General features: G+C 45.4%; 121 protein-coding genes, 1 tRNA gene, 2 pseudogenes and 1 riboswitch (1 of these 125 only partly in view). Of the genes and pseudogenes, 78 read left to right on the top strand and 46 right to left on the bottom strand.

The features are described 5' to 3' along the window. Positions 1-148: 148 nt before the first annotated feature. The 3 genes from H3H32_RS33060 to pnuC form a co-directional block, all read right to left on the bottom strand. Positions 149-1,120 (bottom strand): AAA family ATPase, encoded by a 972-nt coding sequence (locus H3H32_RS33060; protein WP_182459976.1) that lies wholly within the window; start codon positions 1,118-1,120, stop codon positions 149-151. Between the two features lies 1 nt (position 1,121). Beyond that, entirely contained in the window at positions 1,122-1,529 is a 408-nt protein-coding gene (locus H3H32_RS33055; RefSeq protein ID WP_182459975.1) for a lipocalin-like domain-containing protein, read from the bottom strand. Between the two features lie 84 nt (positions 1,530-1,613). Next, positions 1,614-2,288: a nicotinamide riboside transporter PnuC gene (gene pnuC, locus H3H32_RS33050; RefSeq protein WP_182459974.1), complete on the bottom strand. Its 675-nt coding sequence runs from the start codon at positions 2,286-2,288 to the stop codon at positions 1,614-1,616. Positions 2,289-2,416: 128 nt separating this feature from the next. Here pnuC and H3H32_RS33045 point away from each other — a divergent pair, with 128 nt between their 5' ends. Continuing rightward, positions 2,417-3,610: a Gfo/Idh/MocA family protein gene (locus H3H32_RS33045; RefSeq protein WP_182459973.1), complete on the top strand. Its 1,194-nt coding sequence runs from the start codon at positions 2,417-2,419 to the stop codon at positions 3,608-3,610. A gap of 90 nt (positions 3,611-3,700) precedes the next feature. Here the strand turns inward: H3H32_RS33045 and H3H32_RS33040 are convergent, their stop codons facing one another. Together H3H32_RS33040 and H3H32_RS33035 are read right to left on the bottom strand one after the other, a co-directional pair. Then, positions 3,701-3,916 (bottom strand): hypothetical protein, encoded by a 216-nt coding sequence (locus tag H3H32_RS33040; protein ID WP_182459972.1) that lies wholly within the window; start codon positions 3,914-3,916, stop codon positions 3,701-3,703. Continuing rightward, on the bottom strand, positions 3,906-4,376 hold the full coding sequence (locus H3H32_RS33035) for a DUF6932 family protein (protein ID WP_182459971.1): 471 nt from the start codon (positions 4,374-4,376) through the stop codon (positions 3,906-3,908). Before H3H32_RS33035 ends, H3H32_RS33040 begins: the two co-directional genes overlap by 11 nt. Positions 4,377-4,455: 79 nt before the next feature. Between H3H32_RS33035 and H3H32_RS33030 the strand changes: the two genes are divergently transcribed. Both H3H32_RS33030 and H3H32_RS33025 read left to right on the top strand, forming a co-directional pair. After that, complete coding sequence (locus H3H32_RS33030) at positions 4,456-5,238, top strand: SDR family NAD(P)-dependent oxidoreductase (RefSeq protein WP_182459970.1); 783 nt, start codon at positions 4,456-4,458, stop codon at positions 5,236-5,238. Positions 5,239-5,248: 10 nt separating this feature from the next. Beyond that, positions 5,249-5,755 (top strand): GNAT family N-acetyltransferase, encoded by a 507-nt coding sequence (locus H3H32_RS33025; protein ID WP_182459969.1) that lies wholly within the window; start codon positions 5,249-5,251, stop codon positions 5,753-5,755. 42 nt (positions 5,756-5,797) lie between these two features. Here the strand turns inward: H3H32_RS33025 and H3H32_RS38360 are convergent, their stop codons facing one another. After that, complete coding sequence (locus tag H3H32_RS38360; RefSeq protein ID WP_374191861.1) at positions 5,798-5,845, bottom strand: hypothetical protein; 48 nt, start codon at positions 5,843-5,845, stop codon at positions 5,798-5,800. Between H3H32_RS38360 and H3H32_RS33020 the strand changes: the two genes are divergently transcribed. After that, on the top strand, positions 5,829-6,857 hold the full coding sequence (locus tag H3H32_RS33020) for a methionine synthase (RefSeq protein WP_182459968.1): 1,029 nt from the start codon (positions 5,829-5,831) through the stop codon (positions 6,855-6,857). The two genes, H3H32_RS38360 and H3H32_RS33020, sit on opposite strands and share 17 nt — an antisense overlap. A gap of 163 nt (positions 6,858-7,020) precedes the next feature. On the opposite strand, the gene H3H32_RS33015 is transcribed toward H3H32_RS33020, so the two are convergent. Then, entirely contained in the window at positions 7,021-7,599 is a 579-nt protein-coding gene (locus tag H3H32_RS33015; RefSeq protein WP_182459967.1) for an acyl-CoA thioesterase, read from the bottom strand. A gap of 187 nt (positions 7,600-7,786) precedes the next feature. Beyond that, positions 7,787-8,113: a HesB/IscA family protein gene (locus H3H32_RS33010; protein WP_182459966.1), complete on the bottom strand. Its 327-nt coding sequence runs from the start codon at positions 8,111-8,113 to the stop codon at positions 7,787-7,789. Positions 8,114-8,280: 167 nt separating this feature from the next. Between H3H32_RS33010 and mce the strand changes: the two genes are divergently transcribed. The 4 genes from mce to H3H32_RS32990 all read left to right on the top strand — a co-directional run bounded on the left by mce (position 8,281) and on the right by H3H32_RS32990 (position 12,321). Continuing rightward, entirely contained in the window at positions 8,281-8,688 is a 408-nt protein-coding gene (gene mce, locus H3H32_RS33005; protein WP_182459965.1) for a methylmalonyl-CoA epimerase, read from the top strand. 110 nt (positions 8,689-8,798) lie between these two features. Further along, on the top strand, positions 8,799-10,442 hold the full coding sequence (locus H3H32_RS33000; protein ID WP_182459964.1) for a M1 family metallopeptidase: 1,644 nt from the start codon (positions 8,799-8,801) through the stop codon (positions 10,440-10,442). 107 nt (positions 10,443-10,549) lie between these two features. Beyond that, on the top strand, positions 10,550-11,677 hold the full coding sequence (locus H3H32_RS32995) for an AAA family ATPase (protein ID WP_182459963.1): 1,128 nt from the start codon (positions 10,550-10,552) through the stop codon (positions 11,675-11,677). Beyond that, positions 11,674-12,321, top strand: a complete 648-nt coding sequence (locus H3H32_RS32990) for a hypothetical protein (RefSeq protein ID WP_182459962.1) — start codon at positions 11,674-11,676, stop codon at positions 12,319-12,321. The genes H3H32_RS32995 and H3H32_RS32990 overlap by 4 nt, the downstream gene beginning before the upstream one ends. Here H3H32_RS32990 and H3H32_RS32985 read toward each other — a convergent pair. Further along, positions 12,308-12,715, bottom strand: a complete 408-nt coding sequence (locus H3H32_RS32985) for a T9SS type A sorting domain-containing protein (RefSeq protein WP_182459961.1) — start codon at positions 12,713-12,715, stop codon at positions 12,308-12,310. The genes H3H32_RS32990 and H3H32_RS32985 overlap by 14 nt on opposite strands. 226 nt (positions 12,716-12,941) lie before the next feature. On the opposite strand from H3H32_RS32985, the gene H3H32_RS32980 reads away from it, so the two are divergent. Together H3H32_RS32980 and H3H32_RS32975 are read left to right on the top strand one after the other, a co-directional pair. Beyond that, the gene (locus H3H32_RS32980; RefSeq protein WP_182459960.1) at positions 12,942-14,333 is read left to right on the top strand and encodes a cystathionine beta-synthase; all 1,392 of its coding nucleotides are present in this window, start codon (positions 12,942-12,944) and stop codon (positions 14,331-14,333) included. A gap of 71 nt (positions 14,334-14,404) precedes the next feature. Continuing rightward, the gene (locus tag H3H32_RS32975; RefSeq protein ID WP_182459959.1) at positions 14,405-15,010 is read left to right on the top strand and encodes a PDDEXK family nuclease; all 606 of its coding nucleotides are present in this window, start codon (positions 14,405-14,407) and stop codon (positions 15,008-15,010) included. A gap of 78 nt (positions 15,011-15,088) precedes the next feature. On the opposite strand, the gene rsgA is transcribed toward H3H32_RS32975, so the two are convergent. Together rsgA and H3H32_RS32965 are read right to left on the bottom strand one after the other, a co-directional pair. Next, positions 15,089-16,015, bottom strand: a complete 927-nt coding sequence (rsgA, locus tag H3H32_RS32970; RefSeq protein ID WP_182459958.1) for a ribosome small subunit-dependent GTPase A — start codon at positions 16,013-16,015, stop codon at positions 15,089-15,091. A 101-nt stretch (positions 16,016-16,116) separates the two neighbouring features. Then, positions 16,117-17,368: pseudogene (locus H3H32_RS32965) on the bottom strand (3-deoxy-D-manno-octulosonic acid transferase). Between the two features lie 60 nt (positions 17,369-17,428). Here H3H32_RS32965 and H3H32_RS32960 point away from each other — a divergent pair. Together H3H32_RS32960 and ytxJ are read left to right on the top strand one after the other, a co-directional pair. Next, a complete protein-coding gene (locus H3H32_RS32960; protein ID WP_182459957.1) occupies positions 17,429-17,737 on the top strand; it encodes a phosphoribosylpyrophosphate synthetase in 309 nt (102 codons plus the stop codon). Positions 17,738-17,791: 54 nt separating this feature from the next. Beyond that, complete coding sequence (gene ytxJ / locus H3H32_RS32955; RefSeq protein ID WP_182464560.1) at positions 17,792-18,121, top strand: bacillithiol system redox-active protein YtxJ; 330 nt, start codon at positions 17,792-17,794, stop codon at positions 18,119-18,121. A gap of 83 nt (positions 18,122-18,204) precedes the next feature. Here ytxJ and folB read toward each other — a convergent pair whose 3' ends face one another. From folB to H3H32_RS32940, 3 genes are all read right to left on the bottom strand, one after another. Continuing rightward, on the bottom strand, positions 18,205-18,555 hold the full coding sequence (gene folB, locus H3H32_RS32950; protein WP_182459956.1) for a dihydroneopterin aldolase: 351 nt from the start codon (positions 18,553-18,555) through the stop codon (positions 18,205-18,207). A 29-nt stretch (positions 18,556-18,584) separates the two neighbouring features. Continuing rightward, on the bottom strand, positions 18,585-19,490 hold the full coding sequence (locus H3H32_RS32945) for a DivIVA domain-containing protein (RefSeq protein WP_182459955.1): 906 nt from the start codon (positions 19,488-19,490) through the stop codon (positions 18,585-18,587). 120 nt (positions 19,491-19,610) lie between these two features. Beyond that, on the bottom strand, positions 19,611-20,507 hold the full coding sequence (locus H3H32_RS32940; RefSeq protein WP_182459954.1) for a WD40 repeat domain-containing protein: 897 nt from the start codon (positions 20,505-20,507) through the stop codon (positions 19,611-19,613). Between the two features lie 332 nt (positions 20,508-20,839). Between H3H32_RS32940 and H3H32_RS32935 the strand changes: the two genes are divergently transcribed. From H3H32_RS32935 to H3H32_RS32915, 5 genes are all read left to right on the top strand, one after another. Beyond that, positions 20,840-21,697, top strand: coding sequence for a chromate resistance protein ChrB domain-containing protein (locus tag H3H32_RS32935; RefSeq protein WP_182459953.1), 858 nt, complete (start codon positions 20,840-20,842; stop codon positions 21,695-21,697). 61 nt (positions 21,698-21,758) lie between these two features. Beyond that, entirely contained in the window at positions 21,759-22,331 is a 573-nt protein-coding gene (locus H3H32_RS32930; RefSeq protein WP_309547122.1) for a hypothetical protein, read from the top strand. Positions 22,332-22,390: 59 nt separating this feature from the next. After that, positions 22,391-23,356: a DUF1259 domain-containing protein gene (locus H3H32_RS32925; protein ID WP_182459952.1), complete on the top strand. Its 966-nt coding sequence runs from the start codon at positions 22,391-22,393 to the stop codon at positions 23,354-23,356. A 21-nt stretch (positions 23,357-23,377) separates the two neighbouring features. Next, entirely contained in the window at positions 23,378-24,523 is a 1,146-nt protein-coding gene (locus H3H32_RS32920) for a chromate transporter (protein WP_182459951.1), read from the top strand. A gap of 100 nt (positions 24,524-24,623) precedes the next feature. Next, on the top strand, positions 24,624-25,250 hold the full coding sequence (locus H3H32_RS32915; RefSeq protein WP_182459950.1) for a 4'-phosphopantetheinyl transferase family protein: 627 nt from the start codon (positions 24,624-24,626) through the stop codon (positions 25,248-25,250). Between the two features lie 99 nt (positions 25,251-25,349). Here H3H32_RS32915 and H3H32_RS32910 read toward each other — a convergent pair whose 3' ends face one another. Further along, the gene (locus H3H32_RS32910; protein WP_182459949.1) at positions 25,350-26,225 is read right to left on the bottom strand and encodes a transglutaminase-like domain-containing protein; all 876 of its coding nucleotides are present in this window, start codon (positions 26,223-26,225) and stop codon (positions 25,350-25,352) included. Positions 26,226-26,355: 130 nt separating this feature from the next. On the opposite strand from H3H32_RS32910, the gene galE reads away from it, so the two are divergent. The 7 genes from galE (at position 26,356) to H3H32_RS32875 (ending at position 33,418) form a co-directional block, all read left to right on the top strand. After that, positions 26,356-27,405 carry a UDP-glucose 4-epimerase GalE gene (gene galE / locus H3H32_RS32905; protein ID WP_182459948.1) on the top strand — a complete coding sequence of 350 codons (1,050 nt, stop codon included), beginning with the start codon at positions 26,356-26,358 and terminating at the stop codon, positions 27,403-27,405. Positions 27,406-27,484: 79 nt separating this feature from the next. Further along, a complete protein-coding gene (gene rfbB, locus H3H32_RS32900; protein WP_182459947.1) occupies positions 27,485-28,537 on the top strand; it encodes a dTDP-glucose 4,6-dehydratase in 1,053 nt (350 codons plus the stop codon). 106 nt (positions 28,538-28,643) lie between these two features. Further along, positions 28,644-29,504 carry a glucose-1-phosphate thymidylyltransferase RfbA gene (gene rfbA / locus H3H32_RS32895; RefSeq protein ID WP_182459946.1) on the top strand — a complete coding sequence of 287 codons (861 nt, stop codon included), beginning with the start codon at positions 28,644-28,646 and terminating at the stop codon, positions 29,502-29,504. A 414-nt stretch (positions 29,505-29,918) separates the two neighbouring features. Next, positions 29,919-30,335 (top strand): hypothetical protein, encoded by a 417-nt coding sequence (locus tag H3H32_RS32890; RefSeq protein WP_182459945.1) that lies wholly within the window; start codon positions 29,919-29,921, stop codon positions 30,333-30,335. A 714-nt stretch (positions 30,336-31,049) separates the two neighbouring features. Further along, positions 31,050-31,736 carry a hypothetical protein gene (locus H3H32_RS32885; protein ID WP_182459944.1) on the top strand — a complete coding sequence of 229 codons (687 nt, stop codon included), beginning with the start codon at positions 31,050-31,052 and terminating at the stop codon, positions 31,734-31,736. 147 nt (positions 31,737-31,883) lie between these two features. Then, positions 31,884-32,696: a sensor histidine kinase gene (locus H3H32_RS32880; protein WP_182459943.1), complete on the top strand. Its 813-nt coding sequence runs from the start codon at positions 31,884-31,886 to the stop codon at positions 32,694-32,696. Positions 32,697-32,758: 62 nt separating this feature from the next. Next, entirely contained in the window at positions 32,759-33,418 is a 660-nt protein-coding gene (locus H3H32_RS32875) for a response regulator transcription factor (RefSeq protein ID WP_182459942.1), read from the top strand. 92 nt (positions 33,419-33,510) lie between these two features. Here the strand turns inward: H3H32_RS32875 and H3H32_RS32870 are convergent, their stop codons facing one another. Further along, positions 33,511-34,299 (bottom strand): SDR family oxidoreductase, encoded by a 789-nt coding sequence (locus tag H3H32_RS32870; protein WP_182459941.1) that lies wholly within the window; start codon positions 34,297-34,299, stop codon positions 33,511-33,513. A 201-nt stretch (positions 34,300-34,500) separates the two neighbouring features. On the opposite strand from H3H32_RS32870, the gene H3H32_RS32865 reads away from it, so the two are divergent. The 4 genes from H3H32_RS32865 to H3H32_RS32850 all read left to right on the top strand — a co-directional run bounded on the left by H3H32_RS32865 (position 34,501) and on the right by H3H32_RS32850 (position 38,903). Continuing rightward, on the top strand, positions 34,501-35,082 hold the full coding sequence (locus H3H32_RS32865; RefSeq protein WP_182459940.1) for a LemA family protein: 582 nt from the start codon (positions 34,501-34,503) through the stop codon (positions 35,080-35,082). Positions 35,083-35,156: 74 nt separating this feature from the next. After that, the gene (locus H3H32_RS32860; protein WP_182459939.1) at positions 35,157-35,585 is read left to right on the top strand and encodes a TPM domain-containing protein; all 429 of its coding nucleotides are present in this window, start codon (positions 35,157-35,159) and stop codon (positions 35,583-35,585) included. Next, positions 35,578-36,429: a TPM domain-containing protein gene (locus H3H32_RS32855; RefSeq protein WP_182459938.1), complete on the top strand. Its 852-nt coding sequence runs from the start codon at positions 35,578-35,580 to the stop codon at positions 36,427-36,429. The genes H3H32_RS32860 and H3H32_RS32855 overlap by 8 nt, the downstream gene beginning before the upstream one ends. A 119-nt stretch (positions 36,430-36,548) precedes the next feature. After that, positions 36,549-38,903 carry a DUF5916 domain-containing protein gene (locus H3H32_RS32850; RefSeq protein WP_182459937.1) on the top strand — a complete coding sequence of 785 codons (2,355 nt, stop codon included), beginning with the start codon at positions 36,549-36,551 and terminating at the stop codon, positions 38,901-38,903. Positions 38,904-39,023: 120 nt separating this feature from the next. Here the strand turns inward: H3H32_RS32850 and lpcA are convergent, their stop codons facing one another. Then, entirely contained in the window at positions 39,024-39,596 is a 573-nt protein-coding gene (lpcA, locus tag H3H32_RS32845) for a D-sedoheptulose 7-phosphate isomerase (protein ID WP_182459936.1), read from the bottom strand. Between the two features lie 84 nt (positions 39,597-39,680). Further along, complete coding sequence (locus H3H32_RS32840; RefSeq protein WP_182459935.1) at positions 39,681-41,474, bottom strand: hypothetical protein; 1,794 nt, start codon at positions 41,472-41,474, stop codon at positions 39,681-39,683. 134 nt (positions 41,475-41,608) lie between these two features. Between H3H32_RS32840 and upp the strand changes: the two genes are divergently transcribed. After that, positions 41,609-42,256 carry a uracil phosphoribosyltransferase gene (gene upp / locus H3H32_RS32835; protein WP_182459934.1) on the top strand — a complete coding sequence of 216 codons (648 nt, stop codon included), beginning with the start codon at positions 41,609-41,611 and terminating at the stop codon, positions 42,254-42,256. 91 nt (positions 42,257-42,347) lie between these two features. Here the strand turns inward: upp and lolA1 are convergent, their stop codons facing one another. The 4 genes from lolA1 to cysM form a co-directional block, all read right to left on the bottom strand. After that, positions 42,348-42,989 (bottom strand): outer membrane lipoprotein periplasmic chaperone LolA1, encoded by a 642-nt coding sequence (gene lolA1 / locus H3H32_RS32830; RefSeq protein ID WP_182459933.1) that lies wholly within the window; start codon positions 42,987-42,989, stop codon positions 42,348-42,350. Positions 42,990-43,089: 100 nt separating this feature from the next. Next, positions 43,090-45,663, bottom strand: a complete 2,574-nt coding sequence (locus H3H32_RS32825) for an FtsK/SpoIIIE family DNA translocase (RefSeq protein WP_182459932.1) — start codon at positions 45,661-45,663, stop codon at positions 43,090-43,092. A 172-nt stretch (positions 45,664-45,835) separates the two neighbouring features. Next, positions 45,836-46,879 carry a quinone-dependent dihydroorotate dehydrogenase gene (locus H3H32_RS32820; protein WP_182459931.1) on the bottom strand — a complete coding sequence of 348 codons (1,044 nt, stop codon included), beginning with the start codon at positions 46,877-46,879 and terminating at the stop codon, positions 45,836-45,838. A gap of 51 nt (positions 46,880-46,930) precedes the next feature. Then, positions 46,931-47,803, bottom strand: a complete 873-nt coding sequence (gene cysM, locus H3H32_RS32815) for a cysteine synthase CysM (protein ID WP_182459930.1) — start codon at positions 47,801-47,803, stop codon at positions 46,931-46,933. 275 nt (positions 47,804-48,078) lie between these two features. Between cysM and H3H32_RS32810 the strand changes: the two genes are divergently transcribed. Beyond that, a complete protein-coding gene (locus H3H32_RS32810) occupies positions 48,079-48,531 on the top strand; it encodes a LytR/AlgR family response regulator transcription factor (RefSeq protein WP_182459929.1) in 453 nt (150 codons plus the stop codon). Between the two features lie 102 nt (positions 48,532-48,633). Here the strand turns inward: H3H32_RS32810 and H3H32_RS32805 are convergent, their stop codons facing one another. Next, entirely contained in the window at positions 48,634-48,927 is a 294-nt protein-coding gene (locus H3H32_RS32805) for a winged helix-turn-helix transcriptional regulator (protein WP_182459928.1), read from the bottom strand. An 88-nt stretch (positions 48,928-49,015) separates the two neighbouring features. Here H3H32_RS32805 and H3H32_RS32800 point away from each other — a divergent pair, with 88 nt between their 5' ends. Further along, positions 49,016-49,930 carry a ClpXP adapter SpxH family protein gene (locus tag H3H32_RS32800; protein ID WP_182459927.1) on the top strand — a complete coding sequence of 305 codons (915 nt, stop codon included), beginning with the start codon at positions 49,016-49,018 and terminating at the stop codon, positions 49,928-49,930. 318 nt (positions 49,931-50,248) lie between these two features. Here the strand turns inward: H3H32_RS32800 and H3H32_RS32795 are convergent, their stop codons facing one another. Next, complete coding sequence (locus H3H32_RS32795; protein ID WP_182459926.1) at positions 50,249-51,952, bottom strand: AMP-binding protein; 1,704 nt, start codon at positions 51,950-51,952, stop codon at positions 50,249-50,251. A 586-nt stretch (positions 51,953-52,538) separates the two neighbouring features. Between H3H32_RS32795 and H3H32_RS32790 the strand changes: the two genes are divergently transcribed. From H3H32_RS32790 to H3H32_RS32775, 4 genes are all read left to right on the top strand, one after another. Beyond that, positions 52,539-52,787 (top strand): hypothetical protein, encoded by a 249-nt coding sequence (locus H3H32_RS32790; protein WP_182459925.1) that lies wholly within the window; start codon positions 52,539-52,541, stop codon positions 52,785-52,787. Then, on the top strand, positions 52,784-53,476 hold the full coding sequence (locus H3H32_RS32785; RefSeq protein ID WP_182459924.1) for a porin family protein: 693 nt from the start codon (positions 52,784-52,786) through the stop codon (positions 53,474-53,476). Before H3H32_RS32790 ends, H3H32_RS32785 begins: the two co-directional genes overlap by 4 nt. A gap of 365 nt (positions 53,477-53,841) precedes the next feature. Next, positions 53,842-55,074, top strand: a complete 1,233-nt coding sequence (locus H3H32_RS32780) for a DUF4297 family anti-phage-associated protein (protein WP_182459923.1) — start codon at positions 53,842-53,844, stop codon at positions 55,072-55,074. 31 nt (positions 55,075-55,105) lie between these two features. Beyond that, positions 55,106-56,848 carry an ATP-binding protein gene (locus H3H32_RS32775; RefSeq protein ID WP_182459922.1) on the top strand — a complete coding sequence of 581 codons (1,743 nt, stop codon included), beginning with the start codon at positions 55,106-55,108 and terminating at the stop codon, positions 56,846-56,848. A gap of 185 nt (positions 56,849-57,033) precedes the next feature. On the opposite strand, the gene H3H32_RS32770 is transcribed toward H3H32_RS32775, so the two are convergent. The 5 genes from H3H32_RS32770 to lipB form a co-directional block, all read right to left on the bottom strand. Further along, a tRNA-Arg gene (locus tag H3H32_RS32770) sits at positions 57,034-57,105 on the bottom strand. A gap of 76 nt (positions 57,106-57,181) precedes the next feature. Continuing rightward, positions 57,182-59,659: a ribonuclease R gene (gene rnr / locus H3H32_RS32765; RefSeq protein WP_182459921.1), complete on the bottom strand. Its 2,478-nt coding sequence runs from the start codon at positions 59,657-59,659 to the stop codon at positions 57,182-57,184. Positions 59,660-59,817: 158 nt separating this feature from the next. Next, positions 59,818-60,555 (bottom strand): 3'-5' exonuclease, encoded by a 738-nt coding sequence (locus H3H32_RS32760; RefSeq protein WP_182459920.1) that lies wholly within the window; start codon positions 60,553-60,555, stop codon positions 59,818-59,820. Between the two features lie 77 nt (positions 60,556-60,632). Further along, entirely contained in the window at positions 60,633-61,037 is a 405-nt protein-coding gene (locus H3H32_RS32755) for a hypothetical protein (RefSeq protein ID WP_182459919.1), read from the bottom strand. A gap of 71 nt (positions 61,038-61,108) precedes the next feature. After that, positions 61,109-61,837, bottom strand: coding sequence for a lipoyl(octanoyl) transferase LipB (lipB, locus tag H3H32_RS32750; protein WP_182459918.1), 729 nt, complete (start codon positions 61,835-61,837; stop codon positions 61,109-61,111). 96 nt (positions 61,838-61,933) lie between these two features. On the opposite strand from lipB, the gene H3H32_RS32745 reads away from it, so the two are divergent. The 3 genes from H3H32_RS32745 (at position 61,934) to H3H32_RS32735 (ending at position 65,379) form a co-directional block, all read left to right on the top strand. Continuing rightward, the gene (locus H3H32_RS32745) at positions 61,934-62,287 is read left to right on the top strand and encodes a YraN family protein (protein WP_182459917.1); all 354 of its coding nucleotides are present in this window, start codon (positions 61,934-61,936) and stop codon (positions 62,285-62,287) included. 84 nt (positions 62,288-62,371) lie between these two features. Further along, the gene (locus tag H3H32_RS32740; protein WP_182459916.1) at positions 62,372-63,820 is read left to right on the top strand and encodes a S41 family peptidase; all 1,449 of its coding nucleotides are present in this window, start codon (positions 62,372-62,374) and stop codon (positions 63,818-63,820) included. Between the two features lie 86 nt (positions 63,821-63,906). Next, complete coding sequence (locus tag H3H32_RS32735; RefSeq protein ID WP_182459915.1) at positions 63,907-65,379, top strand: BCNT domain-containing protein; 1,473 nt, start codon at positions 63,907-63,909, stop codon at positions 65,377-65,379. Between the two features lie 67 nt (positions 65,380-65,446). On the opposite strand, the gene H3H32_RS32730 is transcribed toward H3H32_RS32735, so the two are convergent. Next, a complete protein-coding gene (locus H3H32_RS32730; RefSeq protein WP_182459914.1) occupies positions 65,447-65,998 on the bottom strand; it encodes an RNA polymerase sigma factor in 552 nt (183 codons plus the stop codon). A 316-nt stretch (positions 65,999-66,314) separates the two neighbouring features. On the opposite strand from H3H32_RS32730, the gene H3H32_RS32725 reads away from it, so the two are divergent. The 3 genes from H3H32_RS32725 to H3H32_RS32715 all read left to right on the top strand — a co-directional run bounded on the left by H3H32_RS32725 (position 66,315) and on the right by H3H32_RS32715 (position 68,465). Continuing rightward, positions 66,315-66,533, top strand: a complete 219-nt coding sequence (locus H3H32_RS32725) for a hypothetical protein (protein WP_182459913.1) — start codon at positions 66,315-66,317, stop codon at positions 66,531-66,533. 887 nt (positions 66,534-67,420) lie between these two features. Continuing rightward, a complete protein-coding gene (locus H3H32_RS32720) occupies positions 67,421-67,693 on the top strand; it encodes a hypothetical protein (RefSeq protein WP_182459912.1) in 273 nt (90 codons plus the stop codon). A gap of 211 nt (positions 67,694-67,904) precedes the next feature. Further along, complete coding sequence (locus tag H3H32_RS32715; protein WP_182459911.1) at positions 67,905-68,465, top strand: RNA polymerase sigma factor; 561 nt, start codon at positions 67,905-67,907, stop codon at positions 68,463-68,465. Between the two features lie 96 nt (positions 68,466-68,561). On the opposite strand, the gene H3H32_RS32710 is transcribed toward H3H32_RS32715, so the two are convergent. The 7 genes from H3H32_RS32710 to H3H32_RS32680 all read right to left on the bottom strand — a co-directional run bounded on the left by H3H32_RS32710 (position 68,562) and on the right by H3H32_RS32680 (position 78,269). Next, positions 68,562-70,274 carry a GMC oxidoreductase gene (locus tag H3H32_RS32710; protein ID WP_182459910.1) on the bottom strand — a complete coding sequence of 571 codons (1,713 nt, stop codon included), beginning with the start codon at positions 70,272-70,274 and terminating at the stop codon, positions 68,562-68,564. A 99-nt stretch (positions 70,275-70,373) separates the two neighbouring features. Beyond that, the gene (locus tag H3H32_RS32705) at positions 70,374-70,904 is read right to left on the bottom strand and encodes a gluconate 2-dehydrogenase subunit 3 family protein (RefSeq protein WP_182459909.1); all 531 of its coding nucleotides are present in this window, start codon (positions 70,902-70,904) and stop codon (positions 70,374-70,376) included. Between the two features lie 371 nt (positions 70,905-71,275). Continuing rightward, the gene (locus H3H32_RS32700; protein WP_182459908.1) at positions 71,276-72,016 is read right to left on the bottom strand and encodes a Dph6-related ATP pyrophosphatase; all 741 of its coding nucleotides are present in this window, start codon (positions 72,014-72,016) and stop codon (positions 71,276-71,278) included. Then, positions 72,013-73,068, bottom strand: a complete 1,056-nt coding sequence (locus H3H32_RS32695; RefSeq protein ID WP_182459907.1) for a YncE family protein — start codon at positions 73,066-73,068, stop codon at positions 72,013-72,015. The genes H3H32_RS32700 and H3H32_RS32695 overlap by 4 nt, the downstream gene beginning before the upstream one ends. A 3-nt stretch (positions 73,069-73,071) precedes the next feature. Next, positions 73,072-75,024, bottom strand: a complete 1,953-nt coding sequence (locus H3H32_RS32690) for a TonB-dependent receptor plug domain-containing protein (protein ID WP_240543566.1) — start codon at positions 75,022-75,024, stop codon at positions 73,072-73,074. Between the two features lie 89 nt (positions 75,025-75,113). Beyond that, positions 75,114-75,398: riboswitch (cobalamin riboswitch) on the bottom strand. 104 nt (positions 75,399-75,502) lie between these two features. Then, a complete protein-coding gene (locus H3H32_RS32685; RefSeq protein ID WP_182459906.1) occupies positions 75,503-76,879 on the bottom strand; it encodes a M16 family metallopeptidase in 1,377 nt (458 codons plus the stop codon). Positions 76,880-76,925: 46 nt separating this feature from the next. Continuing rightward, positions 76,926-78,269, bottom strand: coding sequence for a M16 family metallopeptidase (locus H3H32_RS32680; RefSeq protein WP_182459905.1), 1,344 nt, complete (start codon positions 78,267-78,269; stop codon positions 76,926-76,928). Positions 78,270-78,481: 212 nt separating this feature from the next. Here H3H32_RS32680 and H3H32_RS32675 point away from each other — a divergent pair, with 212 nt between their 5' ends. Genes H3H32_RS32675 through H3H32_RS32665 form a run of 3 tightly spaced genes read left to right on the top strand, consistent with a single transcriptional unit; the run spans position 78,482 to position 80,220 of the window. Continuing rightward, entirely contained in the window at positions 78,482-78,835 is a 354-nt protein-coding gene (locus H3H32_RS32675) for a PadR family transcriptional regulator (RefSeq protein ID WP_182459904.1), read from the top strand. A gap of 17 nt (positions 78,836-78,852) precedes the next feature. Further along, positions 78,853-79,386 carry a hypothetical protein gene (locus H3H32_RS32670; protein WP_182459903.1) on the top strand — a complete coding sequence of 178 codons (534 nt, stop codon included), beginning with the start codon at positions 78,853-78,855 and terminating at the stop codon, positions 79,384-79,386. A 60-nt stretch (positions 79,387-79,446) separates the two neighbouring features. Then, complete coding sequence (locus H3H32_RS32665; RefSeq protein ID WP_182459902.1) at positions 79,447-80,220, top strand: SDR family oxidoreductase; 774 nt, start codon at positions 79,447-79,449, stop codon at positions 80,218-80,220. An 85-nt stretch (positions 80,221-80,305) separates the two neighbouring features. Here the strand turns inward: H3H32_RS32665 and H3H32_RS32660 are convergent, their stop codons facing one another. After that, a complete protein-coding gene (locus H3H32_RS32660; protein WP_182459901.1) occupies positions 80,306-81,250 on the bottom strand; it encodes a sugar phosphate isomerase/epimerase family protein in 945 nt (314 codons plus the stop codon). Between the two features lie 219 nt (positions 81,251-81,469). Here H3H32_RS32660 and tnpA point away from each other — a divergent pair, with 219 nt between their 5' ends. The 31 genes and pseudogenes from tnpA (at position 81,470) to carA (ending at position 99,579) form a co-directional block, all read left to right on the top strand. Further along, positions 81,470-81,931 carry an IS200/IS605 family transposase gene (gene tnpA, locus H3H32_RS32655; protein WP_182459900.1) on the top strand — a complete coding sequence of 154 codons (462 nt, stop codon included), beginning with the start codon at positions 81,470-81,472 and terminating at the stop codon, positions 81,929-81,931. A gap of 585 nt (positions 81,932-82,516) precedes the next feature. Continuing rightward, complete coding sequence (gene rplC, locus H3H32_RS32650; protein ID WP_182459899.1) at positions 82,517-83,137, top strand: 50S ribosomal protein L3; 621 nt, start codon at positions 82,517-82,519, stop codon at positions 83,135-83,137. 3 nt (positions 83,138-83,140) lie between these two features. Beyond that, complete coding sequence (rplD, locus tag H3H32_RS32645) at positions 83,141-83,770, top strand: 50S ribosomal protein L4 (protein ID WP_182459898.1); 630 nt, start codon at positions 83,141-83,143, stop codon at positions 83,768-83,770. Positions 83,771-83,772: 2 nt separating this feature from the next. Continuing rightward, positions 83,773-84,060: a 50S ribosomal protein L23 gene (gene rplW, locus H3H32_RS32640; protein ID WP_182459897.1), complete on the top strand. Its 288-nt coding sequence runs from the start codon at positions 83,773-83,775 to the stop codon at positions 84,058-84,060. Between the two features lie 30 nt (positions 84,061-84,090). Then, the gene (gene rplB / locus H3H32_RS32635) at positions 84,091-84,915 is read left to right on the top strand and encodes a 50S ribosomal protein L2 (RefSeq protein WP_182459896.1); all 825 of its coding nucleotides are present in this window, start codon (positions 84,091-84,093) and stop codon (positions 84,913-84,915) included. 9 nt (positions 84,916-84,924) lie between these two features. Further along, entirely contained in the window at positions 84,925-85,203 is a 279-nt protein-coding gene (gene rpsS / locus H3H32_RS32630) for a 30S ribosomal protein S19 (protein WP_012930238.1), read from the top strand. 119 nt (positions 85,204-85,322) lie between these two features. Continuing rightward, entirely contained in the window at positions 85,323-85,715 is a 393-nt protein-coding gene (gene rplV, locus H3H32_RS32625; protein WP_182459895.1) for a 50S ribosomal protein L22, read from the top strand. 7 nt (positions 85,716-85,722) lie between these two features. Continuing rightward, positions 85,723-86,619: a 30S ribosomal protein S3 gene (rpsC, locus tag H3H32_RS32620; protein WP_182459894.1), complete on the top strand. Its 897-nt coding sequence runs from the start codon at positions 85,723-85,725 to the stop codon at positions 86,617-86,619. Positions 86,620-86,719: 100 nt separating this feature from the next. Next, on the top strand, positions 86,720-87,151 hold the full coding sequence (gene rplP, locus H3H32_RS32615) for a 50S ribosomal protein L16 (RefSeq protein WP_157583694.1): 432 nt from the start codon (positions 86,720-86,722) through the stop codon (positions 87,149-87,151). A 21-nt stretch (positions 87,152-87,172) separates the two neighbouring features. Further along, entirely contained in the window at positions 87,173-87,367 is a 195-nt protein-coding gene (gene rpmC / locus H3H32_RS32610) for a 50S ribosomal protein L29 (protein ID WP_182459893.1), read from the top strand. 12 nt (positions 87,368-87,379) lie between these two features. Then, positions 87,380-87,742, top strand: coding sequence for a 30S ribosomal protein S17 (rpsQ, locus tag H3H32_RS37975; protein ID WP_182459892.1), 363 nt, complete (start codon positions 87,380-87,382; stop codon positions 87,740-87,742). A gap of 3 nt (positions 87,743-87,745) precedes the next feature. Then, positions 87,746-88,114 carry a 50S ribosomal protein L14 gene (gene rplN, locus H3H32_RS32600; RefSeq protein WP_018618706.1) on the top strand — a complete coding sequence of 123 codons (369 nt, stop codon included), beginning with the start codon at positions 87,746-87,748 and terminating at the stop codon, positions 88,112-88,114. Between the two features lie 3 nt (positions 88,115-88,117). Continuing rightward, positions 88,118-88,474, top strand: coding sequence for a 50S ribosomal protein L24 (gene rplX, locus H3H32_RS32595; RefSeq protein ID WP_157583696.1), 357 nt, complete (start codon positions 88,118-88,120; stop codon positions 88,472-88,474). 15 nt (positions 88,475-88,489) lie between these two features. Next, entirely contained in the window at positions 88,490-89,044 is a 555-nt protein-coding gene (gene rplE, locus H3H32_RS32590; RefSeq protein ID WP_182459891.1) for a 50S ribosomal protein L5, read from the top strand. Between the two features lie 23 nt (positions 89,045-89,067). Continuing rightward, positions 89,068-89,337: a 30S ribosomal protein S14 gene (gene rpsN / locus H3H32_RS32585; protein WP_106137346.1), complete on the top strand. Its 270-nt coding sequence runs from the start codon at positions 89,068-89,070 to the stop codon at positions 89,335-89,337. A gap of 90 nt (positions 89,338-89,427) precedes the next feature. Continuing rightward, the gene (gene rpsH, locus H3H32_RS32580; RefSeq protein ID WP_157583698.1) at positions 89,428-89,826 is read left to right on the top strand and encodes a 30S ribosomal protein S8; all 399 of its coding nucleotides are present in this window, start codon (positions 89,428-89,430) and stop codon (positions 89,824-89,826) included. 13 nt (positions 89,827-89,839) lie between these two features. Continuing rightward, positions 89,840-90,397 carry a 50S ribosomal protein L6 gene (gene rplF / locus H3H32_RS32575; protein ID WP_182459890.1) on the top strand — a complete coding sequence of 186 codons (558 nt, stop codon included), beginning with the start codon at positions 89,840-89,842 and terminating at the stop codon, positions 90,395-90,397. Positions 90,398-90,505: 108 nt separating this feature from the next. Then, a complete protein-coding gene (gene rplR / locus H3H32_RS32570; RefSeq protein ID WP_182459889.1) occupies positions 90,506-90,859 on the top strand; it encodes a 50S ribosomal protein L18 in 354 nt (117 codons plus the stop codon). A gap of 3 nt (positions 90,860-90,862) precedes the next feature. Beyond that, the gene (rpsE, locus tag H3H32_RS32565; protein ID WP_182459888.1) at positions 90,863-91,381 is read left to right on the top strand and encodes a 30S ribosomal protein S5; all 519 of its coding nucleotides are present in this window, start codon (positions 90,863-90,865) and stop codon (positions 91,379-91,381) included. A 19-nt stretch (positions 91,382-91,400) separates the two neighbouring features. Continuing rightward, positions 91,401-91,580: a 50S ribosomal protein L30 gene (gene rpmD / locus H3H32_RS32560; protein ID WP_046577840.1), complete on the top strand. Its 180-nt coding sequence runs from the start codon at positions 91,401-91,403 to the stop codon at positions 91,578-91,580. Between the two features lie 94 nt (positions 91,581-91,674). After that, positions 91,675-92,151, top strand: coding sequence for a 50S ribosomal protein L15 (gene rplO / locus H3H32_RS32555; RefSeq protein WP_182459887.1), 477 nt, complete (start codon positions 91,675-91,677; stop codon positions 92,149-92,151). 32 nt (positions 92,152-92,183) lie between these two features. Further along, on the top strand, positions 92,184-93,500 hold the full coding sequence (gene secY, locus H3H32_RS32550; RefSeq protein ID WP_182459886.1) for a preprotein translocase subunit SecY: 1,317 nt from the start codon (positions 92,184-92,186) through the stop codon (positions 93,498-93,500). A gap of 32 nt (positions 93,501-93,532) precedes the next feature. Beyond that, complete coding sequence (gene map, locus H3H32_RS32545) at positions 93,533-94,345, top strand: type I methionyl aminopeptidase (RefSeq protein ID WP_182459885.1); 813 nt, start codon at positions 93,533-93,535, stop codon at positions 94,343-94,345. 6 nt (positions 94,346-94,351) lie between these two features. Further along, entirely contained in the window at positions 94,352-94,570 is a 219-nt protein-coding gene (gene infA, locus H3H32_RS32540) for a translation initiation factor IF-1 (protein WP_009284801.1), read from the top strand. 84 nt (positions 94,571-94,654) lie between these two features. Beyond that, complete coding sequence (gene ykgO, locus H3H32_RS32535; RefSeq protein ID WP_018618719.1) at positions 94,655-94,771, top strand: type B 50S ribosomal protein L36; 117 nt, start codon at positions 94,655-94,657, stop codon at positions 94,769-94,771. A 2-nt stretch (positions 94,772-94,773) separates the two neighbouring features. After that, positions 94,774-95,151, top strand: a complete 378-nt coding sequence (gene rpsM, locus H3H32_RS32530; RefSeq protein ID WP_182459884.1) for a 30S ribosomal protein S13 — start codon at positions 94,774-94,776, stop codon at positions 95,149-95,151. Between the two features lie 99 nt (positions 95,152-95,250). After that, positions 95,251-95,646: a 30S ribosomal protein S11 gene (gene rpsK / locus H3H32_RS32525; RefSeq protein WP_182459883.1), complete on the top strand. Its 396-nt coding sequence runs from the start codon at positions 95,251-95,253 to the stop codon at positions 95,644-95,646. 79 nt (positions 95,647-95,725) lie between these two features. Continuing rightward, complete coding sequence (rpsD, locus tag H3H32_RS32520) at positions 95,726-96,331, top strand: 30S ribosomal protein S4 (protein ID WP_182459882.1); 606 nt, start codon at positions 95,726-95,728, stop codon at positions 96,329-96,331. 183 nt (positions 96,332-96,514) lie between these two features. Beyond that, positions 96,515-97,505 (top strand): annotated as a pseudogene (locus tag H3H32_RS32515) (DNA-directed RNA polymerase subunit alpha). A gap of 99 nt (positions 97,506-97,604) precedes the next feature. Next, positions 97,605-98,387 (top strand): 50S ribosomal protein L17, encoded by a 783-nt coding sequence (rplQ, locus tag H3H32_RS32510; protein WP_182459881.1) that lies wholly within the window; start codon positions 97,605-97,607, stop codon positions 98,385-98,387. 88 nt (positions 98,388-98,475) lie between these two features. Continuing rightward, entirely contained in the window at positions 98,476-99,579 is a 1,104-nt protein-coding gene (gene carA / locus H3H32_RS32505; protein ID WP_182459880.1) for a glutamine-hydrolyzing carbamoyl-phosphate synthase small subunit, read from the top strand. 60 nt (positions 99,580-99,639) lie between these two features. Here carA and H3H32_RS32500 read toward each other — a convergent pair whose 3' ends face one another. The 3 genes from H3H32_RS32500 to H3H32_RS32490 form a co-directional block, all read right to left on the bottom strand. Continuing rightward, positions 99,640-103,656 (bottom strand): AAA domain-containing protein, encoded by a 4,017-nt coding sequence (locus tag H3H32_RS32500; protein ID WP_240543565.1) that lies wholly within the window; start codon positions 103,654-103,656, stop codon positions 99,640-99,642. 109 nt (positions 103,657-103,765) lie between these two features. Next, positions 103,766-104,959 carry a PepSY-associated TM helix domain-containing protein gene (locus tag H3H32_RS32495; protein WP_182459879.1) on the bottom strand — a complete coding sequence of 398 codons (1,194 nt, stop codon included), beginning with the start codon at positions 104,957-104,959 and terminating at the stop codon, positions 103,766-103,768. 248 nt (positions 104,960-105,207) lie between these two features. Further along, a complete protein-coding gene (locus H3H32_RS32490; protein ID WP_182459878.1) occupies positions 105,208-106,275 on the bottom strand; it encodes a TerC/Alx family metal homeostasis membrane protein in 1,068 nt (355 codons plus the stop codon). A 143-nt stretch (positions 106,276-106,418) separates the two neighbouring features. Between H3H32_RS32490 and H3H32_RS32485 the strand changes: the two genes are divergently transcribed. Continuing rightward, a complete protein-coding gene (locus H3H32_RS32485) occupies positions 106,419-107,159 on the top strand; it encodes a glycosyltransferase family 2 protein (RefSeq protein ID WP_182459877.1) in 741 nt (246 codons plus the stop codon). A gap of 91 nt (positions 107,160-107,250) precedes the next feature. Here the strand turns inward: H3H32_RS32485 and lpdA are convergent, their stop codons facing one another. Next, positions 107,251-108,651 carry a dihydrolipoyl dehydrogenase gene (gene lpdA, locus H3H32_RS32480; protein WP_182459876.1) on the bottom strand — a complete coding sequence of 467 codons (1,401 nt, stop codon included), beginning with the start codon at positions 108,649-108,651 and terminating at the stop codon, positions 107,251-107,253. A 253-nt stretch (positions 108,652-108,904) separates the two neighbouring features. Between lpdA and prfB the strand changes: the two genes are divergently transcribed. Continuing rightward, positions 108,905-109,982, top strand: a protein-coding gene (gene prfB / locus H3H32_RS32475) for a peptide chain release factor 2 (RefSeq protein ID WP_182459875.1) whose coding sequence is annotated in 2 segments (ribosomal slippage) — positions 108,905-108,964 and positions 108,966-109,982 — 1,077 coding nt in all. Because the reading frame shifts where the segments join, the coding sequence is not laid out codon by codon here. Positions 109,983-110,171: 189 nt separating this feature from the next. Next, positions 110,172-110,804 carry an SGNH/GDSL hydrolase family protein gene (locus H3H32_RS32470; RefSeq protein WP_240543564.1) on the top strand — a complete coding sequence of 211 codons (633 nt, stop codon included), beginning with the start codon at positions 110,172-110,174 and terminating at the stop codon, positions 110,802-110,804. Between the two features lies 1 nt (position 110,805). Here the strand turns inward: H3H32_RS32470 and H3H32_RS32465 are convergent, their stop codons facing one another. The 4 genes from H3H32_RS32465 to H3H32_RS32450 form a co-directional block, all read right to left on the bottom strand. Next, on the bottom strand, positions 110,806-111,507 hold the full coding sequence (locus tag H3H32_RS32465) for a DUF2306 domain-containing protein (protein ID WP_182459873.1): 702 nt from the start codon (positions 111,505-111,507) through the stop codon (positions 110,806-110,808). A 136-nt stretch (positions 111,508-111,643) separates the two neighbouring features. Further along, on the bottom strand, positions 111,644-112,540 hold the full coding sequence (locus tag H3H32_RS32460; RefSeq protein ID WP_182459872.1) for a LytTR family DNA-binding domain-containing protein: 897 nt from the start codon (positions 112,538-112,540) through the stop codon (positions 111,644-111,646). Positions 112,541-112,567: 27 nt separating this feature from the next. After that, positions 112,568-113,191: a rhomboid family intramembrane serine protease gene (locus H3H32_RS32455; protein WP_182459871.1), complete on the bottom strand. Its 624-nt coding sequence runs from the start codon at positions 113,189-113,191 to the stop codon at positions 112,568-112,570. Positions 113,192-113,274: 83 nt separating this feature from the next. After that, a protein-coding gene (locus tag H3H32_RS32450) for a polyprenyl synthetase family protein (RefSeq protein WP_182459870.1) crosses the window boundary here: on the bottom strand, positions 113,275-113,514 show its final stretch. It continues 732 nt past the right edge of the window; 240 of the gene's 972 nt are visible here — the last part of the coding sequence; its start codon lies beyond the right edge, outside the window — the gene reads right to left on this strand; it ends in the stop codon at positions 113,275-113,277.

Here is a 113,514-nt window from a genome sequence, read left to right as displayed (position 1 = left end):
GTTTGGTTTCCAATGCAAAATTATAGTACAATATTGTTAATATCATAATTATCAGCACATTATAAGCCAAAAATCTTTAAATAATCATATTTAATAATTATTGACTTATAATTACCAATCTAAAAAACGTCCAATTTATCTGATCATATTAATCAGATCCAAGTAGCTTATCAGCCATGTTCTTAAGGGTAATTAACCGTTCCGGATAAGAACCACTCACAAGCAGATAAGGCAATTTTCGCCCATCTAATTCCGCTCGAAAACGAGCCAGCATTTCAGCCCTATGATGCCCCTGATCCCGCAAATCATCGGCAATCCACGGAACATCGATATCCAATAGCGCATAAACGTCATAATGCACCTGTTGTTCTAATTCGGGTAAAATAAATGGAATCTGGCTAAGGTAGATATCCGAATAGATTTGCGTCGTAATGACATCCGTATCGCAGAATAGAATCCGATTTGCCTGCCGCTCTGCCTGTTGTACGGCTTCGGTTTGCGCCCGTCCGATCCGAATAAAATCATCCAGAACAAAATCGTTAGATGTAATCATCTCGCGGGCCATTTCAGGAACAAAAACCGTTTGATAATCGGCCGCTAACTGGCGAGCCAGCGTTGTTTTGCCAACACTTTCAGGACCGTACAGGCAGATCTTTTTGACGAAATAGGGACGCACTACAGCAGGAATGTAATCCCAGTAGCAAGCCGGTTGCTGCCGAATCAACGTAGCAGAAACAGGCACTTGCTGCCGAGGTGGATCAAATGAAACATGCTGCAAGCCCGAATGATGTGCCAACGGAACGGCATACTCCTCTGATGAGAAAAATACGCTTACATCTGGAAAACGTCGCTTAATAAAAGCAGCCCATAATTTAGTGGCATCCCACAGCGTCAATGTCGGATCATGAAATTCGTTCGTCTCAGCTACCACCTCTATGGTAGAATAAGGGGCAAGCAATTCTGTCAGCCATTGAAGTCGGAGATCGGGCGAAATAACATCATCGGGCGAGATAGTCATGGAAACAATCAGTTGATCGCATTGCTTCCGGGCAAATTCAATCAGCGCCAGATGCCCAGTATGAACCGGCATAAACTTCCCGAAAACCAGACCCGTTGTCATTCTATCTGACGAAAATATACTCACCCGAGTCGAATGGCCGTAAAACCAATCGATTCGCTTCCACCGAAACCAGAGGCATCAACTTCCCTCCTAGTGACGACATACATACAGCCGTAATTCGTACACTGTCTCCCTCAAGGCTATAGCTCCCGCTACCACATCCCAGAAAAGCATACTCAACCGGCTTAGTATTTTCATACGTTTCGGTAAACCTGCCTGCCCTGTCGAATGAGATAAATACACCTTTGTTCGCTGGAACATCGACGGTGGTGCAGGCTGAGCTGCTGGTTGGTTTACAATACGTTGCTAATCGCCAGGTACCAACGATGGTATTCGAAGGCGATAATGAGTCTGATTTCGAGCAGCCCATGGCCACCCATAGAAAAAGGGCAAATACACTATATTTCATCGTCGATTCTATTGGTGTTTGGGGGCTAAGACCCTAAAACTCAACGAACAGTTGCCCAGGCGTCATAAATATTGACGCGCAATGCTATTTGACAGCAGTTAGCTGCGAATAACTTCGATACTCCTTTGTCCAGTGCCAGGCACCCTGAAAAGCAATCAGGCAGAAAATGGCGTACTCAAACCCAACTAATTTCACGCCTTTATTGAAGTACATATAGGTGCTAATGATATCAATAACCAGCCACACCCACCAGCATTCCAGCTTTTTATGAATCATCATGAAGGTACCAATAATACTCATAACGGTCGTAAATGAATCCAGATAAGGAAAGGCGCTGGGTTTGCTGAACAACACAGGAAACCAGACATGCAGATTCTGCGCAAACGTACCCAAAACGCCCGTAGCTACTACACCACCTAGTAACACCAGCACCAACGGACGGCCCACCAAGCGCGTAACCCGGAGTTCGTTATGTTGATCGGCTTCGTCCACTGTAGGATGCGTCCAGCGCCACCAGCCTTGCAAGTTTGTGACAAAGAAAAACACCTGCAAAAACATATCGGGGTACAACTGAATCTGATAAAACAGAAAGAAGAAGAGCAACACGCTAGCCGCCCCAATGGGCCAACTCCAGACATGCGCCCGGGCAGCCAGCCAGGTAGCCGCCGATCCGCTAACCACACCGAAAAACTCCAGGTAACTCATGGGGTAATCCCACAGGGTAAAGAAAATGGTATGGATGTCAAAAAAGTTAGGCATGAAATCAGTAATCAATAGAAATTTCTCGTAGTTGACTTTGCTTAGTAGGAATTTTGCGGTGAACCGTGCCACGGTTCACCGCAAAATTCCTACTAAAAGTACGGATTAACCTTTTACTTATAATTCCTATGCAACGTATTGCCATGCTGGGGGGCGGCTTCATTGGCCGCTTCTATGCCGATTCCATTCACGGTCAACGCAGCCGCGACAAAGTGGTAGCGATCTATGCCCGTCGGCAGGAAACCGCCGACAAATTCAAAGCCGACTATGGCTGCGACTTTGCTTCGACCGATATGGAAGAAGTAATTGCGCATCCCGATGTGGATATGGTTTGTATTGCCCTGCCCAATAACATTCATGAAACAGCGGTCAACCTCTGTGCGAAACACAAGAAGTCGGTGGTTTGTACTAAGCCGCTAGGCCGGACAGCCGAAGAAGCGCTACGTATGATGAAAACCGTTGAAGAAGCGGGCATTTTTGCGGGTTACCTGGAAGACCTCTGTTATACGCCAAAGTTCCTGAAAGCGTTGGATAGCGTCAAAAATGGGGCCTTAGGCCGAATTCTCTGGGCTAAATCACGCGAGACACACCCCGGCCCCCACTCCGACTGGTTCTGGGACAAAGAGCAGGCTGGTGGTGGTTGCATGCTCGACTTGGGTTGTCACTGCGTCGAAATCGCCCGGAATTTTATCGGGAAAGATGTGAAGCCAGTAGAGGTCATGTGTTGGGCTGCCACGCAGGTAAAACCCATCGACGCCGAAGATCACGCCATTGCCCTGGTGAAATACGAAAATGGTGCCATCGGCCAATTTGAAGTAAGCTGGACATTCCGGGGTGGCATGGACCTCCGCGATGAAGTAATGGGCACCGAGGGCACCATCTGGATCAACAACTTCCTGCGTACGGGTTTCGAGATGTTCTCGACCGGTAAGGGTGGTGATTATATCGCCGAAAAAGCGGAATCGAACACGGGTTGGCTTTTCCCCGTCGGCGATGAAGTGAACGACCTCGGCTACAATCACATGTTTACGGACATGTTCAAGTCGCAGGAAGAAGGGCGCGATGCTGCCGAAACCTTCTACGATGGATACGTTGTCAATGCGGTACTGGACGCAGCCTATAAATCGGCAGAAACGAAGCAGTGGGAAAAAGTAAACTTACCCGTTTGGCGTGGTCAGGAAGGTCTCAAACCCGAATCGACACTGGTTGAGTACGACGCCGACCATTATCTCATCAAACAGGAAATGACCCACGATGGCCGAAACAAGGTGATTCTTAAGGAGAAAGCCAGTGGGAAGATTATTGAGCGGGATTTGGTGTAAATGCTTAAGCGAGACGAGTTAATCCTTCATCTCCATCAAGAATTGATTTACGTAAAAAGCCATGGCACGGCTTTTTACGTAAATCATTAGTTAAGGAGACGTATGAAAATCAGCATCAATCTGCATCTCTTTCATTAATTCAGCTAACTGCTTTATAAAATCGGCCTTCAAACGCTCAAAATTTTGAATAGCATTTTCATCTACCTCTTTAAATTGACGGTGGTAAGCCAGCATTTGATTAGCTCGGCGAATTTGCTCCAACGTTGCTGAAATTTCTGTAATAACAGAATCTTGCTCAGGCATCATAGTTGTATGAAATTTGTAAATAGCCCTTACGTTCTTTCCTTCGATTGCGAGTAAATAAGCTATGCCAATAAGCTACATCAGACTGGTAACGAATGTAGTATGGGTGATTAATTGGGTAAGCCTGCTCAATATAACTGTCTATTTTGGAAAAACGCGCCTTTCGTCTAAATTCGTCTAGTCGTTCTTTTGACTGCTCGTATAGTCTATAATCAAGAAAGATAACAACATCAACGTCATTCGGATTGAGTTGATATGTTGCAAAACTTCCGTCTATTATAGCTGTGAATGTACCTGAAATTTCATTTTTGAAAGCCGTGAGATAGCCAACCAATTGAATAAACAAATCTTTTCGGGTTGCAGATTCCGGAATAGAGTCTACAAATGTAGTTTCTATCTCTGGCAGACTACTTAAGATTCCATCGTAGGGAATCAGATGGCCTGTCATATCGAATGATAGCATTAGGTAAGTGATATTGGTGTTACAGGCGCAATTTCGTTTCTTGCGTGACTAAATTCCAATTTGATTATCCAAGATTCCAATGTGGTTAGAAAATAAAAAGATCGTCGTCATCGGTGGCACAACGGGTATGGGTTTGTCGGCTGCGTTGGCGTTCGTACGGGAAGGGGCACAAGTGGTCGTAGTCGGGCGGAATCCAGAGAGCTGTGCAGAAGCCGAAAAACAATTGGATGGCAATGGACTAGCGATGTCGGGTGATGCTTCTGACCCGCAAACAGCTCCCAAAGCTATTGCCCTTTGTCAGCAGATTTTTGGTGGTTTTGATGGACTCTATCATGTAGCCGGTGGCAGTGGTCGGCGTTTCGGCGATGGGCCTCTCCATGAGCTTACCCTCGAAGGCTGGACGTATACGGCCAATCTAAATCTCACCTCGTTGATGCTGTCGAATCAGGCAGCTGTCCGTGCGTTCCGTGCGCAAGGCGGAGGTGGATCTATCCTTAACATGGGTTCCGTACTAGGTTCTCGCCCTTCACCTACTTACTTTGCAACGCATGCATATGCCGCTATGAAATCGGGGGTGATTGGCTTCACCAAATCAGTAGCCGCTTATTACGCCAGCGATAATATTCGGGTAAATGTGCTGGCACCTGCTCTGGTCGAAACACCAATGGCCAAACGGGCCACGCAGGACGAGACCATTCTGGCCTTCACCAAAACCAAACAACCGCTCGATGGAGGCCGCATTGGCCATCCCGACGATCTGGATGGGGCCGCTGTTTACTTCATGTCTGACTACTCGGCCTTCACCACCGGTCAGGTTCTGACCATCGATGGGGGCTGGAGTGTGAGCGAAGGACAAATCTAACCTATTAGCCATGATCGAAACACCCCGCTTAACGCTAATCCCGCTGAGTCTCGATCAACTTCGGCTCCACATCTCGGATAAACACCGCCTGGAAGCCACATTAGGATTGAAAAAAGGCCATCGGGAAGCTGTCGATCCGGTTCTGAGCATCATTACTCATTTTACAATACCTCGTTTACAAAACTCCACACTCGACCCGCTTTATCACACATTGTGGCTGGCTATTGATCGGGAGAAACAACAATTTGTAGCCGAAGCCAAGTTTAAGGGCGAACCCGATGAAACGGGAGCTGTTGAGATTGGCTACGGGACCTATCCCGCCCTACAACGCAAGGGCTATATGACCGAAATGGTTGGCGGGCTGGTAAATTGGGCCGGTCAGCAACCAGGTGTTTTGCGTGTTGTTGCGGATACCAATACCGAGAATGTAGCCTCTCAGAAAGTGCTGGAGAAAAATGGCTTCCGGCTATTTGATCGTATTGAAGATATGCTTTGGTGGGAACATAACTTCCGTTAGTTAAAACCTCACGACAAAGTGCTTTTGTCTACGACAAGCAGCTTAACTCAACCGCCTAAACCTAACTAAACCCATGCAACCTGTTCCTATTAAAACTACGGTTGTCGGTTCAATGCCCTTTCCGGGCTGGCTCGAATTTTCCAGTCAGCATCTCGGCCAGTTTGGCCCTGCCGACATCAATGAAATGATTGAAGATGCCGTTGTGGCCTCTGTTCACGATCAGGTAGCTGCTGGTTTGGATGTTATCACTGATGGCGAACAAACCCGCTTCGATTTTAATCTGTCGTTTTACGGCTACATCAACGGCATCCAGAATAATGAGACGGAGTTACGTCGTTTTGGCCCACCCGCTCACGATCAGCGAGGCAAGCATAACATTATTGAGCCGCTAACTGCCCCCAATGGCTTGGGTGTTGTGGAAGAATATCTTCGTCTGAAACGATTAGCGCCCGAAGGGCAGGGCATCAAAGTGTCGATTCCAGGCCCATACACGCTCAGTGGGCGACTATTACCGGGAAGGCTGTACAAAGATCGTTGGGAAGTAACGGAAGCCTTGTTGCCGCTGGTAAGCAAAGAGATTGCCACACTGGTTGAGTTGGGTGTCCCCGAAATTTGTGTAGACGAGCCATCGATGTCGTGTTATGCCTATCGGGAAGACACGAAACGATTTGTAGATATTTTCAACCGGACAGTGGCACCGGGTGTCGGCAAAACTAGGCTTTCGATGCACCTTTGCTTTGGCAACTACAAAGGCCGTTCGGTAGGAAAAAAGACTATCGCTCCCATGCTACCCGACTTTCTGGATATGACCGTCGATGAGCTTCACTCCGAAATGACCATCCTGAATTTCTCAGAAGTAAATCTTCTGGAACGCTTCGCCGAAAAGTTCGACGTAGCCGTTGGAGTCATCGACGTAAAAAGCTACTACATCGAAACGCCTGAAGATGTAGCGGAACGCATCCGCAAATGCCTGCCTTATGTTCCGGCAGAAAAACTGGCCGTTGCTCCCGATTGTGGCTTAAGCCAAACCGCTCGCTGGGCCGCCAAACAGAAACTAACGAATATGGTGGCTGGGGCTAAGATTGTGCGGGGGGAAATCTAAACCGGGATTTTTGTGATTTAACTGACTGACTATGATTTTGTCATTTCGACGTTAGGAGAAATCTTAAGCTTTACTAATGAGGTTTTTGAGATTTCTCCTAACGTCGAAATGACAAAAATCTATTCAGCCGTAATGAACATTTATGATAGAGACAAAATCATAGTCAGTCAGGTAAATCCCGTAAATCCAGGCTCAGACCGTTGGCCAGCTGGCAACGCTCGTTCGCTAATTTATCAACACTTTCGTCGATGAGCATCTGGGTTTTGGCGTTGTGAAAATACTCTGCGTTTAAGGCGCGTAACTCTTTACGTTTCATCGCTTCCAGAAAACGACGGATATCATCTGAGGTTTCGAGCAGAAGTGGTGGTACTTCGGTCGGTTTCTCATTGTCATCTTTCGCCACCATCGTGAAATAGCTAGTATTTGTGTGCTTCACGCTCCCGATTTTCACATTCTCCGCCACGACCTTAATACCCACAATCAGCGACGTTCGACCAACATAATTAACCGACGCCATCAGCGAAACCAGTTCACCCACTTCAACGGGTTGCCGGAAATTCACGCCATCGACCGAAACCGTCACGCAGTATTGACCAGCATGTTTCGCTGCACAGGCATAGGCCACCTTATCCATTAATGACAGCAGTATTCCACCATGTACGCGGCCACCAAAATTGGCGTAAGCCGGAATCATCAATTCGGTAAGTGTGGTACGGGAGTGACTAACGGGCTTGGCGTTCATCTGAACCGGGATTTTTTTGATTTAACTGACTGACTATGATTTTTCTTTTTATAAGCTTAGCAATTAGCTGACAATGCATGAAATAAGGCATAAAAATGAAGAAGCCAACCTTATATAGGCTGGCTTCTTCAAAAAATCAAGAAAATCATAGTAATCACAAAAATCCCGCCGGGCCGCCGATGCGGTTTCAGACGGCGAAACTCTCACCGCAACCGCAGGTCCGGCTGGCGTTGGGGTTTTTGAACTGGAATCCTTTGCCATTTAGCCCGTCCGAAAAATCAAGTTCGGTACCGGCCAGATAGAGTAGGCTTTTGCGATCTATCAGAATCTTAACGCCTTTATCTTCAACAACGTGGTCGGTTGGCTGCTGCGTAGCGTCGAACTGCAGATCGTACATCAGACCCGAGCAACCTCCTCCCTGAACACCCACCCGAATAGCGTAGTTATCGTTCAGACCATCTTTCTGACGGAGTTCAACAATTTTATTTTTAGCAATTTCAGAAACCGTAACCATAGTTGTAATCGAGTCAGTGTTGACACATATCAATGCTTTCTCTATAACTTTCGGCTAAATGGAAAAGTTCTGTTCTATGTCTGGGCCAAGCTCTGGCTTGGCCTTTTACAATAACTAATCAAGGCCAAGCCAGAACGGTCCGCCGTAGCGGCTTGGCCCAGACGATCATGCTTACAAACGTTGAACATATCGGCATCGCTGTTCGTGACATTGTTGCGTCAAACGACTTATTTACCAAGTTACTAAACGTAGCCCCCTACAAAGCCGAAGCCGTTGCGACAGAAGGTGTAACGACTTCTTTTTTTCAGGTAAACCAGACTAAAATTGAGCTTCTCGAAGCAACCAGCCCTGACAGTCCAATTGCCAAATTTCTGGAGAAAAAAGGGGAAGGTATTCATCACATTGCCTTTGAAGTAGATAACATTCAGGCAGAGATGGAGCGGTTAAAAAATGAAGGATTTACCCTGTTAAATGACGTTCCGAAACGCGGAGCCGATAATAAATTAGTTTGTTTTCTACATCCTAAAGGTACGAATGGGGTTTTGATCGAACTTTGCCAGGAGATTAAGGAGTAAATAGATTGGATAAATTTGATTCTATTGATTCTTCAGATTCTATTATGCGGGAGATAAACGACTTAGCCCTACGAGAATCCATAGCATTAATAGAACCTGAACGTATTAGCATGAAGGAAAAAGGATTATTAATTGCCCTATTTGTTTTAATTATCTCGACTGCCCAATGCCAACAACCAGGCAACTTAGCCCGTTATACGCAACCCGGTGTCGACGTTCTGAATTATGCCTTTTCGCTCACGCTGAGCGATTCGACTAACCAGATTAAAGGCGAAACTACCATTCGATTCACCCGAGCCGACGACCGTCAAACCGTCTGGTTCGATTTAATAGCTAGTAAAGTAGATTCTACCCAAGGGATGAAAGTGCGTTCAGTAAGTCTGGCGGATGGCAAAGCGGCTCCCTTCAATCAGCGGAACGACCGGGTATTCATTAACTTACCGCCCGCGCCAAATCAACCAACAGAAGTAGTTATTCGGTATGACGGTACGCCAGCCCGAGGGTTAATTATTAGTCGGAACAAGTTTGGTGAACGTACTTTTTTTGGCGACAATTGGCCTAACAACGCCCGGAATTACCTACCCGTGGTCGATCATCCTTCCGATAAAGCAACCTGTTCGTTTTCCGTCAATGCTCCTGCTACATATCGGGTTATTGCCAATGGAAAACTCCTGAATGAAAGCAACCTACCGAATGGCCGCAAATTGACCCGCTGGCAAGAGAACACACCCATTCCGACCAAAGTGATGGTGATTGGTGCAGCCCAATTTGCGGTTGAGGAAGTCGGCTCGGTAAGTGGCGTGCCGGTACAAAGCTGGCTGTATCCGAACGATAGTCAGAAAGGGTTTATCGACTATCGTCCGGCGAAGGAAATCCTGCAATACTTCATCGACAAAATTGGTCCGTATTCGTACGAGAAGCTGGCGAACGTAGAGTCGACCACGGTTTTCGGCGGTATGGAAAACGCCAGTTGCATTTTCTACAATGAGAAAGTGATTGTTGGCCATAAAGATTCGGATGTAGAGGCTTTGCTGGCTCACGAAATTGCCCACCAGTGGTTTGGCAATTCAGCCACCGAATCCGACTGGTCGCAGCTTTGGTTGAGCGAAGGCTTTGCTACTTACTTCTCGGGCCTTTATCTCGAACATGCTTATGGGAAAGACACCCTCAACGCAGTGCTCAACCAGAACAAAGGGCAGATTTTTCGGTACTCAGCCCTAAAGCCCAAAGGCACTATCGTTGATTCGACCACGACAAACCTAATGGACTTGCTCAATCCGAACTCTTACCAAAAGGGCGGTTGGGTCTTGCACATGCTTCGGAATGAAATTGGTGATGAGGCATTCTGGAAAGGCATCCGCGCTTACTACGCCACCTACCGCAATCGAAATGCCCAATCCAGCGATTTCCAGGCGGTAATGGAAACGGCATCGGGTAAAAAGCTTGGGCAGTTTTTCCAGCAATGGTTATACCAGCCCGGTTACCCCGAACTAGTGTGGGGGTCGAGTTACGATGCCACTAAAAAATCATTGGTGATTGATGTGCGTCAGGCACAACGTAGCGGTGCGCTTTTTGTGGTACCGCTCACATTCAGCATCCGTGGCAGCAATGGTCGGGAAATCACCCGAACCGCCCGCCTGACCATGACCGAACAAACGCAGACCTTCACGGTTCCCCTAGCCACCAAGCCCGGCTCCGTCGCCATTGACCCCGATAATACGGTATTGATGCATGCTACCGAAATGGGGAAGTAAATAGTTATCTTGCATACATTAACTGGGATTTCGATACGCCATATCTCCAAGATATGGCGTATCGAAATCCCAGTTAATGAGTATACCGCCATTTACCGCTACCGACCATGCTCAAGCGCGTTTCCATCCAGAACTTCAAAAGCCTAAAAGACGTCACGCTCGATCTTCAAAAAGTCAATTTGCTAATCGGGCCTAATAATTCGGGTAAGACGAATTTTTTGAAGGCGCTGGAGTTTTGTTATGATTCAGAGCCATTCGGAGAGCTTTTTCGGAAGAACAAGCAAGCAAAAATGCAATTCTTTCTAGATGATTTAGCTAGAAAAAAAGCGCAAGAAGAAAGCAAAAAATTCAAATCAATTGTATTTAAAAAGGACAATCAACTTCATATTAGCTTAAATTTACTATTTAGTGACATTTCAGAGCCATTTACAATAAATTGGGGAGTTGATGCCAGGCTTATAAATCAAAATTTTAATGATAAAAACATTGATTCATCACTAAATGAACGAGAATTCCATTCACTATTATCAGCGCTAGGAAATATTCAAATTTTCAGACCAGATCCGAATAAACTAATTCAACCTGGGCCAGTTGGTATTGGCGCTAACATAGTTAATGCTGACGCTTCTAATCTAGTTGGTTTTCTGGATCTTATGCTAGGGAAGTATAGAAGAACTGTATTCAATCGAATTGAGTCAGATTTACATACTTGTATTTCGGAGTTCGATGAAATTAACTTAGATGATGCTTCTCTTACAGAAGATATTAAAAATAAGTCGCTTAAGCGTATCGGCTTAACGAATAGTAAACAAGATATTACTTATTGGGCCGACGAACTCTCAGAAGGTACCCTCTACTTCCTCGCTCTCCTTTGCATCATCAACCAGCCCAACCCTCCCAAACTTCTTTTGCTTGAAGAACCCGAAAAAGGTATTCATCCGCGTCGGATTGCAGAAATAATCAACTTCATTTTTGGTTTGGTTGATGATAAAGATATACAGGTGATTATGACGACGCATAGTCCAGCAGTTGTCGATATGTTTAAAGATATGCCTGAGTCTGTCTTTATTTTCGACAAAGACGATGAAGGAGCTACGCACGTAAAGAATCTACAAAAAGATATTATTGAGCCAGAAACTGACGAAAGTAAAAAATTAGGTTTTGACCCTCCACGTTATCTCGACGGTTTAGGGGAAGCATGGAAGGTTGGTCTTTTAGGTGGTGTACCCCGATGAGCATAATTAGCTATGGTATTTTATGTGAAGATAAGGCGCATAAAAACTTTATTGAACACTATTTGACTCAGTGTCATCCAGGAATCTTTCAGGAAAACGAGCAATTTGGATGGCGGATAAAAGCAACTAATGCGAAGGAGGTTGAAGATACTTTACCAGATGCAACTCGTCAAGGTTTCATTAAATATGGCCTATCTGTACTCTTTGTAGGCAGAGATGCTGATGCTACCGACCATAAACGAATTGATGAACTAAAAGCAAAATTGACTTCACTATGCCAAGCGCATGATAAAGTGATTCTTATGGTTCCAGTGCAATGTATTGAGCACTGGTTGCTCTATTTGCAATGGCATCGTGATTATCCTACTTCGACTAAGAATGAACCTCTAGAGCACATTATGCGAAACGAGGCTAAATTGAAAATTTACGGAGGGAAATTGAAAGTTGAAAAACAGCTTGAAAAGGCAAATGAGCTTTTAGTTAATGTTGATATTGATTGGCTACTGCAACGCTCCGAAAGTTTCAAACACTTCCATAATCAAGTCAAGTATTTCTTAGCTCATCATCAGCCAAAACATAAAACCAGCCATGGCCTCACGACCGTGGCTGGTTTTATTATATACCGTTCAATTAGTTCAGCGTAATGGTGCGGGATGGCGTCTGGACAGGCTTCGTGGCTATCGTAACTGGGTAGGTCGTTACATCAGTTCCGGCGGCAACCTCCACTTGATAAGCACCGTCACTTAGGTCTGTTAGATCAAATTGAAAGTGGAAATTACCCTGCTTCCTGTTGATAAATTGCTTGTCTAACAGCGCCCCATCGGCCGATTTCAGGGAAACAGTCATTTTTTGACCGGGGGTCCGTTCCACAAACACATTCAGTTTGGAAGGCGTTGCGGACGGGAAAACAGCCACTTTATACGAACCCGTTGTAACGGGCGCGGTTGTCGATGGAGCTGGGATTGTTGAGGCAGTTGCTGCCAATGTGGCCGTGCTCAAAAGCAGGGCGGTTAATAAGGATTGAGTGAAGGTTTTCATGTGATTTAGTAGTTGTTGTTTACTGTTCAGAAGGAACGTATCAAAGGTATGCGTCTTTAAATTTCCCCTAAATACGAGTTGTGATAAGAGTGCAAAAACGAATCACGAACGGTTATAAACCCATGATGAACCGTTGCCGAAGAACCACTTCAGGAAAAAATAGTCAAACGAACTATCCCGTTCCCACGTTTATCCTACTAAACCACAGCGCTGAACCTTTATCAACATGAACTACTACAATTCCATCATCGACACAATTGGCAATACGCCCCTGGTAAAGCTCAATAAAGTCACAAAAGGCATTCGGGGAACGGTGCTGGCAAAAGTTGAGTATTTCAACCCCGGCAACTCGGTGAAAGACCGTATCGCGATACGCATGATTGAAGATGCCGAAGCGCGAGGAGTACTAAAACCCGGCGGAACCATCATTGAGGGCACTAGCGGTAACACAGGTATGGGCCTGGCCTTAGCAGCCATTGGCAAAGGCTATAAATGCATTTTTACGATGGCCGACAAGCAGTCGAAGGAGAAGATCGATATTCTGCGGGCCGTTGGTGCCGAAGTTGTCGTTTGCCCAACAAATGTGGCACCCGATGATCCCCGCTCCTATTACTCGGTGGCCAAGAAACTTAACCGTGATATTCCAAACTCGCTTTATCCCAACCAATATGATAACCCGGCTAACTCGGCGGCTCACTACGCAACCACTGGCCCCGAAATCTGGCGCGATACCGATGGTAAAATAACACACTTCGCGGCTGGCGTGGGAACGGGTGGCACTATTTGTGGCACGTCGAAATTCCTGAAAGAACAGAACCCGGATATTGTATCGATTGGACTGGATACGTACGGTTCAGTCTTCAAGAAATACAAGGAGACGGGTATTTTCGACGAAGGGGAAATCTATCCATATCTGACTGAAGGTATTGGCGAAGACATTTTGCCGCAAAACGTAGACTTCAGTTTGATCGACCATTTTGTGAAAGTTACCGACAAAGATGCCGCCATTATGACCCGCCGATTGTCGCGCGAAGAGGGTTTGTTTGTCGGTTGGTCGTGTGGAACCGCTGTACACGGTGCGCTGGAATGGGCAAAGGAAAAGCTGACCGACGATGATGTACTGGTTATTCTCCTTCCCGACCACGGCACGCGTTACCTGGCCAAGATTTACAACGACACCTGGATGAAGGATCATGGTTTTCTGGAAGATCGTGCCTTCAAAACCGCCCGCGACATTATCCATTACAAAAATGACAGTCCGACGCATCGGCAATCTCAGCTAACAACGATTGGCTCGGCAGTATCAGTGAGTCAGGCCATTCAGGTATTGAATCGACACAGCATTTCGCAAATTCCGGTGACCGATGAGCATGGGCATATTGTTGGCAGTTTGACTGACTCCACCGTGTTAAATCGGCTCATCGAAGATCCGTCGGTAAAAGACCTACCCGTTAGCGAAGTTATGGACAAACCGTTCAAATTCGTGGGCTTAGACAATACAATCGATGCTCTCTCATCGCTCATCGACCGCGACAACAAAGCCCTGCTCGTTCGTGACGAAAAAGAACAGGTTCACATTATTACCCAAGCCGATTTACTGGCAGCAATGACGAGTTAATGTAAAAAGAACGCAAATTAATGGATACATTATAATTCTAAATTTCGTATCTTGCCCTAAATCATAAGGCTATGGTAACAGACGCAGTAACTCCAGAGATTGCCGCCCCACAGCAGATACCTTCCTACTTAATTTACGAAACGCTCAATGGACGCCCTTTATATCGTAAGGGTTATAAGGAGGTATTGGCAAAACGTAAAACTCCCGGCGAAATCATGGGTTGCAGTGACCTACAGGTTATTATTGTATCAGCGTTACATTTATATCTAGGTAATCATGTAAATCGAAAAGCCTATTGGGTCGTGACCAATGAGCCAGGCTTACACATCCAATTGGGCGACAATTTATCCAATGATATTGCGGTTTATGAGAAAGAAAAAGTAACCGTAAAGGGTAAATTCTTCGATGTTGCCCCGAAAGTTGTGGTAGAGGTCGATATCAAAGTGGACCTTGAAGCCTTTCCAGCGATGGAGCAGGATTACGTCTACGAAAAAACGCAGGCAATGCTCAATTTCGGGACAGAGCGGGTTATCTGGATTACTACCAAATCCAGAAAAGTATTTGTTGCCACAAAAGGTGAAACCTGGATTACGCTTGATTGGGCCGCTACCATACCTGTTCTGGACGCTGTAACGCTCAATGTAGCAGATATTCTTACCGAAGAAGGGGTGCTTTAATATGTATGACATTGGATGTATGATGTATGTTGCTGCTAGCCAGTTATACATCATACATCCAATGTCATACATCTATCATTACCGCCGATTATCCCCTCCCTCAATCATACTCAAGTAGCTCATGTAGCGACTTTCGGCGATATCGCCCTCGGCAACAGCTTCTTTGATGGCGCAACCGGGTTCGTTGAAGTGCAGACAATTGTGAAAACGGCACTGGTTCAGGCGGTCGCGCATTTCGGGGAAATAATGGCTAACCTCCTCTTTCGAGGTATCCATCAAGCCCAGTTCCTTAATGCCCGGCGTATCGATGATAAACGTGTCAGGAGCCAATTCGAACATTTCGGCAAAAGTCGTTGTATGAACACCTTTATTGGCAAAGGACGAAACTTCGTTCGTACGCAGGTTTAGTTCGGGCGCAATGGCATTGACTAGCGAGGATTTCCCTACTCCCGAATGCCCCGACAACAAGGTGACTTTATGATCGAGTAATTGCCGAAAGGCATCAACGCCTTCGCCCTCTGTTGCCGATGTAGTCAGACAGTTGTAGCCAATCCGCTCATATAACTCTATAATTTCCTGCTGAAACGAAAGCCCTTCGTCGTTCAGGATATCTGATTTATTGAAAACAATGGTGGTTGGGATACGAAACGACTCTGCCGACACCAGAAAACGGTCGATAAATCCCAAGGAGGTACGCGGCATAGCCAGGGTCGCCAGCAAGACAGCCTGATCGAGATTGGCGGCCAGAATATGACCATGTGCCGTTTTGTGCACCGACTGACGAATAATGTAATTCTCGCGGGTATCAATATCAGTAATGATCACCGTATTTTCAGCCTCATCCTCAACCTCAAATTTTACCCGGTCGCCTACCGCAATAGGGTTAGTGACCTTAAGCCCCTTAATTTTGAATTTACCCTTTAACCGACCCTGATAGATATGACCATCTGCGTTACGAACATCGTACCAGGAGCCAGTTGAGCGTATGACTAAGCCTTTTTGCAATGCTTAAAAAGTAAAAGAGTGAAACAAAGCGAAAGAGTGAAACCGGGCCGCCGGTGCGGAGTAAAAGAGTGAAAATTGGCATGTACCAGCTTGACACTCATTCACTCTTTCGCTCTTTCGCTCTTTAATTTATTAACCACATCCATAACCTTAGCCGTTGCCCCAACGTTCCTTAGCACATAATTGCGGCTCACTTGAGCGGCTTCTGATGGGTTAACATATTGCTTTTCAAAAGCAGTCATCAATTCCGTTGTACTACCGATAGGGAAAGCGGCCCCTTCCGCGACCAAATCGACAGCCTCCTGATACTTGTCATACTCAGGCCCCCAAAACAAGGAAACACCAAAAGTGGCAGCCTCCAGACTATTGTGCAATCCTTGCTTGAACGCTCCGCCAATGTAGGCAAACTCACCGTATTGATACAAAGAGGATAACATACCAACATTGTCGATAAAAAGAACATCGGCCTGAACAACACTCGTTTCGTCGGTTTGTGAAAACCGGGCCGAGGCTTTTGTCAGTTGAGTCCGCCAGCGTTCAATTTCATCATCGTGAATTTCGTGTGGGGCGATAATCGCCTTTAAGGGTTTATCGAACGTATTCAGAAATGGAATTAATACACTCATGTCTTCGGGCCAGGCACTCCCAACCACAATCAATGGTTTATCTGCTTTAAATGCCTGTGCGATTGCAATTTCTTTTTTCGCAGCGGCAACTTCAGCCACCCGATCAAAGCGGGTATCACCAGCGAGAGTAACGTTGGTGATGCCAATCGTTTTTAGTAAATCGACCGACTCCTGATTTTGCACCAGAATGTGGTTGAAATACGCTAACATTCGCCGATAGAAGCCACCGTAAGGCTTGAAGAACAGCTGACTAGGGCGGAAAATAGCGGAGAACGAAATAGTCGGTACGTTGGCCTGTTTCAACTCGTAGAGGTAATTGTGCCAGAATTCGTACTTGATAAAAAACGCAATAGCTGGCTTCACCAGATCAACGAATCGGCGCGCGTTGGCAGGCGTATCGGCAGGCAGATAGATGACATAATCAGCCCCATTATAATCCTTACGGACTTCATAACCTGAAGGCGAAAAAAAAGGTGAGTAGAATGTTATGATCTGGATATTGTTTCCGAAAAGCTTCTATAACGGGCCGCCCCTGTTCGAACTCACCAAGCGAGGCCGCATGAAACCAGGCAATCGGCTTTTTGTTTCCAGCCAATTGATCCTTTACTTTGGTAGCCCAATCGCGCCGACCCTCGACCCACTTCCGGGCTTTGGGGTTAAAAGGGGCAATCAGGCTCAGCAATCGCTGAAAAACAAAAATACCTGTATTATAGAATCCCAAAAACAAGCTATTATGCGGTTGGTTATACTAACAAAACTACACACTCTCAATCAAACCACCTGATTTATGAAAACCTACGACACACTGACAGAAGCTATCGACGATCTACGTAATCAAGGTTTTACAAAGGACTATAACCTTAAGTCCGACCATCTGCATTGCCAACCCGACGACATCATTTTACGTCCTGCCGATTTTGATATCGTTAGTGTTTATCGCTTCGAAGGCATGACCGATCCTGGCGACGAAACGGTTTTGTATGCGGTTGAAGCGAAAAATGGGAACAAAGGAACATTAGTTGATGCGTATGGCGCTTACTCTGAATCTATTTCGACCGAAATGGCCGAGAAACTCCGTTACACCCCTGAGAATTAGCGAACTTTTTAGCGCCAAATACGCTTTTACGTCAACAGAATGTATGTTGATACAATGAACTGGAACAAACTAACGAGTGAAGCTCAACTTGATACTATAAAAGCAGAGTCGGCGAAGCATCCAATTCTGATTTTCAAACATAGCACGAGCTGCTCGATAAGCCACATGGCACTTAGCCGTATGGAGCGCAATTGGAACGATCAACTTGGCGTTAAACCGTATTATCTGGATCTGCTGGCCAACAGACCAATATCCAAAGAGATCGAAAGCGTATTTGGGGTTGAGCACGAATCGCCACAAGTATTGTTGATTCGTAACGGTGAGTGCGTCTACGATGCTTCTCACATGGCCATCTCGTTTGCTGGTCTACAGCAGGCGGTGTAAAAGGAGAAAGGGAGTAGGGGGACGAAAGGGAATATGGGATCTATTGAATTCCCTTTTTTCCCTTTCGTCCCCCTACTCCCTTTTTATTCTTTTAATGTAATTTTAGCGCGATGGCAAACTCCGCCGATGGGTGGGTTGAATTTTGACACACTGACCTCAATAGCTTCTAAGTCAGTGTATTTCGCCTTAATATTCCGGATTATCTGATGGGCAATATGCTCAAGAAGCCGTGCAGGTTGCTGCATAACGGCCACGGTAATCTGATATAAATCCATGTAATTCACTGTAGCGCTCAGCCGATCGCGCTCGGCGGCTTCTGAGAAGTCGGCAGTCACGATGATATCTACAGAATACTTATTACCAATTTTCTGCTCCTCATCGTAAAAACCGTGGTAGGAGAAAAATTCAAGGCCTTCTAAAGCAATTGTTCCCATAGGTAAGGCGGGTTTCTACCCGCCATACATTAAATCTGGTCGAAAAATGAGCCGCTTTTTTTGTCCTGTGCCTCCTCTGTAGCTTCATTCAAAGCGGCCTCTGGCTCAGGTGTGTTCGCTTCAGCCAGAACAGATTCGGGCGAGCTTTGATCAAGGGTCGATTCTACCTCTGCAACAGCTTCACTCGCTGCCGATTGAGTTGTTTCAACAGCCTCGTCTAATTTCTCAGCAATAGCTTGATCTTCCGGAATTGCTTCAGGCACAAATTGATCCCGTTCGATGAGATGAGGCAGCTCCGTAGCGTCGCTGGCAACAGGCGCTTCATTAGCCACTTCGGGCTTATGCGCTTCCTCCTGCTTCAGTTCTTCTTGAATCTGTGTAGAGACTTCATCAATTTTCCCCTTCAGATTCTGTTTATTGAACTTCTTTTCAAATCGCTCAACACTATCAACCGCATTATGGGCCAGGGTACGTATCTGAGCCGCCAGGTTTTCTTTATAGCCTTCTAACGCCTTAAAATCATGCTCCAGCGATTTCAGGTCATTCAAAATATTATCTTTCAAATAGCGGGCCTGATTTTCAGCATCCTGCACCATTAAAGACGTCTTTTTCCGAGCTTCGGCTAAGATATCCTCTGCCTTTTGTCGGGCCTCATTTACATATTTTTCGCCTGCGGTATTAGCCTGTTCGGTAATCTGCGCGCTATTCTCTTCCGCCGATTTAAGTGTGCGGAACAGGGTCATTTCTATTTCTTTCAACTTGCCTAACTCTTTTTCGGCTAGTTCAAGCTGCATTTTTAACATTTTATATTCGCCAGTGACACGCTCCCATTCTTGAGAGAGGGAAACCAGAAATGCGTCAACATCTTCGGTTCTATAACCGCGCAAGCCCTTCTCAAATGTGTGCTGCCGGATTTCGATGGGCGTAATTTTCATTGGTGCGCTTCTTGTTTTAATGAGTTACTGATTATCAGATAAAGGTGAAATAACAGCCATTCTACGGATTTTACAAAAAATAGACAGAAAAATAGCCGATTCCTATTTAGTCACAATTGATTAGCTCAATTTCCATACCGAAATTGTTCGGTCGTCGCTGCCCGAAAGAAGTTGTTGAGAATCTACCCAAAGTAATTTATTGACCGATGTTCCATGCCCGGCATGACGTGCTCGATCGACAACTTTTAATAATTGATAGGTCTCGGCATCCCAGATTTTAATGGATTTATCCATGCTGGCTGTTGCCAACAAACGATTATCGGGACTGAATGCCAGATGATTGATGGCAAACATGTGGGCCACAATATCGCTGTGTAACGTATAGCCTTTTTCTACATCCCAGATTTTCAAATGGGCATCACGACCTGCCGTAAGTAAGTAGCGGAAATCGGGCGAATAGGCAATTGTGAATACCGAGTTCGCATGGGCGGGTATAACCTTTTTAAGGGTATGGGTCGTCAAATCAAAAATACGCACAACATTATCGCTGTAGCCAACCGCAAATTCTCGCTCAACAGGATTTATAGCGATTGACCGCGCCGATTGCTCGGATGCTTTCAGGTGTTTTCGATTGACTAATTGATCTGTATCGACAACAGCTACGACACCATCCGAAAGGGCAATAAAAGCATCATTTTTATAGAATTTAACATCGAAAATAGCCGACGACGTTAACTTCAACGAGGCCACTTCCTTTTTTTCAACCGGATCAATCACATGAATGCCTTCATAATTCTGACCAACCCACAACAAACCGCTAGTCGGATTTAAGGCCAACGCATAAACCGATGCCGGTACGGTTGCAATTAATTCGCCAAGGTCAGGGCGGTCGAGCCGCCATCGCACTACTTTCCCATCGCCACCTGTCGAAAAAAAACGGTCTGTGGATGCACTCCCTTCGAGCGCATAAATGGGTTCACGATGCCCTCCAAATGTATCTATTTTCTCTACAACCACCTTTTTGATAGTCCCGCGAGAACTATTTGTTATGTATAACGAACGGCCTAAACAATCAACATTGAACGCCAAAGGTCGTTAAACCTGTGGCCGATTTCAATGCTGACAAAATGTTAAGAAAGATCACACTGATTACGGGTCAAATCAAGCAGTAAATGCTAACCTATTCAATCAAAAGTACCCGTTCGAGAAGAAAGGTACAGCTGCGTGAAATGCTGGTCAAGTATCGTAATTAACGATCATATCCTTAGGCTATTTTCGAGACATGGTAAGTCGTAGTTTTGTTGCTTGTTGCTGCCATCATTTATGACATAAAGCAAACTGTACTGTTTATGAAGTGGATCACACGAGAACGTCCCAAAATTGACCGTCTGGCTTGCCCGTGGCTCATCAAACGATTTATTGACCCAGAAGCGGACATTATTTATGTACCAGAAGATCAGGTAATTCAACAGGCCCAGGAGCTAAAGGCTGTCCCCTTCGATGTACCCAATGTTGAATACACTCATTACGAAGATCGCTGCACATTCGATTATTTCCTTCAAAAACATGCCCTTACAGACTCGACTTTGCACGCAATGGCTCCCATTGTTCGCGGGGCCGATACCGATGATCATGCCCTGGCAGCCCAATCGGCTGGTCTGTGGGCTATTTCGGCAGGGTTATCATTCAATATCCAGGATGACCAGCAATTATTAGCCCAGGGAATGGTCATTTATGATGCACTCTATAGTTGGGCCAAACATTTGCAAACTGTCAAGCACACCCAAAGCCCTACAGAACGACTGTTGTTGGAAATATTAAATACCTACCTCAACCGTGAAGACAAACGGAAATCACCCGTCTGGGTACATGAGTTAAAGGAATTGATTCAGGATCAGATAGATACCAATCTAACCTTGAGTCTGACCGAATTATCGGAAAATTTAGCGATCAATCCGACTTATGTATCCCGGACCTTTGCCCGCTATTTTGATAATCTTTCCTTTGGCGACTATATTCGCAAACTAAGGATCGAGAAAGCACTGCAATTGCTGGAAACAACCACCTACAATCTGACTGAAATCGCCTATCTAACTGGCTTCTCAGACCAGAGCCATTTTACCCGTATTTTCAAAAAACAGATTGGACAAAATCCTTCGCAATACCGAAAAAACCAGCTAAAAGGTAAAGCAGATACAAAAGGTTAAATTCGTTCTATTTCAGGGTTGACCATCGGCGTATTCTTGTGCCAAAACTAATACGTCAACTATGAACTGGATTGCCTACGGTCCCAGCCCAGCCAAACCAAGTAAGAATTATCTTTTTGCTCATCGTACTGCATTCATCTTCGGAATGCTGCTTTGGTGCCTGAGTATAAACATTTCTTTTGCCCAGACACTCCCCCCGCCAACCTATCCCCGTGTAGTTGGCTATCTCGGCATTGTCCATCCTCTATTGACAATCGATGAGGGAGGTTCTGAAATCAACTTTAAGGATCATTATGTAGTCGGTTTCCCGATCGGCCTGAACCTGTGGAAAAGCAAACAGATTGGCTTTTCGGTCGAAGTAGTACCTCTTATTCGGGCACAGGATGGCACCAGTCGTGTAGCCAATGTGCTGTTTCACCCCGGTGTTCTGGTCAATCTAGGCCATGATTTTACGTTTGCCGGGCGGCTGGCGTTTGAAACATCAGGTCGGTACGGCGTGACTCCAGTACTCAATAAAATTGTTCGGCATGGTCAGACGCTCAACTACTTTGTAGCCATACCCCTACCGGTGCGTTTTGGTAACGATCGGCCTATCTCAGCAACAGTTAGTTTTCAGTTTGGCATTGTTTTCTAATCCATTGTCAATCCTCACTTAGTAAGCTTTAACAACTTAATTTAAACTATAACAGCCCAATGAAACGAAGAAATTTCTTGCAAACAGCAACGGCAATTGGTGCTATTCCTCTCTGTGGAGGGCCGTCAGATCGTGGCGAATTCTTTCTAAAAACGCCGGCCTTGTCGGTTGAAGATCAAGACAGTATTGTGAGTGCTTTAGGAAAGAAAGGCATCTACATTGAAGCTCAGGCAACCTACACCGTGCCATTGCCCCGTAATGATCTGAAAGTGACGATCAAAGGTGATTCGGTACCGACTCCGTTCGGCTTCGGTGGCTGGGTTTCGTTTAAGAAAACACTGGACGGCAACCAAACCGTCATGATGAGTGATACAGTACTATTGGAAGAAGAAGTAAATCCATTAATCGACGCCACTCATGCGGCTGGTTTGGAAGTAGGAGCTATCCATAACCATTTTTTCTACGAACAACCGCGCATTTTTTACATGCACATACACGGTATGGGCAGCACAGCGGAGCTAGCAAAAAAATATGCGGAGGCCATTAAAACTACGAAGTTATTTCCGGCCAATCAGCCCCAAGCAGCCACATATGCTTCAGCAACGTCACAGACAGGCAAAGAGCTGTTCGACCTCCCTGCTCTCGACACGTTAGTACAATACAAAGGAGTCGTAAACGGCCCTACCTACAAATACACAGTTGGAAGGGACGATGTACAAATTGTGGCTATGGGCGCTGAAATGACAGCCGCCATTGGACTAAACTCTTGGGCATCATTGGCTGGCAAACAGGATGCCGCCCACATTGCGGGCGATATTGCCATGCTAGAGAGCGAAGTGAACAACGTAATCAAGGTTTTACGAAGCCACAAACTTGAAGTCGTAGCCATTCACCATCACATGTTAGGCGAAAAGCCACGGACTGTTTTTCTACATTACTATGGGCGTGGTCCTGCACTCGAATTAGCCAAAGGATTTCGAGCTGCACTCGACCAGTTAGGAAAACCGAGTAGCATGAAACATTAGCCTTTAACGCCATTTCAACCGATGAAACTACAGGCTTCTTATTCACGAAATGACTTAGTGCGCTACTTTGCCCGTTTGGGTACGCTGGGGTTTGGCGGGCCGCCCGCTCTAGTCAGTGCCATGCATCGCGATTTAGTGGTTGAACGAAAGTGGATCACTGAGGACGAATACCGGGAAGGTATGGCACTGGCACAATTGGCCCCCGGCCCGCTAGCGGCTCAGTTAGCCATCTATCTTGGTTACGTGCATTATGGTGTTTTAGGGGCTACGCTGGTAGGTGTGGCCTTCGTACTGCCTTCGTTTATTATGGTGGTAGCATTAGGTTGGGCCTATCAACAATTCGGGGGCTTACCCTGGATACAAGCCCTATTCTATGGCATTGGAGCCGCCGTAATTGGCATTATTACTATTGGCGCCTATAAACTGACGACCAAAACTGTAGGAAAAGACCAACTTAGCTGGGTGTTATTTTTGGTATCCACCATTGCCACCGCTATTACAGAATCAGAATTGTTATGGCTTGTGTTGCTATCTGGGGTGATTTATTGGCTGGTGAAAGCAAAACCCCAATTTATGCGGCCCAGTGCGGGCAATAGTATCATCCCATTCCTACCGCAACTGCAAGATATCCCCACCGATTCTACCCTTTGGAAATTAGCTATTTTCTTTGTCAAAGCAGGAACCTTTGTTTTTGGGAGTGGGCTAGCCATAGTCCCGTTTCTGTATGGTGGGGTGGTCAAAGAATACGGCTGGTTGACAGAGCAACAATTTTTGGACGCGGTGGCTGTGGCAATGATTACACCCGGCCCTGTGGTTATTACGGTTGCTTTTATTGGCTATTTGGTGGCTGGTTTTCCGGGGGCTTGTGTCGCAGCTTTAGCCACGTTCCTACCCTGTTACTTATTGACGGTTCTGCCTGCACCTTATTTCAAACGCTGGGGTAAAAATCCAAACATTAAAGCATTCGTGGACGGAATCACCATTGCGGCTGTAGGAGCCATAGCTGGGGCGGTGATTATACTCGCTCGCCGTCAATTAATTGACATACCAGCCCTGGTAATTGCGTTGGTGACTGTTGGACTACTTTATCGTTTTAAGAAATTGCCTGACCTAAGCATCATTGGAGCAGCGGCCGTAGTGGGTTTGCTTCTACGCTACATTATGTAAGGAATAGATCAAGTAGTTATAAGAACCACTACTATAAATATGTCAGGGCCATTCACAGTTAACCCTTTCTTTTTCCCGTACGACTTCCGACTTTTGGTTTGTGACTTTACAACTAACCATAAATACCGACTGTGTAGCAGTACTCCAGGCCATTACCGAAGATGAACCAACGCTTCGGATAGGTTTGCCATTAACTAGTGTAGAGCGCGAAGAATTAGAACGTATTACCCACCCGGCTCAACGGGTTGAATGGTTGGCCTGTCGAGTAGCCATTCAGCAATTGATCGAAGCACAAGGTCAGACTTATCAGGGCTTACAAAAGGATGAGTTTGGGAAACCATCTCTCATTGGCACGCCCTGGCATATTTCGCTCTCACACACCAGCGGCTGGGCAGCTGCGGCCTTACACCGATCCAGACCCATCGGGATTGATATTGAGCCCATTCGAGAGCAGTTCAGGCGAGTTGTACCCCGTGTTTTATCGGCCGATGAGATTGCTCACGCCGATAATAATCCAAATCGATTAGCAGTGTATTGGTGTGCCAAAGAGGCTCTGTATAAACTCTATGGAAAACGGCAGCTTACCTTCCGCGAACACTTACACGTCGAACCCTTCGCCGATAACGCCGAACAACTCGTTGGTCACGTACGATTGCCCGATCATGAAGAACAACTAACAATCAAGTGTTTTCAGGCTGGACCTGGGCTGCTGGCGGTTGCGTATTGAGTTGTAAAGTTGTAGCGTTGTAAGGTTATAAAGTTGGCTACCGCATGCATTAACTTTATAACCTTACAACGCCACAACTTTATAACTTAATAAATTTCATCACCGTTGCGTGTAATCGGATAGTGGCAAACCATCGCCATCATCCCGAACGGCATTAAGAATCTGTTCAACCTCACGTACACGTTCAGTATCGCTGTTTTTTTCAAACGCCAACATCAAATTTCGCAACACTCGCCGAACGATATCAGCGTTGGTGCAAGGCTGATAAAACGTATCTAATCGTTTGATATTTAATTGATCAATATATTGGTCAATGTCTTTGGTCGTAAAGACTAATCCTCGGTTAAAAACATTGATATAAAACTGAACGCCACTAGTGTTCTTATACGTGAGTACAAACAAATTAGGCAGATTGACGCCATAAACGGGTAGATTCAATCGTTTGGCAACCAGCATATAGAGTACACAAAGCGTAATCGGATTCCCCCGGCGCGACTCCAGTACCTGATTGATCATGGAGTTGGCAGGCGAGTGGAAATGCTTTGTATTGGGCGCAAACTTTAGCTTAGTGAAAAAGGCAGTATTCATCGCCTTAATCTGCTCGTCGGGATGCATATCGGGTTTAAAATCTACCCAAACATCGTAGAACAACTGCTCAACATCCTGTTTAAGTTTTTTGAGCGAAAGGTCAGGGTATTGATAGGTTGCTACGATCCAAAGCCCCTCGAGCAGATCCATAGCTCCGCCATTTTTCCAATCGCGCATACGATCCAGAACCGATTCATATTGCAGGTCATGGATAATCTCTTCAATACGTTTTTGAAGGGACGAATTGAAACTTCCCTCCCATTCGGTTTCTAAAAACGGAATCATTTGCCCGCCTATTTCCCGAATGCGCTGTTCAACATGCTCTACAACTTCCTGATCCTCGTCGTCCAACAGCGAAATAAGAGCCTTCAATTCATTGTCGTTCATTTGTTTGTGCCGCTTTTTGGGATAGCCCTTGAATAAATACTGCTTTCGTAAACCTTTTGAATATACTACTTTTGTCTGGTTATACGAGTCGCTATACTAAAGTAATAACAAAATTTTTATAAAAAACGGTTTGACTTCCATAGGCAATACTCCCAAAATTCTGGTGACTGGCGGGGCCGGTTTCATTGGCTCCCATACCGTTGTGTCATTAGTCGAAGCCGGTTTTGAACCGGTCATTGTCGATAACTTTTCCAACTCCGAACGCTCAGCACTTGATGGACTGCGGGCCATTCTGGGACGAGATGTAACGTGCTACTCCGTCGATTGTAACGACCCCGTTGCCATGGACGACATCTTCCAGAAGGAAACGCCAATTGGAGTTATTCACTTTGCGGCTTTCAAAGCGGTTGGTGAGTCGGTAGCGAAACCACTGAAATACTATCGAAATAACCTTGATCCGTTAATGCTGCTTCTGGAGTTAATGCCGAAGCACAACATAAAAAACCTCGTATTTTCGTCGTCCTGTACGGTTTATGGCCAGCCCGAAGAGCTACCTGTAACTGAAGAAACACCCCGGCTTCCGGCGCAGTCACCCTACGGTAACACTAAAGCGATTGGAGAAGATATACTCCGGGATGCTATACAGGCTCAAATACCGGTTAGGGTGCTGGCTCTCCGTTACTTCAATCCAATTGGGGCACACCCGTCTGCTCAAATTGGTGAATTACCATTAGGTGTTCCTGCTAATTTGGTGCCGTTTATCACACAAACAGCCGCGGGTATCCGCTCTAGTCTAACGGTGTACGGTGATGATTACAACACGCCAGATGGCACGTGTATCCGTGATTATATCGATGTGATGGACCTTGCCGATGCCCATGTGCAGGCCTTACGAAACTTAAATGAGGCTACTGCCGACGCCAGCTACGATGTTATTAATATTGGTACAGGGCGTGGTGAAACCGTTTTGAACGTCATCAAGACGTTTGAACAGGCAACCGGCGTCAACGTAAACTATGCCATCGGCCCCCGCCGACCTGGTGACGTTGAGCAAGTTTATGCCGATGTCTCAAAGGCAAATAATGTGTTAGGCTGGACGGCTCGTCGTACCTTAGCCGAGTCATTGCGAGATGCGTGGCAGTGGCAGCAGAAAATCAGTTCTAAAGTTGCAGAGTCATAAAGTTGTATAGTTTGCAGGGCCTCATGTACACTATTGACTTTATAACTCTATAACTGTAAAACTTCATAACTTAAAGAAAATGAAACTTCTTATCACTGGCGGTGCTGGCTTCATCGGATCGCATGTTGTTCGGTTATTCGTTACAAAATATCCGGAATATCAAATTTACAATCTCGATGCGTTGACGTATGCGGGGAATCTGGCCAATCTGTCAGATATCGAACAGGCACCAAACTATACCTTTATTAAAGGCGACATTACTGATGCGAAATTCCTGGAGGATATGTTCGCCGAAATGTCATTCGATGGTGTAATTCACCTGGCAGCAGAGTCGCACGTAGATCGCTCGATTACTGATCCAATGTCGTTTGTGATGACGAACGTGGTTGGAACAGTAAACCTACTCAATGCGGCTAAAAATAGCTGGAAAGACACCTACGAAGGTAAACGCTTCTACCATGTTTCGACCGACGAGGTATATGGGTCGTTGCATAATCCAGAAGATTTCTTTACCGAAGAAACTTCTTACGATCCACAATCTCCGTATTCAGCGTCTAAAGCAGCTTCGGATCATTTTGTAAGGGCTTACGGAAATACCTACAAACTACCCGTCGTACTGTCGAATTGTTCGAACAACTACGGTCCAAATCACTTTCCGGAAAAGCTCATTCCGTTGATGATTCATAATATCCAGACCAACAAGCCATTACCTGTATACGGCAAAGGCGAAAATGTACGGGACTGGTTATTTGTCGTTGATCATGCTCGTGCGATTGATGCCGTTTTCCACACAGGAAAACAGGGCGAAACGTACAACATTGGCGGCTTCAACGAATGGAAAAACATTGATCTGGTCCATTTGCTGTGCCAGATTATGGATCGTAAACTAGGTCGCCCAGAAGGTACTTCGGCGCAACTTATTACTTATGTGACAGATCGCGCTGGCCATGACCTCCGCTATGCCATCGACGCGAACAAAATTATGAAGGAGCTTGGCTGGCAGCCTTCGCTTCAGTTTGAAGAAGGTCTTGAGAAAACGGTTGATTGGTTCCTGGCGAATCAGGAGTGGCTCGACAACGTCACGTCGGGAAATTACCAGAGCTATTATCAGGGAATGTACGCGAATAGATAAATTATGAATGAGTGAATGAGTGAATAAGTGAATAGCTAACGCAAGGTTTTCCGGTCGGATGGCATTCACTCATTCACTCATTCACTCATTCGCTCATTCACAAACCATGAAAGGAATTATTCTCGCCGGAGGCTCTGGCACACGTCTTCATCCGCTTACGCTCGCTGTTTCGAAACAGTTGATGCCGGTTTATGATAAGCCGATGATTTATTACCCGCTGTCGATTCTGATGTTAGCGGGAATCAATGAGATTCTTATTATCTCGACACCCCACGATTTACCCCACTTCGAGAAACTACTTGGCGATGGGTCACGGTTGGGCTGTAAATTTACGTATGCTGTTCAGCCTAGTCCTGATGGATTAGCACAGGCTTTCATCATTGGCGAAGAATTTATTGGCGACGACAAAGTTGCGCTCGTATTAGGCGACAATATCTTCTACGGATCGGGCTTATCGAAGCTGCTTCAGTCGAATAATGATCCTGATGGGGGCGTCGTTTATGCGTATCAGGTACACGATCCAGAACGCTATGGGGTAGTTGAGTTCGATGACCATTTTAACGTGTTGTCCATCGAAGAAAAGCCAGAGAAGCCCAAATCGAACTATGCCGTGCCTGGGCTGTATTTTTATGACAACGAAGTTGTTGAGATTGCCAAAAACATTAAACCATCTCCTCGCGGTGAGTTAGAAATTACCGATATAAACCGAGTGTATCTGGAGCGCGGCAAGTTGAAAGTCGGTGTTCTGGATCGTGGCACGGCCTGGCTTGATACGGGTACCTTCGAATCGTTGATGCAGGCAGGACAATTTGTTCATGTTATTGAAGAACGGCAGGGATTAAAAATCGGCTGTCCAGAAGAGATTGCCTATCGCATGAAGTTCATTACAGCTGATCAACTGGCTACAATAGCTCAACCTTTGGTCAAAAGTGGCTACGGTGCTTATTTGTTGAATTTGCTGATATAAAGTAAGAAGCACAGCTCATTTGTATAAAAGCAATAAAAAACGCCGGGGCATTGCTCCGGCGTTTTTATCTTAACCTAACCTATGAGAAATATCGTTGCTAATGACGGACTTACGAACGCAAAGCATCAGCATGCCACAAAGGTAATTGATAAGTTAGAAGTCATTTGAGCGAAAAAACACCGATTTTAGGCACTTAACGTTAAATAGGCAAAAGTCCGCACTTTACTACGTAGAACTACGTATTGGCAAGTGAATTATTCGGCGCAATTATCTAAAATACAGCACCTTACAAAAGACAACTATGCTTATATATGTATTGACTACCAATCAAGTTACCGTATTTTAGCGTTGCTTTCCGACGATGTCCATTCCATACTAGCTTGTACTCTCTAAATTTCATTCCTTTTTCCTCCAATGAGTGATTCTATTTTCCATGAAAATGCAGGGCGGTTTCTGAACACGAAAGAAACCCATCCAATGAAAGAGGCCTATCGTGCCAGCAAATTAGCCTGTGGTCATAAAGAAAACGACTATACTCGTTCAGAGTTCTTCGGCCTTAATCGCATCAGCGAATTACTCAAACAACCCGGTTGTGTAGGTATCCGTGTTCACTACGCTAATCGTTGGGAGGATGAAAATGGCAAACCTACCGAACACGGAAAAGGCAAGCTAAACCCTCGTGTTCTATTGACAGGAGTAGATGCCCGTGGCAGAGACTTGCCAGCCTACACCGGGAACGGAGGCCTTAAAGATGATGGTGGGGATGGTGGTGAAGGTGGAGCAGTAGGCGATGGGCCAGTATGTCCTCGGCATTGCGCTGACAATGAATAAGCGTTATTATGTGGGACACATTAGTTAGGTTAACTGCCCGCTACCCTTTAGATATTATTTCTGGACTCTTTGGATTACTACCCATACTAGTTGGTTTATTTTATTTTAAGTATTTAACCATATCTATTAAATGGGTAGTAGTCTTTTTTTTTTCTTTTTTTTCTTAAAGATTGTATTGCCCTAATACATAGCCTACATAGAGAAAGCAATTTATATTTATACAATCTTCAGTCTTTTCTGGAAATCATAATTGTCTCTGTCATCTATGCATTCAGTTTGCCAAAACAGACAAGATTAATTAAACTAATTACGGTTACATTCTTGGCAATAGATATATTATTCTATTCAAATCACGAATTATCCGCAGGTAATCTCACAACAGCTCGAATATTTATTTTAGTGATCGTTTTAATCTATTTGAGTGATGTTTTGAATCAAGCGGTCATTCAGAATATAATAAGACATGATATGTTTTGGATAAGTGCGGCCTTTCTTATTTATACTGCAGGCACATTTTTTGTTTTTCTATTTGGAAAGTATCTTTTTGACAACGCTACATCCGATGAAACGTTTGACTTTTATTGGAGCTTGCAAGAAATAATATATATTATTTCTTGTCTATTAGCAACTATTGGAATAAGAATGAGCTATTTGTGTAGCAAAAATCAACTATAATACATATCAATATAATTTCCACCTCAATCAATTATAACTATGAAGCGAATAATTCTATCTGCAGCCCTACTGGCTACCATGACTTTTGCCTGTCAAAACGACAAAGTCGATCAGGTTTCACCACCAAGTACTTTAGGAAATCTGTCCGCTGATGAATTGGCGGTATCGAGCAGTATTGGCCGTCTGGGTTCATCTTCAGAAGCGTTTTCCCAAGCTACAGCCTACCAAAAAGCTAACCCAACCAGTACAGTTGCCGTGACCGTTGATCGATCGACTGTGGAAGCCATTTTAGGCCAATCACATACCGTTGGGATTCGGGCTTACTTCATTAAAAATAGTGAAGGGAAACTGGACTTAGCCTTAGTTGGTATGGATAAAGACCTAAACAATCGTTATCTAACTAACGCTATGTTTAGTGAAGGAAAAACTATTAGCGAAGAGAATTTCAAGAAAAAGCTTACTCTTTTTCAGTCTGAAAATCCAATTGCTATTCGGGCAGTTGCTTTTGGAAGTCAAATTCTGTTAGACAGACTAAACCAGACGAATAGCACCGGACTTCGATTCTATTTTACTATCGATAAAGATGGGAATCGTAATCTAATGTTTGTTGGCATCGACCGTCAATCAAAAGATCTTCTTAACGACAACCCTAACGCTCGTACAACAGATGATGATGCTGGTACAGGTGGTATGCCTTGCCCACAGCATTGCGGTAATAATGGGTAGTAATTGATTTTTACATCTAGCAAAGCCGGAGATGGCAAATTCTCCGGCTTTATTTTTACCACTCACTCAATCCTAACTATAAGCCGTTGACATTCAGACAGAGATTAGTCAACTTTACCTCATTCAGCTTGCGCGTGAACAAATAGTATGTCGATGGACGCTGGTTTTGTAATTGCTATTGGTACGGCTGTACTCCTGATGATGGCAGTGTTCATCATTATTTTTGTGGCCTATTATCAGCAGAAACAGGCGAAGCAACAATTGGCATTTAAAGAATTACAGTCCCGCCACCGCCGGGACCTGATGGAAGCTACGTTTCGAGGACAGGAAGAAGAGCGCAAACGACTCGCCGAAGATATGCATGATGGAATTGGCACAATGCTGTCGATTACCAAAATGAGCCTGAACCAGCTGGAGCAACAGCTAGGTGGTGAAGTACAAGTGGGCTTTCAGTTTCAGAAAACCCGCTCTATGATTGATGAAACGATGACCAACGTTCGGCGGATTAGCCGGAATCTGGTTCCTACTACACTGGAGCGATTTGGCCTCCTAGCCGCCCTCGAAGAACTCGCCGACCGGGCCACCGATAACGACACCGACGTTCAGTTAATTTACCCAGAACAGGAAACGCATTTTCCGCCGGCTTTCGAGTTGATGTTTTATCGGATCGCTCAGGAGTTAGTCAATAACGCTATTAAACACGCTCGTGCAAGGCACATTGTTATTCAGTTATTTAACTTCGAAAAAGAGATTCGATTGTCGGTCCTGGACGACGGGGTTGGCTTTGATTTCGATGCCGTGATGGAAAATAAACAGGGCGGCTTAGGCCTTCGTAATATTGAAAGCCGCCTGAATGTAGTCAATGGGCATGTAACCTTTGATGTAGCCCCCGGCCGAGGTTCGCAGATTCATATACAGGTTCATCTGCATGATGCACAGCCTGTTGATTTAATGAGTTAATTTGTTTGCTGGAAGCCGTTTTCTTCGACTCCTTCGGTAACAGCTACTAACTCTTCTCCTCTATGCGAAAAATTAAACTGGCCCTTTGCGACGACCACACTCTATTTCGCGTCGGAATGGCAACCATTCTTGGTCAGATTCATGATTTCGAATTGATTCTGGAAGCAGGTAACGGACAGGAACTCATTGAAAAAATTGCCCGTAAAACGCCTGATGTTGTTCTTCTTGACCTGCAAATGCCGGTTATGGATGGTACCGCCACCGCCGACTATCTGCGCGATAACTACCCACTTGTTAAGATCGTTGTGTTGACGATGCACGACGAAGATCGGATGGTGCTTCACCTGCTGGAAAAAGGCGTCAGTGGTTACCTGCTCAAAGATGCCGAAGCGGGCGAAGTGGAGAAAGCCATTCGGAAAGTAATTGATGAAGGCGTTTACCTGAATGAGTTTGTCTCGAAGGCCATGCTTCGTAAAATGACGAACAAGCCCAATGTTGTCAAACCTGTCAATGCGTTTTACAACAGCAAAATTTTACTATCAGAGCGGGAAAAAGAAGTACTAACGCTAATCTGCGAAGGTCTTTCCACCAATGAAATAAGCGAAAAAATATTCCTCAGTCCCCGTACCGTTGAAGGCCATCGCCTACGAATTCTTGAAAAAACCGGCACGAAAAACACCGCCGGAATGGTCGCTTACGCGTTCAAGAATAATCTGGTATGAGTTATATAGTTGAAAAGTTAGAGGGTTGTAGAGTTGTAAGCCACTGCATAAAAACTCTACAACCCTCTAACTTTTCAACTATATAACTTCTTTTAAAGGCTTCCCGTTTTTCCGCCATCTACCGGCACATTAATGCCATTAATTGACGCGGCTGCGGGTGTGCATAAAAAAGCTACTGCAGCGGCTACTTCTTCGGGAGTGGCAAATCGTCCTGTCGGGATTTCGCTTTTCATCTGCGTCGCTACTTCTTCCTCAGGCTTATCGGATGCTTTAGCGCGCATCGCCAATACAGCTTCTAAGCGTGCGGTTTGTGTATAACCTGGTAATACATTATTGACTGTAATACCGAAACGAGCAATTTCCAACGATAATGTTTTGGCCCATTGCGCCACTGCGCCCCGAATGGTGTTCGAGACACCTAATCCGACAATGGGCTGCTTTACTGAGGTCGAAATAATATTGACGATACGGCCGTAACCCGCCCGCTTCATGGCTGGTACAACCGCCTGCGCCAGTACCTGATTATTGAGCAGATGATTATGAAAGGTTTGTACGAATTCATCGGCCTTGGCTTCAATCAAGGGGCCACCGGCCGGGCCGCCCGTATTATTAATCAGAATATGTAGATCGGGAAATTCCGACAGATGTTGCTCAATAGCTTTTGCCACTACGCCTGGGAGACTAAAATCGGCCACAATGTAGCGATGCACCTGCCCCCTTTCCGTCGATAGTTCTGTCAGGGTACTTTTCAAGGTTTGTTCGTTCCGAGCCATCAGGACAACATTAGCTCCGAGTAGCGCTAGTTCTATAGCTGTAGCACGGCCAATTCCTTGCGTACTGCCGCCCACTAAGGCCGTTTTACCAGTCAAATCAAGATTCATGAGAAAACAGGGGTTTGATTTGTTTCATGTTCCACTTAGTTAAACCTGAAACAAACCTGTTAAAGTTATTTTTAACTACCAGTCATCAATACAAACAGGGAGTAAAGGAGGGAAAAACACCGCTAACGTAGTTTTACATCAACAAATTAGTAGTTTTGACCAACTTTGAATCCAATAATAACCTTTGCATTTCAACATACCATGTCAAAATCGTTAATTATCGTGGTGGTTATCGCCCTCATTTTGGGCATGTATGGCTGTAGCTCTTACAACGGCCTTGTTCAGAATGATACCAACGTACAGGAAAAATGGGCGCAAGTTCAGACGCAGTATCAACGTCGATCCGATCTGATTCCTAACCTCGTTCGGACAGTACAGGGTGCGGCTAATTTTGAAAAAAGCACGTTAACGGCTGTTATTCAGGCGCGGGCCAATGCCACAAGCATCAACCTGAAAGCCGATCAGTTAACTCCTGAAAATATTCAGAAATTCCAGGCAGCCCAAGATCAGCTAAGTGGTTCCTTATCAAAATTGCTGGCCGTAGCCGAGAGCTATCCCCAATTGAAAGCCACGCAAAACTTCTCGGAGTTACAGGCCCAATTGGAAGGTACTGAAAACCGCATTTCTGTGGCCCGGAATGACTTCAACGGAGCGGTTAAAGTGTACAACCAATCGGTGCGTTCCTTCCCGAACAATATCTTCGCGGGTATTTTTGGCTTCCCTGTAAAAGGTTTCTTCGAAGCTTCGCAGGCAGCACAGAGCGCCCCAACGGTGCAGTTTTAATGTATAATGAACAATGAATACTGTATAATGGGAATTATCGCCATTATACAGTATTCATTATACATTCTTAACCCATGAACCCCTTCACCTCCGACGAGCAACAGCGCATTGTGGAATCCATCCGACAGGCCGAAAAGGCAACGTCGGGTGAAATTCGGGTGCATGTCGAAGCGCACTGTACTAAAGCTGATCCTGTAGAACGAGCTATTGAAGTTTTTGCTCAGTTAGGCATGCATCAGACTAAGGACCAGAACGGCGTACTTTTTTATCTTGCCTATACCGACCGCAAATTTGCGGTGGTGGGTGATACCGGAATCGATGCTAAAGTCCCCTCCGACTTCTGGGAAAGTACAAAGAACCTGCTCCGTACCCATTTTGCAGCTGGAGCCTATGCCGAAGGGTTAAGCCGCGGGATTGAGCGGGCCGGGCAACAGTTAAAACAGTATTTTCCTTACGCCAGCGACGATACTAACGAACTCGCCGACGATATTTCGTTTGAATGATACTGCCGTGAACGTACTCCCTTTTGTTAATTCAATTACACGATTTGTTCGGCTTGGCCTACTCGCTGCCTTATTGAGTATACCTGCCTATTTACAGGCGCAAGACACGGCAACCGACAATGGTGCCAATACGGTTATTCCTGATAAGCCCAATCCACCTCGGTTGGTCAATGACTTCGTAGGCATTTTGAACAGTACGGAGCGTTCGCAATTAGAGCAGAAATTACGGGCTTACAACGATTCGACCTCTACCCAGATTACCATTGTTATTGTTAAAACCACGGAACCCTATCCCATTGGCGATTTCGCCTTTCAGGTGGGTCGAAAATGGGGAGTTGGCCAAAAGGATAAAAACAATGGGTTAGTGCTTGCCTGGGCTACCCAGACACGCAAAATCTTTATTGCACCCGGTTATGGTTTAGAAGGAGCCATTCCTGACGCTATTGCCAAACGGATTATTACGAATGTAATCGTTCCGGCCTTTAAGCAGGAACAATATTACCGAGGACTGGACGAGGCTACAACCGAGATAATTCAACGGGCCAAAGGCGAATATAAAGGCGATCCGGCGGCCAACACTGGCGATGACGACGGGGGAAGTGGCATTTTCATTGCCCTGATTATCTTTCTTATCATCATTTTCATCATCATACGTCGAAACGGGGGCGGGGGCAACAATCGCAATCGGGGCGGGGGCTGGGGTGGGCCTATTTTCTTACCAACACCAGGCTGGGGAAGCTCGGGCGGTGGAGGCTGGAGCAGTGGTGGTGGCGATAGTGGCGGTGGATTTGGCGGATTTGGCGGTGGCAGTTTTGGCGGTGGGGGTGCCGGTGGAGACTATTAAATCCGTCGGTATGTACCTCACTAATAGCCGATAAACAGACTTAACAGGCCGTTCAACGAAAAAATACTGTTGTTTTCATGTGGCATAGCTTACTTTGGTAGAGTAAGCTATGCTTTTTTATGTTGCCGATTTTTATTCGCCAAAGTCTATTTCTAGTCTTTCTTCCAGTTCTCTCCTTCGCGCAGACCAATCCAGTTATGCCAACGACCGCCCAATCGGACGTTGCGGTGCCAGACACCATTCGAAATAGTGCCACTGAACAGGATATTCAGAATGAACAGTCATCATCAGGGCAGGCCATTATTTTTGCTCCCTCTCCAAAACGAAAGATCATTAAAGCCGTTGAGATAAACGATAAGCTTAAAATTGACGGATACCTGAACGAAGTAGATTGGCAACGAGCAAAGCCCGTAAATCGCTTTATACAGGTCGATCCTGCTCAGGGCAAGCGCGCCAACTTCGATACCGACATACGGGTCTTGTATAATCGCCACTTTCTCTATGTGGCAGCTATTAATTATGATTCGTTAGGCCGAAAAGGGCTTCGGGCACCGAATTTCAAGCGCGATTTTTCGGCAACGGCACACGACCTGTTCGGGGTAGTTATTGATGGCTTCAACGACAAGCGGAATGCCATGACCTTTTCCACAAATCCGTACGGCACCCAGCGGGATTTACTTTCTTTCGATGATTTACTGAGCGATATCGATTGGGATGGTTTCTGGAAAGTGCGTACCACGCGTACCGATTCGGGTTGGGTAGCAGAGATGCAGATTCCCTGGCAAACGCTCCGTTACGCCCGTTCAGCCGATTCTACCCAATCGTGGGGCATAAACTTTTTTCGCCGACGGCGCTATTCGAATGAATTATCGGCCTGGTCTCCTTACCCAAGAGCGTTTACATCCAGCCGGGTGGCCTATGCCGGGTTAATTACAGGTTTAAAACCACCTCCGCCCTCGCCGAATATTCGCATCCAGCCTTATCTGCTAATCAGCGACGATCGCTTTAATGGAACCGAAGTCGGGTATAGTCAAAAGGCGGGTATTAAACTTGGGGGTGATTTAAAATGGGCCATCAATCCCAATACTGTTCTTGACTTAACCCTGAATACTGATTTTGCACAAGCCGATGTCGATCGTCAGGTTAATAACATAACGCGCTTTTCTGTGCTGTTTCCAGAACGGCGAGCGTTTTTCCTGGAAAATGCCAGCCTGTTTGGTGCAGGTTTACCGGGCAATAAAGACACGGGCGAAGGCGGAAGTATGATTATTCAGCCTTTCTTTAGCCGAACCATTGGTCTAGCCACGCTCCCCGATGGCACCAGTGCCCCCGTCCCGATCGATGCGGGCGCCCGTATCGTTTACCGCTCGCTGAACCGGAATTACGGTGGTATGCTTGTCAGACAGCGAGGGATTCCAGGAAGCCCAACCACCGACTTTATTGTGGGGCGATATAGCGAAAATGTGGGACGTCAGAATCGGATTGGCGGACTAGTAACGCTTAAAAACGTGCATGCTACCGATAGCTCGAATGGTCGCCAAAATGGGACTATCGCACTTGACGGCTTCTTTCGGCTGAGCCAGACCTTAGCTTACAGTGCTATGGTCATGGGGACCTTTGGATCAACCAGCAACGATCAGGGGATGTCGGCTTATAGTCAGCTTTTTTACCGGACGAACCAGGTAGTAGCCTGGTGGACCCAATCGGTAGTAACCAAGAGTTTCAATCCAGAAATGGGGTTTGTCTCTCGTAATGATGTCATTGCCACCACACCGGGTATGTATTTGGTTAACAGAGGGAAATGGCTCCCGAAATGGGTGCGTAATTTTGAACCCGGTGCTTTTATGGAGTTATATCACAAGGCATCAACAGGCTATTTACAGGAAGCCCAATATAATTTCAACCCCGTTTGGTTAACTTTTCAGAACGGCGGTAACCTTGGCCTGTTTGTTAATCCTACATTTCAGCGATTAGATGATGAGGACTATCGCCCGTTGTCACTGAATATAGCGTCCGGCAAATATCATTACACTCGTTACCAGCTTATATTTAGTACCGATCCATCCAAGAAGCTATCCTTCCAGTTAACAGGCGAGACAGGCCGATATTACGATGGGAACCTAAATTATGGCCGGGGTTCATTTGTGCTGGCCCCCATTCCACACATGGCCTTTACGCTGAGTAGTGAGCTAAATAATTTTAAAAATGTAGGTGGCTATTCAGGTACGATTGGCTTACACAGCATTGAGAGTCGGATGGCTGTTAACCCACGTTTACAGTTAATCAGCTTCTTTCAGCGCAACACCTATACCGATAAAAACGTCTGGAATATTCGTTTATCGTGGGAATTCCAACCGCTTTCATTCCTGTACATTGTTTATAACAACGGAACTTACGCTGGCTCTTTGCGAGCTACCGATCGCCAGCAGGAGCAACATGTTATTGGCAAATTGTCGTATTTGAAGCAGTTCTGACCAGGATTTTTATGGTTTAACTGACCGACTATGATTTTTATGTTCAGCTTTCGAAGAAAGCCAAATCAATCATAGTCGGTCAGTCAAATCATAAAAATCCCGGCGGGGCCGCCCGCGCGGTCAGATGACCTGTTTTTCAATCAGCAAAATAAACAGGTGGATAACCTTAATGTGTATCTCCTGAATCCGATCAGCATAACCGAAGTGAGGGACCCGAATTTCGACGTCGGCTTTTCCGGCAAGTTTTCCACCGTCTTTCCCCGTCAGTAAAATAACTTTCATCCCCTTCTCCCGGGCAGCCTCAACAGCACGAACCACGTTACCCGAATTGCCACTGGTACTTAGGCCAAGCAACACATCGCCTTCATTGCCCAAGCCTTCGATAAAACGTGAAAACACAAATTCGTAGCCATAATCATTCCCTACGCAGGAAAGATGGCTTACATCTGAAATAGCGATAGCGGCTAAGGAACGGCGATTATCTCGATAACGGCCCGAAAGTTCTTCGGCAAAATGCATGGCATCACAGTGTGATCCACCATTCCCGCAAGAGATAATTTTATGACCACTTTTAAGGGCATCGGCCATCAGGATAGCAGCCTGTTCGATAGCAGAAAGATGATCCGGATTACCAAGAAATTTATCCAGAACCGACTGAGCTTCTGTCAGTTCCTGACGAATGAGGTCAAGCATTGATAAAATTATAGAGTTGTAATGCTGTAAAGTTAGGGAGTTACCGCAGATTGCCGTTATAACTCTATGGTTTGCAACCTACTCTTAAAACACCCAGTTTCGGTACGGCAAGTTCCAGCGAAGTGCAAAACTACCCACCTGCTCGGAATAACTATCAGGCCGGTACTGGCTATCCTGGAAACGGTACAGAAAGCGACCTTCCAGAAATACGTTATGGCGAATCATGTAGGATGCCCGCAAATCGGCATACGTAATCACAGTTTTACGCCCCTGACCAATGAAATTACCCTCATCCCGAATCCGGAATGTGTAGTCTTTCAGGATATTTCCGCCATAGTTAATGTCGGCCGCAGGATCGGCTCCGTACATCATTACACCTGCAATGGCATTAAGCGACAATTTCTTTTGCTGATACCGAACAATACCCAGCCCTTCCATAAAATTACCACCTAGTGGATGCGCCAGAGGCTGGCTATAATGGGCGTAATTGGTTTGACCCGAAGTAACGGTAGGCGATGATTCGTGCGAGTAAGTATACGGGCGAGCCAGGTTAAATTCGGCCTGTAAATCCAGATTAGGCACGTTGAAAGCATCGATGTACTTACCGCCAAGTTGTATGGCGAACTTGTTTGTCCAATCGCCTTTACCTGCTAATAAAGGCTTAAGCCGAAACTCATCTAACATAACCTGAGTATACACCAGAAAATGAGACAAGAAGTTGGCTTTTAGATCGATACCAATAAACGCGTTATCGCTACTACCCAAACTCGATTCAACATAACGGTAGAGAATGATTGGATTCAGGTAGCTCAAATCAAGCCGATCCCGGCTAAATACTTCCGCTTCAAATACGCCGAGATTGATATGATCGCTGAGGTTGATGCTAAGATGGTGCATGGCCGCAAACTTTGGCGGAATTAGCTTATCGTCCTGAGGTCTGGGAGCCTGCGTATTTTGGAGGTTCGTAAACAGGTTGGTATACTGAATTTTGCTGCCTAATCGTGTCGTTAATTTCAGGAACAAATAAGCTGGGCTATTATCCGACAGAAACAATGACCGGAAACCATTACCAAAGAAATTACGGTCGTGGCCAAACTGAATATTGATGATTTTAAGTGCATTCAGTGTAAAATAGCCACGCGCCGACAGGAAGTCGGCCCCGGTCGTGCGAAATGGCTTTACAAAACCTTCTCCTGGTGCTGTAGTTGATGGATCACCCGTTGAGCTGTATGTTTGGCCATACGTTTGTCCATACTGCCGTATGTACTCGGGGTAAATGGCTTGATTATCAGAAAAGAACGTATAAAAGCCAAGTTTCTTCCCAATCGTCCCCCGGACTTCCAACCCCCTTGTGTTGACAAATAAAGATTGATTATTATTCGTCGATGTGTTCGTTGAGCTAGACGTAATATCAGCCCCTAAACCAACATATACAACTGGATTGACATGCAGATCAAGGTCCGGTGTCTGTAAACTATAGAAATCGGCTTTCTTCCGATAAAAATGGTTTAAGAATGGCTTTCGGCTATCGCCCACTGACATCGATGCAGGCTGATTTCGAGTAAAAGGGTCCTTATGGATGGTATCGTAAGGCGTTACCCATTCCCAGCTATCGTTGCGAAGATAGTCAATATTAAAATAATCTGTATTGGATAAACTGCGTGTAGGGTGAGCGATCAGACTATCCGTTAACTGAATAATACTCTGGCGATTATACGGTTTCACGGAGCTATGAAATCCCTCCGCCCAACGGTTCTGCCGAATCTCAAGTCGGTCAATTAAATGATAATAATCAGCATTCAGCGGCACAAATGGGCTTTGTGCCCGAACACTTAACGAAAAGAAAAGAAAACAGATAACGTAAACGTTGCTGCGCATGTAACTTACTGGCTGTTGGCTTATTTTGGCTATTTTATATAACCGATTAGACCTAATGAGCCGCTTAAATTAGACAATTGGTTTGGATATACGCCAACCTTGGGGCTAATTTACGGCGAAGAAGCCCACAAACCATGTTTGTTTTTGCTCAGCAGCCCTCACTAGCCAATCAATTCATTGCCGAACTTCGGGATGTTTCTATTCAACAGGATCGGCTTCGATTTCGCCGGAACCTTGAACGACTCGGGGAATTAATGGCCTATGAAATTTCCAAGAAACTGCCTTATCATTATATTGATGTGCAGACTCCTCTTGGCATTTCGAATACACAAGTACTTCGAAATCAGCCCGTTTTAGCCACTATCCTGCGGGCGGGGTTGCCCTTCCATCAGGGTTTTGCGAATTACTTCGACCAGGCAGAGAACGCTTTTGCAGGTGCTTATCGCGGGAGTGCACCAGCAGGAAATGACGAATTTGAGATCGCGATGGACTACATTGTTAGCCCTGATCTAAGCGGAAAAGCCCTCATTCTTTGCGATCCCATGCTGGCTACGGGCCGTTCGCTCGAAAAAGTATATCACGCTTTATTGAGGTACGGGATTCCGGCGCAAACCCATATTGCTGCTGTTATTGCCAGTCCAGAAGGAGTTCGTTATGTACAACAGCAACTTCCTCAATGTCATCTTTGGCTGGGTGCCATCGATGATCACCTCAACGAACATTTTTACATTGTTCCCGGTCTGGGCGACTCAGGCGACCTGTCATTTGGTGAGAAAGTGTGAGAAGATGTAGGATGTATGGTGTGTGATATATGATGTGGCTGGCGCGAAAGCAATATATCATACACCATACATCCTACATCACACACACATCTCACCGTAAATCAACGACTTCAACGCCGGGGTATTTCGATTTGTCGAAAACGAAATAGGAATCCGGCAGGTTTACGTTGGGGGTAAATTTCGTGATGGTGTATGTCTCACGCTTACCATCTTTATTAACAATCAACCAATTACGGATCGACTTATCGGCTTTATCAATAGAAAGCTGAACTGTTGAAACTGGACTTTTCGGGCGAGTAGACGTCAACTGGATCACTTCAAGAGTTCGTCCACCCTGCTTTTGTTCTTTTAGGAATTTATAATCAAAGCCTCGTTTGTAAATCGTATAAATCTGGGTAGGATTTAATTCACCATTGCCGCTGGCCTCGTAGTCCTGTACGTTTACTTCGTTGGTTTCTTTGACATACGTATACATCACTTTACCATCTGTAAAGACTTCCTGTCCACCCAGTAGCAATCGAAACTTCTCGTTTTTTATGGCCAAATCTCCTTTATAAGCGTCTTTGGCGCCAGCACCTGTACTTGTGTAGGTAAATGATGCCTGATACGACTTCAGTGCTTTATAGCTCTTACTCATCGCGTCTAAAATCTCCTGCGCCCGTTTGTCTTTCTGGGCTAAGGCTGGCCAGGTTAGTACCAAAGCCAGTCCCAGCACTAATGCTAATTTCTTCATTTTTATGAATGGTATTCTCAACCAGGTTTATGTATGGTTCTTAGACGGGAAATCGGGGGTAAAAGTTTAATATTTCTCGTCATTCCTGGTTGCTCCTACCCTACTCGCCCTTAAGGCGCTTTAAGATTTCCTCCAGTGCCTGCAAGTCCTGCACAAGTACGTCACGAGCTTTACTGCCTTCAAACGCACCAACAATTTTAGCGGCTTCTAACTGGTCGATCAACCGTCCGGCGCGGTTGTAGCCCAGTTTCAGTTTACGCTGAATCAAGGATGTGCTACCCTGCTGGTGAATGACAATGAGCCGAGCGGCTTCATCAAACATAGGATCACGATTATCGAGATCAACATCTTTGTCGTCGCCCTGACCGCCCTCATCACCTACGAACTCTGGCAACGCATAGGCATCATCATAACCCCGTTGATTACCGACAAACTCGCAGAGTTCTTCAATTTCATTTGTATCAACGAACGGGCACTGTAGCCGGATAATTTCGGAATTCGATGAGAGTAGCATGTCCCCCATACCGACTAATTGCTCTGCCCCACCGGTGTCCAGAATCGTTCGTGAGTCAATTTTGGACGTCACTTTAAACGATAACCGAGCGGGGAAGTTTGCCTTAATCAAGCCGGTAATAACGTTTACCGAAGGCCGCTGTGTGGCCACCACAAGGTGAATACCAATGGCCCGCGCTAACTGAGCGAGTCGGGCAATAGGCTGTTCAACTTCCTTACCGGCGGTCATCATCAAGTCGGCTAATTCATCCACAATCAGGACAATGTACGGCAAGAATCGGTGTCCTTTCTCGGGGTTAAGTTTGCGTTTCACAAACTTGGCATTGTATTCTTTCAGGTTCCGGCAACCCGCATCTTTGAGCAGGTTATAACGGTTATCCATCTCGATACAAAGCGAGTTAAGCGTATTGACAACCTTCTTGGTATCGGTAATAATCGGCTCATCCGAATCAGGAAGTTTAGCCAGGAAATGACGTTCCAGTTTATTAAACAGCGTCAGTTCCACCTTTTTTGGGTCAACCAGTACGAGTTTTAATTGAGACGGGTGCTTCTTATAAATCAGCGATGTCAGGAGCACATTCAAACCAACCGATTTACCCTGTCCTGTTGCCCCAGCCATCAGCAAGTGAGGCATTTTGGCCAGATCGGCTACGTAAATTTCATTCGATATGGTTTTACCCAGAACAATTGGCAAATCGAACTTGCTGGCATTAAAGCTTTCGCTGGTGATCATCGATCGCATCGAGACCATTTCGCGATTCTTATTCGGTACCTCAATCCCGATGGTTCCCATCCCCGGCATTGGCGCGATGATACGGATACCCAGGGCCGACAAACTCAGGGCAATGTCGTCCTCCAGACTCTTGATTTTGGAAATTCGGACCCCTTTGGCGGGCACAATTTCATAGAGCGTGACGGTTGGTCCAATCGATGCCTGAATGGAGTCGATCTCAATCCCGAAATTTCGTAACGTGTCTTCGATCTTTATTTTATTGGCAGTCAGTTCATCGTCCGAAACCTGCGCCTTACGACTGTTCTGGTATTCCGTCAGTAAATCATTCGTTGGATATTGGTACTGCGGCAGGTCGAGCGTCGAGTCATACAAGCCATGAACAGCCACCAAATCATCCTCTTCGAACGGATCGGGTTCAAAGGTAGGTGCTGGTGTAGCAGCCAGTTCATCGCTTTCGCTTGGGTCTTCTGAAACAGCCTCCCGATTTTTGATCGTTAGGGTAACACCTGTTGTTTTCGCAACAACCTCGGGTGTTGATGGCTCAGTAGGCGTAATCGGATCAGTAGCCGGCGGAGTCATGAAGGTATTAACGGGCATCTCTTCCGGATTCCGGTTAAACTCTTCGGCCGGCTCGTCCTCGTCAAACTCATTTTCTTCTTCCGGTTCAAATTCGCTTTCCTCGTAGGTCTGCAACGGGTTATCAGAACGCTTCCGGGGCTGCGGACGAACTGGGCGCGAAAAATCGGGCAACTTGATGTCTTTTACATCGAAGAAATAAACAATAAAGAAGAAGAGCAGAAAGCCAATAAATGCCAGATTTCCCCAACCGAACAACCCATATAGTGCAGCATTCACCTCGTAGCCAAGGCCCCCGCACCAAATACTGGCAGTATCAGCCGAATCGGTCACCAGTACAATGTAGCCAATCATCAGGCTACACCAAACCGCTGCAAACAGCAGAGCCGTAGTCGTGCGACTCAAGGGTAATAACTCGATTTTGAACGTCAGCTTATAGCCCGCCAGGAAAACAATGACTGGTATAGTGAGGGCACCTACGCCAAACCAACGAAACACAAATGCGTGGGCAATGTAAGCACCCACCAAACCCGCCCAGTTACGAGTTTCGGTAGCCGATTCGGCCAGTGGTTCCGAGAAAGCAGCCCCTACTACACTTTGATCAGCTGAACCATTGAGTAAATAGGATATAAACGCAAACATCAGCCCCAGGGCCGTGACCATGAGCAAAACACCGAGCGTAAGCGTTGAACGTTGGTCGGTAAACCAGCGATCAAGAGCTGCCCCCCAGTTCACAGAAGGCCGCTGAGAGCGACTGTCTGATTTACCATTGGGTATACGCGGCCGAGGTTCATTCCGATCAGTAGGCCGTCGGATTGTATTCTGGCGTGGAGACGTGGTTGGTTGTGCCATGATATTGGGTTAGCAGCTGTCGAAGCAGGGTAAATTTCCTACTTTTTAACGAAAAAGCGTGTACAATAGAAAAATATTGCGGTTACTTATCAAATGGCTGGTTAGGTGCCTCCATAGGCATTAGCTCTTAGAGAAATTACCTGGAACCTCCATCCAAACTCATGAAGACAAGTTAGTGGAGCAATGCTTTATTGATTCGTTTGGCCAGTGCCGGTCCTTCATAAATAAAGCTGGTGTACACTTGCACTAAACTAGCTCCGGCGTTCAGTTTCTCCTGTGCATCCTCAGGCGACGAAATACCCCCTACACCAACAATGGGAAAGGCAGCGCCCGATTTTTGGTGTAAATAGCGAATCACTTCGGTTGATCGGTCGCGTAGAGGTCGACCACTGACTCCGCCAGCGCCTATTTGTTCAACATCGGCTGGATTGGTTTTTAACCCAGCCCGACTAATGGTTGTATTTGTTGCAATAACACCAGCAATGCCCGTTTCGGCCACAATGGCAATAATGTCATCTAGCTGACCATCAGTCAGATCGGGGGCAATTTTCAGTAAAATAGGTTTTGGGGCAGGCTGCTGGTGATTTTCCTGTTGCAGAGCCGTCAGGAGCTTCGTCAACGGTTCGCGCTCCTGCAAATCACGTAAGCCTGGCGTATTAGGTGAGCTAACATTGACCACAAAATAGTCGACGGCATCGAACAGCGCCCGGAAGCTAATCAGATAATCTGTAAGCGCGCTTTCGTTTGGAGTGTCTTTGTTCTTTCCAATATTGCCGCCAACAATCACCTGCCGATTCCCCTTGTTTCGGGCAAAATGCCGAAGTCGTTCGGCAGATGGTTCAACGCCTTTGTTATTGAACCCCATCCGGTTGATCAGACCGCCATCGGCTTTCAAACGGAATAAACGAGGGCGCGGGTTACCTGGCTGGGGCCGGGGCGTTACGGTGCCGATCTCGACAAACCCAAATCCCAGGTCGCTTAATTCGCTTACCAAGTCCGCGTTTTTATCGAAACCAGCCGCCATACCAATCGGATTTGGGAACGTCAGGCCAAAAACGGTACGGTTTAAACGCTTGTCTTCCAGAACGTATACTTTTCGGCAAATAGCCGATGCGCCCGGAATCGATAAGATAAATTTGAGTAAGGTAGTAACAGTATGATGGATTGTTTCGGCATCGATACGAAACAATAACGGGAGAATAATGCGCTTGTACATAAACGCAAAAATACGCTGCGAAACCTATAAGGTTTTGAAAACCTCATCGGTTTACCCAAATAAGTCTGACGATAAATAGCGATCTCCCCGATCGCAGATGATGCAGACGATCACACCCGACTCAAGTTCCTGCGCTAGTTGAATAGCGGCATGGACGGCTCCCCCGCTGCTCATACCTGCAAAAACGCCCTCAACGCTGGCTAGTTTACGGGTCATTGTCGTGGCGTCATCGGCCGATACTTCCAGAATCCGATCGACCCGCTGTGGCTCAAAAATTTTCGGCAAATACTCCACCGGCCACTTTCGAATCCCCGGAATAGAAGACCCGTCGGTAGGTTGGCAGCCCACAATCTGTATATCCGGGTTTTGTTCTTTCAGGTAACGAGACGTCCCCATAATGGTGCCTGTAGTACCCATAGACGACACGAAGTGCGTAATATGGCCATCGGTATCGCGCCAGATTTCAGGGCCTGTAGTACGATAATGGGCCAGGTAATTGTCGGGGTTACTAAACTGATTAAGCACCAGATAGTCTCCTTTTGTTACCTGTTCTTCGGCATAGTCGCGCGCGCTTTCCATCGTTTCGGTCAGCGTAACTTTTGCTCCAAAGGCCTCCATTGTCAACACACGCTCACGGGTTGAACTGGCGGGCATGACCAACTCGATATCGATGTTATACAGACGCGCAATCATGGCTAACGCAATGCCTGTATTACCGCTCGTGGCTTCAACCAGCTTCATGCCCGGTTTCAAATCTCCCCTGGCCAGAGCTCCTTGAATCATGCTCATCGCAGCGCGGTCTTTTACACTACCACCCGGATTATTGCCTTCGAGTTTGCCGTATAACTTAACATTGGGATTAGGATTCAGGCGGTTCAACTCAACTAAAGGTGTATTGCCGACTAAATCAAGCAGGGTTGCCATGCGAATTCGTATGAGACTGGTTTTTCTGTTGTGAAGGCCAAAGCCGCTCAATAAGTTCGTCAATAGGCCTATTTATATCATCAATAGCTCGCTACGATTTCCTGTACTAGAGACGTAGTAGAGTGCAATATTTTACGTAAAAATAATATTTATCTCATCTAATTGCTTGATAATGAATTTTGTGTAAACTTGCTAAGTATAAAGATAAACATCAGTAGTTTACTGATTTTGGTTGCCTATGTTCTGCTTATTCACACCTCATAATTTATTGATCAATGAAAAAAACTCTATTTGCCAAACCGCTCACGAATGTACATGTCGAGCTAATTGCACCTCAATTTGACATGCCTGATTTGACACTTCCTTTTTGGGGAAGTCGTAAAAAAATGCCCATGCATCGGATTGTGCGCCTAGAGGGAGAAGGCAATTATACCTTATTTCATTTTGCCGATGGTAGCCAGTTAATGGTGTCGCTGACGCTAAAGAAAATGGAAAGTCGACTATCCCCTAAAGTATTTGCCCGGCCCCATAAAAAAAACATTATCAATCTACTTTATCTAGAAGCACTACACCCCGACAATCAGCAACTTATCGTTAGTCTTGTCAATGGCGACCGGGTCGAGGTGTCGCGCCGAAAAGCCAGCCGATTTATCAAACAGGTGAAGGGATTTCAACAGGAACTATTGATCCTGAACAGCGCACCGACAATCTCTATTATGGCTGCTTAAATACTTAGGCCAACATTGTCAGGTATAGTCAGTAAGCCATGTGTTTGTTAATTAGCAACTTGCCCTGCGTAAACATCTTTTAAGCGATGTTTACGCTTTTTTTTACAATGTCTCCAGTTGAAGCAAGACAGGAATCAACGTTTTACCTTTTACAGAGAGGGTATATTCAATATGCAAAGGTTTTTGCCTGATTATTACTTTATCAAGATAGCCCTCATCTACCAACTCTTTCAACGAGTTAGCCAGCGATTGCTTATTCGTTCCCTCAATCTCACGCAGCAGCGTGTTAAAGCGAAGTGGACCGTCTAACGCTAACCGAAAAATCTGGGGTTTCCATTTCCCAGCAAGCAGTTTGAGTAGTTCTTCGGCAGGGCACTTATTTTCTAAATCTTGCATTTTTTTGATAGTCAACTTTTTTTGACTGATTGACCCTATTCCAGAGCAGGTGCAACTTTGTATGAACGTACAAGTAAACCAGAATAAGATGGAAACTCAACAGATCAGTCCGCTTTTATGTGACATTGAATCGGGCCTTTGTGAATTACCCGAATCGACAATAGAAACGCCAGGGCAGGATCTTTCACAGAAAGATAAGTCTGTTAAAATTATTTATTTTACCGATCCGATTTGCTCGACCTGTTGGGGAATTGAGCCTCAGTTACGAAAGCTAAAACTTGAATATGGGCATGCACTTGAGATCGACTATCGGATGGGGGGCCTGCTGCCCGACTGGAGTTATAACAGTGGCGGCATTAGTAAACCGACTGACGTAGCCCATCACTGGGACGAGGTGAGCCGCCATTATGATATGCCCATTGATGGGGATGTATGGCTCGAAGATCCTTTAGCTTCCTCCTATCCAGCTTCCATCGCCTTCAAAGCAGCCCAGTTACAAGCGCCTTACAAAGCCATTCTTTTCCTGCGGGAAATTCGTGAAATGGTCTTTCTTCATAAAAAAAATATTGCCAAATGGGAACATCTGGAAACCGCTGCGCAAAAGGTAGGTCTGGATTTAGATCGATTCAAAGCCGATTATGACGGTCAGGCTCAATTACTTTTTCAGGAAGATTTAGCGCTGGGTAAGCAGTTGGGCGTTCGTGGTTTCCCCACTATGTTTTTTATCGATAGTCAAGGCCAGTCGGAGAAAGTATACGGTTTGAAACCCTATGCCGAGTATGAAAACGCGCTGAAGAAACAACTGCCTTCAGTGACTAAAACCGCCATCGATTCAGACTGGGAGACTTTATTTTCTAGTTTCCGTACGCTAACCTCCCGAGAGTTTGCGGAACTGTCGGGCCAGAATCGACAGGAAGTCGATACGTATTTGCAAAACCTGGCTGATAAGGGTTTATTGAACAAAGTGGCCACTAAGAACGGGGTGTTGTGGGTTCGCGCCTGATTTTATGAACAAGTAAGCCATACGTAGCTTTGTTTAATCAGGTCAAGAAGGAAAATCATCGACATTGAACGGTATACCATTCTTGTTTCGTAACAATTACAGTAAACAAAAGGTATACTAGTGATAATCTTCTGACCTATTTCTATTGACAATGAGTTTGTTTAAACTTTCTAATAATGGCTTTGATTAACTAGTTTTTTGTCATTCCGACGCCAGGAGGAATCTCAAAGTCCACTATAGTCAACTTTAAGATTCCTCCTGGCGTCGGAATGACAAAAACACACCATCTTTTGACTGGATAAACAGGATCAATACTCCTTACTTTTTCAGCTTCGCTAATTCTTCGTCTCGCAGGGGCCTGCGCAGGATTTTCCCCACGTTCGACTTAGGGAGTTCGTCACGGAATTCGATTACGCGAGGCACTTTGTAGGGGGTGAGATTCTCCCGGCAAAATTCTTTGATGGTATCGACAGTAAGATTCGGATCTTTCTTGACCACGAAGATTTTAACGACTTCCGTCGATTTTTCGTCGGGGATACCAATGCAGGCAACTTCCATCACCCCTGGGCACTGCGATACAACGTCTTCGATCTCGTTCGGATACACATTGAAGCCCGATACCAGAATCATGTCCTTCTTCCGGTCAACGATCTTAAAGAACCCATCCTCGTTCATCATGCCAATATCACCCGTTTTAAACCAGTCGCCTAGCATAGCTTGAGCCGTTTCCTCCGGGCGGTTATAGTAACCTTTAAAAACCTGAGGACCACGAGCCACAATTTCACCGGGTTCGCCAATGGGAGCATCGGTACCATCTTCGCGAATCAGTTTCATTTCTGTACTAGGCCAGGGAATACCGATCGTTCCGACTCGAACCGTGCCATCAATAGGATTGGATGACAGAACGGGCGATGTCTCGGTAAGGCCATAGCCCTCGCAAGGCGTATTACCCGTGAGCTTAGTCCAGCGCTCGGCCACGGCGGTTTGAAGGGCCATTCCCCCCGCCGAGGTGACTTTTAAATGACTAAAATCAACCTCACCAATACGCGGATGATTTAGCAAACCATTATAAAGCGTATTAACCCCTGTAAATGCGGTGAATTTGTACTTCTTCAAGTCATCGATAAACGCATTCATGTCGCGGGGGTTTGTAATGAGCAGGTTCATGGATCCACTCTTCAAAGCCGCCAATGCATTGGTCGTTAGGGCATAAACGTGGTAAAGCGGAAGAGCCGCCACATAAATACCTTCGCCATCCGCTACGCCTGCGGGTTTCATCCAGCAGTGTTGCCCCTCCACGTTCGCAATGATATTCCGATGGGTCAGCATGGCTCCTTTCGATACACCTGTTGTGCCCCCCGTATACTGAACGAAAGCCAGATCGGTATTCTGAACCGCCACAGGTTTTAGTGGCTGTGTGCTTCCCCGGCTTAGGGCATCATTGAACGAAATGGCGTCGGGAAGGCTGTAGGCTGGCACCAGTTTCTTAACATACTTCACCACAGCATTAACGATTTGCTTTTTAGGGAAGCCCAATAAATCGCCAAGCTGCGTGATCACTACATGCTTAATGTCGGTTCGATCAATGATTTTTTCCAGATGGCTGGCAAAATTGGCCAGAATCACAATCGCCTTTGCCCCCGAATCTTTGAACTGGTGCTGCATTTCGCGGGGGGTATACAGCGGATTGGTATTGACCACCGCCAAACCTGCCCGCAAGGCTCCAAACATAGCCACTGGATATTGCAAGGTGTTTGGCATCTGAATAGCCAGTCGATCGCCCTTTTGGAGACCTAAGTCATTTTGCAAAAATGAGGCAAACTGAGCTGATAGCTTATCTAATTCGCCAAATGTAATCTGCTTGCCCAGGCAGGCATAAGCAGGGCGATCGGCAAACCGATGACATCCTTCCTCCAAAAGTGCCCCTAGTGACGTATAAGCATCTGGGTTAATTTCATAAGGTACGCCTTTAGGGTAAAAGCGTCGCCAGGGGTATAGGTCTAGTGTTGAATCCGTATTCATGTAGAGATGCTGGTTTGAAAGCAAATGTACTTCGCTTTAGTGCTTAGGTAGACGGGCAATTGGTAATCGGTTCGTTTGGTATCACTATCGGCGGAATCGAATTTACAATCCCCAACAGCAAATAAGGCTTATCGGCATTTATTACCATACTAATAGCGAATGAACCAATCGAATTATTGCCAACAATCATCGATCTGTACAACAAAACTAAGGAAATTGTTCAATTCTAGTTTGAACAATTGTACCCCTTTCTAGCACGGACATAAAAAAGCCAGGACCATCAATCCCGGCTTTTTTTATTGACCACTTGTACACGTATTTGACCACTTATAAAACAGTGGCTACTTGGTGCAACATTGTCGTAGAGAATGCGTCATTAATTCGACGCTCAAAAGCGTTTAAGTTAAGAAATGAATGCGGAAACGCCGGAACCATGATGAGTCCGGCGTTTTTATTTCCGGGCACCCTGTCTGCAAGATAATTAATATTTTTAAAAATAACCAGGCTTGGGCAGATTTATGTAACCTCCCAGATACAAAAAAATAGCAAGATTACACATACTTCTATTTAGTGTATACTATTGAGTTTGAGTGCTTTTAGTGAAGCGAAGCAATTCTGGGCTTATCTGGTCATCAGCCATGAGGTGCACGCACTAGCTCTGGTAAACGATTCGCCCCAATATGGCGGCACAGACCTACCCAATCGCGGTATTGTCAGGGAAAATAAACCAGCTTGTCTAACCAAAAAAGAAATTCCAACTCATTCCAACGCTTCTCTAATTTTTCAGCTCTTCAGGATAGCACCCTTATCTAATAAGTTAACTGAACAGGCATGAGACACTTTTTCGGACTCACATTCACAACGTTATTACTCACTACAGCCTTTACGCTATCGGCTCAAAATCGCCCCTTCGAATTCGGATTGAAAGCGGGCTTAAATCGATCCTCTTTGGCCTTAAACAACGACCTGCCCAGCGCTAAATTTGGATTCAATATTGGTTTGACAGCCACAGCCAATTTCAGTAAAAACTTCTTTTTACAGTCTGGCCTTTCCTTAAGCATGAAGGGAGCGAAAATAGAAGGCAAAGCGCCTATTGGCTTTCCAGGATGGGCATTGGTAGCGGGGCAAGATGCCCAGCTTATAAGCAATCAATTGTACTTGCAAGCGCCGGTTTATCTCGGCTACAAAATAGCCCTAACACCAGGAACAAAGCTTGTGCTTAGTGCAGGCCCCTATGTGGCCTATGGCCTGGGCGGCAAAACCAAACTAACGGGCGACATCATCTATGGGGATATGATTGATCATGGCACTATTGAGGAGCAAACATTTGGAAATCGCGGTCTTCAGCGACTCGATTTGGGTATAGGAACCGGAATTGGTGTCGATTTTGGCCAAACTGTTGTCGGGTTTACCTATGAAGTAGGCTTACGAGATATACGGCCCCAGAGCGATACCTATTTCCCTTTCTATGTCAGCAGCTATAAAAATCGAAATGCCTCCTTATTTGTAGACTACAAATTCTAGGTTGTTGGTTTTTGGGGAGTTCATTTAAACAGCTACTATATATTCAGACTAAAAGTCAAAAAGCCGCTTAAACGATCTGTTTAAGCGGCTTTTTGACTTTTGAAAGTGCTCCCGAAGGGAGCACAAATTACCAATAATAATCAGCGAGTTAAAGCATAATCGGCATTTATCTTATCAAAATCGTATCATTAATAACAAGTCTTGTATATATTCACATCGTGAGTAGCAATATTACAATTATCATATATTAATGTATAATTATAATATTGCTATTCACGATGTGAATATACAATCGCGTCAAAGAATGTTAGAAGTTTTATAATATCTTAAGTCTATCCACCAAAATTGACAATAATAATTTTCTAATGATTAGGTCTGCGGTAGCAACAATTAAAGGGTATTACTATCAATTTGATACCTCAATAAAATGTTTGTTAGAACTTGAGAAAGACAGCGACTTTATTACCGTAGAAGGTATAGAAGATATAGATATTAATACGGAATTTGATAAGCTAACAATGCAATGTAAATACTTATCAAAGCCAACGTATAATAATTCAACCGTTAGGGAACCTATTGAACTAATGCTTGATCATTTTAGAGAACAAGTAGACAAAATTAGTCTAAGATATATCTTATACGCACATTTTACTGATGAAATTCAAGACTCTGAAAAGATTATTTCATTAGATGAGTTAAAAGAGATATTAACATACAAAGAAAAAAAAGTCAGTAGATGTTACTACACAGAGCATGGTATGACTGATTTAGAACTAGAATTATTTTTGACTAAATTTAAAATTAGATTTGGTCTGGAATTCAACAATCAACAAAATATAGTAATAAATAAATTGTGTGACATTTTTAATTGCAAAACATACGTTGCGGATTCACATTATTATAACAATGCATTAAGAATCATAATGGATAAAGCTGTAAAAGCTGATCCCAGCCTTAGAATTATTACTAGGATTGAATTCTTAAAATCCATTGACAATAGAAGTAAACTATTTAATGAATGGTATATTAGTTTAAGGTCTAAAGGTAGCTACTTACAACTTACAAAAAATAAAATATCTGAAACCGACGCATTAAATCCATTACATACAAAAGCTATTATCATCGGTCGCAATGTTATAAATGCTAATTGTCCGGAATTACCTCTAATGACATTTATTCAAAGTCTTATTTTTAAATATTACGATATAGGCTCAGTTTTTAGAAATATAAAGCCATTAATGTTAATTTTAGATCAAACTACAGAAGAAATTTTGGAAATAAAAATTAAATTGATTAAAGGCAATATTATTTTCAATGATGGATTTGAGCATATTAGTTTTAATGTTAAAATATTCAACGATGATCCAGTCATAAACATTAGCAATAGTAGAAGCAAAATTACAAAATCATCGTTTTTAATAAAATTAATTTCGCTTGATAACTTTAAAAGTTACATATCCACAATAAATAAGCCTGACGTAATATTTCATTTTTCAAAAGAGGAATTCTATCACTCTAACTTAGAAAACTCAAAATGGTTTGATGTGAAGTACTGTGAAAATTTGATGGATGTATACAAATTATTGTCCAATAAGTGATCAAGGATTTAATATTATTTAAACTAAATATATGGAAGAGAATTTTAGGATTTTAACCGTAGCTCCAAATCTTATACAAATTGAGGTGCTTGACGCCGATTTATTTAAAAAAGAACAAGATAATTTCACAATAGGGAGTTATTTGAAAATTTCAGATGAGTCGAACGTATCTATAATTGCTTTAGTTCAGAGCTATAAGATAAAAGATTCAAATTCAGCAAATCTATCTACTGAAGTCATTAACAACCCAACTTTTATATTAGATGCTCAGCCAATAGGTTTTTTAGATGACGCAGGTAACTTTAAAAGAGGTGGTCAACAAATTGCAATCCCACCAAATAGCGTAGAAATCGCCAGTATTGAGGTTTTGAAGAAAATATATAATGGAGTGTCTGAAGACAAAAGGTTTATTTTTTCAACTCTAGCCCAAAATGGTAGTTTAGATATTTCAGTTGATGGGGATAAGTTTTTTAGTAAACATATTGCTATAGTAGGATCAACAGGATCGGGAAAATCAGGAACAGTAGCTAAAATATTACAGCAAGGAATTGAGCCAAGTAATATTCAAGCTACGAATGGCATATTGAATAATGCGCATATAATTTTATTTGATCTTCATGGTGAATATGCACCTGCCTTTCCTAAAAGCAAAAAGCTAGATGTTAATAGCTTAATGTTACCTTACTGGCTTATGAATTCAGAGGAGCTAGAAGAAATGTTTATTGAAAGCAATGACAATAATTCTCACAATCAAATTTCACAATTTAAGCATGCTGTAACACTAAATAAAAAGAAATACAACCCTAATTTAAACAAGGTAAATTATGACAGTTCAGTATATTTTAGTATATCAGAAGTATACAAATACTTATGCAATCAAAATATAGCTACCAAATTCGCTTCAACTGGCGAACTTGCCGTCGAAGAAAAGGTTCAGGATACTCCAGAAGAATATCAATTATTTGGGGACATTAAATTTAAAGATAAAAAACCAAGTATAATTAATTCAGGCCCTTATGCTGGTGAATTTGATAGATTTGTTCCAAGGTTAGAAACGAAATTAAATGATGATAGGTTATCGTTCTTACTTAAGCCTGAAAAAGCAGATGCTAGTAAATTTAAGACAGAAGACCTTTCTCAAATAATTAAACAGTTTATTGGATACAGTGATGAAGATCGTTCGAATATAACTATCATAGATTTAAGTGGAATCCCTTTTGAGGTATTATCGCTTGTTGTTTCTTTGATTAGTAGAATTGTTTTTGACTTTTGCTTTTATTACAAATCTTTAAAGCAAAATGGCCAAGAAGCTCCATTTTTATTAGTTTTAGAAGAAGCGCATAATTATATTCCTCAGAGTAAGGGCGTTAAATATAGCGCAGTAAAGAAATCTATCGAAAGAATTGCAAAAGAAGGCAGAAAATATGGATTGTCTCTGATGATTGTTAGCCAAAGACCTTCGGAAATTTCCGAGACTATATTTTCGCAGTGTAGTAATTTTGTTGCGATGAGGCTGACTAATCCTACAGATCAACAATATGTTAAGAGATTATTACCAGATAGTATCAGTACAATTACAGACTCTCTACCTACTTTAGAACGTCAAGAAGCTTTACTGATTGGAGACAGCATTCCTATTCCAACTATTGTAAGAATCAAAGAGCTTGAAGAGAAGCCCGCTTCTGATGATATTGAATTTAGAACAGAATGGAGAAAAGATTGGATGGCTATTTATTTTGACACTCTTATAAATAAAGTAACCAAGGCTGTTTAGCTGTAGTATATTTATTTATACTCTCTCATTCTTTATTAAAGAGGGAAATTTAGTTAGATTGTTTGATAAAGTGTATTCTGTTAATTTCTTCCAATTGCGTATCACAGTCAAATGTCGAGAGCACTTAGAAAAGTAAAAAAAGCCGCTTAAACGATCTGTTTAAGCGGCTTTTTAGCTTTTCTAAGTGCTCTCGAAGGGATTCGAACCCCTATCGATGGTACCGGAAACCATAATTCTATCCATTGAACTACGAGAGCTTTTCCGTTTGGGACTGCAAATATAGTGAATTTGCCTCCTAAAACGCAAGAGCGCTCTCCAACAACCTTCTACTTTTTAACGCCGACCACGACCACCACGCCTATTTTCACCTTTGGGCGCTGTCCCCTGCTTTTTGCCAGGATTGCTGGATCGGCGGGCAGAGGCTTGTCCTCCTTTGGAACTTCCCGAACGGGAACCTCGACTATCATTGCTTTTTGCTAAACTTAACTGTTGTGAGTCCGCATCCGTAGCGCGGCCAGCTTTGTCGCTAACTAAAGCAAAATCCATGCTTCGGCGGGCCAGATTGGTTTCTTTTACCTTAACCACAACCGGATCGCCGAAAGTGTACATTTTCTTGTGGCGCTGGCCAATGATCCGGTAATTATCCTTGTCGAACTCGTAGTAGTCGTCGCTAAGGTCCTGCATTCTGACGAGGCCCTCGCAACTATTTTCGGTGATTTCAACAAAGATACCGAACTCTGTAACGCCCGAAATCACGCCCTCAAATACCTGGTTGGGTGCCATTCGGCTCATAAACTCAACCTGTTTGTATTTGATGCTAGCCCGTTCGGCCTCCGAGGCCAACCGTTCACGTTCAGACGAGTGTCGGCACTTTTCTTCGTATTCTTCCCGATCAGCCGGTTTCCCTTTGTCCAGGTAATGCTGAAGCAATCGGTGAGCCATCATGTCGGGGTAACGGCGAATAGGCGACGTGAAATGTGAATAACGCTTAAACGCCAGTCCGAAGTGACCTAAATCCTCTGTACTATAGCGCGCTTTCGACATGGTCCGCACGGCCAGTTGCTGGAGCATTCCGGCTTCGGGCTTCCCTTCAATACTCGCCATAAAGCGGTTCATCGAGCTGGATAAATGCTCATCGTCTACGTTGAGCTTGTAGCCCAGCTTACGAGCAAACTCGGAGAAACTACGCAGCTTATCTTCAGCAGGACCTTCGTGAACACGGTATACCATCGTATTCTCTTCGCCATTTTTGTTGCGTTTCGACAGCGAGTGCACAAACTCAGCCACCCGCTTATTCGCAAGCAACATAAACTCTTCGATGAGCTTGTTGGTATCCTGCCGAATTTTCGGATAAACAGCTAAGGGTACACCATTCTCGTCCAACCGGAACCGCACTTCAACCGTTTCGAAGTTGATAGCACCATTTTTAAACCGTTCATCGCGGAGTTTGTAGGCCAGCTCATTGAGCAACCGAAGCTCTTCCAGATAATCGCCACTGTTGGCGTTCAGGATATCCTGCGCTTCTTCGTAAGCGAACCGACGATTCGAATGGATGATAGTTCGGCCGAACCATTCCTTTACAATGTGTGCATTGGGCGTTAATTCAAAAACAGCCGAGAACGTGAGTTTATCCTCGTTCGGACGCAGCGAACAAAGGCCATTCGACAGTTTTTCGGGGAGCATTGGAACAACCCGATCAACCAGATAAACCGATGTAGCCCGTTTGTAGGCTTCGGCTTCCAGTTTAGAACCCGGCAACACGTAGTGTGTTACATCGGCAATGTGAACCCCAATTTCGAAGTTACCATTGTCTAACACCTGCACCGACAACGCATCGTCGAAATCTTTGGCATCAACCGGGTCAATCGTGAACGTAGTTATGTCACGCATGTCCCGCCGGTTGGCAATATCCTTTTCGTCGATTTTGGTCGGGATAGCTTCTGCTTCCTGTTCAACCTCTTCGGGGAAAACGATTGGTAAGCCGAACTCCGCCAGAATAGCGTGCATTTCGGTATTGTTCTGCCCTGCTTTCCCGAGTACGGTAATTACTTCGCCCTCGAAACGTTGCTTGCGGCTATCTGGATCAGGGTATTTCGTGAGTCGAACAATTACCTTTTCGCCATCGGCAGCGCCACCCAGTTTTTCTTCCGGGATAAAAATGTCGTCGTAAATCTTTTTGCTATCCGGAACAACAAACCCGTAAGTTGGCCATACTTCAATACGACCCACCAACTCCGTGCGTCCCCGTTCGATCACGCGGGCAACTTTGCCCTCGATCCGGCGTCCTTTGCTGCGTGAATCCGTAAATCGAATTACCTGTACACGGTCGCCATCAACGGCCCCGGCCAGGTCATCCGTCGAAACCCAGATATCCTCGTCCCGATCTCCCCGAACACCGCTGGTGGTCGTGGGAACCACAAAGGCAAAGCGCGAATTTACATGTTCCACAACACCTTCAATCAGGTTGGCATTGGCATCAGCCCGGTAACTACCGTCTGCCTGACGTACTAGTGTACCTTCATCGGTAAGTTCGCCAATGAGGCCGTGCATGATGAGTTTCATGCGCCGGTCGCCCGTACCGAAATGGTCTAATACCTGCTCCTGTGTAAAGGAGTGGTCGTCGTTAATCTGGAAAAACGCCATGATGTCGTTTTTCATTTCATCCAGAAAAGAGTCGGCCTGTTGAATGGGCTTCACTTTTGCTGATTTCTCGAAACCCTTTTCACGTGGGCGCGTCGTTGGCGACTGCCCCGAAGTAGGTCGGCCCGATGCGGCCTTCAAGTATTTATCTTGTTTTGGTTTTCCTCTCATGTTACTTGCCTAACTCAGTAGCTAGGCTAAAATGTTTAACTACAGTGTGGGATTTTGTCAATGGATAATGATTAATGTAAACTGGATAATGTTCTAGAAGCCGATCAGCTTCATTTCAGATTATTCATTTTACATTATCCATTATTCATTCATTAACTTCAATCACTTAATACAATATGCTCGTCGGCCACGAGCGGGGCACCCACCATTTTTAAATAAACCTGTACCAGCATCACCATCGAATCGCGGGCGTATTGTTCAATACGAGGCCAGTCATGTTCCCGATAATACACCTCGCTGGTACGGTCGCCCGTCCATTCGAGTGGGCGGGTTGGGATATTCAGCACAGCAGCCAAAAGATCAAGCGGAACAAAATGACGTTTGTCGCCAAACTGCCAATGTTCCAGCGTGTCCCGATGCGGAATTTCCCAGGGTTTCTTCCCCGAAATCTGCAACGCGGGCGGAAGTGGCAAGCCATTTACCATCAACCGTCGACAGAGATACGGGAAGTCGAATTCCTTTCCGTTATGAGCGCATAACGTCAGTTCACCGGGTGGGTATCGGTTCACGATCGTCAAGAATTCTCCCAGCAACGCCAGTTCGTCATCGTTGCTGATCAATTTCACCTTTAGATGCGGTTGGTCGTCGTCGTCGAAAAATAATCCACCTACACCAATGCAGATAATTTTACCAAACTCCGCAAAAAAGGAAGCCCGGCGGTCGTACCATCCAGCCGCAGAGAGTTCATCATCGTTTTTGAAATACCGGCTCTTTTCCTCCCACTGACGTTGCAAACGCGGATCAACAGACAGTAGAGATGGCTCACCCGCCACCGTTTTAAGATCAATAAACAGAAGGTTCTTGAGCCGACGTTTCCAGGAGACGGGTTGAGCCATGAGGTTTAGGGTAGCATGGTAACGCGGACATCCTGTCCGCATTTAGAAATATATAGCCGACAGCATGTCCGCGTTACTTACGCGTGCAAAATTCCTTCCAGGCCCAGAGCAGGTATGAGCACCAGATTTTCTTCTACAATGCTGTCTGGCACGAAGATAAACTTCTTATCGAAAATCTGATTGCCAATAAAATAGCTTACCCAGTATTCGTTGTTCAGATGGAATACATCGGGCATAATCGTCTCAACAACTTCATGCGCTCCCGGCTGAACTTCCACAAAAAAGTGGCGTAACGTCGATGTTTTCTGCTCCTCTTTGTCTTTCTGTCCGTAGCCTTTCGACGTGACAAATACAGTTGTGATCGGCACATCTTTCTGGTTAATCAGGAAAACCTGCCAATCATACCCGTTAATCAGATTCTCTTTCCGGGCAATCACTATATGTACGCCTTCAACAGGCAAAAAATTAATATCCTTTTTCATTCCAATGTAACGCGGACGGCTCGTCCGCTAAAAACGCTTTATACTAACGGACAAGATGTGGGAATGCCGCATCACCGTGTTACTAATTCCATCTCAAATAAAGTGGCCACATGACGCTGAACATGGTTGGCCACCTCATTCAACGGCACTTCACGACCTAACTCGGTTGCCAGCGACGTAACCGCTTTATCGGTAATTCCACAAGGGACAATATGGTTAAAATAACGCAAATCTGTATTTACATTCAGCGCAAATCCATGCATCGTTACCCAACGGCTGGCTTTTACACCCATTGCGCAAATTTTACGAGGTCGCTCAGCATTCGTACCATAATCAAGCCAAACGCCCGTTAAACCCTCAATCCGCCCGGCATCCAGACCATAATCGGCTAAGGTTAAAATGATACTTTCCTCGAGCAGACGCATGTAGCGATGGATGTCGGTAAAAAAGTTATCCAGATCCAGAATCGGATAACCCACTAACTGACCAGGTCCATGAAACGTAATATCTCCTCCACGCCGAATCTTAAAGAAAGTTGCGCCAAACTCCGTTGACAGCCGTTCTTCGTCGATCAATAAATTCTCGGCATGGCCGCTCGTTCCGAGTGTGTATACGGGCGGATGCTCACAAAACAGCAAATAATTGGGAGTTGGTTGCTGCTCCGCAATGGAGACTGTTCGGTTCTGTAGTTTTTGATCGACAATGGTCGAAAACAGGCGCTCCTGCTCATCCCAGGCAGCCTGGTATTCCATCAATCCTAACGCCCGAACTTCAACTTGTTTATTAATACGACTATTCATTGCTTCCGGGAAGAAGAGGTCTTCCGCTAGTTCTCTAACAACGAGCTTGCTAAGTTTCGTTCGGTTTGCCGTTATTTGTAACCTTATCCTACTATAATGGCTCAACACAACGAAACCGGCAAACAGGGTGAAGCGGAAGCTGCTCGCTACCTACGCGAACAAGGTTACGAGATCATGTTCCGAAACTACCGTTACCAACACGCGGAGATTGATCTAATCGCCAAAAAGGGGAAGCTTCTGGTATTTGTTGAGGTAAAAACCAGGACCAATCTTAGTTATGGCAATCCTGAGGAGTTTGTTTCCTACACCAAAGCCAAACTGGTGATGAAAGCCGCGGAACAGTATATTTTTGCCAACGACTGGCTATATGACATCCGATTTGATATTATCGCCGTAACTATAGCGGGTAGCGAACTACGGATAAAGCACATTGAAGACGCCTTTTGCTAAGCCTCCTCGTTGCATTCTCAGAAAATTATTTAGGTGATTATTACGTTCTTATAGCGATAAAGCTTTTCACATCAACAAGTACACATGAGACTATTTTTTGCCAGTAGATTGGCCCTGCTTTTCGCGATTGGCGGCCCGTTGCTGATGACATCCTGCAAAAAGGATACCGATGTTAGTCCTATAACATCAAATGGCGAGGTGAACAATTGGGTTCTGGAGAATATGAAAAACTATTACTTCTGGAACGATAAATTACCAGCCAACCCAGATACCTCATTAGCTCCCAAAAGTTTTTTCCCGACCTTACTTTACGATTACAATACGACGAACCCCGATCGGGATCGTTTTTCCTGGCTTCAGGAAAGTGCCGACGACCTGAAGGCATCGCTAAGTGGGCAGTCGAAGACAACGGGTATCGAATATAATCTGTATTATCGAGATCAGACCAGGGCCAATATCATTGCGTCGATCATCTATGTACTGCCTGGGTCTCCGGCCGCTAAAGCAGGCATTAAACGCGGAGATATTATCACGAAAGTAAATGGCGAGTTGTTGACCCTCGCTAATTATCAGGCTTTACTGGCTGGTACTGGTAGCACTACCGATACCTATACGTACGGATTTGCAACCATTAGCAATAATGTTTTGACGGATGTTTCCCAAACCAAGCAGGCTACGGCAGTTGTCTTTCAGGAAGACCCCATTCTGTTGGATACAACCTATGCCATTGGAGGCAAAACCATAGGCTATCTTATTTACAACCAGTTTATTCCGGGTTTGTATAAAGCAGGTAGCTCCAACTTAGATAACACCTATGATTTGAAGCTTGACAATATTTTTGGCAAGTTCAAGCAACAGGGCGTCAATGAGCTGATTCTTGACTTACGTTACAATCGAGGTGGTTATGTGAGTTCGTCGACCAATCTTGCCAGCCTGATCGGGAAAAATATTGATGCCTCTAAGGTTTATTACACACAGAAATGGAATAGTATTGTGACGGCAGCCAATGATAAGAACCGCGGTTCCGGCTGGAATACGCAGAATTTCCTGACGAAATCGACGAATATTGGCGCTAACCTGAGTCGCGTATTTGTCCTGACGACAGGCAGCACAGCGTCGGCCAGCGAGTTGGTTATCAATGGTTTACGCCCTTTCATGACGGTGACTACCATTGGCACAACCACCGTTGGGAAAAATGTTGGTTCGATTACGATTTACGACGACAGTGGCCGCATAAAATGGGGAATACAACCAATTACCTTTAAATCGGCCAATGCAGTGGGATTCACGGATTATGCGGCTGGATTTACGCCATCGGTGGAGGTGCGGGAGCCATCTTATGGCATGAAAGCATTTGGAGATGTAACTGAGCCCATGCTTAGCGAAGCCATTTTCCAGATTTCGGGCACCCGAATGGCACGCCGGGCTGCTTCTACAGAAGTCACTCAACCCATCCTTGGGTCATCGCTCGACCAGAAGGCAGGTGGAGGAAATATGTTTATTACCAATAAATTCTTGGATAATCAACATTAATATTGTATTATTTTAACACAAAAGCGGCTCCAAAGGCTGCTTTTGGTGTTTTATATTGTAACTTAGCCTTAAAAGTTCCCATCACTATGTACGAAAAGAATATAGGTACGAAGCAGAAAGCTTTACGTATTAATCTGGACCGACGTATTTATGGCTCCTTTGCGGAGATTGGTGCTGGTCAGGAAACGGCTGCCATGTTTTTCAAAGCAGGTGGCTCATCGGGAACTATCGCCAAAACTATGTCAGCTTACGACATGACCTTCAGCGATTCTATTTACGGCGTTGAAGAAAGTGGCCGCTACGTAGTTGAGTCCCGGTTGGTGAAAATGCTGAATAAGGAATATAGCCTTCTCGAGAAACGATTAGCCGAAAAACGTGGTCCAGACACCACGTTTTTTGCGTTTGCCAATACTGTTGTTGCCCTTAATTACCAGAAAACCAACGAAGCACATGGCTGGCTGGGTTGCCGCTTTCAGTTAAACCCGCAGTCGGGCTATAACGACGTGATTATCCACGTCCGAATGGCTGATAATGAGAACATTCTTCAGCAACAGGCGCTCGGCATTATTGGCGTTAACCTGATTTATGGTTGTTATTACTACGCAAAATCGCCCGAAACACTCGTATTATCGCTTATGGACGATCTGACGCCAGAACGGATTCAGATTGATATGATTCGGTTTAATGGGCCTGATTTTGCGGATGTCGATAACCGACTGATGAGTCTTCATCTGGTTAAGAACGGATTCACTGATGCCGCCCTGTTTGGTGCCGATGGTCAGGTATTACAACCCTCCGAAGCGCTTTATAAAAAAAATATCCTGGTTATGCGTGGACGGTTACGGCCGGTTACGAATGTCCAGATGGATATGATTGAAAATGGCCTAAAGCAATTTAAAGACGAAGCCGATGTAGATGCCAATCGGGTGATTTCGATGGCCGAGCTGACATTGCACAACTTGAAAGCCAACGAGCAGGGTATCGACGAGAAAGACTTTCTGGATCGGGTAGATATTCTGTGCTCTATGGGTCAGACGGTAATGATTTCCAACTATCTGGAATACTATAAGCTGGTGGCCTACCTAGCTCGTCTGACACGACTCAAAATTGGTCTGATTGTGGGTATTCCGAACCTGGAATACATCTTTGAAGAAGGTCACTATGAATTTTTACCCGGTGGTATTCTGGAGTCGTTTGCCACCTTATTCAGCAGAAAGGTAAAACTGTTCGTGTATCCAACGCTTCGCGAAGGAGCCATTTATACCTGTAATGAATTCAAATTACCGGCTACGCTGGAACCCCTCTTTCAATACCTCGTTCGGAACGATAAAATCGAAGATATAACCGATTATAACGAACAGAATCTACACATATCCACTGATCATGTGCTGGAGATGATCCAACAAGGTGAAGATGGTTGGGAAAACATGGTGCCTGATCGGGTAGCTGAGCAGATTAAGGCAAACTGCCTGTTTGGGTATCCGTGCGAAGTAGAATATGTTCCCATTGGCCAGCAGGTCCGCCAACAACAGGTAGAAGAGCAGAGCGCTCCCCATTAAGCTACTTGCATAGCTAGCCCGCTATTCTCTCCCGAATTTAGTGAGCATAGCGGGCTAACATTATTTCTTAGTTATTAGACTGCTGTTGATAAAGCCGGTTAATCTTGTCACGACTTCGTTTCAGCCGCATTTTTACCGCACTAGGATTGATTTGGTAAATCTGGGCGATCTCTTCAATACTTAGCTCATCTTCATATTTCAACTGTAGTAAAGCCTGCTCGCTCTCTGTAAGCGACGCCATAATCTGTTTGACTAATTGCAGCGTTTCTTCATGAAGTTGACCATCTTTTGTATCAGGAATATCATATTGTACCCCTTCCTCTATGGAATAAAAATTAAATCGCTTCGCTTTCCGGAGCTGATCTGAGCAATAGTTGAAGGCAATCGAATAAAGCCAAGTCGAGAAAGTAGACCGCTCTTGAAAGGCATCTAACTTAGCGAATACCTTAAGAAATATATCCTGCGTAAAATCCTCCGCTTTATCAGAGTCTTTGGTCATCGACAGGCAACGTCGATAGACCTTATTCACATACCGATTATAAAGCGTTTCGAAGCACTGGTCCGGCCGGCTGGTTAAGTATTGCCGAATCATTTCTTCGTCTGTTAATGAAGTGTCCATTGATAAAATACCAGCTCGCATATAGTGTAGGTGTAAGGCTGAACTTGGTCCAGGTTTGGTTAGTAATGAGCCTAAGACGGACACCCCTTCAATAAGATACTAAAAATATATTAAATGGTCTTTCTGCTTAGTAATTAGACTTCCTTTGTAAACAGTTTTACCCAGTTAATTTTGTTGGTATGTACTCTCTTTGTTCCTTTAGCGAGCATTATGCCTAATAGTAGCACAATTGGTATCGCTTTTGTGTATGCAAAACCCAGATTGTTACCATTAGAGGATCATCCACAAAAAGTAGACGCCATTTTTAGATTCCGATATGTTGCCTGTGAATGTTGAATTGCTAACCCAAATTGCTAGCCAAACAGGGCGCCAGTATGCAGATGCTTATACCGTCTGGCTGGAATATTGTCAGGACCCGGATGTTTATACTATTGTTGATACGGTCCTGTGGGTCGCGCAGAATCAGAAACTTCATGTCGTCGACGCCATTCAGGCAGTTCGGGATATTGAAGATCAATTCGGCGGAGCGTTTTAGTCGATGTTTTTATTCTTATCAAGCTCTGAAGACTACCGGGCCTAAAGGAAGTTAATTTTTTTACGGCAAAAACGAACTCCTAAATACGTATAAATCAGCAAAAAAGCCGTTTCTCCAATAGCCTGAACGGGGTAATTAGCGAGATTCCAATGCGAAATCGTTTCCACCCAATGAATTAGAACTGCACAATAAACTGTAAAGCCTACTAAAAAACTGGCAACAACCAGCAGTGAAAGGCAAACTCTGTTTATTCTTCCGGATATCATTGCTCAAGGCTTTTTATATAGTTCGTTCATACTGCTATTCATTCTATCAGCATTACGCTCAATACCGGTATGGCAAGAGTCATACTAGCTATCTATCATTTTACTTTCCGTTCTGTCCTTTTCACATAATCGATTAACTCAGCCATACTACAGAAAACAATAAGTAAGGTTATGACAAGAATTCATAAAATTTTTCGATTAACAAAATAACTTCTTAAGGATATATTACAGACAGATAAGTAACTAATTGACACACGCAGCAAGTACTGTGCTGAACAGCATTCAGTTTATGACCAAATCTATAACAACCATAAAGTATTAAATGTGAGACTATATCATCAGCGGGTTTGAGTTTAAAAACGGAGTGAATTGCCCTATAATCGGCTTAAGCGAACTTTTTACTGATATCACTTACTTGCCTTGCTCTTCTTCTAGCTAGCTGTTACTTTTTGTCTCCCCTTAGTCTAACGGAGTTACTATGGTTCGTGAGGTAACCTGTTCCAAACTAGTCTATACTTCAGGACGAACAAATAAATACTTGATAATTAGACAGATCAATTAGTAGCAGTTTGGCTCTGGTTTTGCTAGCGTTTGCCAGAAAAAGGCCATAGGCAAGCTTTTATGAAAACGAAACAGGCAATACCTAAAGAAGTCGCCTTAATTCTACTCCGACAAAAAAAGCGGCTAAGCGAATTGAACTCGCTTGACAAGTGGACTGAAGCAGAATTTGAGGAAGTTGTCCGTTGTTCCAATGAATGGGATGCTAAACAGCAGGGGTGGATATTTCCACTTACCGCGATTGAAAGGCTCGCGTTTGATGCTCGAACACCCGACAAACAAGCCCGATCATTGCAAATTATTGCTAAACATATGAGTCAGGATTTAGCCAAATAAGTATACCATCATATAAATTATCTTTAAAATATACGCTATTCAACTACTTAAATCGCTTATTCATCTATATAAACGCTTATTTCCCAATAGAAAGCACCACTGAGCATATTTTCAATAGTTTTTATTAACTATTTTAGGGGTTACGAAAACAATTTAAAATCAATAAATCGTTTTCGTATACAACACTACATCTTAACTTGTCGAATCCACCATGAATACTGTCTTAACCGATGAAGAAACAATCCGTCAGTATCTTTCCAGTAAACCAAATCAATGTTTCGAGACACTTTACACGCGTTATGTTAATAAAGTCTATCAGCGTTGTTTATCAATGACGAAAGATTCCGACAAGGCAGAAGACTTCACTCACGATATATTTCTCAAAGCTTTCGATAAGCTGGATGGTTTCCAGGAAAAGTCTAGCTTTTCAACCTGGCTATACGCTATCGCCTATAATTACTGCCTGGATCAGCTTCGGTTGTCGAAACGGTTAAATACGATTGCCATTAATTCCAATCTGGAGCAGTCGATTACCGAATCGCAGGAAGCCCGATTACATGAGGAAACACTTCAACTGCTCAAGCAATCACTTAATGCACTTTCTACAAACGAACGGGTAGTGCTTCAACTCAAATACGAAGAAGGAATGAGTATTGATGAAATTGCCAAGCTGCACAATCTTTCTATTAGCGCAGTAAAAATGCGACTGAAGCGTGGTCGCGAGCGAATGCATCAATTTTGCTTACAACAGTATTCAATTCAACATGCCTGATCCAGCCTGAATTAATACATACGATATATATAAAAACGATGCTCCCCCGCCATGCCTGATTTCTCAGTATGACGGGGGAGCATCGTTTTTACGCATCTAGATATTCTGCCGCTTCATTTCCTTGACGGCAAAGTCTGCCGCACGAGCCGTCAGAGCCATATAGGTTAACGAAGGGTTCACACAGGAAGCCGAAACCATGCAGGCTCCATCGGTCACGAACACGTTCTTAACGCCATGAACCTGGTTGTTCGCATTCAGGATCGACGTTTTCGGGTCACGACCCATGCGAGCGGTTCCCATTTCGTGAATCGCCATGCCTAAATAAGAGCCATTATCGTACGACTTAACGTTTTTCAGGCCCGATGCTTCCAGCATTTCTTTGGCATCGTTCATCATATCTACACGCATCTTTTTCTCGTTCTCTTTCAACTCAGCGTCGAACACAACTAGTGGCATGCCCCACTTGTCTTTTTCGTTCTTGTCGAGATACATGCGATTTTCGTGGTAAGGCAGTGTCTCGCCAAATCCACCCAATCCCATCGTCCAGGGGCCAGGTTTCGTGACTTCATCTTTATAATCAGCCCCGAAACTCATTTCTGCAATGTTGCGCTGCCACCCTGTCCGGCTGCCACCACCCTGATAACCGAAACCACGCAAGTAGTCGCGTTTATCGGTACCGATGTTCCGGTAACGTGGCACGTAAATGCCATTCGCCCGCCGACCAATGTAGTATTTGTCCAGATCGCCTTCCCAAACACCCGACGCCCCCGTACGGAAGTGGTGATCCATCAAATTATGGCCTAATTCACCGGAGTCGTTCCCGAAGCCATTTGGGAAACGGTTCGATTTTGAATTCAATAGAACAGCCGTTGACCCAAGCGAACTACCGCACACAAAAACAACCTTGGCAAAATACTCCTTTGGTTGAAGCGTAACGGCATCGACAATGCGGACACCAGTTGCCCGTTTTTTGTTTTCGTCGTACATGATCTCCGTCACTACAGAATCGGGACGAAGTGTTAAACGGCCTGTTTTGGCAGCAGGAGGCAACGTACAGGATTGTGTACTGAAATAGGCACCATAAGGACACCCAAGTGAGCATTTGTTCCGATACTGACACGGAGCGCGGCCAATGCCTAACTGAGCTTCGCCAGCTTTCGAGAGGTTAGCTACACGACCGATCGTCATAACCCGCCCAGGGAAGTTCTTTTCAATCCGCTTCCGAACTTCTTTTTCCACACAATACATCTCCATGGGTGGCAAAAATTCGCTGTCGGGCAGTTGGGGCAGATTCAGCTTTTCGCCGGAAATACCTACGAATTTTTCAACGTATGAATACCAGGGAGCTACATCTTTATAGCGGATTGGCCAGTCGATAGCGATACCGTCTTTTAAGTTGGCGCCAAAGTCAAGATCACTTAGCCGATACGACTGACGTCCCCACATGATGGATTTGCCCCCAACGATATTAGGCCGATACCAATCGAATCGCTTATCTTCTTTATAGAGTGAGTCGGTATCCTTCATCCAGTACGTTTCGGTCATTTCATTGTACGGATAGTCGCGGGCCAGTTTCGGGTGCGATTCTTTCTGCGCCATCGTCAGTCGACCGTTATACTTGGTCTGCCAGGGGTCTTTCATGGCGTTTTCATAGCCTTTGACGTGTTCAAGCTGATGCCCTTTTTCGAGCATCAATACACGCAGCCCTTTCTCGGTTAGCTCTTTGGCAGCCCACCCACCTGTAACCCCTGAGCCAATAACGATGGCATCGTAGGTCTGTTCTTTTATGGAATCAATATTGAGGTTCATTCTGTAGAGAAGTTTTAGCGTTGTAAAGTTGGATAGTTATAAAGTGATTGGTAAAGCGATTAACTCTACAACTTTATAACCTTACTACTTTACAACTTTTTAAAGGGCCCAGGTTTTCTGGCCGGGTTTGAGTGGCATGCATCCGTTAAACTGACCGGGCACGGGCAGGTACTCCAGTGCTTTGGTTGCCCCAATTTCAGACGTGAAATAGCCCGTTGTGGTTAGCTCTTTCATGCGTAGGAAAAAGGGCTTGTCGTCGGTCATGGTTTGCTTGACCATTTCGTTTTTCTGAGCTGTATCCAGATTCACGAAATCCTTACCGAATTTGGTTTTGCTACTGGCGTCCAGTTTGGCAAGTCCAGCATAAAACTGCTCCTGATCGGCTTTGGGGTAACAATCGCGCATGACCCGAACAATAAACTTCTCGGCCCCGGCGGCTTTAGCTCCGGGCGTGCTGGTCGTTGGGATAATTACATCGGCGACCTCGGCTACTAACGCTTCCTGCTCAACAGTGACGTCTACACTCGGGCCCATGTTCGTAATACGACCCATAGCTCCCGCCAGCGTGGGAGCCGACAGGATTCCTCCCATCATCAGGGCCGCCTGTTGTAAGGCTTCTCTACGTTTCATAGGTTAAATAGGTATTTGTAGTAAGTTTATTTTTTAACGAAGAAAGTTAAAACCAAATAAGCTAAGCCGGTTGACATTAAGGCAAAATCATGTGTTTTTAATTCTAAGAAGACTAAAGGTGGTTAAATATCCTCTTCTTGTGCGAAAAACGATTCTTACACGCAAGCATAACCGCCATCAATCTTTTTTAGACTATTCTATAACGAATGCCATTACGAATGAATTGGCATAAAAAAGAGTCAGCCCTACCAATTCATGAATTAGCAGGGCTGACTCTTTTTTTATGTACTCGATCAGTTAGAATGGTAAACAATGGATAATGGATAATGAACTGTCGATTCAACCATTATTCATTGTTCATTATCCATTATTCATTCACTTACCTCATTCAGCAGCAAATCCTGGTACCAGAAGCCTGTATCCCAACTCCGATCAGTATCATCAGTATGGCAATCTGCGCTCCCTGATGGACTGTACGTACGCCGGACGACTTCTCCTTTACGAAACCCGATAGGATGAGCGAAAATGGGGCCATCGTACACAAACGAATGGTATTCACCGTTTTCGCCACAAGGGTCAACCGTTTTGGGTAGGTCTTTCAGTAAATCCAGATCTAACTCCCGACCTACGAATTCGGCTCCCAATTGCTTTTCATTGACACAAACCAGCACGGCTCGAAAACCCAGATCGACAAACTCATGAACTAACTCGGTCGTGTTACGCTGCCAGAGCGGAAATCCCCCTTTCAGATTTACGCGTTGTAATTGAGTTTCCCGATACTGCCGTAAGTCTTCCAGGAAAATATCGCCAAATAGAGAATGGGTAATTCCTTGCTGTTGAAACCCCTGAAGTACCTGTTGCAGTTGAGCATCGTAGGTTTCCATCGATACATCACCCGGCAGTCGCAATAGTTGTAAAGGTAACCCCAGCCGATTTGCCTGCGCATGCAGCAATTCCATCCGAACGCCGTGCATACTTACCCGACCGTGCAGGTCATTTACCGATGTTAGTAAACTCTGTATGTCCCAGCGTTCTGACCGCAGACTGTGGTATAAAGCAAGAGCAGAGTCTTTACCTCCGCTCCAATTCATGATGGCCCGTTGTTGGCTCATCGGAAATAAAGACCAGAAGGAGCAATTTCAGCTTTCACCGAATCAACCAACGTCCCGCTCGATTCGTAACGAATTACGTAACCAGCCTGTGCATAAGAAGGTATAACTGTGCCGTAAATCCGGCCGGTTTGTGGATCAATACCCAAGGCGCTGAATGAGCGATTCACCACTACACTTCCAGAAGCCGTGTTTGCATCAATCGAAATACTGTACGTTTTACCACCCAGGGTATAATAAAAATTACGTTTATCGCCACTGATGGTTACCGATCCGGGAGCAGCAGAAAAAGTAAGGCGTTTAGCAACAGCCCGACTCGTTGGATCTAGCTGAACCAGATCTTTACCGGCCTGTATCCACAACTTACCAGTTGCATCGAGGGCAATAGGTTCAGGTGTTGAACCGAAAGCAATCCGCTGTTTCTCGGTATCAGTGTTCAAGTCGATGATTAAGAGGGTTTGATCGCCACTGTAGGTATTGCTGCCCACAAACGCTTCGGTACCCGAAATAACCATTTTTTCGACGCCTTTTACAGCTGGAATCTTTTTGGTCACCTTACTGGTGTTCAAATCAACAACCGCGATATAACCGGGGTCTTTATAAAACGTACCCGCACTGTAATCGCCGGAAACATCCCAGCAACTAATATATGCTTTGTTAGGACCTGCCGAAATCACCTGACGGGGATTCTCGATATCGGGTGTTTTTAGCGTAGCGCGAGAAACGAATGTACCAGCCTCCACAATCTCAACTTTATCCTGGCCAGCCGTACTGTTATCGACCAGAATCAACCCTTTACCATTTACTTCGGCATATCCTTGTACTCCACCGCTCAGGGCTAACGACGGGTTTGCCGTCTGAAAAATATTGGTAGCAACAACATTGCTATTGCGTGACAAAAACGAGACCGTTCCATTGTTGCTGGAGAAATTACCCGCGTTCAGGATAAACACCCCCGATTCATAAGGCGTTGGCGTTGGGTCAGACGTTTTACAGTTCCAGACACTCAAGGCTACCAGCCCAACTGCAATTGATTTGGTCAATTGATTTTTCATGAATTATAAAGAAGGAAAATTGATAATTAAATTGATGGCCCAGTTTCGGCCCGGAAGTGCGTTTCGTTTCACGCCTATCAGCAGCGCGTCGAACACATTATTGACCTGCCCCTGAATTCGAACCGGAACTGAATGCCAGCGGGCCGTGTGCTCCAATAACACATTGGTCAATGTAGTTCCTTTAAAAAACTGAGTATTGTCGAAGGTGATATACCGACGGGAATTGGCCTGCATTTGTACACTAAGGCGCGTTTGGCCGTGTTGCACGTAGGTATTGAGTGTTCCGGTATGAAGCGGCACATACACCAATTGTTTCCCGATCACATCCTGAGAATAGGCATCATAGGCCCGCTCCTGCGATGAACGGGTCAGCGCATACCCAAGGCGCAGGCCTGCGCGCCAGTTATTCTGGACATAGGTCAGATTAGTCGTAAACTCAATGCCCCGAGCAACTACCAATTGTAGGTTTTCGACGTGGTAATTATTGGTCGGATTCCAATAGGTCCAATTGTCAACGCGGTTGTGATAGCCCGTCAACTCAGTCGTCAGGTTAATTCGATCAGATAAGGGTGTATTAGCCGCTAAACCGCCCTCGAAATTCAATCCACTTTCAGGTAAAAGATTTGGGTTACCTAAATCAATCCAGTAGCGTTCGTTCAAGGTTGGAACGCGGTAATTTCGGCTTACCGAGCCTTTGGCCGTCAACTTAAATCGGTCACGCTGCACAAGCTGATATTCGGCACCAACTGAGGGCGTAATGGGTGGATTGAATCGCGTTACAAACGCCTGTCGAATATTGGCTGATACGAGCCAGCGCGTCGTTTGGTAACGTAAGAGTGCATACAAATCACCTCGATCTTCCTGAATCAACTGCCCTCCGTAACCATCTGTTCGAGTCCGGTAATGCGACCATTCACCGCCCACGCGCAGGTTCAATTGCCGATTTGTACCAGACAAAAGCTGAAACTCGCGCTCTGCCCGACTAATTAGCCGCTCGGTTTCGGTATGACTTGGCGTATTGAAATTTCCTTTGGCATAGTCGAGCACATCGCGAATCCAGCCCACCCGAAACGTCATCCGATTGGCCTCATAGGTAGCCAGCAACCGTGCCGACTGTGTTCTCGTGCGTTCGCGGGCAATAGTATCCTGGGGCGTAATAATTAAATCATTGTCAGTTACCCAGGTATTGATGGAAAGCTGTCGGCCGCTTTTATGCAGAAAATAGAGATCCTGGATAAATCCACGCTGGGCCGTTGTCGATGGCTCCAGAAAATAATGCTGACGTTCGGTGTACGGATAAGCGTTATTGAACTGATTTCGGTAAGCAAATGTCTTACCCGAAAGTTTCCAGCTGTCTCCCAAAGTCGCGCCATAACGTAACCCCAGCTGCGTCTGGTTATTCTGAAAGCTGGCTAATTGTAACCCAAGCGTCGCCCGTATACCCGATTGCCAGCCTGGCGTACTACCCAGGAGAATACTCCCTCCTACTGCATCGGAACCTACTGCACTCGCCGAAGAACCATATTGCACGGCTAGTTTATCGAACCCGGCAACGGGTAGTGTAGAAAAATCCGTCTGACCGAGATTCGGTTGATTGATATTGATACCATTCCAGAGAACAGCGGTATGATTGGCCGATGTGCCCCGAAACGAAACCGTTGCCAACTGACCAGGGCCATAGTTTTTGAAAGCCAAGGGCGTGTTAAGCGTCAAAAGATCGGTTAACGACCCAAATCGAAATTGAAGCAATGTCGTCGAATCGATTCGCTGGAGTTTCTGGCCCGCCAGGAATCGCTCAGGCGCAATAGCGCGCACCGTTACCGCCGATAAAGATACGGTCGTTCCTAAACGACTCGACGGAATCGCCAACGAATCGGTTTGTGCGAAACTGCTATGCCCTATAAACAGGGCAATAGCCAGCATCAATACCCAACCATGACGGGCTTGCTTTACCACTATAACTTCTGAACAATGTGTACATCTCGATGCATCGGGCCAAAGTCTGACCGTTAGCACGCGGTTGGGGTGTTTCCTCCGAACACCAGAACAACGGATGGTTTTGGGCAGGTCTCCTGGCTCGTCTTGTCGGTTCAAGCCTTCCCGTGTTGAGAACAAACACAGTGGCTACGAAGAATGAACCGATTTTAATGGATAATGAATAATGATCAATGTAAAATGGCTGTAACCCCATTATGCATTCTACATTATAAATTATGCATTTTAGTAAGACTTACAGTTGCGGGGACAGCGCTGGTCTTGCACCAACTTCCCTATTAAGCCTTGAAAGTCACCACGAAATGACGTCAGGCACCTAAAACTCAGGACAAAGGTAGGGGAAATTTATGGAATAGATGTAACGTGGACATCCTGTCCGCATAGCCACATGATAAATTGTAAGTCAGTGACTATGCGGACAGGATGTCCGCGTTACTTTTTAAAAACCGTCGGCTTTGATTTCTTTCTCCGTAACGGTGCCGTATTTCTTCACCTTATCACGAATGGCTTCGGCTTTACCAATCAGGACAAACTGGAGGGTATTCTTTGGAAAATACTGATCAATAATCTGGCGGGTTTTAGCCACCGTCAGTCCATCGACGTTCTTCTGGAAATTGTTGATGAACGATTCATCAAAACCCATACTGAACATATCTGTCAACAGGTTCGCTAATTCGCTGGCCGATTCGTACTTCGGAGGGAAGTCAGCTTTCACGTAGTTTTTAGCCGATGTTAAGGTTTTCTCATCAATACCCGTCCGATGCAAACTATCGAGTACCTGCAACGCCATGTCGATGGCCTGCGTGGTCGTACTAACCTTGGTAAATGTTGAAATGGCGAATGTGCCACTTTTACGATAAGTCCCGAAACGACTTCCGGCTCCGTAAGTCAACCCTGAATTTACCCGCAACGCATCATTTAGCCAGGACGTGAACCGGCCGCCTAGAATCGTATTGACAACCGTGACCGGTATAAAATCAGGGTTATTTTGCGTAATGCCTTTTCCACCAATCAGAAACGTTGTTTCGCGGGCATCGTCCTTATTGACTAGTAAAACTCGGTTTTTATCGAACGAGAAAGCAGGTTCTGTGAGTGCTGGGGCAGTTGCCGGGGCCGTTTTCCAGCTTCCGAACAACTCGGTTACCCGTTTTTTCATCTCTGCCGTATTGAAGTCGCCTACAATAGCAATAGCGGCCCGATCTGCCGTGTAGTATTTCTGATAAAACTGCCGGGCATCGCTTGCCGAAACGGCTGAAACAGAACTGGGAGTACCGGTCAGCGGGTTCGCATAAGGATGGCCTTCGTACACAAACCGGTTGAAATAGGAATTGACCACTCCGCGCGGACTTTCTTTCTGTTGGGTTAACTGAAGTAGTTGCCGCTGTTTGTACTTATCGAATTCTGCCTGATCGAAAGTTGGTTTTGTGATCACATCCTGAATAATATCGAACAACAGATCCTGATCCTTAACGGCAAATGACGAGGTCAGTTTAGCCACTTCTTTACCGGCATAGGTATCCACACTAGCGCCAACGTACTCGATTTTCTCTTCGAGCTGCGACTTCGTGTATTTTGAACTGCCGAACAGAATAGCTTCTGCCGTCATATTCGACAATCCATAGCGGCTTCCGTCCTGCACGGCACCAGCATCGAAAACGGCCGAGACATTGATAAGCGGCACTTCATGCTGCTCCATCAAATAAACCGTCAGGCCATTTTTGAGCTTGAATTTCTGATAAGGCGGTACCTTAAACGTCTGCGCCAACGATGCGCCCGTTAGTAATACCGCGGTAAGTAGAGTAAGTATCGATTTCATATATAGCGAAACCTATAAGGTTTTGAAGACCTTATAGGTTTAAGGATTAATTGTTTTTAACGGGATTCGTTTTAGGCTCTGGCAAAAGATAACCCACCGTGCGATTACGACTTGTCAAATAGGTTCTGGCCACGCGCTGCACATCTTCTTTGGTTACTTTCTCGTAGAGAGCGGGGGCTTCGTATAACTTTTTGTAATCGCCGAAAAACAACTCGTACGTCCCCAATGAATTCGCCTTTCCATTGATCGACTCCATGGTGTGATAGAACTCCATTAATTTCTGATTCTTCAGCTTTTGCAGTTCTACATCTGTAATCCCTTCGTTGATTACCTTATCAATCTGATTCAATACCGATCGTTCAAGTTGCTCAGCCGATATGTTACTGGCCGCAATAGCATAAATCGAGAACAAGCTCGGATCGAACGACTGATCCATATTAGTAAATACGCGTGATGCGATGGTAGAATCAAGGACCAGCGACTTCACTAAACGCGATGAATTTCCAGAGCTAAGTACACCACTCAGCAAGTCGAGGGCGTAATAATCTGGGTGCCGAGTGGCGGGCGTGTGGTAAGCCAGCAGAATATTAGGTGTGGCTATGTCTTTATAAGTCGTTGCCCGCCGTTCGCCATTTTGGGGAGGCTCTACAGTCCGCAAGCTATCGGGCAGTTTCTGAGCCGGAATGGGTTCAATATACTGCTCAGCCAATTTTTTAACCTGCGCAGCAGTCACGTCGCCCACCACCACGACAACCGCATTATTGGGCGAATAATAGGTCTTGAAGTATTTCTCAAGATCGGCCTGCGTCCATTTTTTAATATCCGACTCAAAGCCAATTACCGGAAACATGTATGGGTGTTCCACAAAAGCCACCGACTGGACCAATTCATTAATGACTCGGTAGTTACTATTCTCCAACCCCGTACTGCGTTCCGATAAAACGACACCCCGCTCACTCTCCACCATTTTAGGGTCAATGGCTAAATCCCGGATGCGATCCGCTTCCAGATCAAAGATTGTTTCGAGCGCACCACTCTGAAACCAGTCGGTGTAAACCGTATTGTTTTCGGTCGTGTAAGCGTTGTTAGACCCCCCATTGGCTTCCATAACACGGTCGAACTGCTTAGGGCCGTACTTTTTGGCGCCGTTGAACATCATGTGCTCAAAGAAGTGGGATAAGCCCGTTATGCCATGCACTTCGTTACGAGAGCCAACTTTCCAGAATGAATAGAAATTTGCGTTCGGAATCGAATGGTCTTCGAGAACCATGAATTTCATCCCGTTTTTGAGCGTAAAGGTTTGTACGTCCTCCGGCTTAGGCTTATTCTGTGCCAAGAGACTGCCCGCCACGAGCGTCAACCCGACCAGCAGCCCGATTCGTTTGTTCATAAGTGTAGTTTTAATTGGGAAATCTAAAATTACTGGTCAAACAGGGGATTGCCAAAAAAGAGCTTTCTCCATCTGATCAATAGACAGGTACGAAACCCCTTGCGTTGCGCTCAATAATCACATTACTTAAAAAAACGCAACTATTTACTTGTATATTTAATTTTCTTATATATATTCGTTACAGAAAATAGCACGGGTAATCCCGTTTAGTTATGGAACAGGTCAGTAGTGAATTTTTACGGGGCACGTTGAAGACAATCGTCTTGAAACTACTCTCCGAACAAGATAAAATGTATGGCTATCAGATAACCCAGGCCGTTAAGGAGCGGACTCAGGGTGAGCTTACACTGACGTTTGGGGCACTGTATCCAGTTCTTCACAAGCTGGAGCAGGAAGGGTTGCTGATAAACGAATCGATTGAGGTCGATGGTCGTCTACGCAAGTATTATTCACTGACAGATAGTGGTGCGCAGATGGCCATTAAGAAGGTCTCTGAGTTCGAGAATTTTGTCAGTTATATGCAACAGTTATTTCAAACACCTCCTAATCTGGCTTATGGCAATTGACTAAATCCTTTACGTTTATGGAAAAGCTACATCCCAACCAAATCGACTATATTCATAAGTATCTGCTCCAAAGCGGTCTTTCTGGCGAACTGCTCACCGAATTACTTGACCATCTTATTTGCGAAGTTGAACATTACCTCTGGATTGGCCTTCCTTTTGAAGCTGCCCTCAACAAAACCCTACAGGATGCAAACGCCGATTCGGTCCAGAAGCTCCGTAAGCTTTATCACCAGGAATTAGCTTTTTCAGAGGAGCAACTAGCCAAAGCCAGTCTGGACGATATTCTGTTTCAGTTTCGGAACAAATCATACGGAGCCTACTCATTGCGACAATCGTATCAGAAGACACTCGTGTATGCCCTTGGGGGTGCCTTAGGGCTTGGGCTGATGATGATTGCCTTTTTGCATTTGATTAGTCAAAAAACCTGGTCCTACTGGAGTCCTTGGGGCGTGGTATGGATTATCGGAGTTGGAGCAGTCACGGCAGCCATAGTCATGTATTTCCTGCAACAGGAACGTTGGGAGCCCGTATCTGATCAGAAGAGCAGTTAAGTTATGGTTTATAATTCAGGCTGCGTAGTTTTATGACGCAACCTCGAATTACATCCTTACATGACTCAATCTCTCTGGTCGCTAAGCGGCCAACGCGCCCTCGTAACGGGCGGCACTAAAGGAATCGGAGAAGCTATTGTCCGGCAATTTCTGGACTTGGGCGCATCTGTGTTTATCGTCGCCCGCGATAATGATTTACTTCAGCAACAGTTAGACGCCTATCGGCAACAGGGCCACGTAGTTGATGGATTAGCGGTTGACATGAGTAAACACGGCATAGCTGCTCAGGTTATTGAAACGGTCAGCGAGAAGTGGGGAAGCCTGGATATTCTGGTCAATAATGCCGGAACCAATATCCGTAAAGCCACCGCCGATTATAGCTCTACCGATTATGAACATGTTCTGAATACCAATCAGCGCTCGGCCTACGAGTTAAGTCAGGCGGCTTATCCACTTCTCAAAGCGTCCGTTAGTGGTGGGAAGATCGTGATGATTTCGTCGGTATCGGGTTTGGCGCATACCAGCAGTGGTTCTCTTTACGGCATGTCTAAAGCCGCTATGCTTCAACTTACCCGTAATTTGGCGGTTGAATGGGCTGCCGATGGCATTCGTGTAAATGCCGTTGCTCCGTGGTATATAAGAACCCCTTTAGCGACACCAGTGCTCACTAATCCTGAAAAGTTGGCTGGCATCCTCAAACGAACGCCCATGAATCGCATTGGCGAGCCCGAAGAAATAGCCTCCGTTGTCTCCTTCCTATGCATGCCTGCTTCTAGTTATGTAACAGGCCAGACAATTTCGGCCGATGGTGGCTTACTAGCCTGGGCCTATTAAAAATAGTCAAAGGTGGTCAGGAATGGTCAAGAATTGATAAACAATACCAGATCATTCCTGACCACCCTTGACTATCTCTGAACTTCTATACGCCAGCAACCATAGCTTTCATTTTCGCCATGGCTGTGTTCGCCACAACCTGAGCTTCCTGCGCGTAGTACATTTTATTGAATACCTCCAAAGACAATACTATTGGACGATCTGGGCGCTTGATGAGTTTCAATGTTTCCTTGATTGGTGCAACGCCATCCCCTGGGAATACCCGATCGGCATCAGTAATTTTTTCTCGTGTAAAATCGGCGGTATAGTCATTGACGTGGAAAACCTCAATGGCTGGCTTACCAACCAGTGGTAAACTCACGTTACCAGAGCCGCCTTTGTAGAGGTGATATATATCCAGCAGCACTCGTGCCGACGGATGCCCGCTTTCAATAGCCACGAACATGACCTCGCCCAGTCGGCTTAAGTTGGGCGAAAAGCCCCATAATTCCAGTTGAGGAACAACTCCCGTTTTATCGCCTATTTCCAGAATAGCCCGATACCGTTCGGCCGCTTTGTATAAATCAATTTTAGGACTTCCCGGCGATTGCGCACCGATTGGTGGCGTAGCGACCCGCTTACAACCTACCTCGGCCAACATCTCCATCTCGCTTTTGAGCTGAGCAACGCCCTTGGCACGAGCAGCTTCATCATCTATAATCCAGGGAGCAAATCCAATGGCATTTTCAACTTTTATTCCAGTATCACTCAGAACTTTACGAGCATCTGCCGTAGTTGCTCCGCTTTTCAGATAAGTCTGTAACGTTTCAACCCATATTTCAACCGATCGGAATCCAGCTTTTGAAGCCACTTCCAGTTCCTTTACAAAGCCAAGTTTATGCCCACGAATCGTGCTCATATTCAGGCAAAGCGTGAAGGAAGGCTGTGCAGTTGGAACAGGCATAGCATCCAGCGAATTAGAGGAAAAAGATGCGCCTACAGAGGCAGTCAGAGCCGCCAGCGTTTGACGACGAGTGATAGATTGAGACATGAACGAACCGGATTCAGGCGTTTTGCGATACGTAGTACTAAATGACAAAACGAGTTAAACCTACTGCTTACCGGCTCTTCACAGTTTTCAAATTCCTTCCATTACAATTGTCAATTCGCCCCCAAGTCGCATAGCGACTAAATGTTTGTAGAATATTAAGCATCCCACGATTTCACTGGTCGCATAGCGACCGAACCAATACTTGGCCGTCTAATCCACATGCCAAACACATATACCCAAATCTACTTACATACCGTTTTCGCGGTTAAACATCGCTATGGGCTTATTCAATCAGCTTGGAAGGAAGAATTGTATCAATATATGACCGGTATTGCGCAAAACCAAGGCCACAAAATGTTAGCGATTAACGGAATGCCTGACCATATCCACGTTTTCATTGGGATCAATCCAAAACAATCCATTTCTGAATTAATGCAAGATTTGAAAGGTGATTCGTCGAAATGGATTAATAATAAGCGCTTGATCAAGGGGTATTTCGAGTGGCAGACAGGTTATGGTGCTTTTTCGCACAGCCATTCACAAATTGATTCGGTCGTTAAGTATATCATGAACCAGGAAGAGCATCACAGAAAGCGTACATTTATAGAGGAGTATGTATCATTTTTAGACAAATTTAACGTGCCTTACGACGAGCGTTATATATTCAAACAGCCAGAATAGTTGATGTTATCATTCCGGCGCTACGCGACGATGGGGTGTGGGCCGATGCTATTTCTACAAACATTAGGTCGCTAACGCGACTGAACGTCCAAACTCGCTTATGGACTCTAAACTTATCATTGGTATTCTTAGTCGCGTTAGCAACCTAATGTTTGTAGCACACAAAGCAGTTCCTCTTATTTCCTTGTCGCATAGCGACCGAACAATTTATCATTGAACCTTACCGAAACACCAATAAAACCCTGTCAAAACTTTTCTTTAAAATAATTTTTCTATTTCTCCTAACTATTTCTTACTTTTGCAGTCCCAAACTCGGAACATCGAGTCTAACGACATACGAGGGTGAAGGTCCGTAAGGAAACCACATCTGACTTATTAAGCAAACAAACCTTGCGTTGCATTGTATTGTCTGCTATTTGAGGTCAGGTGCAACGCGCCCGACCTTTTTTTATGTTGTTTTTGGGCTGATTGTTAAGCAGATATAGGATTCATTCAAATATTTGCCTAATTTTGCGGCCCGATTCGGAAGGTCCGAGTTGGAAAATGAATACCTATTTTTTACCTGCTTACTTTAAACAAACACAAATGTCTGGTTTAATTGGCAAGAAAATCGGGATGACCAGCGTGTACAATGCGGACGGGCAGGCTCTGGCATGTACAGTGATTGAGACGGGTCCCTGTGTTGTAACTCAAGTTCGTAGCCTCGAGAAAGATGGCTACACAGCTGTGCAGCTGGGTTATGGCGACAAAAAAGAAAAGCACAGCAACAAGCCGGAGTTGGGCCACTTCAAAAAAGCTGGTACCACACCTAAGCGCAAACTGGTTGAATTCAAAGAATTCACACAAGAGCTTAATTTAGGTGAAACCCTCACGGTAGCCGACGTATTTACTGAAGCCGACTTCGTTGACGTAGTTGGAACAGCTAAAGGTCGTGGTTTCCAGGGCGTTGTGAAACGTCATGGATTCGGTGGTGTAGGCGGTCAAACGCACGGTCAGCACAACCGGGGTCGTCACCCAGGTTCGATCGGTGCCTGCTCGTTCCCATCGCGCGTGTTCAAAGGTCTTCGTATGGCTGGCCGGATGGGCGGTAACCGCGTTAAGGTTCAAAACCTGCGCGTATTGCGTGTTCTGCCTGAGCAAAACCTGCTCGTTGTTAGCGGTTCGATTCCCGGAGCCAAAAATTCATACGTTATTATTGAGAAATAGGCCATGGAAGTAAGCGTATATAACAGCAAAGGCGTAGACACAGGCAAAAAGGTCACCCTTCCGGAGGAGGTTTTCGGTATCGAGCCGAACCAACACGCGATTTACCTCGACGTGAAACAATACCTGGCTAACCAACGTCAGGGAACGCACAAAGCGAAAGAACGTGCTGAAAATGCACACTCAACTCGCAAACTGAAGAAGCAAAAAGGTACAGGTGGTGCTCGTGCTGGTAGTGCCAAATCACCAGTATTCGTAGGTGGTGGTACAATTTTCGGACCTCGCCCCCGGGATTACAGCTTCAAACTGAACAAAAAAGTGAAAGCCCTGGCTCGCCAGTCGGCCTACGCTGTAAAAGCAAAAGCTGAGAAGATTTCAGTTATCGACAGCATCACGCTGGAAGCACCCCGCACAAAAGATTACATTCAATTCCTGAGTGATCTGAACCTGACGGGTCGTAAAACGCTGCTGATCCTGCCCGACGTAAATACAAACGTTGTATTGTCGAGCCGGAACGTGCAGAAAGCGAAAGTGACCACAGCGTCGCAGGTGAACACCTACGATCTGATGAACGCCGACCAACTGCTCATCAGCGAAGAAGCGCTGTCAACCATCCAAACGTTGTTCGAAAAATAATCATGAGCGTACTGAAACGACCAATCGTCACCGAAAAAATGACGGGCCTTAACAAGCAAGGGAAGTATGCTTTTGAGGTTGAACTAAAAGCCAACAAACTCGAAATCGGCAAAGCCATCGAGAAAATGTATGGCGTAAACGTTGAGGCTGTAAATACCTTCCGGGTTTTCGGAAAGAAACGCAGCAAGAACATCAACGGACGTGTTGTATCGGGTAAGACCCCAACCACTAAGAAAGCAATTGTTACGGTGGCAGAAGGCGAAGTAATTGATATCTACGCTGACCTGTAAACCGAGCATTGCTCTACCAATTAATCAGTCATGGGAGTTAAAAAACTAAGACCAATAACGCCGAGTACACGTTTTCGCGTGGCACCCGACTTTGCGGAAATAACAGCCTCTAAGCCAGAGAAAAGTCTGCTAGAGCCCATTAAGAGAACCGGTGGCCGTAATAACGAAGGGCACCGCACTATGCGCTACATTGGAGGAGGTCACAAACGGCACTACCGTATCATTGACTTCAAGCGCGATAAAGTCGGCCAACCTGCCGAAGTTTTGACTGTAGAATACGATCCAAACCGTTCTGCACGCATCTCTCTGGTGCAATATGCTGACGGCGAAAAACGCTACATCATTGCACCACAAGGTATTAGTGTTGGCCAGACGATTCAGTCAGGCGAAGGTTCTACCCCCGACGTAGGTAACGCGCTTCCATTAGCCGCTATGCCAATCGGTACCATCGTTCACAACATTGAGCTGACACCTGGTAAAGGTGGCGCAATGGCTCGTTCGGCTGGTACGTATGCTCAATTAGTAGGTCGTGAAGACAAGTACGCTATCCTGCGTCTTCCTTCGGGCGAAACTCGTCGGGTATTAAGTGCTGGTATGGCAACGGTTGGTTCGGTATCTAACCCCGACCACATGAACGTTGTTGTGGGTAAAGCAGGTCGGAACCGTTGGTTAGGTCATCGTCCCCGCGTTCGTGCGGTTGTGATGAACCCTGTCGATCACCCAATGGGTGGTGGTGAAGGTCGGGCATCCGGTGGTCACCCACGCTCACGCAATGGCCAGTTCGCTAAAGGTCAAAAGACCCGCAACAAGAACAAGGCATCTGAAAGCATGATTATTAGCCGACGCAAAAAGTAACAGATAACAATGGCACGTTCACTCAAAAAAGGCCCATATATTGATTTCCGTCTGGACAATAAAGTTCAGGCTCAGAATGATTCGGGCAAGAAATCGGTCATCAAAACCTGGTCGCGTCGTTCGATGATTTCGCCGGATTTCGTAGGCCACACCTTCGCCGTTCACAACGGCAACAAGTTTATCCCGGTTTATGTAACGGAAAACATGGTAGGTCACAAGCTCGGCGAATTCTCGCCAACTCGTAACTTCCGGGGACACACCGCAAAGAAAGACAAGGGCAAACGATAAACTAAAGTTGAAAAGTTAGAACGTTGAAAAGACATAAAGTTGCGGTGACCCGCCGGGACTTACGCAAACAACAAACTTTACAACCTAATAACTCGACAACTTTACAACTCACATTTTAAATGGAAGCAGTAGCAAAACTTAAAGATGTGCCCACGTCGCCCCGTAAGATGCGGATAATTGCCGACCTCATTCGTGGTCAGCGCGTTAGCCGGGCGTTGGGTCTGTTAAAATATCAGCCACAGGCTGGTGCCGGTGTATTGCAGAAAGTGCTTTTATCGGCCGTTGCCAACTGGCAGCAGAAAAATGAAGATGAGCGTATCGAAGACGCTGATCTTTACGTAAAAACGATTTTTGTTGATGGAGGTCCGATGCTGAAGCGTCTTCGTCCAGCTCCACAAGGTCGTGGTCACCGGATTCGGAAGCGGTCAAACCACATTACAATCGTGGTTGACAGTGCAGCTCAATCAGTATTGACAGCGGCAGAAGCAGAAACCCCTGAAAACGAACAATAATTAAGAAATGGGACAAAAAATAAATCCAGTTGGCCTGCGACTTGGTATTGTTCGGGGCTGGGAATCGAGCTGGTACGGCGGCAAAGAGTTTGCTGATAAACTCGTTGAAGACGAGAAAATCCGCAAATATGTAGCAGCCCGTATTCCGAAAGGAGCCATTGCTCGGGTAGTTATCGAGCGTACCCTAAAACGGGTTACTCTCACGATTCACACAGCCCGTCCGGGTATTGTAATCGGTAAAGGCGGTGGTGAGGTCGATAAGATCAAAGAAGAGTTGAAAAAGATCACGGGCAAAGATGTCCAGATCAATATCTTCGAAATCAAACGGCCTGAAATCGATGCTAAATTGGTTGGCGAAGCTATCGCTCAGCAGTTACAGGCTCGTATTTCGTTCCGTCGTGCTATGAAGCAGGCTATCCAGTCAGCTCTTCGCGTAGGTGCTCAAGGTATCAAAGTAAAAGTATCAGGTCGTTTAGGTGGTGCTGAAATTGCCCGCTCAGAGCAGTACAAAGAAGGTCGTGTACCTCTTCATACGCTTCGTGCCGATATCGATTACGCAATCTCTGAAGCCCAAACTGTTTACGGTAAAATCGGCATCAAAGTGTGGATTTTCAAAGGCGAAGTTTATGGCAAGCGTGATCTGTCTCCATCAGCTATGATGAGCCAGGCACAAGCCGGTGAACGCACAGCCTCTGCCAACGATCGTGGCGATCGTCGGGGACCACGTGGCGACCGTGATGGTAACGAACGGGGTGGCCGCAATCGCGGTGAGCGTGGAGCCAATGACCGTGGTGGCAACCGTGGCGGTGGCCAGGGCGGTAATCGCGGTGGTGGCCAGGGTGGCAATCGTGGCGGTGGCCAAGGTGGCAATCGCGGTGGTGGCCAAGGTGGACCAAGACGATAAACGAGTTCCAAGTTTCGTTGTTTCAAGTTACCGGTTTATTCACAGACTTGAACCATCAACTTGAAACCTGAAACATTGAACGCTAACTGATAACAGAAAAATGTTACAGCCAAAAAGAACTAAATTCCGTAAACAGCATAAAGGAAGGATTCCAGGTATCGCATCGCGCGGTCATGAGATTTCTTTCGGTACGTTCGCTATCAAATCGCTGGAACCAGGTCGGATTACCGCCCGCCAGATTGAAGCCGCTCGTATTTCCGTAACCCGGGCCATGAAACGTGAAGGCCAGGTTTGGATTCGTATTTTCCCAGACAAGCCGATCACCAAGAAACCGGCTGAAGTACGGATGGGTAAAGGTAAAGGTGCTCCCGAGTATTGGGTAGCCGTAGTGAAACCCGGCACGATTATGTTCGAAACAACGGGAGTTGATTTAGCAACGGGTATGGAAGCCCTTCGCTTAGCCGCTCAGAAGTTGCCCGTTCGGACCAAGTTTGTAGTCCGGCGCGATTATCAGGAGCAAGGCGAAGAGTAGTATCCCTAAGCGACGAACAAGATGAAAAAAGAAGATTTGAAAGGATTGTCGGCGGATGCCTTACGTGCTGAAATTGGTGCGGAACAGGATCGCCTGCTGAAACTGAAGTTTGCTCATGCTGTGTCTCCTATCGAGAACCCCATGCGCATCCGCGAGAGCCGCAAACGGATTGCTCGCCTGCACACAGAACTGACAGTTAAATCGCGGCAAGCCTAATAAGACACGACGATGGAAGAGCAACAAGCACCAGCACCACAGGAGGAAGTAACAACTCCAGTGGCAGCAACAGAACAGCCGAAAGCAGCCGCTCCAGCAACGAGCGAAGCGAAATCGGCATCGGAGCGTAACGCACGTAAAGAGCGTATCGGGCGGGTGACCAGCAATAAAATGCAGAAAACAATCACAGTTGCGATTGATCGCAAAGTGAAGCACCCGATGTATGGCAAGTTCATGAACAAGACCAAAAAATTGACGGTTCATGACGAGAAAAATGAGTGTGGTATCGGCGACACAGTTCGCGTAATGGAAACCCGCCCATTGAGCAAAAATAAGCGTTGGCGGTTAGTCGAAATCATCGAAAAAGCGAAGTAAGCCATGGTACAGCAAGAATCAAGATTAGGAGTAGCCGATAACAGTGGCGCTAAAGAAGTGCTGGTTATCCGAGTCCTGGGCGGTACGGGCAAACGGTATGCATCGGTCGGTGACAAGATTGTCGTGACAGTGAAGCAAGCCCTGTCGTCCAGCAGTATGAAAAAAGGTACGGTTTCGAAAGCCGTGGTTGTTCGGACTAAAAAGGAAGTACGCCGGAAAGATGGTTCGTACATCCGTTTTGAAGACAACGCAGCTGTGTTGCTCAACAACAACGATGAGCCGCGTGGTACTCGGATTTTCGGTCCTGTAGCCCGCGAATTGCGCGAGAAGCAGTTTATGAAAATCGTATCGTTAGCCCCAGAGGTATTGTAAGCAATGGAGAAGAAAATAACGCTACCGACACACAAATTCCACATCAAGACGGGCGATACGGTCGTCGTGATTGGTGGTAACTCGAAAGGGCAGCGCGGTGTAGTGAAAGAAGTAATTGTAGAGAAAGATCGTGCCCGTGTTGAGGGTGTGGCTATGATTACCAAACACTTGAAACCTACCGCTTCTAACCCACAGGGAAGTCTGGAAAAAACGGAAGGATCAATTCATATCAGTAATCTGAAATTGGTTGACCCTGCCACCGGCGAACCTACCCGTACGGGTCGTAAGTTGAATGAAAAGGGTAAACTGCAACGGTTCTCGAAAAAGACCGGCAATTTCATCCCCGACGTCCGTAAATAATAAAGGTCTAAGAGAATGGCAACGCCAAGACTGAAAGAAAAATATTTAAACGAAGTTGTACCTCAATTGAAGGACAAGTTTCAGTACAAGTCGGTTATGCAAGTACCCCGCTTGACGAAGATTGTTGTCAATAAAGGTATTGGAGCCGCTGTCGCCGATAAAAAATTGGTTGACGTAGGTGTCGAAGAATTGACGACCATCACGGGTCAGAAAGCCGTTGCGACTTTGTCGAAAAAAGCGGTTTCTAACTTCAAACTGCGGGAGAAAATGCCCATCGGTGCGAAAGTGACCTTACGTGGTGAGAAAATGTATGAATTCCTTGATCGGTTGACAACGGTATCGTTGCCTCGCGTTCGTGACTTCAAAGGCATTAGCGACAAAGGGTTTGATGGCCGTGGTAACTACACGTTCGGCGTGCAGGAGCAGATTATCTTCCCAGAAATCAGCATCGATAAAGTAGCCCGTATTTCGGGGATGGACATCACGTTTGTGACGACCGCCAATACCGATAGCGAAAGCTACGAGCTGTTGAAAGCAATGGGCATGCCGTTTGCTAAAAGTGGTAAATAACAACCGACACAAAGGCTAAAACAATGGCAAAAGAATCAATCAAAGCACGGGAACGGAAACGCGAAGCGTTAGTTGCCAAATATGCTACGAAACGAGCTGCTCTGAAAGCAGCTGGTGATTACATCGGTCTGGACAAGCTTCCTAAAAATGCATCACCAGTTCGTCTGCACAATCGTTGCAAACTGACAGGTCGTCCACGGGGCTATATGCGCAAGTTTGGTATTTCGCGGGTAACCTTCCGGGAAATGGCATCAGCGGGTAAAATTCCAGGTGTAACTAAAGCAAGCTGGTAATTCCAGATTCCATTTCTATTTGTAATTCAGTTTCCGTAATTTTGCGAACTTTCTCAAAAAGAGAGATTTGCAAGTAACGCAACGCTAAGAATGAATACAGATCCAATAGCAGATTTTCTAACCCGCGTTAGAAATGCCATCCGGGCAAAGCACCGGGTTGTGGAGATCCCTGCTTCCAATATAAAGAAAGAAATTACCAAAGTTTTGTACGACAAAGGGTTCATCCAGAACTATAAGTTCGACGATAGCACTGCGCAAGGCACCATCAAAATTGCTTTGAAGTACAATCCAACAACGAAGCAATCGGCTATCGTTGATCTACAACGTATCAGCCGGCCAGGTCTACGTCAGTATCGGGGAGCCGATCATCTGCCACGTATCCTGAATGGTTTGGGCGTAGCGATCATCTCAACCTCTAAAGGTGTGATGACTGATAAAGAAGCGAAGACGCTGAACGTTGGTGGAGAAGTATTGTGTTACGTATATTAATCCGAACTGAACGATGTCACGCATAGGTAAGAAACCCATCGCCCTGCCCAGCAACGTAACGTTGTCTGTCGACGATCAAAACGTCGTTACGGTAAAAGGGCCTAAAGGCACCCTGCACCAAACAGTTGACCCGGACATTTCGGTAGCCATCGAAGAAGGTCAGATTCAAGTGTCCCGTCCAACGGAGCAGAAACGCCACAAAGCACTACACGGTCTGTATCGTTCGCTGGTTAGCAACATGGTACAAGGCGTTAGTGAAGGCTTTAAACTTAACCTCGAAGTTATTGGGGTAGGTTACAAAGCATCGGTTACTAATAATGTTCTTGAATTGCAACTTGGCTATTCACACAATGTGTACGTAGCAGTTCCTGAAGAGATCAAGGTAACGGCTGTAACCGAAAAAGGTCAGAATCCGAAAGTATATCTGGAAGGCTCAGACAAACAACTTCTTGGCGATGTAGCGGCTAAAATCCGTTCACTCCGTAAAGTTGAGCCCTATAAAGGCAAAGGTATCCGCTTCATCGGTGAGCAAGTTCGCCGGAAAGCTGGTAAATCTTCGTCTAAAAAATAAGTTTGTTTTAGGTTCCACGTTTCAAGTTCCACATTTAGTGATCGTACTTGAGACATGGAACCTGAAACTTGAAACTATAAACAGCCTATTTGGTCGGAATCAAATAACATGGCAACTACAAAACAAGAAAGAAGACAGCGGATCAAGTTTGGTATCCGGGCGAAAGTGTCCGGTACAGCCGAACGTCCTCGTCTATCAGTTTTCCGTTCTAATACGGGAATTTACGCACAACTTATCGATGACGTAACGGGCCACACGCTGGCAGCTGCATCGTCTGTTGAGTTGAAAAGCGAAATCGAAGGGAACACCCTCGAAACAGCGAAGAAAGTAGGTCAGCGTTTAGCTGAAAAAGCAGTTGCACAGAACATCAGCGCAGCTGTGTTCGACCGCAATGGCTACTTATATCACGGTAAAGTAAAAGCACTGGCCGATGCAGCCCGCGAGGGTGGCCTTAAGTTCTAAGCGATGAACATCAATTCAGCAAGACCGACAAAATTTAACGAAGCCGACCTGAAAGAAAAGGTTGTAGCCATCAATCGCGTAGCGAAGGTGGTAAAAGGTGGTCGCCGATTCAGCTTCTCGGCGATTGTCGTCGTCGGAGACGGTAACGGTGTCGTTGGTTACGGATTGGGCAAAGCCAATGAAGTAACGGACGCGATTGCAAAAGGAGTAGAAGACGCAAAGAAAAACCTGGTACAGGTTCCACTTCTGAAGCGTACCATTCCTCACGAAATGGAAGGCAAATTCAGTGGAGGCTTTGTCCTGCTGAAACCAGCTTCTCCAGGTACCGGTTTGATCGCTGGCGGTGCTATGCGCGCCGTTCTTGAGTCGGCTGGTATTCACGATATCCTGGCAAAATCGAAAGGGTCTTCTAACCCGCACAACGTGGTAAAAGCTACGCTTGATGCACTGCTTAAAATGCGGTTACCACATCAGGTTGCTTTCCAACGTCAGGTAAGTTTGGCAAAAGTATTTAACGGTTAATTTAAACGGAGCAACAGACATGGCACGAGTACGCATCACGCAGGTCAGCAGCACCATTAAACGGCCGCTATCTCAAAAAAATGCTATCAAGTCATTAGGCTTGGGCAAAATCAACCGCAGCGTCGAACTAGAATATAACGACGCGCTGAAGGGTGCAATCAATAAGGTGCAGCACCTGGTGAAAGTTGAAGAAATTTAAGTATCTTTGCGATTCTTTTGGTTTTCAGGCCTTTTTAACCTTGCGTTAGAGCTGGCTGAAAAGCCAAAAGAATCATCTTTTTACTAATATAGCAATGAATTTAAGCAACCTTAGACCGGCAAAAGGTTCCGTCAGAGAGCGCAAGCGAGTCGGACGCGGACAAGGATCAGGCATGGGCGGTACGTCTACGCGTGGTCACAAAGGAGCGCAATCGCGCTCAGGTTACAGTCGTAAGACACACTTCGAAGGTGGTCAGATGCCACTTCAACGTCGTGTGCCTAAGTTCGGCTTCAAAAATATCAACCGCGTCGAATACAAACCTCTCAACCTGGATGCTATTCAGGCATTGGTTGATGAGACCAAGGCAACGATCGTTGACATGGAATTCCTGCTTCAGCATGGTCTGGTTAGCAAGAAAGACCTTGTTAAAGTATTAAGCCGTGGTGAATTGACAACTGCCGTTGAAATCCACGCCCACGCTTTCTCAGCTAGCGCAAAAGAAGCTATTGAAAAAGCAGGTGGAAAGGCAATTGTGCCTACAAAAGAAGCGAAAGAAGAAGCAGCTAACTAAGTTGTGAGCACGGCAAAGACCGATCTACTTTTATGAACCGACTCATCACCACGTTCAAGAATATTTTTGCAATTGACGAGTTGCGGAGTCGAATCCTCAACACGCTGTTGTTCATTACGGCGTTTCGTCTCGGTTCAGCAATTGTGCTACCGGGCGTTGACCCCCAGAAACTGAATCTTAATCCGCAAGGGTTACTCGGTTTATTGGACACCTTTTTAGGTGGTGCGTTCAGTAAGGCTTCGATTTTTGCACTCGGTATCATGCCGTACATCTCGGCATCGATTGCTATTCAGTTACTCACGCTGGCTCTTCCTTACTTCCAGAAAATGCAGAAGGAAGGAGAGTCGGGTCGTAAGCGGCTGAACCAGATTACTCGGATATTAACGATTGGCGTAACAGCTGTACAGGCTATTACCTACGTTCGTACAACAATTCCACAGGAAGCACTTTTGATTGATCGCGGTTTATTCACGATCTCCTCATTATTTGTACTGACAGCAGGGACTATTTTCTGCATGTGGTTGGGCGAACGGATTACAGATAAAGGGATAGGTAACGGGATTTCCATGATCATCATGATTGGGATTGTATCTCGGCTTCCAGGTGCCATTATCGGTGAACAACAATCGAGAGGATCAGGTGGAATCCTGCTTTTCGTTTTGGAAATCGTTGCCTTATACTTTGTTGTTATGGGTGCCGTTGTATTGACGCAAGCCGTTCGTCGGATTCCGATTCAATATGCAAAGCAAGTCATTGGGAACAAAGTTGTTGGTGGACAGCGTCAGTACTTACCCCTAAAGTTGAATGCAGCCGGTGTAATGCCTATCATTTTCGCTCAGGCGTTAATGTTCATTCCAACTTATGTGGCAGGTCTGTTTGCTGAGAAGAGCGATTTTGCTGCTAGCGTACAAAATGCATTTCAGAGTTATACAACATGGCAGTACAATGTTCTGTTTGCCCTGCTGATCATCATCTTTACCTTCTTTTATACAGCTATCTCGGTTAACCCGGTTCAGATTGCTGATGATATGAAGCGTAGCGGTGGTTTTATTCCGGGTGTAAAACCAGGGATTCAGACCTCTGAATACATTGGTACAGTACTTGACCGTATTACGCTGCCTGGTGCTATTATGCTAGCTATTGTGGCGATTCTACCTGCAATTGCCAATCTATTAGGAATGACTAGTGGTTTTGCCCAATTCTTTGGTGGCACATCCCTGTTAATTATGGTAGGTGTTGTATTGGATACGCTTCAGCAAGTAGAAAGTTATCTGCTCATGCGTCGGTACGAAGGTCTGATGAAATCAGGTCGAGTACAGGGACGGACGAGCGAGACTGTAGCAGCTTAATTGAAATGGCCGGTTCTGATAAAAAGGAGAAGATGATTTTTTATAGAAGCGATGATGAAATTGCTTTGATAAAAATCAGTGCCCAGTTGCTCGGAAAAGCACATGCCGAAGTGGCAAAACTTATCCGGCCTGGTGTTACCACAAAGGAACTGGATATTGTTGCAGAAACGTTTATAAAGGATAATGGTGGTATCCCATCATTCTTAGGTTATAACAAGTTTCCGGCTTCACTCTGTATCTCGGTCAATGATGTGGTGGTTCATGGATTTCCAAGCCGCTACGAACTTCGCGACGGGGATATTATCTCGATTGACTGCGGTGTTAAACTGAACGGTTTTCATAGCGATAGCGCCTATACGTATCCCGTCGGCGATGTAAGTCCATCTGTTCGTCGGCTTTTAAGCCGAACAAAGGAGTCTCTTTATATCGGCTTAGGCCAAGCAATAGAAGGGAATCGGGTTGGCGATATCGGATATGCCATTCAGACCTACACTGAGAAGTTCGGTTATTCGGTAGTTCGGGAGTTAGTTGGTCATGGCGTTGGTCAGAACCTACACGAAGCGCCTGAAGTACCTAATTACGGAAAGCGAGGTCAGGGTCCCAAATTACGGGAAGGTATGATTTTGGCGATTGAGCCAATGATTAACTTCGGTAAGAAGGGAGTTGTGCAGGAACGCGATGGTTGGACTATTCGGACAGTTGATCGTAAACCTTCGGCTCACTTTGAACACACAGTAGCCGTTCGGAAAGGGAAACCCGAGATCTTAACCACCTTTGAATATATCGAAGCAGTTACCGCGAATACTAGCCTGATGGTCGATACACAGGAACTGATGGCAGTTTAAAGCAACATGGCAAAGCAGAATTCAATAGAACAAGACGGTGTGATTTTGGAGGCATTATCGAATGCAATGTTCCGGGTCGAATTGGCCAACAAGCATGAGGTAATTGCTCACATCTCTGGCAAAATGCGGATGAATTACATCAAAATTTTGCCCGGAGATCGCGTAAAGTTAGAAATGTCGCCTTATGATCTAAGTAAGGCAAGGATTGTGTATCGGTATAAATAATCGTTTGAAGTTTGTGGTTCGTAGTTTGAGGTTTACCCTCTGATAACTACAAACTTCAAACTACGAACTACAAACTTTTCAATCATGAAAGTTAAAGCGTCCATCAAAAAGCGCAGTGAAGACTGCAAAGTGATCCGGCGGAAAGGGAAGCTGTACGTGATCAACAAAAAGAATCCCCGTTACAAACAAAGACAAGGCTAAGCATGGCACGTATTGCAGGTGTTGATATTCCAGACAAGAAGCGTGGTGAAATCGCGCTAACTTACATCTACGGCATTGGTCGTAGCCGGGCTAAGAAAATCCTGACCGACGCTGGCATCAGTGTTGATAAGAAAGCCAATGAGTGGTCTGATGAAGAAGCGAGTGCGGTTCGTAACGCAATCTCGAATGAATACAAGGTAGAAGGCCAGTTACGTTCGGAAATTCAGTTGAGCATCAAACGTTTGATGGACATCGGCTGTTACCGGGGCTTACGTCACCGGAAAGGATTGCCGGTTCGTGGCCAGCATACCAAAAACAACTTACGTACCCGCAAAGGGAAGCGTAAGACAGTTGCTAACAAGAAGAAAGTAACTAAATAATTAATCGGTCGCTCATCGTCATACGGAGCATTTGAAGTCATTCTTAACTGATTGGCAAGTAATGATTCCCGGTGACACATTGACGATTACCTACAAACAATGGCTCAAGCAAAACGCAAAGACAAAGCGAAAAAGCGGGTGGTAGTTGTTGAACCCGTTGGTCAGGTGCACATCCGGGCTACGTTTAACAACATCATCATTTCGATCACCAACATGAACGGCCAGGTTATCTCCTGGGCATCTGCGGGTAAAATGGGCTTCCGTGGCTCAAAGAAAAACACCCCTTATGCTGCTCAAACAGCCGCTCAAAACTGTGCTGTCGTTGCCCACGATCTGGGTATGCGCAAAGCAGAAGTATTCGTGAAAGGTCCAGGATCAGGTCGTGAATCGGCTATCCGTACCATTCAGAATTCAGGTATCGAAGTAACAACGATTCGTGATATTACCCCGCTGCCGCACAATGGGTGCCGGCCGCCAAAACGTCGTCGCGTATAATTTACGGATGGCATGAATAGGGGCAGGCGACATTTAGTTGTGTCTGTCCATTGTTTCACAATTATTCATTCATTGAAGAATGGCACGTTACATTGGGCCAAAAGCCAAAATCTCGCGCAAGTTCGGTGAACCCATCATGGGCCCGAGCAAAGCGCTTCAGAAAAAAAATTACGGACCGGGTATGCACGGTCGGGGTCGCAAACGGAAACAGTCCGAATATGCACTCCAATTGCTGGAAAAGCAGAAAGTAAAATACACGTATGGTATCCTGGAGCGTCAGTTCCGTGCACTGTTCCACCGGGCACAGGTTCGCGAGGGTATCACAGGTGAAAACCTGCTCAAATTATGCGAAGCCCGCTTAGATAACACGGTTTATCGCTTGGGTATCGCTTCTTCACGCCGGGCTGCTCGTCAGTTGGTGTCTCACAAACATATCGTTGTTGATGGCGAAGTGGTTAACATTCCTTCTTATTCACTGAAACCTGGTCAATTGATCGGTGTTCGTGAGAAGTCGAAATCACTCGAAGCTGTTTCAACAAGTGTAGCTGCCCGTAATACGAAGCGTTATAACTGGGTTGAATGGGATGCACAACAATTAACGGGTAAGTTCATTAGCTACCCTGAGCGTGATCAGATCCCTGAGAATTTCAACGAGCAGGCAATCGTCGAATTGTATTCGAAGTAAGCTTACTAGCAGAACTCATCCTGGGTTCTGCTGGATTTTGTATAAATAAGTTACGGTTTAGGTTGATTGGTTTTAGTTGAAAGCTGGTCATTCGGCCAGTAAAGTTCTAAAACCGAAGTACTGAAAACCGTACCATTTCAGTCTTCACGCCAAGGCAGAGAACTGCTGTAAAATACGAAACGTATGTCAATTTTAGCGTTCCAAATGCCCGACAAAGTCGTAGTGGAGAAAGCTGACGACTTTCACGGGGTGTTTGAATTCAAACCCCTTGAAAAAGGATACGGTGTAACAATCGGCAATGCGCTACGTCGCATTTTGCTGTCATCACTGGAAGGGTACGCCATCACCAGCGTAAAATTTCCAGGTGTGTTGCACGAGTTTTCTTCTATCGAGGGCGTTGTTGAAGACGTGACAGAGATTATTCTGAACCTGAAAATGGTTCGATTCAAGAAGATCAATGACATGGTCGACAACAAGATCACCGTCAACATAAAGAAACAATCGGTCCTCAAAGCCGGTGATATATCTAAATTCTCGCCATCGTTCGAGGTGTTGAACCCTGAACTGGAAATCTGTCACATCGACGATACCCGAGATTTAGAGATGGAAATTTTCGTGGAAAAAGGTCGTGGCTATGTTCCGGCTGATGAACCACGTGCAAACGAACTTCCGTTTGGTCATATCCCCATTCGATGCTATTTACACGCCAATCAAAAACGTGAAATATAGCGTTGAAAACACGCGGGTTGAGCAGAAAACGGACTATGAGCGGCTATTATTAGATATCGAAACGGATGGTTCTATCCACCCTGAAGAGGCTCTAAAAGGTGCAGCTTATATCCTGATTCAGCACTTCATGCTGTTCTCAGATCAAACGATGACGTTCGAAACGGCTAAGCCAGAAGAGGAAAATGTAGTAGACGAAGAAGTACTGCACATGCGGAAACTTCTGAAAACGTCGCTGGCTGACCTCGATCTGTCGGTACGTGCTTACAACTGTCTTAAGTCGGCTGATGTACGGACGCTGGGTGACCTCGTTCGGTTAGAGATTTCAGACATGATGAAGTTCCGTAACTTCGGTAAGAAGTCTCTAACGGAGCTTGAGCAATTAGTTGCTGAAAAGAACCTGACGTTCGGTATGGACGTCGCTAAGTACAGATTAGACGAAGATTAAGTCGGTTTACGGTTTTTGGTTTACGGTGGCGCGAAGCGATTTCTATCTGCATCAGTCGGCCGTAAATTGTAAACCGAAAACCGTAAACCTCACAAGATAATGAGACACGGTAAAAAAGATAATCACCTAAGCCGGACGCACTCGCACCGCGAAGCGATGTTGCAGAACATGGCCTCGTCGCTCATCCTGCACAAGCGCATTGAGACGACGGTAGCGAAGGCGAAAGAACTCCGCAAATTCGTGGAGCCTATTTTGACCCGGGCTAAAGATGACACCTACCAAAATCGTCGCGTTGTATTCCAATCGTTGAGCGATAAGGAGACGATTAAAGAATTGTTCGGCACTGTAGCCGATAAAATCGCTAGCCGTCCAGGCGGTTACACACGCATCATTAAATTAGGCAATCGCCTGGGTGATAATGCTGAAACCTGCCTGATCGAACTGGTTGATTTCAACGAAACTCTTCTTGCGGCTGCCGCTGAAAAAGCTGCTGCTACCACCAAAACCCGTCGTAGCCGCCGTAGCAGTGGTGCACGTGCTGCTGAAACAGCTGAAGTACCTGCTGCAGAAGTAGTAGAAACGACACCTGTTGCTGCCGAAGAAGCTCCTGCTGCTGAAGCCGCTGGTGACGACCTGACTAAAATTGAAGGTATCGGTCCAAAAATTGCTGAGTTGCTCAATAATGCTGGGATTATTACCTTTGCACAGTTAGCCGATGCACAAGACGAAGCCGTTCAACAAGTTTTAGCTGATGCAGGTCCTCGTTTCAACGTACATGACGCAACAACCTGGAACGAACAGGCAGCCCTGGCCCGCGATGGCAAATGGGATGAACTGAACGAGTTACAGGATCGTTTAAAAGGTGGTAAAGAAGAAGCATAACGGAGTGACTTACAAAAACGTCATATAGAAATGGGTTAACCGCAATGGTTAGCCCTTTTTTTTTAGTCTTTCAAGCCAAAACGCATAGATGAAACATACGAAGCAGCCTGAAGCCCTGTTAGTTTTGCAGGACGGAACCGTATATCGGGGATTAGCCCTTGGTAAAATAGGAACAGCTGGTGGTGAAATTTGCTTCAACACAGGCATGACCGGTTACCAGGAGATTTACACAGATCCCTCCTACTACGGTCAGGTAATTATTAACACAACATCGCACATTGGCAACTATGGTGTGCTGAATAACGCCGAACAAGAATCTGGTAGCGTGAAAATTCGGGCGATGGTCTGCAATTTTTTCTCCAATGTACACTCACGCTATACGGCGGACGGCTCATTGCAGGATTACTTCGAAAAGGCAGGCATTGTTGGCATTCACGGTGTTGATACTCGGCAACTAGTGCGTTATATCCGCTCGAAAGGCGTTATGAACTGCATTATTTCGTCTGAAATTCTGGACCCGGCTGTATTGCTGGCTGAACTACAGAAAGTGCCTGATATGGATGGCCTTGAACTGTCGTCGGAAGTCTGCACACAGCAGGCTTATGAACAAGGCAACCCAGAATCGAAGCTACGGGTAGCCGTTCTTGATTTAGGGGTTAAAAAGAGCATTCTAAGCAACTTTAACCAACGTGGTGTATTCTGCAAAGTGTTTCCGGCTAAAACGCCATACGCTGAATTAGCCGCCTGGAAACCGAATGGCTATTTTATTGCTAATGGTCCCGGCGATCCAGCAGCTATGCCGTATGCTGTAGAAACAGTCAAGCAAGCCTTAGAGACCGAAACGCCTTTGTTTGGTATTTGTTTAGGCCATCAGATTTTGTCGCTAGCCAGTGGTATTTCAACGTACAAAATGCATAATGGCCACCGCGGATTGAACCACCCGGTGAAAAATCTGATTACTGGCCATTGCGAAGTCACCTCCCAAAACCACGGTTTTGCTGTAAAAGCTGACGAAGTGATGGATACCGATAACGTTGAATTGACCCACATTAATCTCAACGATAAAACGATTGAAGGTATTCGTCGGAAAGATAAGCCTGCATTTTCAGTGCAATATCACCCAGAATCATCACCAGGTCCGCATGACTCGCACTATCTGTTCGATCAGTTTATTGGTATGATGAACGAATAAATAAAAAGCCTGAGGTAGCTCAGGCTTTTTTTATTGTAAGTAACGCTACGGCACACCGCGCTACTGTTTTCGCCAAAATTCGCGACTCCAAACCCGCTGAAATGGCCACCTTCGAGCCCGCAAGGCTATTGGTAAATAGGCATGCGCCTGTTTAGCTGTTTGTTGATAATAGGCATCGTCATCCGTGAGTATAAGTGCTTCATAGGCTTCACCCGATTTGATCGTTAAATCGGCGAAGGGAAGATCAGTTTTCCAGTTAGGATGTTCAACCACTAATCGGTCCTTCAGTAATGTATCTGACGGTATGCTTTGTTGTGGTTGGGGTATTGGTTGAAATTGCTCCTGCGCCACATTTAACGCATAAGAGAGATAAGCCTTTAGTAGTTTAGGGCCTTCATTTGCCGTTTCTGCAATTGTCAATTGGTCAGGCCATAGGCTTGTCACAACGTACACACGTTCTCGTGCTCGTGTTACAGCTACATTCAGGCGGTTTTCGCCACCTCGTGTATTTAGGCTACCAAAATTCATCGACAAACGGCCACGCTCATCGGCGGCATAACCAATGGAAAAGATGATGACGTCGCGCTCATCCCCTTGCACGTTCTCGATGTTTTTGACGAATAAATGTGAGGTAGACATCTTGTCCGCATTGCCTTCTACAGACAAGATGCTTTCGCTACGTTTACTCTCCAGCATATCCTGAATTAACTGCTGCTGGGGATAGTTGAACGTCACAATACCTATGGAACGATCAGGTAATTCAGTGGCTAATTGCTCGAGGAGTTGTAAAACGGCTTCAGCTTCAACAGGATTTGTGTTCTGTTGCCAGATACCTTTTACATTCAAATAACGGATGGCTGGTTCTTGTTTATTAATCTCATCGAAATGTGGCAAGAGTGATAGTTTATTCTGATAGAAATGTTCGTTTGAGAAGCTAATTAGATCGAGTGAATGACTACGATAATGTTCCGTTAACGACACCTGCGGGAGTTGTTGAGCTGCCAGTTCCAGAAGCGACTCCACTTCTAAAGCTACGGGAATTTCCTCGTCAAACTCTGATTCGTCCAGGCGTGTACGATAAAGATCACTAGGGCGCAACTGTTGATTATCGCCAGTTACAACTACCTGTTTGCCCCGAACAATGGACGGAACGCCATTTTCAGAAAAACACTGTGACGCTTCGTCAAAGATGACCAGATCAAAAAGTCCTTCGGTCAGCGGGAACATAGCTGAAACTGATTCAGGCGACGCTAACCAGCATGGGACCAGTTTAAAGACTTCGTCGGCAAACGATTCCATCAATTTTCGGACCGGCCATACATTCCGCTTTTTGGTTGTTTGATGGAGTAAATCACGATACGTAACGATGTTGTTCAGGCGGTTGAACGTCAGATTTCGATAGGTTTGTTCACGGAGCTTGACAAGCAGAATATCGCGACTCAAGGCTTGCTTTCGTAAGACGCTTTCCTGTAGTATTTGCTCCCATTGTCCCATTTTGAGCGACGATACACTCCGAAGTTCAGGGTACGCCATCTCAATATGGTCGAGCCAGGCACGACGCAGGCTTGTCTGGAAATCAATTACCCACCGATCTGGCTCTAGTTGTTCCAGTCGTTTAACCACAATTTGCTCGTGCTCAGAAAAGCCTTCCTGTAGCCGATCTGATTCGACCAGAAGATCGAAATCCTCGCGGAGGGCCTGCCGAAGTTGAATGGCTAATGAACTATCTTCCCAAATACCATTAAGTTGGTTCGCGGTCAGATAGACTTGCGCGCTAATTCGTTCCTCCTCTACAGTTGCCGCAACCCCTAATAACTGGGTAATTGTTTCAACAAATTGCTTATACGACTGCCAGCACGATTCGGGTAATTGCGCTATCGGTTGACTATCATTAATGCGCTCCACTATATGTTGTGCACGATGCAAAAGCCGAATACTATCAGGCTGTTCGGGAAGCGATAACCCAAGCAATAACGAGTTGGCTTCATACCGAGTAGCCTCCAACCGGATACGTTTATCTACTTTGGTAGCTAACGTTTGTAAATCAGCTTCCGTAAGCGTTAATGAGTTTGCTGATGCAACCAGCTGTAGTTGCGCCTTACCCGCATTGGTCAATTGCCACCAATTCCAGCTTACCCAGGCTGATCGGGCTGTCAATGCATCGGCCAACAAAGCTTTAAACGCTCGCAATTCAGCTGTTACCAGCGAAGTTTCAGGGCCAGGTAATTCTAAAGATTCCTCCCAGGCATGCGCGAGTTGCTCAAATTTCGCTTCCTCCGTTGTTAGCACCGGATGGGTAGGCAAATTGCGCAACTGTTTTGCGACGGCCCATGCTGGTGAGTCAAGCAAATTTAGCAAGGCCGTTATTTCCCAATCATGAGCTTGCCAAGTTGCTAATTGTGCCAATGATAATGGATTTCCAACCAATCGAACTGTCTGTTCATTCGTCGTATCGTATAGCTGTACCCATTTAGTAATAGTTTGATCTGCTTTACTTAAATCAGCGTTTGTAAATGCCGCAAAACTGACACGCTCCGCCCAGCTATTCTGTTGGCCTAACCGTTGTTGATAAGCCGCATAATCTGTCAGCCTCCGAATAAAGTTATCCACATTCAGCAAGTGGAATTGTGGATAAATATCATCCAACTGAATAACTGGAACAGCTGATGCACAGGTTAAATACAACTCCTTTGCTGATACCCCACTCTCAGTTGTATCAAATAACGCCTGCTTAAAGGCTTGCAATTCGCCAAGCGTTTCATCGATCCGGCGACTTTCAATCTCGAAATCACGTTCGAGCAGCACCGCATTTAAGCTATTATTCTGTTGTCGATAGGCATCTAGCTGATTAATCTGGCTGGCAATTTGTGCGTACAACGTCCGACGATCGTCTTGAAAGTCATGAATTAGGGCAATAAATGGAGCCATACCTACTTGGCGAAGTCGTTCCTGAACGACATCAAGCGCAGCCCGTTTCTGACATACTAACAGCACACGCTTGCCCGATGCAGCTGCATCGGCCATCAAATTGGCGATCAGCTGCGATTTTCCCGTACCCGGCGGCCCCTGTACTACCAATGACTGCCCTGCTTTTACCGCCCGCACAGCTGCCTCCTGCGATGCATCCAATGGCAAAGGCGTGTGAATGGATTTTTCAGCGAGGAAAGATGTAGGGGGCAGGGAGCCAGGGACAGGGAACAGCAATGAGGGCACCAGGGCTTCTGTATCAGCAATGTCTTGCCCGTCTACTACTTCCTCTTCATCCCCTGCTCCCTGTTCCTGGCTCCGTGCAAGGAGCGCATCATAGTCTGGAACCAGAAACGAGCCTGCTTGCGGAAAAATACCAAGTACCGCTTCCGAATAAAGCTTTAGCTCGCCAGTACGTTCAAGTTGAGCAAGGTCCTTAGCGCTCTGCTTGTTAAAAAACTGGAATTTATCGGTAAATAAGTCTTGATTAAAATTGATTTCGAGCGGAGTGGTCTTTAACCATTCATACAGTTGCGTACGAAAAATTGTCGGGTCTCGATCAAAATCATCCATCGTCTTTTCAACGATTTCGTCGGGCAGTTTTACCTGATTAAACTGTCCATAGGCTAAGGCAAGCGTTGGATTTAAAAAAGCTAATTCATCGCCCCGGCGAGTAATTTTCCAGAATTTCCCCTGCTGTTCAATTTTAACAGGGAAGAAAAGAAGTGGCCCATGCACCACGGTTTCGTCCAAAAATTTCCCTTTTACAAATGGCCAGCCAACATAGAGATCTTCTGTACCGCGCTCCTCTTCGATGAATCGGGCCATACGGTCAATCCGGCGAAGCTTTCGGCTAACTTCATTACTACGTTCCTGACGAGCATCAAGCACCTCGCATAATGCAACCGATGGCTTCCGTCCGATCAAATCAGCAATGATCGTGAATGCGGGCTTATTTAGTAGAAAATCTGTTTCCTGTAAGTCCAGGTACTGTCCGGCAGGTAGACTCGTTAGCAATAACGAACGATTACGACTACTCAGATTAGTTAAGCGTCGACGAAAGGTTTTGAGTACAGTTTGAACCGCCAGGCGGCCTTGCGGGGTTTTCACAGGATTTATAGGATTCACAGGATTATAACGTTTTACAAGGTAAAAAATCCTCTGAATCTTTTAAATCCTATAAATTCTGTGAGTTATAGTGGTGTCAGTCAGGCAATGATCAGCTAATCCGGCTGACGGGCTGATAGTCGCTCTTCATCGAGACAGGCTTGGCAAGCGCCTTTTTCGATTGTTTCTTAGCCTTCTTACGACGACCCCACCAAATTATAAAGCCCGTAATGGGGAGAGTAGCGCAAATCAGGCTAGCACAAAATGCCACTATTTTTCCGGGTAGACTCAAAATAGCGCCTGTGTGAATATCGTAATTCATTCGCCGAAATTTATCTCCCAAACCCGCCTTCGCATAAGGACCTGCGTAGGGGCCTTCAACAGCGATGGGTTTTAGCGTTTGCTGGTCAAACGTGTAATAATCTAATTTGTAATAGGTGCCGGGCACGTAATTCACATACGCAGAAATGGTTTCAGATGGCTTTTCTGGGCAAGAGACATAAATGCCTGCGGTTTCAGGCTTGTTTTTTGATAACTGCTGCCAAACGACGTCTATGGGGGCTATAAACTGCCGGGCAACTGTCGTGTCTGAAAATTGCTGTTTGTATTCAGGAATAGTTTTACCACCCGTAGTAGCCCAGTAAATCGAATTCGAAAACCATTCCAAACCAAAAATCAGTCCGGTTACCGCCAACAGCAACGAAAAGAGGAGAGCATAAAAACCGGGCACATTGTGTAAATCGTAGTTAACCCGACGCCATTTAGCACTCCATTTTATTTTAAAGCTCTTATCGCGGTTGGCTTTCTTAAAGTTTTTAGGCCACCACAGCACCAGTCCTGTAACTAACAAAATGGTAAAAACCAGGGTCCCATAAGCGACTACAGACTGCCCAATGGTTTCGGGTAGCCACAAATAGTAATGGCCGTGGAGAATAAAATGGAAAAAATCGGTCTCTTCATCCTGCACATTCAGCACTTTCCCCGTATACGGATTGATGTATACCTGGTAGTAGTAATCGGGAGCAGCGCCGTAAAATTGGACAATAGCCGTACGGCCGCTTCCTCCATATATAATCCCTTTAGCTGGTTTACCATGAACTAGCTTCTCGGCAATGGACTCTAGCTTTGAGGGAGCCATAAGCGTTTTATTGACTTCAGGCTCCATAAATTGATAAGGACGCAGAACGCTCTTAATCTCTTGCTCAAACGCCAGAATACATCCTGTTGTCGCGACAACAAATACCAATAGACCGGACGCCAGCCCTAGCCAAAGATGTATCTGACCAACCAGTTTTTTCGCTGTCATCGTTTATTTTATACGTAGTAGACTATGCAGCCCATACTTCAGTAGGGTCGTATTTCGTGGCATGTCCGACAAGCATACCAACGATATACGTAATTTTATTTAGATTAACTCTAAAGTAAAAATATATGATCCATGAATAACCAATCCTATAAACCTTAAAAAATTACATATATTCCCATTTTAAGAATAAAAAAAGGCCCATCGGTAGAAATTACCGATGGGCCTTCTTACATCATTCTGGAAATAGCTTAGCTACTGCTTTCCTCTTTCTTTTCAGGTATTAACCACGATGCCAAAATACTGACACCAAGAATTCCGATAATAATATAAAGCGAATAAACAGGCTTGAAGCCCATTTCCGCCAACCAATGCTCCGCCAACATTTTGGCTCCGATAAACGTCAGTAGTACCGCTAATCCAATTTTCAGGAAACGGAACTGGCTCATGATGCTGGATAAGAAGAAAAACATAGATCGCAGCCCCATGATAGCAAAAACATTCGAGAAAAAGACGATATAGGGGTCTTTGGTAATGGAAAAAATAGCAGGAATTGAATCAACGGCGAATACTAAATCGGTAAAGGCGATGACAATAACGATCAGAAATAAAGGAGTGACAAAAAGTTTTTTATCGGACTTCCGGCGGACAAAGAAATTATCCGTCACATTACGATGATAAACATTCAGGTATTTGCTCGCAAACCGAATAACAGGGTGGCCGGCAGGTTCAATTTTTTCATCTTCTTCTTTTTGAAAAAACAATTGGATTCCTGTATAAACCAGAAAGGCACCGAACAGATACATAATCCATTCGAAACGCTGAATCAGTGCTGAACCTACGAAAATGAAAATAAATCGTAGTATAATTGCGCCTAGAATTCCCCACACCAGAATCTTTTTGTAGTACCGCTCATGAACGCCGAATGAACTGAATATCAGTATAAATACAAAAATATTATCGGCCGAAAGAGAATACTCCACCAGGTAGCCGGTAATGTACTCCAAAGACATATTGGCCTGAAAATGATCTAAACTGGCCGCGAAATTGCCGGGAACAATTTTTACATGATCAGCATATAGATCGCGTACTTCCTGAAGCCGGGCAAATGAATCGATGCCGTGAACCAGGTAACCGTAATTTTGCAGAAAAAAATAAAAGCCAATAGATAAAGCAACCCAAATGGCACTCCAGATGGCAGCCTCTTTGAACTCGACAACATGGCTTTTCTTCTTGGAGAAAATTCCAAGATCTATGGTCATGATTAGAAGAACAAAAGTGGCAAAAGCAAGAAAAAATAGAGTTTCGCTGGAAAACATAATTGCTAAATATACAGCCAATTAAGGCCGGGATCTGATAGTAGGCTTGGTTAAACAACAAATCTACACCCAATATCCTGAAGGAAATGGCTGTAATTGTTAAAAATATTGGTACAGTAATACCCACCTGTTAATTTTGCCCCATGTTTAATGACAAAAAAGTGATTGTAGTAATGCCCGCCTATCGGGCAGCCCTAACGCTGGAACGTACCTACCGTGAAATTCCATTTGATTTAGTTGATGATGTTATTTTAGTTGATGATGCCAGTCCTGACAACACGGTCGAAGTAGCTCGTAATCTGGGAATTCGGCATGTTATCCGTCACGATCGAAATAAAGGCTATGGTGGCAACCAGAAAACCTGTTACGCTAAAGCAATTGAATTAGGGGCCGATATTGTGGTTATGCTCCACCCCGATTATCAATATACGCCCCTACTGCTGCCTGCCATGATTACAATTATTGGCAATGACCTATATCCGGTTGTATTTGCTTCGCGTATTCTGGGGAAGGGCGCGTTAAAAGGTGGCATGCCAATGTATAAGTACATTGCCAACCGGTTTCTGACGCTCACGCAAAATATTCTCATGAACCAGAAACTTTCGGAATACCATACAGGCTACCGGGCATTTTCTGGCGAAGTCCTCCGCAATCTGGACTTCACCCATAATTCTGACGATTTCATTTTCGATAACGAAATGATCGCTCAGATTTTCTATAAAGGCTATGAAATTGGCGAGGTCACCTGTCCGACCAAGTATTTTGATGAAGCCTCTTCTATCAACTTCCGACGCAGTTCTATCTACGGTCTCGGCGTTCTTCGTACTTCCCTCTTTTATTTCCTGACGAAACTTGGCGTGATGCGCTGGAAGATTTTGAAATAAGTGATAGTCAATGAATAATGGGTAATGTAGAATGACTAATGACGAGCAGAGGCTTTTCATTAGTCATTCTACATTACCCATTATTCATTGACTACAAGTGAATCGCTTCACCGTAGGCAGCTTCGGTAGCGTCTTTAATAGCTTCCGACATGGTTGGGTGCGGGTGAACCGTTTTCAGGATTTCCTCGCCCGTCGTTTCCAGTTTACGAGCGGCTACTACTTCGGCAATCATTTCGGTCACGTTTGTGCCGATGAAGTGAGCGCCTAAGAACTCGCCGTATTTAGCATCGAAAATAACTTTCACGAAGCCTTCTGGAGCCCCAGCTGCTTTCGCTTTACCCGATGCCGTAAATGGGAACTTGCCAACTTTTAATTCATAACCTGCTTCGCGAGCAGCTTTCTCGGTATAACCTACTGATGCGATTTCGGGTGTGCAATAGGTACAACCAGGAATGTTATTGTAGTTCAGCGGCTCAACGTGTGGTAAGCCAGCAATTTTCTCAACGCAGATGATCGCTTCGGCAGAGGCAACGTGTGCCAGCGCCTGGCCTTTCGTTACATCGCCGATGGCATAATAGCCTTCAACGTTGGTACGGTAATAATCATCAGAAACGATTTTGCCCCGATCAACGGCAATACCCACTTCTTCCAGACCAATATTTTCGATGTTCGCAACTACACCAGCAGCTGATAGTACGACGTCGACATCAAAGGTTTTTTCGCCATCAGGAGTTTTTACAAACACTTTACAACCGCTGCCACTCGTATCTACTTTCGTTACTTCCGACTTGGTGTAGATATCGATCCCGATCTTTTTGTACTGTTTAGCCAACTCTTTCGAGATGTCTTCGTCCTCAACAGGTACAACATTGGGAAGAAACTCGATGATCGTCACTTTGGTACCCATGCTGGCATAGACGTAGGCAAATTCAACGCCGATCGCACCTGAGCCAATCACAAGCATGCTGTCTGGTTTCTTTTCCAGCGTCATGGCTTTACGGTACTCGATCACTTTGTTGCCATCAATGGGAACGCTTGGTAATTGACGAGCGCGACCGCCGGTAGCAATAATGATGTGTTTGGCTTCGTATTCGGTAACTTTCCCGTCAGCAGCCGTTACGTCGATTTTCTTGCCGGGTTTTACCTTACCAAAACCGTTGATCACATCAATTTTATTTTTCTTCATCAGGAACTGAACGCCTTTGCTCATGCCATCAGCTACACCCCGACTCCGCTTGATAACGGCAGCAAAATCAGCTTTCGATTCGCCCGAAACGGTGATCCCGTAATCGGCAGAATGCTTGATATATTCAAAAACCTGCGCTGACTTGAGCAGGGCTTTGGTTGGGATACAGCCCCAGTTCAGACAAATGCCGCCAAGACTTTCGCGCTCAATAACGGCGGTTTTCAACCCTAACTGCGACGCCCGGATAGCGGCTACATAGCCGCCAGGCCCGCTACCCACAACGATTACGTCGTACTGTGAAGCCATTAGTTTTTAGAAAAATGTATAATGAAAAATGTGTAATGTCCGTGATTACAGAACACAAAGGTAGGCCGAAAAGTTGATTCGGGGCTATTCGTCTCAATTCCCTGTTAATTACGACTATCAGCTTTCCACACGTACTTCGTGAAACCTCTCTCCCACTTTCTTTTGTTCTATCTTTGCGATTAATCATTAAAGGGGTGGAGATTTCCATAATTTCTCTGCATCACGATTCATTTTTTAACAACACGACAAGTTCATGACAACCGACCAGTTGACCGACTTGAGAGCCAGAGTAGAGGCTCTAAGGAGGTATCTTTGACTACGATGCCAAGAAAGAACAATTAGCGGAACTCGAACAGCAGACCTTCCAGCCAGAGTTCTGGACCGATGCCGCCCGAGCCGAAGGTGTAATGAAGCAGGTTCGCGCGCTAAAAGGCTGGACCGGCGGTTATGAAAAGCTAAATAGCCAGTTCGGTGATCTCGAAACGTTGTTCGAATTCTACGAAGCGGGCGATGTGAGCGAGGAAGAAGTGGACGAGGAAGGCAGTAAGCTCAAAGAAACACTCGACGAGCTCGAACTCAAGAAAATGCTGGGTAATGAGGAAGATCAGCTCAGCGCTGTCCTCGAAATAAATGCCGGAGCTGGTGGTACCGAAAGCCAGGACTGGGCCGAGATGCTCTACCGTATGTATATGCGTTGGGCCGAAAAACACGGCTATGGGCTGAAACAGGTCGATTATCAGGATGGCGATACGGCCGGTATCAAATCGGCTACCATCGAAGTAGATGGCCCATTGGCTTATGGTTTCCTGAAGTCAGAAAATGGCGTTCACCGGCTGGTGCGCATTTCTCCCTTCGACTCCAACGCCCGTCGGCACACATCGTTTGCTTCCGTATATGCCTATCCTCTGGTTGACGATACGATTGAGATTGAGGTAAATCCGGCCGATATTGACTGGGATACGTTCCGGTCGGGTGGTGCTGGTGGACAGAACGTAAACAAAGTTGAAACGGCTGTCCGACTCAAACACAAACCATCGGGTTTGATTATCGAGTGTCAGCAGGAACGGAGTCAATTACAAAATAAGGAAGTGGCGATCCGCTTACTGAAATCAAAGCTCTACGAAATTGAGGTGCAGAAGCGTAATGCGGCCCGTGCCGAGGTAGAAGCGAGTAAACAGAAAATCGAGTGGGGTTCGCAGATTCGCTCGTACGTGTTAGATGACCGGCGGGTGAAAGACCACCGAACAGGTTATCAAACATCGAACACCGAAGCCGTTTTAGATGGTGACCTCGATCCGTTTATCAAGGCGTATTTGCTGGAACAGGAATAGTCTGAACCGCACGGGCGGCCCCGCGGGATTTGTATGATTTTATTGACCGACTATGATTTTTAAAATCTGACTCTGTCTACTTACCGTTTATTGCAGATAGATAATCAACGATTTAGAGAAATCATGGTAATCAATAAAATCACACAAATCCTGGTTCTGGTTTCTTTCCTAGCTTCTACCCATTACGACATGCCTGAAGATACAGCTCCTAAGACATCGAAATACAGCTTTCTGTCGCTGGGCGATTCATATACTATTGGCGAAAGTGTTTCTGAAAGTGATCGCTGGAGCGTTCAGTTAGCAGGTCTTCTGCGAAAAGATGGATTAGATGTTGGCAACCCGGATATAATCGCCAAAACTGGCTGGACAACATCCGAATTGCAGACAGCCATTAAAGCCAGCGGAAACCAGAAAACATATAATCTGGTCTCATTGCTAATTGGCGTCAACAATCAATACCGAGGTCAGAGTCAGGACACATATCGAACCGAGTTTCGGGAGTTGCTACAAACGGCAACCAAATTTGCAGGGGGGAAAACAGCTCACGTTTTTGTGCTTTCGATTCCTGACTGGGGCTATTCCCCCTATGCAGTTGGCCAGAGCAAAGCCAGAATAGCGCAGGAAATTGACCAATTCAACGCCATTGCTAAGGATGAATGCGCAAAAGCAACCATCGCTTTCGTTGACATTACACCTCTTACCCGTGCGGCTTCAACTGATGACAAACAATTTGCCTCCGATGGGCTGCATTATTCAGGCAAACAAATGAAACTGTGGGCCGAGAAAGCGCTGGCAACGGCCAAAGAGTCGCTGCAAAAATGACTTAGGCAACCACCACGGGAGTCTTCGTAGCACTGAACTTCTTTTTATAATACGCTACAGTCCGACCAATAAGCATGCCGCCAATAATACTTGGCGCAATCCAGCCTAACGTACCAGCCCATTCAGGTGCGTTGGCGGGCAATATGCGAGCCAAATTCGTGACTAAAGCGGCTGTAAACGTAGCAATATAGGAACCGCCTATCCGGGTGAAATGCTGAAAGAACCAATGCATTTTTTCAGTAGGCTGCGTCATTTGTCGAACATCACGCCCAGCAAAGATCAAGGTTAATACACCGAAAAAGGAGAATAAAATAGGGAAGAATGATGCCCCGTTCAGCGCCATCAAATACATCCCGAAACCGATCATAGCTATACTGACCAAAAGCGTTACGAAGGTAAGCCCTTTGTCGAATGATGTTGGGCCTGTTTTCTTCTGCTTCGTGGCGCGCCAGCCCGTCATGCTCAGGTAGAAACTAAAGATTGCGATACCCGTCAGAAATAATCGCATCATTTTGAAAGGTTGTAAGCCGCATAGAAGTATGGCCGTAATGGCAACCGTAATCATGCAGTAGACATAAACTAGTCCAGCCCGATTATGCAGTTTATCGCCTTTTTTAGAAAACATCGGAATCAGGCCAACTAGCAAAGCCGTGAAGCCAGTAGCGATATGAAGAATCAGTAGAGAAATAATCAGCGTTTTCATGACCGTTTGTGTGCTTGTCGTTCGTTGAGACAAACTTACACTGGCCTGTTGGCTCGCTACAACTAAAAGGGGTGAACAGCAACTTTAGGGATGTTCGGCACCGAAAAACGTCATTTGGGACGAATGGTGGGGTATTTTACAACGCTTTCAACTCGGCAACCAGCGTTTCATTATACTGACGCGCTACCGGAATTTGAAACAGTCCGCCCAATAAGTGAAGTTTGTAGCCCTGTGCATTCCCCGTTACTCGCTCAACTCGATTCAGATTAACGACATACGAACGATGGCACCGAACAATATGTGGTTGATCGACCTGCTTTTCTAATCGGCTTAGGCTACTGCGCAAAAGTGGTTTGGCTGGCTGACCATTTTTAAGGTAAACAACCGTGCAGTAGTTGTCGCTGGATTCGATGAAAATCAGTGATTCGGCAGATAAAACCAATTTATCTTTCTCGTTATCGGCTAAAAGCGTCACCGTCGAATCGGTTAATTCAGGCGAATGAACTCTTACTTCTCCAGCTTCCGGTAATCCATCAGAAGCAGGAAGATAAACTGGTAGATCGGCTGCAGAACGGCTATATTTTTTGAGTTGCCGGATGTAGTTAAGCAGTACCAAAGCCGTCACAGGAAATATCCCGATCAGGAAAGTTACCAGAATCATGTTCAGCCAACTCAGTCCGCTCTTTTCGCCGGGCTCTAACAAGGCTGCCAGATACAATCGGTTGACGATGGCAATTAGTAAAACATTCGCCGTTACAAACAGAATTTCCCGGCTAACGGTCCAGGTATTCTCGGCAAACACCCGGGGAAATAGTAGCGGCCAAACGATAAAGTTGATGACCGTTATACCAAATGCCACAACTCCGAAACCTATTATTTTGAGGGTTTTATACGGAGTCTCCCATAAGCTGATGCCAAAGGGTTGAAAGATTAGCAAAAACAAACCAACAAATACCCCAATTAACGCAGCCTTACGCAGTTCCTGCAATGGTGGGTTGGTAGATGGGTACGGTTGATTGAATAGGCTAAACATGGTAAGACTACAACGAAATTGTATCCACTAAAACAGGCGCCAGCCAGCAATCTGTTCCAAAAAGGCGGGAATTACCTCAGGATAGACGATAATCATGAACAAGACGCCAAACAACGCACCATAGAAGTGAGCATCGTGATTGATATTTCCCATACCACGGCGAGATTCGTAGTAGGAATAAGCCAGATAGAGCGGGCCAAAAATAAAGCCAGGAATACCGATCGGAATAAAGAACAAATAAATGGGTGTTAAGGGCCGGAACAGAATCGTTGCGAAAATAATGGCTGCTACCCCACCAGATGCCCCTAGTGAGTTATACCCAGGATCGTTTCTATGCTTTAGAAAGGTTGGAATGTCGGATACGACAATAGCCGCTATGTAGAAACCAATTAGATAGATAGCGCCATTTCCACCAAACAAATAGTAAAATAGTTGCTCAATGAATCCAGCAAAAAAGTAAAAGCTGATCATATTGAAGAGCAAATGCCCCCAATCGGCATGCAGAAAACCCGACGTGATGAGTCGATAATATTCTCCCTTATGCGTCACTCGATAAGGGTTCATAATAAACCGCTCCATCAGGCTGTAGTCCCTCCAGGCCAGCACACTGACAAGGACCGTGATGATTATGATAATTATGGTTATACTCATGGTTTTATGTAGGATGTATGATGCAGGATATATTATTGAGAGACTAGCCGTCCTACACCATATATCCTACATCATACATAAGCTCAGCTTTCGCGTTCGACTAGTTGGCGAGTGAATTGAATCAATAAATTTTTCCGATCTGGGTCAGCATTGATTTGATCGAAATTGGCAAAACCGCGGGCAAAGTATTCGTTAATGCGCGTTTCCGTTTTTTGGCGAATACCCAACTGATCATAAATAGCGGTGACCGCCTGTACTTTTTCGGCTTTATCAAACGTCGTTAGCGTTAACCAGTTGGTCAACTCATCCCGAACTTCTCCTTT

The sequence above is a fragment of the Spirosoma foliorum genome (assembly GCF_014117325.1).
Lineage (GTDB): Bacteria > Bacteroidota > Bacteroidia > Cytophagales > Spirosomataceae > Spirosoma > Spirosoma foliorum.
The sequence above is the reverse complement of the archived record's forward strand: the minus strand, read 5'-3'. Positions and strand labels throughout refer to the sequence as shown.

What these genes read in the sequence shown, in the direction of transcription:
- H3H32_RS33060 (WP_182459976.1), bottom strand. Translation starts at nt 1,120, where the DNA reads ATGACAACGGGTCTGGTTTTCGGGAAGTTTATGCCGGTTCATACTGGG.
- H3H32_RS33055 (WP_182459975.1), bottom strand. Translation starts at nt 1,529, where the DNA reads ATGAAATATAGTGTATTTGCCCTTTTTCTATGGGTGGCCATGGGCTGC.
- pnuC (WP_182459974.1), bottom strand. Translation starts at nt 2,288, where the DNA reads ATGCCTAACTTTTTTGACATCCATACCATTTTCTTTACCCTGTGGGAT.
- H3H32_RS33045 (WP_182459973.1), top strand. Translation starts at nt 2,417, where the DNA reads ATGCAACGTATTGCCATGCTGGGGGGCGGCTTCATTGGCCGCTTCTAT.
- H3H32_RS33040 (WP_182459972.1), bottom strand. Translation starts at nt 3,916, where the DNA reads ATGATGCCTGAGCAAGATTCTGTTATTACAGAAATTTCAGCAACGTTG.
- H3H32_RS33035 (WP_182459971.1), bottom strand. Translation starts at nt 4,376, where the DNA reads ATGCTATCATTCGATATGACAGGCCATCTGATTCCCTACGATGGAATC.
- H3H32_RS33030 (WP_182459970.1), top strand. Translation starts at nt 4,456, where the DNA reads ATGTGGTTAGAAAATAAAAAGATCGTCGTCATCGGTGGCACAACGGGT.
- H3H32_RS33025 (WP_182459969.1), top strand. Translation starts at nt 5,249, where the DNA reads ATGATCGAAACACCCCGCTTAACGCTAATCCCGCTGAGTCTCGATCAA.
- H3H32_RS33020 (WP_182459968.1), top strand. Translation starts at nt 5,829, where the DNA reads ATGCAACCTGTTCCTATTAAAACTACGGTTGTCGGTTCAATGCCCTTT.
- H3H32_RS33015 (WP_182459967.1), bottom strand. Translation starts at nt 7,599, where the DNA reads ATGAACGCCAAGCCCGTTAGTCACTCCCGTACCACACTTACCGAATTG.
- H3H32_RS33010 (WP_182459966.1), bottom strand. Translation starts at nt 8,113, where the DNA reads ATGGTTACGGTTTCTGAAATTGCTAAAAATAAAATTGTTGAACTCCGT.
- mce (WP_182459965.1), top strand. Translation starts at nt 8,281, where the DNA reads ATGCTTACAAACGTTGAACATATCGGCATCGCTGTTCGTGACATTGTT.
- H3H32_RS33000 (WP_182459964.1), top strand. Translation starts at nt 8,799, where the DNA reads ATGAAGGAAAAAGGATTATTAATTGCCCTATTTGTTTTAATTATCTCG.
- H3H32_RS32995 (WP_182459963.1), top strand. Translation starts at nt 10,550, where the DNA reads ATGCTCAAGCGCGTTTCCATCCAGAACTTCAAAAGCCTAAAAGACGTC.
- H3H32_RS32990 (WP_182459962.1), top strand. Translation starts at nt 11,674, where the DNA reads ATGAGCATAATTAGCTATGGTATTTTATGTGAAGATAAGGCGCATAAA.
- H3H32_RS32985 (WP_182459961.1), bottom strand. Translation starts at nt 12,715, where the DNA reads ATGAAAACCTTCACTCAATCCTTATTAACCGCCCTGCTTTTGAGCACG.
- H3H32_RS32980 (WP_182459960.1), top strand. Translation starts at nt 12,942, where the DNA reads ATGAACTACTACAATTCCATCATCGACACAATTGGCAATACGCCCCTG.
- H3H32_RS32975 (WP_182459959.1), top strand. Translation starts at nt 14,405, where the DNA reads ATGGTAACAGACGCAGTAACTCCAGAGATTGCCGCCCCACAGCAGATA.
- H3H32_RS32960 (WP_182459957.1), top strand. Translation starts at nt 17,429, where the DNA reads ATGAAAACCTACGACACACTGACAGAAGCTATCGACGATCTACGTAAT.
- ytxJ (WP_182464560.1), top strand. Translation starts at nt 17,792, where the DNA reads ATGAACTGGAACAAACTAACGAGTGAAGCTCAACTTGATACTATAAAA.
- folB (WP_182459956.1), bottom strand. Translation starts at nt 18,555, where the DNA reads ATGGGAACAATTGCTTTAGAAGGCCTTGAATTTTTCTCCTACCACGGT.
- H3H32_RS32945 (WP_182459955.1), bottom strand. Translation starts at nt 19,490, where the DNA reads ATGAAAATTACGCCCATCGAAATCCGGCAGCACACATTTGAGAAGGGC.
- H3H32_RS32935 (WP_182459953.1), top strand. Translation starts at nt 20,840, where the DNA reads ATGAAGTGGATCACACGAGAACGTCCCAAAATTGACCGTCTGGCTTGC.
- H3H32_RS32930 (WP_309547122.1), top strand. Translation starts at nt 21,759, where the DNA reads ATGAACTGGATTGCCTACGGTCCCAGCCCAGCCAAACCAAGTAAGAAT.
- H3H32_RS32925 (WP_182459952.1), top strand. Translation starts at nt 22,391, where the DNA reads ATGAAACGAAGAAATTTCTTGCAAACAGCAACGGCAATTGGTGCTATT.
- H3H32_RS32920 (WP_182459951.1), top strand. Translation starts at nt 23,378, where the DNA reads ATGAAACTACAGGCTTCTTATTCACGAAATGACTTAGTGCGCTACTTT.
- H3H32_RS32910 (WP_182459949.1), bottom strand. Translation starts at nt 26,225, where the DNA reads ATGAACGACAATGAATTGAAGGCTCTTATTTCGCTGTTGGACGACGAG.
- rfbB (WP_182459947.1), top strand. Translation starts at nt 27,485, where the DNA reads ATGAAACTTCTTATCACTGGCGGTGCTGGCTTCATCGGATCGCATGTT.
- rfbA (WP_182459946.1), top strand. Translation starts at nt 28,644, where the DNA reads ATGAAAGGAATTATTCTCGCCGGAGGCTCTGGCACACGTCTTCATCCG.
- H3H32_RS32890 (WP_182459945.1), top strand. Translation starts at nt 29,919, where the DNA reads ATGAGTGATTCTATTTTCCATGAAAATGCAGGGCGGTTTCTGAACACG.
- H3H32_RS32885 (WP_182459944.1), top strand. Translation starts at nt 31,050, where the DNA reads ATGAAGCGAATAATTCTATCTGCAGCCCTACTGGCTACCATGACTTTT.
- H3H32_RS32880 (WP_182459943.1), top strand. Translation starts at nt 31,884, where the DNA reads ATGTCGATGGACGCTGGTTTTGTAATTGCTATTGGTACGGCTGTACTC.
- H3H32_RS32875 (WP_182459942.1), top strand. Translation starts at nt 32,759, where the DNA reads ATGCGAAAAATTAAACTGGCCCTTTGCGACGACCACACTCTATTTCGC.
- H3H32_RS32870 (WP_182459941.1), bottom strand. Translation starts at nt 34,299, where the DNA reads ATGAATCTTGATTTGACTGGTAAAACGGCCTTAGTGGGCGGCAGTACG.
- H3H32_RS32865 (WP_182459940.1), top strand. Translation starts at nt 34,501, where the DNA reads ATGTCAAAATCGTTAATTATCGTGGTGGTTATCGCCCTCATTTTGGGC.
- H3H32_RS32860 (WP_182459939.1), top strand. Translation starts at nt 35,157, where the DNA reads ATGAACCCCTTCACCTCCGACGAGCAACAGCGCATTGTGGAATCCATC.
- H3H32_RS32850 (WP_182459937.1), top strand. Translation starts at nt 36,549, where the DNA reads ATGTTGCCGATTTTTATTCGCCAAAGTCTATTTCTAGTCTTTCTTCCA.
- lpcA (WP_182459936.1), bottom strand. Translation starts at nt 39,596, where the DNA reads ATGCTTGACCTCATTCGTCAGGAACTGACAGAAGCTCAGTCGGTTCTG.
- H3H32_RS32840 (WP_182459935.1), bottom strand. Translation starts at nt 41,474, where the DNA reads ATGCGCAGCAACGTTTACGTTATCTGTTTTCTTTTCTTTTCGTTAAGT.
- upp (WP_182459934.1), top strand. Translation starts at nt 41,609, where the DNA reads ATGTTTGTTTTTGCTCAGCAGCCCTCACTAGCCAATCAATTCATTGCC.
- lolA1 (WP_182459933.1), bottom strand. Translation starts at nt 42,989, where the DNA reads ATGAAGAAATTAGCATTAGTGCTGGGACTGGCTTTGGTACTAACCTGG.
- H3H32_RS32825 (WP_182459932.1), bottom strand. Translation starts at nt 45,663, where the DNA reads ATGGCACAACCAACCACGTCTCCACGCCAGAATACAATCCGACGGCCT.
- H3H32_RS32820 (WP_182459931.1), bottom strand. Translation starts at nt 46,879, where the DNA reads ATGTACAAGCGCATTATTCTCCCGTTATTGTTTCGTATCGATGCCGAA.
- cysM (WP_182459930.1), bottom strand. Translation starts at nt 47,803, where the DNA reads ATGGCAACCCTGCTTGATTTAGTCGGCAATACACCTTTAGTTGAGTTG.
- H3H32_RS32810 (WP_182459929.1), top strand. Translation starts at nt 48,079, where the DNA reads ATGAAAAAAACTCTATTTGCCAAACCGCTCACGAATGTACATGTCGAG.
- H3H32_RS32805 (WP_182459928.1), bottom strand. Translation starts at nt 48,927, where the DNA reads ATGCAAGATTTAGAAAATAAGTGCCCTGCCGAAGAACTACTCAAACTG.
- H3H32_RS32800 (WP_182459927.1), top strand. Translation starts at nt 49,016, where the DNA reads ATGGAAACTCAACAGATCAGTCCGCTTTTATGTGACATTGAATCGGGC.
- H3H32_RS32795 (WP_182459926.1), bottom strand. Translation starts at nt 51,952, where the DNA reads ATGAATACGGATTCAACACTAGACCTATACCCCTGGCGACGCTTTTAC.
- H3H32_RS32785 (WP_182459924.1), top strand. Translation starts at nt 52,784, where the DNA reads ATGAGACACTTTTTCGGACTCACATTCACAACGTTATTACTCACTACA.
- H3H32_RS32780 (WP_182459923.1), top strand. Translation starts at nt 53,842, where the DNA reads ATGATTAGGTCTGCGGTAGCAACAATTAAAGGGTATTACTATCAATTT.
- H3H32_RS32775 (WP_182459922.1), top strand. Translation starts at nt 55,106, where the DNA reads ATGGAAGAGAATTTTAGGATTTTAACCGTAGCTCCAAATCTTATACAA.
- rnr (WP_182459921.1), bottom strand. Translation starts at nt 59,659, where the DNA reads ATGAGAGGAAAACCAAAACAAGATAAATACTTGAAGGCCGCATCGGGC.
- H3H32_RS32760 (WP_182459920.1), bottom strand. Translation starts at nt 60,555, where the DNA reads ATGGCTCAACCCGTCTCCTGGAAACGTCGGCTCAAGAACCTTCTGTTT.
- H3H32_RS32755 (WP_182459919.1), bottom strand. Translation starts at nt 61,037, where the DNA reads ATGAAAAAGGATATTAATTTTTTGCCTGTTGAAGGCGTACATATAGTG.
- lipB (WP_182459918.1), bottom strand. Translation starts at nt 61,837, where the DNA reads ATGAATAGTCGTATTAATAAACAAGTTGAAGTTCGGGCGTTAGGATTG.
- H3H32_RS32745 (WP_182459917.1), top strand. Translation starts at nt 61,934, where the DNA reads ATGGCTCAACACAACGAAACCGGCAAACAGGGTGAAGCGGAAGCTGCT.
- H3H32_RS32740 (WP_182459916.1), top strand. Translation starts at nt 62,372, where the DNA reads ATGAGACTATTTTTTGCCAGTAGATTGGCCCTGCTTTTCGCGATTGGC.
- H3H32_RS32735 (WP_182459915.1), top strand. Translation starts at nt 63,907, where the DNA reads ATGTACGAAAAGAATATAGGTACGAAGCAGAAAGCTTTACGTATTAAT.
- H3H32_RS32730 (WP_182459914.1), bottom strand. Translation starts at nt 65,998, where the DNA reads ATGGACACTTCATTAACAGACGAAGAAATGATTCGGCAATACTTAACC.
- H3H32_RS32725 (WP_182459913.1), top strand. Translation starts at nt 66,315, where the DNA reads ATGTTGCCTGTGAATGTTGAATTGCTAACCCAAATTGCTAGCCAAACA.
- H3H32_RS32720 (WP_182459912.1), top strand. Translation starts at nt 67,421, where the DNA reads ATGAAAACGAAACAGGCAATACCTAAAGAAGTCGCCTTAATTCTACTC.
- H3H32_RS32715 (WP_182459911.1), top strand. Translation starts at nt 67,905, where the DNA reads ATGAATACTGTCTTAACCGATGAAGAAACAATCCGTCAGTATCTTTCC.
- H3H32_RS32710 (WP_182459910.1), bottom strand. Translation starts at nt 70,274, where the DNA reads ATGAACCTCAATATTGATTCCATAAAAGAACAGACCTACGATGCCATC.
- H3H32_RS32705 (WP_182459909.1), bottom strand. Translation starts at nt 70,904, where the DNA reads ATGAAACGTAGAGAAGCCTTACAACAGGCGGCCCTGATGATGGGAGGA.
- H3H32_RS32700 (WP_182459908.1), bottom strand. Translation starts at nt 72,016, where the DNA reads ATGAGCCAACAACGGGCCATCATGAATTGGAGCGGAGGTAAAGACTCT.
- H3H32_RS32695 (WP_182459907.1), bottom strand. Translation starts at nt 73,068, where the DNA reads ATGAAAAATCAATTGACCAAATCAATTGCAGTTGGGCTGGTAGCCTTG.
- H3H32_RS32685 (WP_182459906.1), bottom strand. Translation starts at nt 76,879, where the DNA reads ATGAAATCGATACTTACTCTACTTACCGCGGTATTACTAACGGGCGCA.
- H3H32_RS32680 (WP_182459905.1), bottom strand. Translation starts at nt 78,269, where the DNA reads ATGAACAAACGAATCGGGCTGCTGGTCGGGTTGACGCTCGTGGCGGGC.
- H3H32_RS32675 (WP_182459904.1), top strand. Translation starts at nt 78,482, where the DNA reads ATGGAACAGGTCAGTAGTGAATTTTTACGGGGCACGTTGAAGACAATC.
- H3H32_RS32670 (WP_182459903.1), top strand. Translation starts at nt 78,853, where the DNA reads ATGGAAAAGCTACATCCCAACCAAATCGACTATATTCATAAGTATCTG.
- H3H32_RS32665 (WP_182459902.1), top strand. Translation starts at nt 79,447, where the DNA reads ATGACTCAATCTCTCTGGTCGCTAAGCGGCCAACGCGCCCTCGTAACG.
- H3H32_RS32660 (WP_182459901.1), bottom strand. Translation starts at nt 81,250, where the DNA reads ATGTCTCAATCTATCACTCGTCGTCAAACGCTGGCGGCTCTGACTGCC.
- tnpA (WP_182459900.1), top strand. Translation starts at nt 81,470, where the DNA reads ATGCCAAACACATATACCCAAATCTACTTACATACCGTTTTCGCGGTT.
- rplC (WP_182459899.1), top strand. Translation starts at nt 82,517, where the DNA reads ATGTCTGGTTTAATTGGCAAGAAAATCGGGATGACCAGCGTGTACAAT.
- rplD (WP_182459898.1), top strand. Translation starts at nt 83,141, where the DNA reads ATGGAAGTAAGCGTATATAACAGCAAAGGCGTAGACACAGGCAAAAAG.
- rplW (WP_182459897.1), top strand. Translation starts at nt 83,773, where the DNA reads ATGAGCGTACTGAAACGACCAATCGTCACCGAAAAAATGACGGGCCTT.
- rplB (WP_182459896.1), top strand. Translation starts at nt 84,091, where the DNA reads ATGGGAGTTAAAAAACTAAGACCAATAACGCCGAGTACACGTTTTCGC.
- rpsS (WP_012930238.1), top strand. Translation starts at nt 84,925, where the DNA reads ATGGCACGTTCACTCAAAAAAGGCCCATATATTGATTTCCGTCTGGAC.
- rplV (WP_182459895.1), top strand. Translation starts at nt 85,323, where the DNA reads ATGGAAGCAGTAGCAAAACTTAAAGATGTGCCCACGTCGCCCCGTAAG.
- rpsC (WP_182459894.1), top strand. Translation starts at nt 85,723, where the DNA reads ATGGGACAAAAAATAAATCCAGTTGGCCTGCGACTTGGTATTGTTCGG.
- rplP (WP_157583694.1), top strand. Translation starts at nt 86,720, where the DNA reads ATGTTACAGCCAAAAAGAACTAAATTCCGTAAACAGCATAAAGGAAGG.
- rpmC (WP_182459893.1), top strand. Translation starts at nt 87,173, where the DNA reads ATGAAAAAAGAAGATTTGAAAGGATTGTCGGCGGATGCCTTACGTGCT.
- rpsQ (WP_182459892.1), top strand. Translation starts at nt 87,380, where the DNA reads ATGGAAGAGCAACAAGCACCAGCACCACAGGAGGAAGTAACAACTCCA.
- rplN (WP_018618706.1), top strand. Translation starts at nt 87,746, where the DNA reads ATGGTACAGCAAGAATCAAGATTAGGAGTAGCCGATAACAGTGGCGCT.
- rplX (WP_157583696.1), top strand. Translation starts at nt 88,118, where the DNA reads ATGGAGAAGAAAATAACGCTACCGACACACAAATTCCACATCAAGACG.
- rplE (WP_182459891.1), top strand. Translation starts at nt 88,490, where the DNA reads ATGGCAACGCCAAGACTGAAAGAAAAATATTTAAACGAAGTTGTACCT.
- rpsN (WP_106137346.1), top strand. Translation starts at nt 89,068, where the DNA reads ATGGCAAAAGAATCAATCAAAGCACGGGAACGGAAACGCGAAGCGTTA.
- rpsH (WP_157583698.1), top strand. Translation starts at nt 89,428, where the DNA reads ATGAATACAGATCCAATAGCAGATTTTCTAACCCGCGTTAGAAATGCC.
- rplF (WP_182459890.1), top strand. Translation starts at nt 89,840, where the DNA reads ATGTCACGCATAGGTAAGAAACCCATCGCCCTGCCCAGCAACGTAACG.
- rplR (WP_182459889.1), top strand. Translation starts at nt 90,506, where the DNA reads ATGGCAACTACAAAACAAGAAAGAAGACAGCGGATCAAGTTTGGTATC.
- rpsE (WP_182459888.1), top strand. Translation starts at nt 90,863, where the DNA reads ATGAACATCAATTCAGCAAGACCGACAAAATTTAACGAAGCCGACCTG.
- rpmD (WP_046577840.1), top strand. Translation starts at nt 91,401, where the DNA reads ATGGCACGAGTACGCATCACGCAGGTCAGCAGCACCATTAAACGGCCG.
- rplO (WP_182459887.1), top strand. Translation starts at nt 91,675, where the DNA reads ATGAATTTAAGCAACCTTAGACCGGCAAAAGGTTCCGTCAGAGAGCGC.
- secY (WP_182459886.1), top strand. Translation starts at nt 92,184, where the DNA reads ATGAACCGACTCATCACCACGTTCAAGAATATTTTTGCAATTGACGAG.
- map (WP_182459885.1), top strand. Translation starts at nt 93,533, where the DNA reads ATGATTTTTTATAGAAGCGATGATGAAATTGCTTTGATAAAAATCAGT.
- infA (WP_009284801.1), top strand. Translation starts at nt 94,352, where the DNA reads ATGGCAAAGCAGAATTCAATAGAACAAGACGGTGTGATTTTGGAGGCA.
- ykgO (WP_018618719.1), top strand. Translation starts at nt 94,655, where the DNA reads ATGAAAGTTAAAGCGTCCATCAAAAAGCGCAGTGAAGACTGCAAAGTG.
- rpsM (WP_182459884.1), top strand. Translation starts at nt 94,774, where the DNA reads ATGGCACGTATTGCAGGTGTTGATATTCCAGACAAGAAGCGTGGTGAA.
- rpsK (WP_182459883.1), top strand. Translation starts at nt 95,251, where the DNA reads ATGGCTCAAGCAAAACGCAAAGACAAAGCGAAAAAGCGGGTGGTAGTT.
- rpsD (WP_182459882.1), top strand. Translation starts at nt 95,726, where the DNA reads ATGGCACGTTACATTGGGCCAAAAGCCAAAATCTCGCGCAAGTTCGGT.
- rplQ (WP_182459881.1), top strand. Translation starts at nt 97,605, where the DNA reads ATGAGACACGGTAAAAAAGATAATCACCTAAGCCGGACGCACTCGCAC.
- carA (WP_182459880.1), top strand. Translation starts at nt 98,476, where the DNA reads ATGAAACATACGAAGCAGCCTGAAGCCCTGTTAGTTTTGCAGGACGGA.
- H3H32_RS32495 (WP_182459879.1), bottom strand. Translation starts at nt 104,959, where the DNA reads ATGACAGCGAAAAAACTGGTTGGTCAGATACATCTTTGGCTAGGGCTG.
- H3H32_RS32490 (WP_182459878.1), bottom strand. Translation starts at nt 106,275, where the DNA reads ATGTTTTCCAGCGAAACTCTATTTTTTCTTGCTTTTGCCACTTTTGTT.
- H3H32_RS32485 (WP_182459877.1), top strand. Translation starts at nt 106,419, where the DNA reads ATGTTTAATGACAAAAAAGTGATTGTAGTAATGCCCGCCTATCGGGCA.
- lpdA (WP_182459876.1), bottom strand. Translation starts at nt 108,651, where the DNA reads ATGGCTTCACAGTACGACGTAATCGTTGTGGGTAGCGGGCCTGGCGGC.
- H3H32_RS32470 (WP_240543564.1), top strand. Translation starts at nt 110,172, where the DNA reads ATGCCTGAAGATACAGCTCCTAAGACATCGAAATACAGCTTTCTGTCG.
- H3H32_RS32465 (WP_182459873.1), bottom strand. Translation starts at nt 111,507, where the DNA reads ATGAAAACGCTGATTATTTCTCTACTGATTCTTCATATCGCTACTGGC.
- H3H32_RS32460 (WP_182459872.1), bottom strand. Translation starts at nt 112,540, where the DNA reads ATGTTTAGCCTATTCAATCAACCGTACCCATCTACCAACCCACCATTG.
- H3H32_RS32455 (WP_182459871.1), bottom strand. Translation starts at nt 113,191, where the DNA reads ATGAGTATAACCATAATTATCATAATCATCACGGTCCTTGTCAGTGTG.